Genomic DNA, 93,887 nt, shown 5'->3' with positions numbered 1-93,887 from the left:
CCGTCGAGCACGGGAACATCACCGTCGCGTCAGGTGACCGGCAAGCACGCCGCCGCTGTCCCCGCCGACGTTCCGACGACGGTCGCGGACGTCCGGGTCGTGGGCGGTGACCCCACCCCCGAGGAACTCGCGGCCGTCATCGCCGTGCTGCAACGCCAGGCGGACGAGGTGGCAGCGGCAGGTCGCTCCGAGGTGACCGTGTCGCCGCGTGCCGGCTGGGACGCGTCGGCTCGCGGACTCCGTCGGCCGCTCGACCACGGTCCCGGCGCCTGGGGTCGATCCCTCCGCTGACCGATCCGCGCGGCGTGCCTTGTGCCCACGGGGGGAACCGCGCGACGATGTACCCCTGCCCCGCGGACGGTCGGAACGGTTGCAGGCTGCACTTCCCGACCGGTCTCCCCTCGTCCGGGGGACACGACTGCTCGAACTCGCCCGATTCGGTCGGATTTGTCCCCCATAATGACGACTGACACGACCGTGCGAGGTCGGCATCATTGTTCGTGTTCGGTGTCCTTCACAGAAGAACATCGCAGGACGGTGGCCGACTAGGGTACGAAGCCACCGCCCGCTGCGAGTCAGGGCGATATTCGGGTTGTCGCCCAGACTCGGGTCGTGAACGGGCCGGTCGGATTCCGACCGGCCCGTTCCCCGTCTCCGAGCCGTCCGGTAGTGCTGCATCCTCCGTTACGCTCCGCGACGGCCCCGCACCCGACGGGCCGCACGCTGCCAGCCCGCCCCGCGCCGGGCGGGAGGCACGCTGTCAGCCCGCCCCGCGCCTCCAGGCCGTCGTGGGCCCACCTGGCGCACCTGGCCCACCTCGCGGCGTCGGACCGTCGTGTGGGCGCTCCGCCAGCGCGCCGCCGTCAGGCGACGAGGTGCCGCGGGATCTCCATCCACAGGGCGACCGAGTCGTCCTCGTCGCCGTCCTCGTCGTCGAGCCCGGCGCCGAGCGCCGCCGACTGGCTCGCGGCGACGTCGAGCCGGAGTCCGACGACCGTCACCGCGGTGTCGGCGCCCTCGCCCACCGTCCGGACGATGACGTTGTCCGCGCCACGGGCCTGCCGGAGCGCGTCCGCGACCTGGGCGTGGATCCGACGGATGTCGTCGGCCTCCAGGTCGTCCAGCCCACCGTCGTCGTGCAGCTGCACGGTCGCTCCGGCACGGCGCAGCCGCATCACCTCGGCGCGGACGTCGTCGGAGAGCAGGGAGCGGCCGCGGATCTCGTCGCGGATCGCCTGCTCGAGGTGGAGGCACTCCTCCCGCTCGTCGTCCGTCAGCTCGCCGTGCGCGTCGATGATCCGCTGCAGCATCGGCAGCGCCATGCGCGTCGTCTGGCTCAGCCGGAACTGCCGTTCGAACACGTGCGCGTCCTGAGCGGCCTGCCAGTCCTCGGTCTCCTGCTCGGCCCGGATGAAGTCGCGCCGGACCCGCGTCGCCCGGTTCATGGCGACCGAGAAGACCGTGGCGATGGCGACCCAGGCGACGCTCCCGAGGACGCCCAGCGAGCCGAGCGCCTCGAGGCCGGCCCAAGCCACGGTGTGCACCGCGAGGAACCCGACCCCGGCCCACGCGAAGGCGCCGCGACCGCGCACGACGAGCACGACCATGAGGGTGCCCACAGCAGCGATCCACCACGTGGCGTACCCCGGACCGGAGCGCAGCTCGACGACGGGGGCGGCGACGACCGGCATGACGACGGCCGTGGCGAGCGAGAAGCACGCCGCCCAGACCGGGAGCGCCCGACCCGGGGCGAACAGCGCTGCACCCGTCGCAGCGGCGTAGAGCACCATGCACGCGACGATCGGGGCGACCTCGTGCACGCGCGGCAACGTCGTGGCGGCGAGGACCAGGTGGTAGACGGAGAACAGCGCGGCGAGCCCGATCGCGACGCCCGCGGGGATGGAGACCTTCACGCTGCCTCCTCGGTCGAGGGGGTCCAGGAGAGCCGCACGGTGGTCCCCCGGCCGGGAGCGGAGTCGACCTCCGCCGTGCCGTCCACCGCGACCACCCGCTCGATGATCGACCGTCGGACGCCGAGCCGTTCGGCGGGGATGCCGGCGAAGTCGAAGCCGGCCCCGTCGTCACCGACCTCGATGCGGACCCCGGGACCCTGCTGCTCGACGAGGACCCAGCGGTCCACCTCGGCACCGCCGGCGTGCTGGACGGAGTTCACGGCGGCCTGGAGCGCTGCCGAGGCCAGGGCGTCGGCCACGACCGCGGGCAGGCGGACGTCGCCGACCCGACGCTCGACGAGCCGGACGGGCGCGGCGAGGGCCGAGACGGCGCTGCAGATGCGGCTGCGGAGTTCCACGAGCGACACCGGGCCCGCAGCTCCCGGGGTGTCCGACGCTGCGGCGGCGAGGTGGTCGATGGCGTTGCGGGCCATGCGGGCGGCGAGGGCCTTCGCGTCGACGGTCTCCGCACGGGCAGCCGACAGGAGTGTGGTGAGCACGCTGTCGTGCACGATCGCGTCGACCTGGACCCGCTCGACCTCGGTGGCGTGCTCGCGGATGGCGGCCGAGTACCGACGGACCGCGGTGGCCTGCGCGGCGTCCACCGCCGTGGCGGCACGGCGCAGCACCACGGCGATGACGAGCACCGCGCCGCTGAGGATGGCGGTGTAGACGCCGTCGAGCAGCGCCCGGGTCAGCCCGACGTGCCCACCGACGGGCAGCAGCCGGATCACGACGTAGACCGCGGGTGCGAGCGCGGTGTACACAGTCGCGCGCCACGCGGCGAAGCCCATCGCCGCCGCCGCCGAACCGACGGTGATGAACCACCACGGCCACGGGACCTGGTCCGCCGGGATCGGCTCCTGCACGGTGGAGGGCCACGAGACGAGCGCGACCAGGAAGAGGAGCGCGCACGCGATCTGGGCCGGTTGCGCCAGCCGGGGCAGGAACGCTGCGACGGCGACGAACACGAACGACGCGGCGAGCGCCACGGCCACGAGCGGTCCCCACACCGGGTGGAGGTACGGGAGCTGCCCGAGCACCGCCGGGGTGTCCGCGGCGCCGAGACCGACGGCGGCCATCGCGAGGAGGATCGTGAACGCCCGCTCGACCGACGCCTGGGTGATCGTCGCCCGGACGTTCCGCGACGGGTCGGCACCGAACGGTGCTCCCCCGACGACCGTCGGCGACGGTCCGACCCCCACCGCCATCGTGCTCAGCGGCCGTCGGCGTCGGGGTCGATCCCCGAATCGAGACCGGGGAGGATGCCGTCCTCGACGGCACGGCGGAGGAGGTCGACCTTGGTCGGCGCGGGTCGTCCGACCTCGACGTACTTCACGCGGATGCGGTCGAGGTACTCGCGGGCGGTGGAGTACCCGATGCCGAGCTGCTGGGCGGCGAGCTTGAGCGGCAGCCTGGACGCGTAGAGGTGCAGGATCTCGCGCTCACGACGACCGAGCTGGGCCTTCGCGAAGTCGCGGTCCGCGTCGATGGCGCTCGCCCACTCGAGGTTGTTGAGCACGTCGCCACGTGCGACGGTGGCGACGGCGGCCATCACGGTCTTCGTCGCGGAGGACTTCGGGATGACCCCGGCTGCCCCTGCCGCCAGCGCCTCACGCACGTTCGCCACCCGGTCGGCGATGGAGTGCACGAGCACGGCCGACCCGGCGCCCTGCACACCCTTGACGTTCTCGGTCACGGTCGAGCCGTCGCCGAGCGACAGGTCGAGCACGACGACGTCGACCTCGCGGTCGCCGAGTTCACGGATGTACTCCGGGACGCTCGCGGCGGTGAGGACGACCTCGAAGCCCTCGTTCTGGCACGCGGCCTGGATGCCGAGCCGGACCGACTCGTGGTCGTCGACGATCGCGACGCGGACCGGCGTGGTCTGGACGTCCGTCGCGTGGGAAGTGGGTGTCGTTGCTGCTGCCACGGTGGCCTCTCGTTCCGATGCGCACTCCGGTCCCTGATACCGGAACGCATCATCGGCCAAGGATACCCAGGTCGGACCCAGGTCCGGCGGCGGTGTCGACGTGACGCGCCGACGTGACGTCCGGTGTCAGGCGGCGGGGACCAGTCGCGCGACCGCCTCCATGTGGTGCGTGTGCGGGAAGAGGTCGAACGCGCGGAGCGCCTCGAGCCGGTAGCCGAGGTCCGCGAACGTCGCGACGTCACGGGCGAGCGCGACAGGGTCGCACGCCACGTAGACGACCTGTGCGGGCTGCAGCGCGGCGATCTGCACGACGACCTCGCGGCCGGCGCCGGAACGGGGCGGGTCGAGGACGACGGTGCCGGCACGGAAGCGGGCGCGTTCGTGCGGCGAGGCGCCGGTGGCCGTCCGGGCGAGCCAGCGGTCCACGCGGCCCGTCTCCGCGCGGGCACCGATCCACTCGGCGAGGTTCTCCTGCGCGTGCTCGGTCGCCCGCTCGGACCCCTCGACGCTCGTCACCTTCGCGCGGGGGCCGACCAGGTCGCCGAGGGCCGCGGCGAGCAGGCCCACACCGCCGTAGAGGTCGAGGTGCTGCCCCTCCGGGTCGAGCCGGTCGGGGTCGACGAGGTCCTGCACGGCGGCGGTGAGCACGGCCGGGGCCTGTCGGTGCACCTGCCAGAAGCCGTTGTCGTCGACGGCGAAGGTCCGCTCCCCCACGGTCTCGGTGACGACGGTCGGCTTCTGCTCGTCGATGACGAGTCGCGCGCCCTCGGACCCGCTCGGGGCCAGCACGTCCACGACGGAGGCGCCGGGCATGGCGCCACGGCCGAGTGGGGCGTTCTCCTGCACGACGGCGCTCGCGAGGGGCAGGGAGGTCACCGGGACGACGGTGTGCGAGCGGGCGGCGAACGGTCCGGGGGTGCCGTCGGCGTCGACGTGCAGCCGGACGCGCGTGCGCCAGCCGAGGCCGTTCGCCACGTCGTCGCCCGGCACCGCCTCGACCACGACGTCACGGCCGAGGACGTCGGCGAGGTCCGTCCGGGCGAACCGGGCGAACGCGTCGACCAGCACGTCGTGCTTCAGCGTGCGCTGGTGCGACAGCGCGATGTGGCCGAACTCGGCCCCACCGGCGCGGACCGCCGGGTCGCGGTCGAGGCCGGCCTCGGGCCAGACGTGGTCGACGCGGTGCTCGTTCGGCTGCTGCACCGAGACGGTGTCCGCGCGCCAGAACGACTTCTTGCGGTCCTCGGTCACCCGCGCGGTGACGCGTTCGCCCGGGATCGCGTCCGAGACGAACACCACGCGTCCCTCGTGCCGTGCCACCGAGATGCCGCCGTGGGCGATCCCGGTGACGTCGAGTTCGAGCAGCGTTCCGACGGATTCACCCATGGTTCGATGTTCCCATGCGTCTGTACCTCGCGAGTACCTCCCCCGCCCGTCGTGCCCTGCTCGCCCAGACCGGCATCGAGCCCGTGCTCGTCGACCCCGGGGTCGACGAGGACGCCGCGGTCGCCGCACACGAGGCGACGCTCGGCCGGCGGCTGACCGGACCGGAGCTCGTGTCGCTGCTCGCCGTCGCGAAGGCGTCGGCCGTCGCCGACGCGGCGGTCGCCGGACGCGGGGTGGACGGGTTCGTGTTCGGCGGCGACTCCGCCTTCGAGGTCGACGGCACCCTCTACGGCAAGCCCCACGACCCCGAGGTCGCACGGGAACGGTGGCGGCAGATGCTCGCCGTCGGGGGCGGCACCCTGTGGAGCGGCCGCTGCGTGCTGGACCGGCGTGCGGACCGTCCCGGGACCGGTGACGGTACCGCCCACCGGCCGGGAGGCGCGGGGCGGGCCGGCACCGTGCCTCCCGGCCGTCAGGTGCCCACCTCCACCGCCGGGGACGGCCTGATCGCGGAGGTCACGCCCGGCGGGTCCGCGATGGTCGCCGACGGCGACCGCGTCGCCGCCGTGGACAGCGCGGTGCTCACCTTCGCCGACGACGTGTCCGACGACGAGATCGACGCCTACGTCGCCAGCGGCGAACCGCTCGAGGTCGCCGGGGCCTTCACGATCGACGGCCGTGCGGCGGCGTACATCACGCGGATCGACGGCGCGCCCTCGGCCGTCGTCGGTCTGTCGCTGCCGGTGCTGCGCTCGATGCTCCTCCGCGGGTTCGGCGCCACCTGGCACGACCTGTGGTCGATGTAGACATCCACACTTCTTCCCGTCGGTTCTTTGTGGGTGCCAGTCAATTCGGGCCGCCGCCGCACGAATACGCTGGCTTACCATGCCCCGTATCAGCAAGGTCCTCATCGCGAACCGCGGCGAGATCGCCGTCCGCATCATCCGCGCGGCCCGCGACGCAGGCAAGGCATCGGTCGCCGTCTACGCCGACCAGGACCGTGACGCCCTCCACGCCCGCCTCGCCGACGAGGCGTACGCGCTGAACGGCACCACGAGCGCCGAGACCTACCTCGTCATCGACAAGATCATCTCGGTCGCCCGCCGCTCCGGCGCGGACGCCGTGCACCCGGGGTACGGGTTCCTCGCCGAGAACGCCGACTTCGCCCGTGCCGTCATCAACGCCGGGCTGACCTGGATCGGCCCCTCGCCGGAGTCCATCGAGCAGCTCGGTGACAAGGTGTCCGCACGCCACGTGGCCGAGAAGGTCGGCGCGCCGCTCGCCCCCGGCACGATCGAGCCGGTCGAGGACGCCGCCGAGGTCATCGCGTTCGCCGACGAGGTCGGTCTGCCGGTCGCCATCAAGGCGGCATTCGGCGGCGGTGGCCGCGGCCTGAAGGTCGCCCGCACGCGCGACGAGGTCGCCGCGCAGTTCGAGTCGGCGACCCGCGAAGCCATCGCGGCCTTCGGTCGTGGGGAGTGCTTCGTCGAGAAGTACCTCGACAAGCCCCGGCACGTCGAGACCCAGTGCCTCGCGGACGAGCACGGCAACGTCGGCATCGTCTCCACGCGCGACTGCTCGCTGCAGCGTCGACACCAGAAGCTGGTGGAAGAGGCTCCGGCGCCGTACCTGACGGACTCCCAGAAGGAGCGCCTGTACGAGTCGTCGAAGGCGATCCTCCGCGAGGTCGGCTACGTCGGCGCCGGCACGTGCGAGTTCCTCATCGGGGCCGACGGCACCGTGTCCTTCCTCGAGGTGAACACGCGCCTGCAGGTCGAACACTGCGTCTCCGAGGAGGTCACCGGCATCGACCTCGTCCGCGAGCAGTTCCGCATCGCGGAGGGCGGCGTGCTCGACTACGACGACCCTGAGCCGCGCGGACACTCCTTCGAGTTCCGCATCAACGGCGAGGACGCCGGGCGCAACTTCTTCCCGGCGCCGGGCCCCGTGCACGCGTTCAACGCCCCGTCCGGCCCCGGCGTCCGCGTCGACTCGGGCGTCGTGTCCGGCGACGTGGTCTCGGGTTCGTTCGACTCGATGCTCGCGAAGCTCATCGTCACCGGTGCCACGCGCGCCGAGGCTCTGGAGCGGTCGCGCCGTGCCCTCGCCGAGTTCGAGGTCACCGGCCTGCCGACCGTGCTGCCGTTCCACCGCGCGGTCGTGTCGGACCCGGCGTTCGCCACGTCCGACGACGAGCCGTTCAGCGTCTACACGCAGTGGATCGAGACGGACTTCGTCAACGACATCCCGGCGTGGAGCGGCGCGACCGAGGAGCTGCCCGCTCCGGCGTCCCGCGACACCGTCGTCGTCGAGGTGCAGGGCAAGCGCATCGAGGTCACCATGCCGTCGATCGTCGGCGGTGGCGCTGCTGCCGGTCGGCGTCCGGCCGGGCCCTCCGCTCCCCCGAAGCGTCGGTCGTCCGGCGTGCGTGGCGGGCTCGCCTCGTCGGGATCGGTCACGTCGCCGATGCAGGCCACCGTGGTCAAGGTCGCGGTCGCCGAGGGTGACACCGTGGTGAAGGGCGATCTGCTCGTCGTCCTCGAGGCCATGAAGATGGAGCAGCCCGTGCAGGCCGCCCGCGACGGCGTGGTCAAGGCGCTGAACGCCCCCGTCGGCCAGACGATCTCGTCCGGGCACGTGCTGCTCGAGCTGGCGTAGGCGCGGCTCGCGGCTCGGCGCCGCGCGGCTCGCCGGGCTCCCGCACAACCAAAGTCACCTCGAACCACGCCTCGCCGTGGTTCGAGGTGACTTTGGTTGTGCGGCGCCGAAGTGCGCCGGGTCCGACTCAGCGAACATGACGGAACGACCGGGGTGCGGTGGGGACCCCGACACCGCGGAGTACGGCCCGGAGTGCGTCGAGGTCGTTCGCCTCGTCCCATCCGAACCGTCCGAAGCCGCGTACCTCCCGGTGCCGCCGGAGTCGGTCCTCTCGGCGTTTCTCCGTCACGACGACGTCGGCGGCGGACATGCCGGGTCGCCGGAGTGCCGGATCGACGTACTTCGTCCTGCCGTCGAACTCCAGGACGACCCCCTGCTCGGGGAACCAGAAGTCGACCCTGCCGATGAACCCGGCGTCGTCGTGGGACGCACGCTGGAGTACGGGCCGGGGAGCGCCGACCTCGTCGAGGGCGACCCGAGCGACCGACTCCCCCGGTGACCCGCTCGCGCCGTCAGCGAGTTCCAGCGCGACCGCCGCACGGTGTCGACCGTGCACGGCTCCACGCGCCTCGATCTCGGTTCGGACATCGGCCAGCACGCAACCCGCGGCGAGCGCGACGTCGAGCGCCGGCACGGACAGCCGGAGCTCGAAGGAGATCGCGAGGTCGGCGACGGTGCTGGTCAGGTCCGTCACCCGGCGCCCGTTCGCGATCATGTACTGCGTCCGGAGCCGCCTGCCTCGTCCGGGTCGCTTGCGCACGTGCGTCAGCGACTGCGTCGTCGATCGCTCGGGGTCGATCACCTCGACCACGTCGGGGAACTCGCCGCGCCAGGGCAGCCCGTGGAGCGCAGCAGCCGACGCATGTGCAACGACGAGCCGGGGCGCGATCCGGTCGTGGACAGCCTTGATGCGCGCGATGTGCCGTTCACCGGGCGTAGCGCGACGCCACTCCGTCGCGTCCACGAAGCGCCCCGGGGTCAGGCGGACGAGCGCTCCCTGATCGGCAGCGTCCCGGAAGGAGCGGCCGCGCGTACCGGTCGGGTCTGCACTGCCGCCGCGGATGATGGTGAGTCGAGTCATGCGCCCACGGTCGACGATGACGGGCGGGATCGGTTCGTGTCGTGGTCCTCTGTAGAGAACAGCCCCGCGCGAACGCGGCGTGGAGGACGGCGCGGCTCACCGCCGCACAACCAAAGTCCCCTCGAACCGTGGCGATCCGCGGTTCGAGGGGACTTTGGTTGTGCGAGCGGGCGCCGGAGCGTGCGAGCGGGCGCCGGGAGCGCGCCCGTGGCCTACGACACGAGGGGGCGCACGGCGTCGGCGAGGGCGTCGACGAGCGCCTGGGCCTCGCTCGGCGTCGCGGCGACGGTGTCGATGTAGACCTTCACCTTCGGCTCGGTGCCGCTCGGCCGCACGATCACGCGGGCGTCGCCCTCGAGGTCGTACCGGAGGATGTCCGACGGCGGGAACCCGTCCACGCCCTCCGCGTAGTCGGTCACGGACCGCACGGCGACGGGGCCGAGCGACGCCGGCGGGTCCGAACGGAGCGCCGCCATGATGGTGCCGATCCGCGACAGGTCGTCGACGCGTGTCGCCACCTGCCCGGACGCGAACGCCCCGAACTCCGCGGCGAAGGCGTCCAGCCGGTCGGCGACGGTCTGCCCCGACGCGGCGAGCGTCGTCGCGAGGTCGAGCAACGCCACCGCGGCGGAGATGCCGTCCTTGTCGCGGACGACGTCCGGGTCGACCAGGTAGCCCAGGGCTTCCTCGTACCCGAAGACCAGCTCGGGGACCCGCGAGACCCACTTGAAGCCGGTCAGCGTGTCCCGGTAGGCCAGACCGTGGCGCTCGGCGACGCGGGCAAGCGCCGGCGACGAGACGATCGACGCAGCGAGGGTGCCACCCCGCCCGTCCGACGAAGCCCGGGCGGCCGCCTGCCAGCCGAGGAGCCACCCGACCTCGTTCCCCGACAGTCGGCGGAAGGATCCGGAACCGTCCGGGATCGCCAGCGCGAGCCGGTCGGCGTCCGGGTCGTTCGCGATGACGAGGTCGGCGTCGATCGCGGTCCCCCGCGCGATCGCGAGGTCCATCGCGCCCGGCTCCTCGGGGTTCGGGAAGGAGACGGTCGGGAAGGCGCCGTCGGGGTCGATCTGCTCCGGGACCGTGGTCGGTTCCGCGAACCCGGCGCGCAGGAAGACGGCGCGAGCGGTCTCCCACCCGACACCGTGCATGGCCGTGTAGACCACCTTCGGCTGCTGGTCGACCGGGAGCCCGGCCGCGGGCACCGTCGCCGCCGTGGCGGCGACGTACGCCTCGAGGAGCGCGTCGTCAGCGACCGTGTAGTCGGTCCCGCGGGCCAGGTCGGTGATGGACCCCGCCGCGACCGCGTCGATGGCCGCAGCGATCGTGCCGTCGACCGGCGGCACGATCTGGGAGCCCTCGTCGTCCTCGCCGAGGTACACCTTGTACCCGTTGTCCCGCGGCGGGTTGTGGCTGGCCGTCACCATGACGCCGGCGCCGACCCCGAGGTGCCGCACCGCGAACGCCAGCACGGGTGTCGGCAGCGCGGACGGCAGCAGCGTCACCTCGAGCCCGAGGCCACGCATGACCTCGGCGGAGTCGCGGGCGAAGACGTCGGAGTTCACGCGGCCGTCGTAGCCGATGACGACGCTCCGCGATCGGCCGGTGTCGACGAGGAACCGTGCGAGCCCGGCGGCGGCCTGCGACACGACCACGCGGTTCATCCGCAGCGGCCCGTAGCCGAGTTCGGCCCGGAGACCGGCGGTCCCGAAGGCGAGGCGCCCCGCGAAGCGGTCCGCGAGTTCCTGCACGGCAGGACCGTCACCGCTCGCCGCGGCCTCGATGGCGGCGTCGAGCTCGGCGCGGGTCTGCTCGTCGGGGTCCTGGGCGGACCAGGCACGTGCGGTGGCGACGACTCCGTCGACGTCGAGCTTCACAGCGCCGGACCGTCCGTGGCGTCGGACGACGAGCCGATCGCCGCCACGACACGGGCGAGCAGGTCCGCGATGCGGGGCTCGGCCTCACGACCGGCCTCGAGCACCTCGGCGTGCGAGAGCGGGGTCTTCTGGATGCCCGCGGCGAGGTTCGTGATGAGGGAGAACCCGAGGACCTCCATCCCGGCCTGCCGTGCCGCGATCGCCTCGAGCGCCGTCGACATGCCGACGATGTGACCGCCGATCGCCTTGGCCATCTGCACCTCGGCCGGGGTCTCGTAGTGCGGCCCGCGGAACTGCGTGTACACGCCCTCGTCCAGCGACGGGTCGACACCGCGGGCGACGGCACGCAGCCGCGACGAATAGAGGTCGGTCAGGTCGACGAACGTCGCGCCCTCGAGCGGGCTGTCGGCGGTCAGGTTGATGTGGTCGCTGATGAGCACGGGAGTGCCGGGCGTCCAGTGCTCCTTGATGCCGCCGGCGCCGTTCGTGAGGATCATCACCGAGGCCCCGGCTGCCGCGGCGGTGCGGACGCTGTGCACGACGCGACGGACGCCGTGGCCCTCGTAGTAGTGCGTCCGGGCGCCGATGACGAGCGCGTGCCGTCCGTCGGGCAGCGCGATCGAGCGCACCGTGCCGGAGTGCCCGGGCACGGCCGAGGCGCTGAAGCCCGGGACCTCGGCTGCGGGGATCTCGGAGACCGTCTCACCGATGATGTCGGCGGCCTTGCCCCATCCGGATCCGAGGGTGAGGGCGATGTCGTGCCGCTCGATCCCCGACTTCGACGCGATGACGTCGGCGGCGGCGCGTGCGACCTCGAACGGGTCGGCGGCGGGGTCGTTCAGCGGGTTGTCCGTGCTCATGCCCCGATCCTAGGGCGCGCCGACAGGACGCCGGGCGCGCACACGCGCGCGCCCGCACACGGCGAGCGTGCACACACGCGCGCGCCCGCACACGGCGAGCCCAGCGCCGCTCAGTGCTCCCCGAGTGCCCGGTCCACCGCCGCCGTGATCTCGCCCTGGTCGAAGTGGTTCCGGATCACGATGACCTCGGCGTAGGTGTCGCCGATCGCCTCGACGAACTCCTGGCTCGTCAGGATCACGTTGGCGTCCTCGGCCACCGACCGGACGGACGCCACGTCGGCGGCGACGACGGACGCGCTGAGTCCGAGCGTCGCCAGGGCCTTCTCGGCGTTCACCTTGAGGATCCCGCTCGACCCGATGCCCGCACCGCAGATCGTCACGATCTTCACGAGTCGGCCTCCGCGGCCCCCGCGGCCCCGGACGACTCCGCCCCCGCGGCCCCCGCGGCCCCGGACGGCTCCGCCCCCGCGGCCCCGGACGCAGCGACCCCGAGGATCGCGCGGACCTCCGCGGCGGACGCCGCCGACGCCAGCCGGGTCGTGACCGTCGGGTCGTTGAACGTGTTCGCGATCTCGCCGATCGACTCCAGGTGCGTCCCGACCTCGGCGACCGCCAACCCGAGCACCACCCGGACCGGGTCGTTGTGCGGGTGGCCGAACGCGACCGGCTCCGCGAGTGTCACGACCGCGAGGCCGTCCCGCAGCACGGCTGCCCCCGGTCGGGCGTGCGCGAACGCGAGCCCCGGTGAGATGACGATGTACGGGCCGTGCTCCTCGACCATGTCGACCATGGCGGCGGTGTACGGTTCCGTGGTCGCGCCGGAGGCGACGAGCGCACCACCGGCGATCCGGAGCGCCTCGCGCCACGACGACGCGGACGCGCCGAGCACGACGGCGTCGTCGGGGAGCGGTGGGAGCGGCACGACCTAGGCCTCCTGGTGTCCGGCGGTGATGGTGGCGATGATCTCCTCGCGGTCCTCGAGGGGCAGGAAGGAGCCGAGCGCGGCGTTGATCTGGAACGCCGCGAGGTCGTCGAGGTCGTAGCCGAACGTGCCGGCGAGCAGCGCGAGCTCCTTCGACAACGAGGTGTTGCTCATCAGCCGGTTGTCGGTGTTCACGGTGACCCGGAAGCCGAGCTGGTAGAGCACGTCGAACGGGTGGTCGGCGAGCTCGTCGCCCCACGCGGCGATCGCACCGGTCTGCAGGTTCGACGAGGGCGCGACCTCGAGCGGGACCTCGCGGTCGCGAACCCACGACGCGACCTCGCCCAGCGTCGCCAGGGTGGAGCCGTCGCCCGCGTCGGAGAGCGCGATGTCCTCGAAGATGCGGACACCGTGCCCGAGCCGGAGCGCCCGACCGTCGACGAGCGCCGACCGGATCGAGTCGAGCCCGTCGGCTTCGCCCGCGTGCACGGTGACGGGGAAGAGCTGCGTCGCGAGCCAGTCGAACGCCGCACGGTGGTTCGCCGGCGGGAACCCTGCCTCGGCCCCGGCGATGTCGAACCCGACGACACCGCGGTCACGGTGCCGGACCGCGAGCTCGGCGATCTCCTGCGCCCGGTCGGCGTGCCGCATCGCGGTGACGAGCTGCCCGACCCGGATCGTGCCGCCGGCCGCGTCGACCGCTTCCTCGATGCCGGCCTGCACCGCCTCGACCGTCTGGTCGAGCGTCAGCCCACCCTGCAGGTGCTGTTCGGGCGCCCAGCGGATCTCGCCGTAGACGACGCCGTCCGCGACGAGGTCCTCGACGAACTCCTTCGCGACGCGGTGCAGCTGCGGGGCGGTCTGCATCACCGAAGTGGTGACGTCGAACGTCTTCAGGTACTCGACGAGCGAGCCCGAGTTCGACTGGTCGGCGAACCACTGACCGAGCGCGTCGGCATCGGTGGTCGGCAGCGCCACCCCGGACGAGTCCGCCAGCTCGACGATCGTCGCCGGCCGCAGCCCCCCGTCGAGGTGGTCGTGCAGCGAGACCTTCGGCAGGTCGTTGATGACCGCTCCGGCGTCGGGCAGGCGGTAGGTCGTGGCGTCGGCGCTCATGCGCTCCAGGCTATCGGTGGTCACCGACCCTGCGCCGTGCCCTGTGCACAACAGCCGGGTGGACCGACTGGAGGCTCCCCACAGGCACGTGGGGAGCCTCCGGTCGGCCGGACGGTCACCTCAGCCGGTGATGCGCTCCCGCACGATCGGACCGCGGACGGCCGCGGCGGAGTCGGCCGGTCCGATCGCCCACGCACCGTCGAGCGACTCGAGCGCCCGGTCGAACCGGTCCGGCTCGTCGGTGTGCAGCGTCCAGAGCGGCTGGCCCTCGGTGACGGTGTCGCCCGGCTTGACGTGCAGCTCGATGCCGGCCCCCGCCTGGACCGGGTCCTGCGCACGGGCTCGGCCGGCGCCCAGACGCCAGGCCGCGACGCCGAACGGCAGGGCCTCCTGCGAGACGAGCACGCCCGACTCGGGCGCGGTGACGACGTGCTGCTCACGGGCGACCGGCAGCGCGGCCCCGGGGTCGCCGCCCTGTGCGGCGATCATCCGGCGCCAGGTGTCCATCGCCCGCCCGTCCGCGAGCGCCGCGGCCGGGTCCGCATCCGGCAGGCCGGCGAGCGTGAGCATCTCGGTCGCCAGCGCGACGGTGAGCTCCACGACGTCGGCCGGGCCCCCGCCCTCCAGCACCTCGACGGACTCACGGACCTCGAGCGCGTTGCCGATCGTCAGTCCGAGCGGGACCTCCATGTCGGTCAGGAGCGCCGAGGTCGCCACGCCGGCGTCGTTCCCGAGGTCGACCATCGTCTGCGCGAGCTCCTTCGACGCCTCGTACGTCGGCATGAAGGCACCCGACCCGAACTTGACGTCGAGCACGAGCGCCCCGGTGCCCTCGGCGATCTTCTTCGACATGATGCTCGACGCGATGAGCGGGATGCACTCGACCGTGCCGGTGATGTCCCGGAGCGCGTAGAGCTTCTTGTCCGCGGGCGCCAGACCCGATCCGGCGGCGCAGATGACCGCGCCGACGTCGTCCAGGATCTCGAGGAGACGCGAGTTCGACAGCGCGGCCTGCCACCCCGGGATGGACTCGAGCTTGTCGAGCGTCCCGCCCGTGTGACCGAGGCCGCGCCCGGAGAGCTGCGGGACGGCAACGCCGAACGAGGCGACGAGGGGCGCCAGCGGCAGCGTGATCTTGTCGCCGACACCGCCCGTGGAGTGCTTGTCCACGGTCGTCTTGCCGAGCGCGTCGAACGACATCCGCTCCCCCGACGCGATCATCGCGAGCGTGAGGTCCTTGATCTCCCGCCGCTCCATGCCGTTGAGGAAGATCGCCATCGCGAGGGCCGCCATCTGCGGGTCCTCGACGTAGCCGCGCGTGTAGGCGTCGACGAGCCAGTCGATCTCAGCGGTCCCGAGGGCGTCCCCGGAACGCTTGGTGCGGATGAGGTCGACGGTGTCGAAGGGCTCGATGGCCATGCGTGATCAGTGCTCCTGCTGGTACGTGACGAGGGTCCGCGGCCCGAAGGCGTCGGGGAGGACCTCGTCGATGGTGCGGATGCCGGAGACGGTCTCGAGGAGCATCCCCTCGGCCGAGTGCTCGAACAGCAGCTGCCGGCACCGGCCGCACGGCATGAGGGTCGCCCCGTCGCCGTCGACGCACGTGAACGCGACGAGCTTGCCGCCGCCGGTCATGTGCAGCTGCGAGACGAGCGAGCACTCCGCGCAGAGTGTCACGCCGTAGGACGCGTTCTCGACGTTGCAGCCGGAGACGACGCGGCCGTCGTCGGTGAGCGCCGCGGCGCCCACCGGGAACGACGAGTACGGCGCGTACGCGTGCCGCATGGCGGCCGTGGCCGCGTCCCGCAGGGCGCTCCAGTCGACGTCGACGGACGCGGTTTCGGACTGGAGGCCCGGGGCGGCGTCCGCCCCGTCGGCCGCGGTGACCCCCTGGCCACCGGATGCGTTCGTGTGGGTCATGTGCCGTGCCTCCAGGCCGTCAGCTCTTGATGTAGGGCTTGCCGGCCGCGGCGGGACCGCGCACCTGCCCGACCAGGCCGGCGACCGCGAGGATCGTGACGACGTAGGGCAGCATGAGCAGGAACTCGCTCGGCACCGGCGACCCCTGGACGACGCTCAGCGCGTTCTGCAGGTTCGAGGCGAAGCCGAACAACAGTGCTGCGAGCGTCGCGCGGATCGGGTCCCAGCGGCCGAAGATGACGGCAGCCAGGGCGATGTAGCCCGCGCCGGCGGTCATGTCCTTCGTGAAGCCGCCGACCGCGTCGAGCGTGAAGTACGCGCCGCCGAGGCCGGCGATCGCGCCGGCGAGGGAGACGTTCCAGAACCGGGTCCGGTTGACGTTGATGCCGACCGTGTCCGCGGCCTGCGGGTGCTCGCCGACCGAGCGGAGGCGGAGGCCCCAGCGCGTCTTGAACAGGCAGAACGTGACGACCGCGACGGCGACGTACGCCAGGTACACGACGACGGTCTGCTCGAAGAAGATCGGGCCGATGACCGGGATCTGGTGCAGCAGCGGGATCTCGAACTTCGGGAAGCGGAGGCCCGAGTTCAGCGTCGCCTCGTTCGGGGAGAGCACCTGCGAGTACAGGAACCCGGTGAGGCCGGAGATGAACGCGTTGATGACGACACCCACGATGACCTGGTCGACCAGGTACTTGATGCTGAACGCCGCGAGGATGAACGACACGAGCACACCGGCCACGACCGCACCGACGAGGCCGGCCCACGGCGTGCCCGTCACCGACGCCACGAGCGCCGAGGTGAACGCACCGGCGAGGAACTGGCCCTCGATGGCGATGTTGACGACACCGACCCGCTCCGAGATGACCCCGCCGAGCGCACCGAACACGAGAGGGACGCTCAGCCCGAGTGCACCGACGAGCATGCCGGGGATCGTGATCGAGTCACCGGCGACCGCCCAGGCGAGGAAGCCCACGACGAACACGATCGCGAAGAGCGCGGTCACCCAGAGCCGGACCCGTCGGCCCGCACGGGTCTCGACGACCGCGTAGACCGTCGCGAGCGCGAGCAGCACGATGACGACGACCCCCGTGGCGGTCGACGGCAGCGGCAGGTTCGGCAGCGCGAAGAAGTCGCCCTTGGACGACAGACGGAACGTCGCCGTCCCGGGACGGTGGGCGAGCCCGAAGAGCAGCAGCGCGATGACGGTGAAGACGCCGTACCCGATCGCGGTCTTCCAGCTCCGGGTGGTCTCGAGGTCGCGGCCCTGGGCGGGCAGTGCGGGGACCGCGGTGGGGGTCATGGTGCTCACGCGGCGACCGCCTTCTTGCTCTGCTTGGTGCGGGTTCGGCGGCGGGCGCCCGGCTGCGGGATCCGGAAGATCGCGCGGACGAGCGGCGGTGCCGCGATGAAGAGGACGATGAGCGCCTGGATGACGCCGACGATGTCGATCGGGATGCCGTTCGCGGCCTGCATGGCGTAGCCGCCGTTCTTCAGGACGCCGAACAGGATCGCGGCCCAGAACACGCCCCACGGCTTCGAGCGCCCGAGGAGCGCGACCGTGATGGCGTCGAAGCCGATGCCGGCGTCGATGTTGGAGGTGAAGCCGCTCGTGACCGCACCCTGCACCTGGTAGGCCCCGGCGATGCCGACGAGCGCACCCGAGATGAGCATGACCCAGATGGTCAGCGACGGGACGCTCATGCCGGCGACGCGGGCGGCACGGGGGTTCTCACCGATCGTGCGGAAGCGGAAGCCGAGCGAGGACTTGTTGAGCAGCCACCACACGACGACCACCGCGATGACGGCGACCACGAACCCGAGGTCCACGCCGTACCGCGGGCCGAACAGCTGCGGGAGCACCGAGCTGTCCTTCATCGCGGGCGAGATCGGGTTCGGGCTGCCCTTGGCCTGCAGCAGCCCCGGGGTGCGGAGCATGTAGCTGACGAGGTAGAGCCCGACGTAGTTGAGCATGATCGTGAGGACGACCTCGTTGGCGCCGGTGCGGGCCTTCAGGAGACCGACGATCCCGCCCCAGACCGCACCGCCGACGATGCCGGCGATGATCGTCAGCGGGATGTGCACGACCGCGGGCAGGTCGAACGAGAAGCCGACCCAACCGGCCGCGGCGGCGCCCATCAGGATCTGTCCCTGGCCGCCGATGTTGAACAGCCCGGCGCGGAACGACACCGCGATGCCGAGACCGGCGGCGACGAGCGGCACGGCGTAGTCGAGCGAGCGGGTGATCGGGACGATCGCCTGCGCGAACGAGCTCGCACCGAAGTTGACGACCGAGCCCTGGAAGAGCGACGCGTACGCACCGCCGACGGACGAGCCGATGGCCTGGAACGTGTCGGTCGGGCGGGCGAAGAAGTACCCGGCCGCCGTGCGGACGTTCTCGTCGGTGACGGCGATGAGGATGCCGCACGCGACGAGCGCGAGCACGACGGCGAGGACGGTGACGAGCACGGAGCCGTTGACGATGCTCTGCAGCGCGGTGCTCCATCGGTCGCCGCCGCCGGCTCGACGCTCGGAGTCGGTCGCCGAGTCCGTCATGAGGTGCGGGGTCGCCGCCTCCTCCTGCAGTCGGTCGTCAGTGACCGGCGCGGTGTCGTGGGGGTCCTGCGCGGTGTTGTGGGGGTCCGGCGCGGTGTTGTGGGGGTCCTGCGCGGTGTCGTGGGGGTCCTGCGCGGTGTTGTGGGGGTCCTGCGCGGTCACGCCGCCAGCTCCGTTCCTTCGGGCAGTTCGCCTGCCATCATGAGGCCGAGGACGTCTCGGGGGGTGTCTGCGGGGACGATGCCGACGATCGCGCCGCGGTACATCACCGCGATCCGGTCGGCCAGGGCCACGACCTCGTCGAGCTCCGTGGAGACGACGATGACCGGGACGCCGGTGTCGCGGGTGGCGACGATGCGCTTGTGCACGAACTCGATCGAGCCGACGTCGATGCCGCGGGTGGGCTGGGCGGCGACGAACAGGCGGAGGTCGCGGCTCAGCTCGCGGGCGAGCACGATCTTCTGCTGGTTGCCGCCGGAGAGCCGGCCCGCCGCGGTGGTGCGGGACGGCGTGCGGATGTCGAACTCGGCGATCTTCTCGTCGGCGAACGCGTCACGCTCGGCACTGCGGATGGTGCCGGCGCGGACGAACTCGGCGTGGTCGGCACGGTCGAGCATGAGGTTCTCGGCGATGGTGAACTCGCCGACGAGTCCGTCCTCCTTGCGGTCCTCGGGCACGAAGCCCACGCCCGCGTCGAGGATCTGCTTGACGCTCCGGCCGGTGACCTCGGCGCCGTCGAGCGTGATGCGCCCGGCGTGGACCGGCTCGAGGCCGAGGAGCGCCTCGGTCAGCTCGGTCTGGCCGTTGCCCTGCACGCCGGCGATCGCGAGGATCTCGCCGCGGCGGACGCTGAACGAGACGTCGTCGACGAGGACGACCCCGGAGGCGTCGGTGACGGTGAGGTGGTCGACCACGAGGGCGTCCTCGCCGCCGGACGCCGGCGTCTTGTCGACGACGAGCGACACCGCGCGACCGACCATGAGCGCCGCGAGCTCGTTGTTCGTCGCGGTGGGCGATGCCTCGCCGACGACCTTCCCGAGCCGGATGACCGTGATGCGGTCCGCGACCTCGCGGACCTCGCGCAGCTTGTGCGTGATGAACACGATCGCCGTGCCGGCCTCGCGGAGCTGGCGCATGATCGCCATGAGCTCGTCGGTCTCCTGCGGCGTGAGCACGGCCGTCGGCTCGTCGAACACGAGGACCTTCGCGTCGCGGGAGAGCGCCTTGATGATCTCGACCCGCTGCTGCACGCCGACGGGGAGGTCCTCGACCTTCGCGTCGGGGTCGACGTCGAACCCGAAGCGGTCGGAGATCTCCCTGACCCGTGCCCGGGCGCCGGCGAGGTCGAGCCGACCGCCGAGGGTGGTCTGCTCCTGCCCGAGCATGACGTTCTCGGCGACGGTGAAGACGGGGACGAGCATGAAGTGCTGGTGCACCATGCCGATGCCGGCGCGCATGGCGTCACCGGGTCCGTCGAAGTCCTGGACGACGTCGTCCAGGAGGATCTCGCCCTCGTCGGCCTGGTAGAGGCCGTACAGGACGTTCATGAGGGTGGACTTGCCGGCACCGTTCTCACCGAGGAGGCAGTGGACCTCTCCCGGCTCGACGGTGAGCGAGATGTGGTCGTTGGCGACCAGTGATCCGAACCGCTTGGTGATGCCGCGGAGTTCGAGCTTCATGTCGGGTGCGCAGTTTCTCTCTGTCGAGCGCCCGCGACCGAGGGTCAGCCGTCGGTCGGGCCTCGGTCGTGGGCACGAGAATGCGGGCGGAGGAAGGATCCCCCGCCCGCATCCGCGGTGTTACTTGACGGTCGCGTCGGTCTTGACCGTGATCGAGCCGTCGATGATGCCGGACTTGATCGTGTCGAGCTCGCCCTCGAGGCCGCTGTCGACCTTGGAGGCGTAGTCGTGGAACGGGGCGATGCCGACGCCCTCGTTCTTCAGCGTGCCGACGTACGGCGTGTTCGAGAAGTCGCCCTTGGCGGCTTCCTCGACGACCGTCTTCGTGGCCGGGCGCATGCCCTTCTCGACGGACGTGAACGCGATGTCCTTGTAGCGGGGGTCGGCCTCGTAGAGGTCGCTGTCCGCACCGATCAGGACGGAGCCGTTGTCGGCGTCCTTGATCGCCTCGGCGGCCGACTGGTAGATCGGGCCACCGACGGGGAGGATGACGTCGGCGTCCTGGTCGAGGAGCGTCTGCGCGACGGCCTTGGCCTGCGTGCCGGCCTCGAAGCCACCGGTGAAGGAGCCCTTCTGGCTGTCGACGTCCCAGCCGACGACCTTGACGTCCTTCTTCTTCTGCTCGTTGTAGTACTTCACGCCGTCCGCGAAGCCGTCCATGAAGATGGTGACGGTCGGGATCTGCATGCCGCCGAAGGTGCCGACGACGCCGGACTTCGAGTAGGACGCGGCCGCGTAGCCGGCGAGGAACGCCGCCTGCGAGGTGTCGAACGTGATCGGCTTGACGTTCTTCGCCGAGATCGAGTTGTCGTCGATGATCGCGAAGTCGGTGTCGGGGTTCGCGGCGGCCTGCTTCTTCGTGGCGTCGGCGAGGTTGAAGCCGACGGTGACGATGAGCTTGCAGTTCTGGTTGATCAGCTGCTCGATGTTCGAGTCGTAGACCGTCGAGTCCTTGGACTCCGCCGACTTGTAGGTCGCGCCGAGTTCCTTGGCGGCGTCCTGCAGGCCCTCGTAGCCGAGCTGGTTGAACGACTTGTCGTCGAAGCCGCCGGAGTCGGAGACCATGCAGGGACGGAAGTCGGTCTTCTTGGCCGAGGCGTTGTCGGACGGGGCGGCGGAGCAGCCGGCGAGCACGGCGACCGTGCCGACCAGGGCGAGGCCGCTGAGCGCGATCTTGCGGGTGCGGGATGACACTTGGGTGATTCCTCCGGGGGGCGTTGGCCCGGAGCTGCGGTTCCGGGCGATCGTGGTGACAGTACACGACAGTCCGACCGGTACAGAACCCCTTCCGACCCCGCCCGGGATCGGTTACGGGATCGCGACCGCACGGAAACGCGCCCGTAACGCAGGAGCCGCCCGGAACCCATGTTCCGAGCGGCATCAAGCGCTTTTCGTGATGGAGCGCTACAGGACGTCCCCGCGCCCGCTGATCTTCAGTGCGTCCACCACACCCTTGACCCGCTGGGCGTTCGCGCTCGTGGTCACGAGGAGGGCGTCGGGGGTGTCCACGACGACGATGTCCTCGACCCCGATGAGCGAGATGAGGCGCTGGCTGTGCGACACCACGATGCCGCTCGAGGAGTCGGCGAGGATGCGGGCGCCGTCGCCGAGCACGGCGAGGTTGTTCGCGCGGCCGCCGGACTGCAGCTTCGCGAGCGACGCGAAGTCGCCGACGTCGTCCCAGTCGAAGTCGCCCGGCACGACCGCCATCCGCCCGGCGGCGGCAGCGGGCTCGGCCACGGTGTAGTCGATCGCGATCTTCTCGAGCCGCGGCCACACCTCGTCCACGACCGCGCCGCGGGCCGAGGTGTCCCAGGCGTCCGCGAGCTCCTCGAGCCCGGCGAGCAGCTCGGGCTTCGTCCGGCCGATCTCCTCGAGCAGGACGTCGGCCCGCGCGATGAACATGCCGGCGTTCCAGAGGTACGTGCCCTGCTCGAGGTAGGAGCGGGCGGTGTCGAGGTCGGGCTTCTCGACGAAGGACCGGACCGCGTGGGCGGTCGGCGCCCCCTCGATGCCCATGGTGTCGCCGTGGGCGTGGATGTACCCGAAGCCGATCGCCGGCTCGGTGGGGGTGATCCCGATGGTCGTCACGTACCCGGCCCGCGCTGCCGCGACGGCCTCGCGGACGGAACGGCGGAATCCCCGGGCGTCGCCGATCACGTGGTCGGCCGCGAAGGAACCGACCACGACGTCCGGCTCGCGGCGGCGGAGGATCGCGGCGGCGAGGCCGATGGCGGCGGTGGAGTCCTTCGGCTCGCTCTCGAGCACGACGTTGTGGTCGGCCACCCCGGGCAGCTGCGACTCGACTGCCGCCCGGTGCGCACGACCGGTGACGACCATGATCCGCTGGTCGCCCGCGAGGGGCGCGAGACGGTCCCACGTCTGGCGGAGCAGCGAGGTCCCCGAGCCGGTGAGGTCGTGGAGGAACTTCGGGGCGTCGGCCCGTGACAACGGCCAGAGCCGCGATCCGATGCCGCCGGCGGGGATGATCGCGTAGAAGTCCTGGAGCTCGTCTGCCACCCGCTCACCGTACCGGTCCCGGTCCGCGATCCCTGGACGGCGACCGCACGTTTCCCGCATGCGGTCTCCCGCACCGGCACGACCTGTTCACCCCCTCCGTGTCCGCCGTTCACACGCAGCGCCCCGACCCGTCACGGCCGCCGCGGAGCATGGGACGCACCATGAGCGCACGCAGCGTGGAGCGCGGCACGTCCCAGCGGACCGTCGCCGTCGTGACCGAGAGCTTCCTGCCCACCCTCAACGGCGTGACCACGAGCGTCATCGCGGTGCTCGACCACCTGCGGCTCCGCGGCCACCGCGCGGTCGTGATCGCCCCGGACACCCCGGGGATCGCCCAGCTCCGGCCGAAGGACCACGTCGAGCGCTTCAACGGCTACGACGTGCACCGCGTGCCCGCGGTCGCGTACCGGCAGTTCCCGGTCGCGCTCCCCCACCCGGTGCTCGACACGATCCTCGCCGCCTCCGGCGCCGACGTGCTCCACGCCGCGAGTCCGTTCCTGTTGGGTGGACGCGCCATCACCGCGGCCGGGAGGCTCGGCATCCCCTCCGTCGCCGTCTTCCAGACCGACGTGGCCGGGTTCGCCCGCCGCAACGGCCTGACCGCGACGGTCCCGCTGGTGCGGAAGATCCTCGGTCGGATCCACGAGGGCGCGTCCCTGACGCTCGCCCCGTCGAGCGCCACCGCGGCGATGCTCGCCGAGGACGGCGTGCCGCGCGTCGCGCGGTGGGGGCGCGGCGTCGACACGACGCTGTTCCACCCCGGTCGCCGCGACGCGACGCACGTCCGTGCGCTCCGCCGCCGGCTCGCGCCGAACGGCGAGACCATCGTGGGCTACGTGGGCCGCCTCGCACCGGAGAAGGAGGTCGAGCGGCTCGCCGAGCTCGGCGGCCTCCCGGGCATCCGGGTCGTGGTCGCGGGAGGCGGTCCCTCCAGGCCGCTGCTCGAACGACGGCTCCGGCACCTCGACGTGCACTTCACCGGACCGCTGCGCGGCGACGCGCTCGCGGACGCGTACGCGGCCCTCGACGTGTTCGTGCACACGGGTCCGGCCGAGACCTTCGGGCAGACGCTGCAGGAGGCGCACGCGAGCGGCCTGCCGGTGGTCGCGCCAGCCTCGGGCGGCCCGGTCGACCTGGTGGCCCCGGGGCTCGACGGCGACCTGTACGACCCGGACGCGCCGCAGGCGCTGCGACAGGCCGTCCTGCGGCTGCACCACGACCGGGCGCTCGCGGCCCGGATGGGGTCCGCCGGCCGGCTCCGGGTCGAGGGCACCACGTGGGAGGCCGTCGGGGACCAGCTGCTCGAGCACCACGACACGGCCCGCACGATCGGCGCGCCGCCCGCCGCGGCGCGGGCGGTCCGGGCACGTTGGCACGAGAGTGTCAGCGCACGCGCATAGGATGGACGTGTTCCACAGAACACGAACGGCAAGGGCTCGCCGATCGGCGAGCCCGTCCTATGGGAGGACTCGCTCATGGCCGAGCAGACCGCAGGGGGGACGGCGACCGCCGAACCCCGCGTGACGATCGAGGCGCCGCGCGCCTCTCGGACGCCGCAGGGCACCCTGTACCGGGGCTCGACCGGCATGTGGTCCTGGGTCCTGCACCGCATCACCGGTGTCGCGATCTACTTCTTCCTGCTGGTGCACATCCTCGACACGGCGCTCGTGCGGCTCTCGCCCGAGGCCTACAACGCGGTGATCGGCACCTACAAGACCCCGATCATGAACCTCGGTGAGATCGCGCTCGTCATGGCGATCGTGTTCCACGCGTTCAACGGGCTGCGGATCATCCTCGTGGACTTCTGGTCGAAGGGCCCGAAGTACCAGCGCGCGATGTTCTGGGTCGTCATCGTCCTCTGGGCGGTCGCGATCGCGGGCTTCCTGCCGCGCCAGCTGATGAACCTCGTCGCCGACTTCCACTGACCAGGAGCGCACAGATGACCACGCAGACCATCGAACCGCCCCGCAGTGCCGGCGCGGCCCGCCGCACGACCAACTGGGAGAAGTGGGGCTGGATCTACATGCGCGCGTCGGGCGTCCTGCTCGTCGTGCTGATCTTCGGCCACCTATTCGTGAACATGGTGGCCGGCGAGGGCGTGAAGCAGATCGACTTCGCCTTCGTCGCCGGCAAGTGGGCGAACCCGTTCTGGCAGGTGTGGGACTCGCTGATGCTCGTCCTCGCCCTGGTCCACGGCTCGAACGGCATGCGGACGATCGTGAACGACTACGTGTCCAAGCCGGGCATCCGGAAGACGCTCCTCGTCGCGATCCTCGTCGCGTGCGTCGCGCTCGTCGTCCTCGGCCTGCTCGTCTGCTGGACGTTCGACCCGTGCCCCGCCGGCGCCGCCGCCGCGGACCTGCCGTCGTTCTGCCCGGCCCGCTGACGACGCGCCCTGCCCGCCTACCCCCTGACCGAAAGACCTCCGTGCCCCTGAACACCCAGACCGACATCACGGTCCACCACCACCAGTTCGACATCGTCATCATCGGCGCGGGCGGCGCCGGCATGCGGGCCGCCATCGAGGCCGGACCGAAGGCGAAGACGGCCGTCATCTCGAAGCTCTACCCGACCCGTTCCCACACGGGTGCGGCGCAGGGCGGCATGGCGGCGGCCCTCGCGAACGTCGAAGAGGACTCGTGGGAGTGGCACACGTTCGACACGATCAAGGGCGGCGACTACCTCGTCGACCAGGACGCCGCGGAGATCCTCGCGAAGGAAGCGATCGACGCCGTCATCGACCTCGAGAACATGGGCCTGCCGTTCAACCGCACGCCCGAGGGCAAGATCGACCAGCGACGCTTCGGCGGCCACACCCGCGACCACGGCAAGTCCCCGGTGCGCCGGGCCTGCTACGCCGCGGACCGCACCGGCCACATGATCCTGCAGACGCTGTTCCAGAACTGCGTGAAGCTCGGGGTGAACTTCTTCAACGAGTTCTACGCGCTCGACCTCATCATGGTCGACGTCACCGGCGACGACGGCGTCACCCGGAAGCAGCCGGCCGGCGTCGTCGCGTTCGAGCTCGCGACCGGCGAACTCCACGTCTTCCACGCGAAGGCGATGATCTTCGCGACCGGCGGGTTCGGCAAGATGTTCAAGACCACCTCGAACGCGCACACCCTCACCGGTGACGGCGTCGGCATCGTCTGGCGCACGGGCCTGCCGCTCGAGGACATGGAGTTCTTCCAGTTCCACCCGACCGGGCTCGCGGGCCTCGGCATCCTCCTGACCGAGGGTGCCCGCGGCGAAGGTGCGATCCTCCGCAACGCGTCCGGCGAGCGCTTCATGGAGCGGTACGCGCCGACCATCAAGGACCTCGCACCCCGCGACATCGTCGCCCGGTGCATGGTGCAAGAGGTCGCCGAGGGCCGCGGCGCCGGCCCGAACAAGGACTACGTGCTGCTCGACTGCACGCACCTCGGCGCCGAGGTCCTCGAGACCAAGCTGCCCGACATCACCGAGTTCGCGCGGACCTACCTCGGGGTCGACCCGGTCGTCGAGCCGGTGCCGGTGATGCCGACCGCCCACTACGCGATGGGTGGCATCCCGACCAACGTCAAGGCCGAGGTCCTCTACGACAACACCACGGTCGTCCCCGGGCTCTACGCCGCCGGCGAGTGCGCCTGCGTGTCCGTGCACGGCTCGAACCGCCTCGGCACGAACTCGCTGCTCGACATCAACGTCTTCGGCAAGCGCTCCGGCAACAACGCCGCGGAGTACGTGCAGACCGCCGAGTTCCTCCCGCTACCCGAGCACCCCGAGCAGGGCGTGAAGGACATGCTCGACCAGCTCCGGGCATCCACCGGAACCGAGCGCGTCGCCGCCCTCCGCAAGGAGCTCCAGGAGGAGATGGACCGCAACGCGCAGGTGTTCCGGACCGACGAGTCGCTCGCCAAGGTGACCGAGACCATCCACGAGCTGCGGAACCGGTTCCTGCAGGTCTCCGTCCAGGACAAGGGCAAGCGTTTCAACACCGACCTGCTCGAGGCCGTCGAGCTCGGCTTCCTGCTCGACCTGGCGGAGGTCGTCGTCTACTCCGCCCGCAATCGCAAGGAGAGCCGCGGCGGCCACATGCGCGACGACTACCCGAAGCGCGACGACGAGAACTACATGCAGCACACCATGGCGTACCTGACGGGCGACCCGCACTCGTCACTCGCCGACGACCACATCACGCTCGACTGGAAGCCCGTCGTGGTGACGCGCTACGAGCCGATGGAGAGGAAGTACTGATGACCGACACCCTGGTCTCCGACGCCCCCCGCACCCAGACCGTGCAGAACGCCCCTCCCGGATCCTTCCCCGTCACGCTCATCGTCCGCCGGTTCGACCCGGACGTCGACGACGAGCCGCGCTGGCAGGACTTCGACGTGATGATGCTGCCGACCGACCGCATCCTCGACGCGCTGCACCAGATCAAGTGGGAGCAGGACGGTTCCCTGACGTTCCGGCGCTCCTGCGCCCACGGCGTCTGCGGGTCGGACGCGATGCGCATCAACGGCCGCAACCGCCTCGCGTGCAAGACCCTCATCAAGGACCTCGACGTGTCGAAGCCGATCTACGTCGAGGCGATCAAGGGCCTGCCGCTCGAGAAGGACCTCGTCGTCGACATGGAGCCCTTCTTCGCGTCCTTCCGCGAGGTGCAGCCGTTCCTGCAGGCGTCCTCCGCGCCCGAGAAGGGCAAGGAGCGCGTCCAGTCCGTCGCCGACCGTGCCCGCTTCGACGACACCACGAAGTGCATCCTCTGCGCCGCGTGCACCTCGTCGTGCCCGGTCTTCTGGACGGACGGGCAGTACTTCGGCCCCGCCGCGATCGTGAACGCGCACCGTTTCATCTTCGACTCGCGCGACGACGCAGCCGACGTCCGCCTCGACATCCTCAACGACAAGGAAGGCGTCTGGCGCTGCCGCACGACCTTCAACTGCACCGACGCCTGCCCGCGCGGCATCCAGGTCACGAAGGCGATCTCGGAGGTCAAGCAGGCGATCATGCGGGGGAAGGCATAGGTCGCACCCGGTAGGCTCGCGCCCATGACGTTCGCGGAGACCCGCCCCATCCTCGACCAGCTCGGCTACACCGTCCGGTACGTGCAACTCCCCGGGGAGACCCTGCAGGAGCCGCCGGTCGAGGGGGCGCTCCGCCTCGCACAGGTCGGGGCCTCCGAGTACGCGCTCGAGGTCGTCGACTACGGCACGGCCCGCCGGCTCGCCACCGCGAACGGTGAGGACGACGCGGTCGAGATGCTCCGCCGGTTCCTCAACCGGCCGTTCCCGGCGCCGCGGGACATCCCCCGGCACGAGTTCGACGGGCTCCGTGACCGTGCGGCCTCGACGTACCCGCAGCTCGCGCAGCAGGTGGCACAGGCCGGAGAACGGGGTCTGACGATCCAGGTCCCCGCCGGGGTCCCGGTCGACCGCGTCGGTGGCCCGGACGGCTACCTCGTGCACCCGCTCGACACCCCGCTCCCCCAGCGGTCGCTCCCGCCGCACGTCACGGCAGCGCCGGAGACGCACCGCTACGTGGTGGAGCGGCCGTTCCTGGTGACGGTCCGGTTCGTCCAGCCGTGGTTCGAGCAGCCGGGCGGCGCCCTCCGCTTCGAGATCGCCGACCCGTCGGTCACGATCCGCGACCTCGTCGTCGACGGCTCGCTCGCTCGGGTGCGGGTGGTCTGAGCGAGCAGCGCCAGCACGCAGAACGGCCCTCCCCGATCGGGGAGAGCCGTTCTGCGTCCAGAGGGTCGGTCAGCCGCGCTGGGGCTGGTCGAAGCGCGCACCCTCGGGCTTCGAGGGGAGCAGGTAGAGGACGAGCAGGATGAGTCCGCCGACCACGGGGATGAGCCCGAGGAAGATGAACGGACCCGCGAAGTTCGCGTCGTGCAGCCGTCGCCACGCCAGCGCGAGGTTCGGGATGATCGTTGCGAGCCCCCAGAGGAGGAGCAGGATCCCGCCGATGACGAACAGCGCGGACGGCGAGGTCATCGTGGAGGTCGACCCGTACGTCGTCGACACCGTCTGGTACTGCGAGGTGCCCGCCCCGATCCCGTAGATCGCGTAGAGCACTCCCGTGACGATGACGTTCGCCAGGTACCACCACCAGAACTCACTGCGGCTCGCGCGCCCGTCGAACCGCACGTACTTCTTGAAGAAGCGCTTGATCGCGTTTGGGAACGAGATGCCGTACCACGGTGCCCAGAGCGGCGGCTCGCCGTTCGGGCCGGTCGGCGCCGGCTGACCGTACTGCGGCTGCTGGCCGTACGGGTTCTGCCCGGACTGCTGGCCGTACGGGTTCTGCGCGGGCTCCTGGCCGTACGGGTTCTGCGGCGGGTACTGGTCACTCATCGGGGGTCCCCCTGCTGGCTCTGATCGATTCGGTCCGTGATGCTGACGACGTCAACGAACCCGATCCAACCAGGAAACCCACAGCTTCGCCCGCCCTCAAGGTCCCCCGATCAGGGGACGAGCGCGAGTTTGCCCCCCGGGTGCTGCGATTCGAGCAGCTCGGCGGCGGCCTTCGCCTCGGACAGCGGGAAGGTCCGAGCGACCGGGACGACGAGGTCCCCGTCGCCCGCGAGGTCGATCAACCGCTGCCGGACGGAGTCCCGGAACGCCTTGCTCTCCGGCTGGGCTCCGCCGATCGCTCCGATGCCGTCGGCCTCGGCGCGACCGAACGCGGCGATCGTCACGATGCGGGACCGGTCCGACACGAGGGCGAGGGACACGTCGACCGCCTCGTCGGTACCGACGCAGTCGAGCGCCACGTCGACGCCGTCGCCCGTTCCGTCCTCGACGAGCGCCCGGACACGGTCCTCGAGCCCGTCGCCGTACGCGATCCACTCACCGCCGAAGTCGGCGACGACGTCGGCGTTGCGCTCGGACGCAGTCCCGATGACCCGTGCTCCGAGGAGCCGGAGTTGCTGGAGCAGGCTGACGCCGACGGCCCCGGCGGCCCCGTGCACGAGAACGGTGTCGTTCCCCGAGGCGCGCGTGACGCGGAGCATGTCGGCCGCGGTGGTGCCTGCGAGCAGGAGGTTCGCGGCCTCGGGGAACCCGAGCGACGCGGGCTTCGCGAACACGTCCCGGGCGGGCACCGTCAGCGCTTCGGACCAGCCGCCCTCGACACGGAAGGCGAGGACCTCGTCCCCGACCGCTCCCCCGCCCGAGGCGATCTCGGTGTCGGACCCGATCGCGCTGATGACGCCGGCGACCTCGTACCCGATCGCGATCGGCAGGTCGGCCGCGTCGCCCTGCCGGGTGTGCTTCGTGTCGGCGGGGTTCATGCCCGCGGCGCGGACGGCGATGGTGACCTCGCCGGGGCCCGGTGCGGGCACGTCGGTGTCGGTGTACTCGAGGACCTCGCTGCCGCCGAACCGCGGTGCCACCCAGTGCTTCGTCATGGGTGCGACGCTACGCGTCGCGTCCCGGGGCTTCACGGGGTGCGCCAGGTTCGACGACACCGCGGCGCATTGCGACCCCGGGACGGGCTGGAGGCCCGTCACCAGCTGGTGACGGGCCTCCAGTCGGACAGACGCGAGCGTCGTCAGGCGCGCGCTGCGCGCACCCGGTCGGCGAACGCGGCGTGCAGCGGGTGCTGCTCGTCGAGCCCGGTGATCTCGGTCGCGACAGCGCCGTCGGCCTTGTCGGACCGGAGGAGCTGCTGCAGCTGCACACTCTGCTCGTCGTCCGCGACGTCGAAGCGGAGCGCGGCGCCCATCGCGTCGAGCAGCGCGGTCGGCTCGGTGCCGTCCTCGGCCAGCGCGGCCGCCGGGGACACGAACCGCTCGTCGCGGGAGAGCTTGCGGAGCGGCTGTCGGCCGACCCGGGTGACGGTGTCCGGCAGGTGCGGGTTCTCGAACCGGGCGATGATCGCCTCGACGTAGGCGCGGTGCACCTCGGGGTCGAGCTCGTGCCGGCGGACGAGCAGGTCGCTGGTCTCGGCGAGCACGGCCTCGAGCTCGGAACGGACCGCAGGGATCGCGATGGCGTCGGCGATCTTGTCCGCGCCGGCGATGTACCCGTGGTACGCGACCGTGGCGTGGCCGGTGTTGACCGTGAAGAGCTTCCGCTCGATCGAGGCGGCGAGGCCGTCGACGTAGTGGGCGCCGGGGATCTCCGGCTCGGACCCGTTGAACGGCGTGCGGTCGATGGCCCACTCGTAGTACGTCTCGACGGTGACGTCGAGGCCGGCGCCGTCCGGCTGGGCCGGCACGATGCGGTCGACGGCCGTGTTGGCGAACACGGCCTTCGCGAGTGCCTGGTCGCGGGACTCGGCGGGCAGCGCCTCGACGATGAACTCGCGGAGCCGGTCGGTCGCGTTGATCGCGTTCTCGCAGGCCATGACGGCGAGCGGGGCCGCGCCGGCGTCACGCTGCTGCAGACCCGCGGCGATCACCGGGGCGATGAACTTGAGGACGTTCGGTCCGACGGCGCAGGTGACCACGTCGGCGGCGGCGATCTCGGCGATGACGCCCTGTTCGTCCTGCGCGCTGTTGAGGGCACGGAAGCCGGTGACCTCGTGGTCCTTCGCATCGGCACCGACCTCGTGGACGGTGTACGAGTCGGCGGCGGCGAGGGCGTCGATGAGCGGCGCGGCGACGTCGGCGAAGACCACCTCGTAGCCGGCCTCGTGGAGCAGCAGCCCGACGAAGCCGCGGCCGATGTTGCCGGCACCGAAGTGGACGGCGGTGCGGTCGCTCACTCGTTGACCTCACCGAGGATCGCGAGGATCGCCGCGGTGTCGGGCGCGTCCGTCAGCTTCTGGACCTCGTCCTCGTCGGAGAACACGATCGCGATCTTCGAGAGGATGTCGAGGTGCTCGTTGTTGACGCCGGCGATGCCGACGACGAAGCGCACGGGGTTGCCGTCCCAGTCGATCGGGGTGGCGTAGCGGATGAACGACAGCGCGGAGGACTTGATGGCGTCCTTCGCGTCGTTGGTGCCGTGCGGGATGGCGAGGAAGTTGCCCATGTACGTCGAGACGCTCTTCTCACGCTCGAGCATCGCCGGGTAGTAGTCCGCGGTGACCGCGCCCGCAGCCTCGAGGATCTCGGCAGCCTCCTTCATCGCCTCGGACTTCGTCGGGGCGGTGTCCTCGGTGTGGATCCGAATCTGGCTCTCCTGCAGGACGGGCATCGGGGTTCTCCTTGCTTCGTGACGTGGCGTCGTGGACGTGTGGAGGGGACGAGCCGCGGCCCGTCCCCTCCGATACTGCACTCGGTTACTGGTCGGTGCGTCGCTACTGCTGCTTGAGCTGCTCGACGACCTGGTCGTACTGCGGCGCGTTCATGAAGTTGCCGACCGACACGTGCTGTGCGTTCGGGTTCTTCTGACGGGCGCGGTCGGTGAGCTCCTCCTGCGTGATGATGAGGTCCTCGGTGCCGTCGAGGTTCGCGATCGCCTTGTTGACGACCGTGACGCCCTCGATGCCCGCCTTCTTTACCTTGTTGCGGAGGACGCTGGCGCCCATCGCGCTCGAGCCCATGCCGGCGTCGCAGGCGAAGACCACGTTCTCGACGCGGGTCGCCGTCGCGGTCGACGCGGAGCCGACGCCGCCGAGCGAGGCCTCGGCCTCCTCGTCGTTCGCCGGGGCGTTGTTGCCGAACAGGCCCGCGGTCGCGGCGTTGACGTCGCGGCCCTTGTTGGCCTGGAGCTTCGCCATGGCGGCGCTCATGTCGCCACCGCCCGCGAGGTCACGCTTGCGGGTCGCGAGCAGGAAGAACGACGCGACCGCGAAGGAGACGGCGGCGGAGAGCACCACGGAGAGGATGACGCCGACGAAGCTGTCCTTCGCCGTCGAACCGATCACCGCGAAGATCGAACCCGGGGAGGCCGGGGCGACGAGGCCCGAGTGGAACGCCACGTTCGTCGCGACACCGGTGGCACCACCGAGGATGACGGCGATGAAGAGGACCGGCTTCTGCAGCACGTACGGGAAGTAGATCTCGTGGATGCCACCGAGGAACTGGATGATGATCGCGCCGGGCGCGGTCGAGCGGGCGATGCCGACACCGAAGAAGGTGAAGGCGAGCAGGATGCCGAGGCCGGGGCCGGGGTTCGCCTCGAGCAGGAACAGGATGCTCTTGCCGGACTCCTTCACCTGGGCGGCGCCGAGCTGGTCGAGCACGCCGTGGTTGATGGCGTTGTTGAGGAAGAACACCTTCGCGGGCTCGATGATCACGCTGGCGAGCGGGAGCAGCGAGTGGTTGATGAGGAACTCCACCGCGGCGCCGAGGCCGTTCGCGATCGCCTTGAAGATCGGCGCGAGCCAGAAGAACCCGACCATCGCCAGGACGAACCCGAGGATGCCCGCGGCGTAGTTGTTCACGAGCATCTCGAAGCCCGGGCGGATCTTGCCGTCCCAGATCTTGTCGACCTGCTTGATGATGTACGCGCCGAGCGGGCCGCAGATCATCGCGCCGAGGATCATCACGGTGCCGTTCGCGCCGAGGATGACACCCATCGCGAAGATCGAGCCGACCACGGCGCCGCGGGTCTCGTAGACCATGCGGCCGCCCTGGATCGCGATCGCGAGCGGGATGAGGTACGTGAGGATCGGGCCGACGACGCCGGGGTTGGCGACGCCGTTCGTCTCACCGAACCCGCCGAGGATCCCCACGGGGGTCCAGCCGGTCTCGATGAAGAACGCCGTGATGATGCCCCACGCGATGAAGATCGCGATGTTGGGCATGACCATGCCGGAGAGGAAGGTGCCGAACTTCTGCACGGCGACGCGTGCGCCGCCCCGCGACTTCGCGGGAGCGTCGGGCGCTGCAACGGACGACGTTGTCATGTGCCTGGCTTTCTGTGATGGGTGCTGCAGTGGTGGAGGGGTGAGGGTGCTGCTGTGCTGCGGTGGTGCTGCGGCTAGACGGCGTGCGCTGCGGCCGCGGCGGACTTCGCGGCCGCCGCCGTGCTCGCGGCGAGTGCCGCCTTCGCCATCTCGCGGGCCTGCTCGAGCGTGTGCTTGCCGAGTTCGGCACGCACGTCGGCGAGGGCCGCGGGGGTCATGGACAGGGTGGTGGCGCCCAGGCCGACGAGCACGACGGCGAGGAGCGGGTCCGCTGCGGCCTCGCCGCAGATGCCGACGGCCTTGCCCGCGTCCGCGCCGGCGGAGCCGAGCTGGGCGACGAGGCGGAGGACGGCGGGGTGCCACGGGTCCTGGTAGGACGCGACGGTGCCGAGCATGCGGTCGGCGGCCATCGTGTACTGGGTCAGGTCGTTCGTGCCGATCGACACGAAGTCGGCGGAGGTGAAGACCTGCTCGGCCATGAGCGCGAGCGACGGGACCTCGGCCATAACGCCCGCGGTGCGGATGCCGAGCTCGCGGGCGAGGGCCACGAAGTACTCGGTCTCCTCGGCGTCGGCGACCATCGGAGCCATCACCCAGAGGTCGGCCTCGGTCTCTGCGTCGGCCTGCGCGAGCGCGGTGAGCTGGTCGCGCAGGACCTCCTCGTGGTTCCGCAGCGCGCGGAGCCCGCGGCGGCCGAGCGCCGGGTTCTCCTCGTCCTTGTCGGTGAGGAACGGCAGGGGCTTGTCGGCACCGGCGTCGAGCGCGCGGACGACGACCTTCTTCCCCGGGAACGCCTCGAGCAGGCGCTTGTAGGACTCCTGCTGCTCGGCCACGGTCGGGGCCTTCGGCGAGTCGAGGAAGAGGAACTCGGTGCGGAAGAGCCCCACGCCCTCCGCACCGAGAGCGACGGCGCCCGCGGCGTCGGCGGGGCTGCCGAGGTTCGCGAGCAGGGGCACGGTGTGCCCGTCGGCGAGGGCCCCGGCGGTGAGCGGGGCCTCGGCGGCGGCGAGGCGGTCGGCGATGCGCTGCTCGACCTCGGCGACGAGCTCCGCGGACGGGTCGGTGACGACGGTGCCGGCGGCCGCGTCGACGACGACCTCGGTGCCGTCGGCGAGGTCGTCCGCCCCGGTCACGCCGACGATGGCGGTGATGCCCTTCGCCCGGGCGAGGATCGCGGTGTGCGAGGTCGGTCCGCCGTCTCGGGTGACGAGCGCGAGCACCTTGTCGAGGTCGAGGAGCGCCGTGTCGGCCGGCGCGAGGTCACGCGCGACGAGCACGAACGGGGTGTCGGACTCCGGGACGCCCGGGGCGGAGACGCCACGGAGCTTGGCGATGATGCGCTGGGCGACGTCGTCGAGGTCGGCCGCGCGCTCCCCCATGTACCCGCCCATCTGGACGAGGAGGTCGCGGAACTGGCCGAACGCCTCGAACACCGCGCGCTCGGCGTTGGTGCCGCCGTCGATGCGCGCGTGCACGTCGTCGAGGAGCGTCGGGCCCTGCGCCATGAGCGCCTGGGCCTCGAGCACGGCCTGGGCGTCGCCGCCGGCGAGCTGCCCACGCTTGTTGAGGTCCTCCGCGACCGCGGCGAGCGCCGCGGCCACGGACTGCTTCGCGTCGTCCGCCGAACCGGTCAGCGCGTCCTGCGACGGTGCGCCGAGCGGGTCCGCCATGCGGAGGACCGGGCCGTGGGCGACGCCACGGCCGACGCCGGTGCCGAGCAGTTCGGACATTCGAGACTCCTTCATCTCACGCGCGGTGGGGCGGTGCGGTGCGGTGGTGCAGTGGTGGTCGTGCAGTCGTGCAGTCGTGCAGTCGTCGCGACTGGGAGCACACTACATCGATCCTCGTTGACAAACAAACACATCCGGGGATAAAAATGCAGAAACAGATGCCCGTTTGCGTCTGGTGTCCAGAACGAGTCGGGCATCGACGGCCGAGATGCGCCCGACCGTGTCCGTTCCGGCCCGATCCCCCGCGCAAGGGCACGAGCACCACCCCAGCCCCACCAGCACGACCACGAGACGACGAGGCCCCCGATGTACGCACCCGAGCGCCACCAGCGCATCGTGGAACAGGCCCGAGCCCAGGGCCGGGTCGACGTGAAGGACCTCGCCGAACTCCTCGAGGTCACCCCCGAGACCATCCGCCGCGACCTCACCTCCTTGGAGCGGCGTGGGCTGGTGCGACGCGCCCACGGCGGCGCGATCCCGGTCGAGCGCATCACGCTCCACCCGGGGGTCGGCGACCGCGGCGGGATCAACCAGGCCGAGAAGATGGTGATCGCCCAGGCCGCGCTCGAGGAGCTGCCCGAGAACGGCTCGATCATGATCGACGCCGGCACCTCGACGATCTGCCTCGCAGAGATGCTCCCCGCCGACCGTGGCCTGACCGTCGTCACGCACTCGCTGCCCGTCGCCATGGCGGTCGCGAACCGGCAGGGGCTCGACCTGCACCTGCTCGGCGGGAACATCCGCAGCGACTCCCTCGCGGGCGTCGGCACGTGGACGCACCAGCTCATCGGCATGGTGAGCGTCGACGTCGCCTTCATCAGCATCAACGGGATCACGCCCGAGCGCGGCCTCACGACGCACAACATGGCGGAGGCCGCCGTCAAGTCCGCCATGATCAAGTCGGCCCGGCGGAGCATCCTGCTCGCCGACCACACGAAGTTCGGTCGTGAGGAGTTCGGCCGGGTCGCCCCGCTCGCCGCGATCGACACGATCATCACCGCCCCCGGTGTCAACGCCGACCTCGTCCGCGAGGTCGAAGCAGCCGGCACCGAGGTGTTCTGGCCCGGTCGTTCCTGACCGGGGCCCGGACCAGCCCCACCCGACGCTCGCTACCATGAGCGCCACCACCCATCGACAGGAGTCCATTCGATGTCCGAAGCCACCCGCACCGTCACCGTCGCCAGCGCGTCCGGGCTGCACGCCCGCCCCGCGTCCCTGTTCGTCCAGACCGTGACGGCGTCCGGCCACCAGGTCACGATCGCGAAGGGCGACAAGTCCGGCAACGCCGGCAGCATCCTCGCGCTCCTCGGCCTCGGCATCGAGAACGGCGACGAGGTCACCCTCACGGTGTCCGGCGACGACGCCGAGAAGACCGCCGACGACCTCGTCGAGTTCCTGCAGACGGACCACGACGCGGCCTGATCGCGCCGGTCACGTCCTCGACGTGACCCACGAACGGACGGGAGGCACGGTGCCGGCTGGCACCGTGCCTCCCGTCCGTCCGTGGGTCGCCGTCGCGACCAGCGCCCGGATCGGTCGCACGACACGCCGCGGGCCCGCCACGCCGATCGCAGAACGGGTCGGGCCGGGAGAAGGTGAGCGGCACGTCCTGCGACCGAGTCCGGGCCGCCGGGACGAGCGCCGTCAGCAGCCCGGCGCGGGGCGGCGCGGGGGTGTCGGCACCCGCCGATAGGCTGGACGGCATGACACGCCTGCGCCTCGCATCCGTCAACGTGAACGGCGTCCGTGCCGCGTTCCGGAAGGGCATGGGCGACTGGCTCGCCACGCGTGACGTCGACGTCCTCGCCCTGCAGGAGGTCCGCGCCTCGAGCGACGACCTCGCCGGGCTGCTCGGCGACGAGTGGGACGTCGTCCACGACCCGGCGAGCGCGAAGGGTCGCGCGGGCGTCGCCATCGCGAGCCGGCACCGTGCGCAGATCCACCGGGTGGAGCTCGGGCCTGCGGAGTTCGACTCCGCCGGTCGCTGGCTCGAGGCCGACTACGAGATCGGCGGCACCACGGTCACGGTCGTGTCGACGTACGTCCACTCGGGCGAGGTCGACACCCCGAAGCAGGACGAGAAGTGGAAGTTCCTCGACGCGATGACCGCGCGCCTGCCCGAGCTGCGGCAGCACAACCCGCTCGCGGTCGTCGTGGGCGACCTCAACGTCGGCCACGACGAGCGCGACATCAAGAACTGGAAGGGCAACGTGAAGCGGGCAGGGTTCCTCCCCCGCGAGCGCGCCTACTTCTCGCGGTTCTTCGGCGCCGAGGGCGAGCCGGTCGAAGGAGCCGACGGCTCCACCGGCCCCGGCCTCGGCTGGGTCGACGTCGGCCGTGCCCAGGCCGGTGACGTCGACGGTCCCTACACCTGGTGGTCGTGGCGCGGCCAGGCGTTCGACAACGACTCCGGCTGGCGCATCGACTACCACGTCGCCACCCCCGAACTCGCCGAGAAGGTCTCGCACTACACGGTCGACCGCGCTGCCGCCTACGACCAGCGATGGTCCGACCACGCCCCCGTGGTCGTCGACTACGAGATCTGATCCCCCCACCGCTCCAGCGCAACAGGACACCAGCATGGCCACGACCCGCATCTTCTCCGGCATCCAGCCCTCGGCCGGATCGCTCCACCTCGGCAACTACATCGGTGCGCTCATGCAGTGGCGGACGCTCCTCGACGACTTCGACGCGATCTACTGCGTCGTCGACATGCACGCGATCACCACCGCGCAGGACCCCGCCGAGCTCCGCGCGAACACGCGCGCGACCGCCGCCCAGTACATCGCCTCCGGCATCGACCCGTCGAAGGCGACGCTCTTCGTGCAGTCGCAGGTGCCGGCGCACGCGGAACTCGCCTGGGTGCTCAACACCCTCACCGGGTTCGGCGAGGCGAGCCGGATGACCCAGTTCAAGGACAAGTCGGCGCGGCAGGGCACGGACGCCGCGTCCGTCGGGCTCTTCACCTACCCGATCCTGATGGCCGCCGACATCCTGCTGTACGACACGAAGGTCGTCCCGGTCGGTGACGACCAGCGGCAGCACGTCGAACTGACGCGCGACCTCGCCGGTCGGTTCAACTCCCGCTTCGGTGACACGTTCGTCGTGCCGGAAGCACGGATCCTGACCGACACCGCGCGCATCTACGACCTGCAGGACCCGACGAGCAAGATGAGCAAGTCGGCGGCGTCCGACAACGGCCTCATCCGCCTCCTCGACGACCCGAAGCGGACCGCGAAGAAGATCCGCTCGGCGGTCACCGACACGGAGCGCGAGATCCGAGCGGACCGTCAGGCGAAGCCCGGCGTGACGAACCTGCTGACGATCCTGTCGGCGTTCTCGGGCACCCCGGTCGCCGAGCTCGAGGCGTCCTTCCAGGGAAAGGGGTACGGCGACCTCAAGGCTGACGTCGCCGACGCGGTCGTCGCCGAGCTCGAGCCCGTGCGTGCCCGCACCCTCGAGCTGCTCGACGACCCGGCCGAGCTGGACCGGCTGCTCGCCGTCGGAGCCGACCGCGCCGAGTCGATCGCCCGCGAGACCCTCGCCCGTGTGTACGACCGCATCGGCTTCGTCCCGCGCTCCCGCGGCTAGGCACGCCGTGCTCCCCGTCGTCCTCGAGTCCGTGCGGGTGCGTCTCGACGTGCCCACACGCCGAGACACGGCGGCGATCGTCGCGGGGTGCCAGGACCCGGACGTCGCACGGTGGACGACGGTCCCGATGCCGTACGGCCCGGAGCACGCCCGGTCGTTCGTGGACGCCCTGGTGGGGCCCGGATGGGCGTCGGACCGGGAGTACACGTGGGCGATCCGCCGTGCCGGGTCGTCGCTGCTCGAGGGCGTGATCGGGTACCGGACCGAGCGCCGCGACGTCGGGTTCTGGCTCGCACCGTCCGCGCGCGGTCTCGGGCTCATGCACGACGCGCTCGAGCTCGTCGTGACGTGGGCGTTCGAGCAGGGCGCTCCCGACGTCGCGTGGGAGTGCTACGAGGGCAACCTCGCTTCGGCAGCGGTGGCCCGAGCGGCTGGCTTCGCGTTCACGGGGAGCGGCCCCGCGGCGAACCCCGGTCGTGACGGCGGCCCGACCCCGGCCTGGCACGCGCGGCGCCGCGCCGACGGTGCGCCGGCATCCGACCTGTCGTGGCCCACAGCGTCGTTCGCCCACAGCGTGTAGTTCGATGACGTGTCACCGACTTCTCGTCGGTAGTGTCGAAGCGTGACCAGCACCCCCTCCGGAACCGCGACCCCGGCCGAGGTCCGGGCGATGCGCCGCGGCCTCGAGATCGCCGCCCTCGGCCCGGCCGTCGGCGACCACGCCCGGGTCGGTGCGGTGGTCCTCGCACCGGACGGCACGGTCCTCGCCGAGGGCTGGCACAAGGGCGCTGGCACCCCGCACGCCGAGGTCGACGCGATGGCGAAGGTGGACCCGGCACTGCTCCGCGGCGCCACCGCCGTCGTGACCCTCGAACCGTGCAACCACACCGGGCGCACCGGTCCGTGCGCGCTCGCCCTCATCGAAGCGGGCATCGGCCGAGTCGTGTACGCGATCGACGACCCGGGAGCGCACGTGCACGGCGGCGCCGATCGACTCCGGGCCGCCGGGGTCGAGGTCGTGTCGGGCGTGCTCGCGTCCGAGGCCGAGGCCTTCCTCGAGCGCTGGCTCCTCAGCATCCGGCTCGGGCGCCCCTGGGTGACCGCGAAGTGGGCCTCGAGCCTGGACGGCCGTGCAGCGGCGGCGGACGGCACCAGCCAGTGGATCACCGGCGCAGCGGCACGCCAGCACGTGCACGAGCAACGCGCTGCCCACGACGCGATCCTCGTCGGCACCGGGACCGTCCTCGCCGACGACCCCTCGCTCACGGCGCGCGGCGACGCCGGTGAGCTGCTCGCCGACCAGCCCCTGCCGGTCGTGTTCGGCGACCGCCCGGTGCCGGACGGCGCCGCGCTGCGCCGGCACCCGCGCGGCCTGGTGACCCTGCCGGGTCACGACCTCGCGGCGTCCCTCGCCGCCCTGCGCGGCCACGGGGTGCACTCCGTGTTCGTCGAGGGCGGCCCCACCCTGACCTCCGCGCTCATCGCGGCCGGCCTCGTCGACGAGTACCTCGTCTACGTCGCCCCCGTGCTGCTCGGCGGACCCCGTGTCGCGGTCGACGACCTCGGCGTGGGCAGCATGACCGACCGCCTGCGGTTGGACGTAACATCGACCACCAGTCTGGGTCCGGACCTCCTGGTCCGGGCACGGCCTCACGGCGCCGCGCACCCTGGAGCGGCAGCCCAGAACGACCGGAGCACACGATGACCGACGCACTCACCTCCCCCGTCCCCGGGAGCCCGGTCCAGTTCGAAGTGTCCACGAACGTCCCGACCACGCACGGAACGTTCGAGATGCGCGCCTACCGCGACCTCGTCACCAGCGCCGAGCACGTGGCGATCATCGCTCCCCTGCCCGACGGCTCCGCCCCGGCCGACGGCGCGCTCGTCCGCGTGCACTCGGAGTGCCTCACGGGCGAGGCGTTCGGCTCGCTGAAGTGCGAGTGCGGCCCGCAGCTCGACGCCGCGCTCGACACGATCGCAGCCGAGGGCGGGGTCGTGGTGTACCTCCGCGGGCAGGAGGGACGGGGCATCGGCCTCGCCAACAAGCTCAAGGCCTACCGTCTGCAGGAGGACGGCCTCGACACGCTCGACGCCAACCTCGCCCTCGGGCTGCCGGCCGACTCGCGCGAGTACGGCGGCGCCGCGGGCATCCTCGCCGACCTCGGCATCACGAGCGTCCGGCTACTGTCGAACAACCCGGAGAAGCGCCGCCAGCTCGAGGAGCACGGCATCGCCGTCGAGTCCCTCGTACCGCTCGTGGTCGGCATCTCCGCGCAGAACGCCGGCTACCTCGACACCAAGCGCGACCGGATGGGCCACCAGCTCCCCGCCCACCTGGAGGCCGGCGCCGCGAGCTGACCCGGCGCCGCCAGCGCAGCTGGCGGCATCCCGACGCGACCTCCCGCCGGGAGGCGCGGGGCACGACCGACGTGCACCGTGCCTCCCGGCGGTGTCGTTCTCTGCGGATTCGCAGGAAAGCGACATGTGTCGTAGGCTGTGAGCCCCGTCACGAGCGGTCCACCACCCACCGAACGCACCCGATCGGCGCCGCGCCACCTGCGCGAACCGACCGGTGTCCGCCGTCCGGAACACCGCCGCACCCGACCGGGTGCTCCCCTCGGAGTCCTCACACACGCATGTCAGCCGCACCGGCACCCAGCACGACCACCCCGACCCCGGCAGGCAACCCGCGCTCCCGCGTGGTCATCGCCAGCCTCGTCGGGACCTCGATCGAGTTCTACGACTTCTACGTCTACGCGACCGCCGCCGTCCTCGTCTTCCCGACGCTGTTCTTCCCGGACGCGGACCCGACGGCCTCGCAGCTGTCGTCGTTCGTGACCTTCGCGCTCGCGTTCTTCGCCCGTCCGGTCGGGTCGATCATCTTCGGCCACTTCGGCGACCGCATCGGCCGGAAGGCCACGCTCGTCGCCTCCCTGCTCGTCATGGGCACGGCGACGTTCCTCATCGGGTGCCTGCCGACGTTCGACTCGATCGGCGTCTGGGCCCCAGTGCTGCTCGCCGTGATGCGGTTCGCACAGGGCATCGGCCTCGGTGGCGAGTGGTCCGGCGCGGCGCTGCTCGCGACCGAGAACGCACCGAAGGGCAAGCGCGGCGTCTTCGGCTCCCTCCCCCAGCTCGGCGCACCGATCGGCTTCCTGCTCGCGAACGGACTCTTCATCGCGATCAACGCCGCGATGCCCGCCGGCGCCGACGGCTCGGTGAACCCGGACTTCCAGGCGTGGGGCTGGCGCATCCCGTTCCTGCTGTCCGCGGTCCTGGTGGTCGTCGGGCTCTACGTCCGCTTCAGGCTCGTCGAGTCGACGGTGTTCCGCGGCGTCCAGGAGTCCGGCTCGGTCGCGAAGGTCCCGCTCGCCCGGGTCTTCCGGACCTCGTGGCGGCCGCTCATCGTCGGCACGTTCGGCATGGTCGCGACCTACGTGCTCTTCTACTTCATGACCACCTTCACGTTGAGCTACGGCACGACCGCGAGCTCGGGCGTCCCGAAGATCGGTCTCGGCTACCCGCGGGGCGAGTTCCTCACGCTGCTCATGATCGGCGTCGTGTTCTTCGGCATCCTCACCCCGGTCGCGGGCTTCCTCGCCGACCGGTTCGGCCGCCGGTCCACGCTCCTGTGGACCACGCTCGGCATCGCGCTCTTCGGGCTGACGTTCCAGTTCTGGTTCGCCGCGTCCACCGGGCCGGTCACGGTGGTCACGTTCCTGGTCGTCGGGCTGTCGCTCATGGGCCTCACCTTCGGCCCGATGGGCGCGCTGCTGCCGGAACTCTTCCCGACGAACGTCCGGTACACGGGCTCCGCCGTGGCGTACAACGTGGCTTCGATTCTCGGGGCGTCGCTCGCGCCGACCGTGGCGCTCGCCCTGTGGAAGGCCGACGGGAACATCTTCCTCGTCGGGCTGTACCTCACGATCGCCGCCGTGGTGACGCTCGTCGCCCTGCTCTTCGTCAAGGAGACCAAGCACGCCGACTTCGGTGACGCCGAGGCCGAGCGCGTGCTCGGCCTCGCCGCCGACGCGTCGGTGGGCGACGGCCACGTGCGTTCCTCGGGGAGCCTCGCCCCGTAACGCACCCGGGTGCGCACGTCACGGACGGGAGGCGCGGTGCCAGCGGGCACCGCGCCTCCCGTCCGTCGTGTGGTGCGGGGTCGGCCGGCGTGGCGGGGTCGGCCGGGATCCGCGGGGTCGGGACAACGCGCGCGTTCCGACGACGCACCCGTCGATCGACGCGTGGTTCGTCGCTGCCGCTGTCGCACGACCGGGCCGTCGTCGTACGACAGCGGCAGCGTCGTCCCGCGCGGGCCTCGGAAGTCCTCGTCCGCAACGGACGACAACGCCGTTGTCGCACGACGACGACGGAGTCGTCCGGCAACGACGCCATGCGAGGCGCGCCCCGACACCCGACCGCCGACTCCGCACCCACGTCAACCCACGTTGACACCACTCCGCCCGTCAATGTAGGTTGACACCATGGACCGGCCGACCATCACCACCCTGGCCTCCGGCGCCGACGGCGACGACCCGTTCGCCGCACTCGCCTCGGTCCGGGAGCTCCGCAAGGCCCTCGACCGCACCGAGGAACTCGCCGCCCGCCGCGCCCGGAACGCCGGCGCCTCGTGGCAGGAGATCGCGACGCTCCTCGGCGTCAGCCGACAGGCAGTGCACAAGAAGTACGGCAGAGACTAGGACCACGATGAGCTTCCCCTTCGCCCGCCCCAAGAAGACCGACGGTCCCCGAGCCAGCTTCGGTCGGCTGCTGCACTACCTGTTCGAGAACAAGCCCGCGATGGTCGTCATCATCGTGCTGAGCGTCCTCGGCGCCGGTGCCTCGCTCGCCCAGCCGCTCCTGGTCAACCAGGTCATCACCGCCGTGCAGGGCGGCCGTACCCTGAGCACGCTCGTGTGGCTGCTCGTCGGGCTCGTCATCGTGGCCGGGCTCCTGAACGGTGTGCAGCACTTCCTGCTGCAGCGCGCCGGCGAGGGCGTCGTGCTCTCCACCCGCCGCAAGCTCATCGCCCGCATCCTCAACCTGCCGATCTCCGAGTTCGACACCCGTCGCACCGGCGACCTCGTCTCCCGTGTGGGCAGCGACACGACGCTGCTGCGGGCCGTGCTCACGCAGGGCCTCATCGAGTCGATCGGCGGCTCCCTCACGTTCATCGGCGCCATCGTTGCCATGGCGGTCATCGACCCGGTGCTGCTCGTGATCGTCGTGGTCATCGTGCTCGTCGCGATCGTCGTCGTCGGCGGGCTCAGCCGTCGCATCCGCATCGCGTCGAAGCGGGCGCAGGAGAAGGTCGGCGACCTCACTGCAGCCGTCGAGCGCGGCATCGGCGCCGTGCGCACCATCCGCGCCGCCGGCGCCACCGAGCGCGAGGTCCGCGAGGTCGACGGCCACGCGACCGAGGCCTACCGCCGCGGCCTCGACATCGCCAAGATGTCCGCGTTCGCGGTCCCGGTCGCGAGCATCGTCATGCAGGTCGCGTTCATCGCCGTGCTCGGTGTCGGTGGGGCACAGGTCGCCGCCGGGACGATCACGATCGCCACGCTCATCACCTTCATCCTGTTGCTGTTCATGATGATCATGCCGCTCGGGCAGGCCATGGGCGCCGCGGTCGCCGTCGCGCAGGCGCTCGGCGCGCTCGGCCGCATCGAGGAGATCCTGCACCTGCCGACGGAGGACCAGGACGACCTTGCCGTCCGCGTCGCCGCCGCGGTCCCGAGCGACGACGCGATCACCTTCGAGCACGTGTCGTTCCGGTACACGGCCCCGGCGCAGGCGTCCGGACCCGACGGGGCGACGGACCGGCCTGGAGGCACGGATCGCCCCGTCGACGCCACCGCCGTCGACGACGTGGTGCTGCACGACGTCTCCTTCCGGGTCCCCCGCGGCTCGCGGGTCGCCCTCGTGGGCCCCTCGGGCGCCGGCAAGTCGACGACCCTGGCCCTCATCGAGCGGTTCTACGACCCGACCGACGGCGTGATCCGCCTCGGTGGCGTCGACGTCCGCGGGCTCGACCGCGCCGACCTCCGGGCCCAGATCGGCTACGTCGAGCAGGACGCCCCCGTGCTCGCCGGCACCATCCGGGCGAACCTGCTCCTCGGGTCGCCGGACGCCACGGAGCAGGACTGCGTGCGCGTGCTCGAGGCGGTGAACCTCGGCGAGGTCCTCCACCGCGACCCGCGCGGCCTCGACGCCCAGGTCGGCGAGGACGGCGTGATGCTCTCCGGCGGGGAGCGCCAGCGGCTCGCGATCGCGCGCGCCCTGCTCGCCGCACCGCCGATCCTGCTCCTGGACGAGTCGACATCGTCGCTCGACGGGGTGAACGAGCAGAAGATGCGGCTCGCGATCGACGCGGTCGCAGAGGACCGCACGCTCCTCGTGATCGCGCACCGGCTGTCCACCGTGGTCGACTCGGACGTGATCGTCGTGCTCGAGCACGGGCGGGTCGTCGGGGTCGGGACGCACTCCGAGCTCGTCGAGTCCACCCCGCTGTACCGCGACCTGGCGAAGCACCAGTTGCTCGTCTGAGACGCCCCCGGGACGGGCTCGGGCTAGAGGCGCGCGCCACCCGGACGGTGCAGGCCCTCGTCGGTGTCGCTGTGGTCGACGAGCCCGCCGGCTGCCCGCACTTCGTCGAGCGCGGCGGCGCTGCGAGCGGGGTCGACCCCGACGACGAGGTCCTCGTACACGGTGACGGCGGCCCCGCCGGCGAGCGCGTCGAGGGCACTGGCGCGGACGCAGTGGTCGGTGGCGATGCCGACGATGTCGACCTCGCGGACGTCGCGCTGCTCGAAGACCTCGCCGAGCGGGACGCCGTCGGCGGTCCGCCCCTCGAAGGCCGAGTAGGCGGGTGCGCCCTGGCCCTTGTAGACGTGGACGTCGACGGAGCCGGTGTCGAACGCCGGGTGGTAGTCCGCGCCGGGGGTGTCCTGGACGCAGTGGACCGGCCAGGTGTCCACGAAGTCGGGCCCCTGCGCGCCGGCGAAGTGGCCGCCGTTGTCGTCGTCGCCGTGGTGCCAGTCGCGGGAGCCGACGATGAGGTCGTACTCCCCCGCGTGCTGCCCGAGGAACACGGAGATCCGCTGCGCGACGGCGTCACCGCCGCTCACGCCGAGTGCACCGCCCTCGGTGAAGTCGTTCTGGACGTCGACGACGAGCAATGCCCTGGCCATGCGTCCATCCAACACCAGGGTGCGTCAGGAACCGGAGAGCTTGCCCCCGCACGAGTAGGTCGCGGCGGTCACCGCGTCGAGCGCCGGCAGCGCGGCCGCCCGCGACGACCCGATGGCGTAGAACGCGAACGTCAACCGGGTGCCGTCGGCCGCGTCCATCCAGCCGCCGAGGGTGTTGGCGCTGTCGATCCAGCCGGTCTTCGCGTGGACCTTGCCGCGTGCGACGGCGTTCGCGCCCGTGAAACGGCTGGCCAGCGTGCCGGAGACGCCGGCGACCGGCAGGGCGTTCGACAGCGTGCCGAGGCCCTTCGCACCGGCCTGCACCTGGACCATGAGCTGGGCGACGAACTCGGGCGACACCGCGTTGGCCGCACTCTCGCCCGACCCGTCCTTGATGACGATGCCGGACGGGTCGACGCCGTACGAGCGCAGCGCTGCCTGGTACACGCCGGTCAACGACGCGGCGGAGCCGTTCGCCCCGGACTCCTTCGACGAGATCCGCGCGAGCATCTCCGCGAGCGTGTTGTCGGAGTTCGGGATCATCTGGCCGATGAGCGTCGACACCGGCTGCGACGACACCGTGGCGATCGTGTCGGTCGAGGTCGTGGCGCGCTTGACGATCTGGGCGTTCGCGGCACCGGCGACGCCTGCGCTCGCGAGGGCCGTCCGGAACGCCGCTCCCGCGCGACCGACGGGGTCGGTCGACCGGGGTGAGGTCGCCGCACCCGGGTTCGCCCGATCGCCGTCGACCATGAGTGCGGTCACCATCGGCTGGTAGCCGATCGTCCGCTCGGACACGGGCCATGTCGGGTCCCAGGCGTCCGCGTCGTTCCAGTAGGTGTCGTCCGTGACGATCGTCGACACCGGGCTGTCGCCGAGCTTCGCCTTCACCTGCTGGGCGAGCTGCGCGAGGGTGGGTGCGCCCGGGTAGACCGTCGCGCCACCGGCGGAGAGCGTCGCGTCGCCGTGCCCGACCAGCGCGATCGTCCCGGCCGACTCCTGCGTCACCGTCGTCGGGATCCGCTGGTCGCCCCCGAGGACGGCCAGGGCGGTCGCGCTCGTGAGGGTCTTCATGACGCTGCCGGTCTGCTTGGGCTGGTCGCCGGCGTGCGAGTAGAGCACCTTGCCGGTCCCCGCGTCGATGACCGCGCCCTCGAACGACCCGAGCCCGGCGGCACCGGCCGCCTGGTCGATCGTGCACGCGCGGAGGGCCGAGGGCCCGTCCGGGTCCTCCGGCACCGCTCGGCCCGTCGCGGTCGCGGTCGGGCTCGGCGTCCGCGTCGCCGGCGCGGAGCGAGTGGACGTGGCGGACGGCGCCGCCGCGGAGGCGGTGCGCGTCGGGGTCGGCTGGTCGGGCATCGTCGCGGCGGCGACGGCGACGGCGCCGCCGGAACCGAGCACGAGCACCCCGACCAAGCCCTCTGCGATCCACGGGACGGGACGGCGGGCGACGGCGGCCCGGACCGCGTCGACGGAGCGGCGGACGCGGTCCGCGATGGTCGTGTGCTGCGGCTGCTGATCGGACATCGCGACCGATCCTACGGAACTGCGGGAGGAGCCTCCAGGCCGTCGTCGCCGTCCGCGGCGTAGCGGACACCCACCTGGCGCCGCACCTCGTCGAGGAGCGCCATGATCCCGACCGACTCCTCCAGGTCCATCGGACCGCCCTCGTGCGTCCCCGTCTCGATCATCGTCTCGAAGGCGCGGGCCTCGTGGCCGTAGCCGGCGCGCTCCTCGCGACCGTCGAACTCCTCGACCACCGCGCCGTCGCGGTCCCGGATGCGCCACGTCGTCGGCGTGTACCAGGTGTCGTCGAGGTCGATGCGGCCGTCCTCACCGATGATCGAGGCCGTGTTCGGGCTGCGGAGGTCGAGCGCGAAGTGCACCGTCGACTGCGTGCCGCCGGCGTGGTTCATCACGATGCCCACCTGCGTGTCGACGCCCTGCTCGCTCAGGGTCCCCGACGCCACGACCGACTCGGGAAGCCCGAGGACGTCGACCGCGAACGACACCGGGTAGATCCCGGGGTCGAGCAGGGCCCCGCCACCCAGCGCCGGGTCGTTCAGCCGGTGCCGCGGGTCCGACGGCAGCGCCTGGTGGTGCGTCGCCTCGACGAGCCGCGGTCGGCCGATCCGTCCCTCGGCGAGGACCTCGCGGATCATCGCCATCTGCGGCAGGAACCGCGTCCACATCGCCTCCATCGCCGCCACGTCCGCCCTGCGTGCCGCATCGGCGACCGCGCGTGCCTCGGCGGCGGTGATGGTGAAGGCCTTCTCGACGAGGACGTGCTTGCCGTGCTCGATCGCCAGCAGCGCGTCGGCGGCGTGCCGGGAGTGCGGTGTCGCGACGTAGACCGCGTCGACGTCCGGGTCCGCGACCAGGTCCTCGTACGAGCCGTGGGCCCGCGCGATGCCGAACTCCGCGGCGAAGGCCTGCGCGGAGTCGGGCGTCCGACTGCCGACCGCCACGAACTCCACGCCGACCGCCGTGCAGTCTCCGACGAAGGACCGCGCGATGCCACCCGTACCCAGGACTCCCCAGCGAACCGTCATGGTGCCTGTCTACCAGGACACTCGTGCACGAACGGCAGAACCCCCTCCGATCCGGGGATCGGAGGGGGTTCCGTGGAGCCGCCTGTCGGAATCGAACCGACGACCTATTCATTACGAGTGAATCGCTCTACCGACTGAGCTAAGGCGGCGGACGCCCCGTTGCCGGAGCGTCGCACGCTCCGTTGCCGGAGCGGCACGAGCAATGACTATACAGGTTCAGACGAGCGAACGCGAAACCAGCACGCCGAGGTCCGCGAAGGAGCGCTCGAGCTCGTCGACCAGGTGCACGTCGCCGCCCTGCTCGGACCACTCCCACCACGCGTGCCGCAGCGCCCCGAGCGCGACGATCGAGGCCAGCCGCGCCTGTCGCCGGCGCGCGTCGGGGTCCGGCTCGCCGTCCTCGAGCCGCCGGGACACGGCCGACTCGATCTCGTGCTGGAACTCCTTCATCGACGCCATGCGCCGCGAGAAGAGCTCCGGGTTCTCCCGCAGGACCTCCTGCCGCTCGGCGATGAGGCCGCGCTCGTCGATCAGGGCCTGCGTCGAGTGCACCAGGAGGCTCCCGAGGTCGCGCAGGAGGTCGCCGGACGGGCCGCCCGCCACGAACTCGGCGAGCGTCGCGTCGTCCGGCAGGGTCGGGTCGTCGCCGAGGAGCGCCTGCTCCTTGCTCGGGAAGTAGTTGAAGAACGTGCGCGGTGAGACGTCGGCGCGGCGGGAGATCTCGTCCACGGTCACGGCGGCGAGGCCGTCCTCGACGGCGATGCGCAGGGCGGCCTGCTGGATCGCGAGTCGGGTGGCGAGGCGCTTCCGCTCGCGCAGGCCGGGGGCTGCGTCGGACATGCCGCGATTCTCCCACGCGCGGTCGGACGGGAGGCTGTGGGTTGCGTCAGGCGCGTCTCCTGGCGTCTTCGGGACGGGCGGACGGGAGGCGCGGGTCGGGGTCGTGGGGCGGATCGCGCTCGGCGGTCGGGCCGGGTCGCGCTCGGCGGTCGTTCCTTGTGCCACGAGGCGGTCGGGCCGGGTCGCGCTGGGCGTTCCTTGTGCCACGAGGCGGTCGGGCCGGGTCCCGCGCGGCGGTCGGGCCGGGTCCCGCGCGGCGGTCGGGCCGGGTCCCGCGCGACGGTCGGGCCGGGTCCCGCGCGGCTGGGTCAGCGGACCGCGCGCGCGATCGTCACGAGCAGGGCCTCGAGCGCGAGGAGCGCGGCGACGTTCGCGGCGATCCGGGTCCGTGCCGTCGTGACCGCGTCGAGGACCTCGAGCGCAGCGGCCGGCGGCACGCTCGGCAGCTCCCGTTCGAGCTCGTCGCGCATCGACAGGTTGACGGGCTCGGCCGGTGCCCCGAGGCCGAGCAGGAGGAGGTCGCGGTACAACGACGACACGTCCACCAGGATGCGGTCGAGGCCGTCACGGAGGCTCCGCGTCGCTCGGCGCTTCTGGTCGTCCTCGAGCGCGCGCAACTGCGACCGCAAGGCCGGCGGGATCGTGCCCCCGGGCTCGACCCCGAGCGACCGCAGGGCTGCGTCGCGCTCTTCGCCGTCGCGTTCCTGCGTGATGGCCTTGGCGTCCTCGTCCGCGACGGCGAGGAGGTCGGCGGCCGCAGTCACCGCGTCGGCGACGCTCCGCACGCCGAGCACGGTCATCAGGGTGCGCCGTCGACGATCGCGGGCGTCCGCGCTCGTCGCCAGCCGCTGGGCCATCCCGATGTGGCTCTGGGCTTGCCGGGCCGCGTCCATCGCGAGCGGACGGTCGACCCCGGTGCGGGCGACCAGGAGGTCCGCGACGGACTCGACGCCGGGCACCCGGAGCCGGACGGACCGGACGCGCGAGCGGATCGTCGGCAGCAGGTCGGCCTCGCTCGGGGCGCAGAGGATCCACACGGTGCGCTCCGGCGGTTCCTCGAGCGCCTTGAGGAGCAGGTTCGAGGTGCGCTCCGTCATGCGGTCGGCGTCCTCGATGATCACGACGCGGTAGCGGCCGACCGACGGCGAGTAGTACGACGACGTCACGAGCTGCCGGATCTCGTCGATGGTGATGATGACGCGCTGGGTGGTCAGGACCGAGACGTCCGGGTGGGTCTTCGCCGTGATCTGGCGCAGGGTGTGGTCGTCGTCCGGACCGTCGCCGACGAGCGCCGCGGCGAAGGCCGAGGCGACGTTGGACCGGCCGGACCCGGGCGGCCCGGTGATGAGCCACGAGTGGGTCATGCCCCCGGTGCCCTCGGGCGACTCGGCCGCGCGACGCAGCGCCGCGACGGCTTCCTCCTGCCCCGTCAGGCCGTCCCACACGCTCATGCGGACATCCTCGCAGCGACCACCGTCATGCCTGGTCGATCCCGACGAGGGGGCCGACCGCTGCACGGACGGCCTGCTGGACGACGTCCGCGGGCATCGAAGCATCGACGACGAGGAAACGCTCGGGCTCCGCGGCGGCCATGTCGAGGAACGCCCGCCGCACCGACTCGTGGAACGCGGCTGCCTCGGACTCCAGCCGGTCGAACGTGTCCCCGCGGGCCGCAGCGACCCGTGCCCGTCCGACCAGGACGTCGAGGTCGAGCAGGACGGTCAGGTCGGGGACGAGCCCGCCCGTCGCCCAGTCCGACACCGCACGGACGTCGTCGGCACCGAGGCCACGCGCCACACCCTGGTACGCCACCGACGAGTCGATGTAGCGGTCCTGCAGGACGACGTCACCGCGAGCGACGGCCGGACGGACGACGGTCTCGACGTGGTGCGCCCGGTCGGCCGCGTACAGGAGCGCCTCGGCCCGCGGCGCGACGTGTCCGCGTTCGTGCAGGACGATCTCGCGGATGCGGACGCCGAGGTCGGTGCCGCCCGGCTCGCGGGTCCGCACGACGGTCCGCCCGTGCTCCCCCAGCCACGCCGAGAGGCGCTCGGCCTGGGTGGTCTTGCCCGCGCCGTCGCCGCCCTCGAGGGTGATGAACCGTCCGGTCACTTCTTCTTGGCCGCGGTCCGACGGGCCGGCGCCTTCTTCTTCACCGGTCCCTTGGCGCGCTTGTCCGCGAGCAGCTGCTTCGCCCGCTCGAAGTCGACGTCCTCGACGTCCTCGCCGCGCGGGATCGTGGCGTTCGTCTCACCGTCGGTGACGTACGGACCGAAGCGGCCGTCCTTCACCTTGATCGGCTTGCCGGACACGGGGTCGGCATCGAACTCCTTGAGCGCGGCGGTCGCGGAGCGCTTGGCGCCGTACTTGGGCTGCGCGAACAACTCCAGCGCCCCGGCGAGGTCGACGTCGAAGATGGCGTCCTCGCTCGGCAGCGTCCGGGTGTCGGTGCCCTTCTTGAGGTACGGGCCGTAGCGACCGTTCTGCGCGGTGATGTCCTCGCCCGACTCCGGGTCCTTGCCGACGGTGCGGGGCAGGTCGAGCAGCTTGAGGGCCGTCTCGAGGTCGACCGTCTGCGGGTCCATCGACTTGAAGAGGGACGCGGTGCGCTCCTTGGGCGCCGCGGCCTTCTTCGTCGTGGCCTTCTTGGTCGTGGTCTTCTTCGCGGTGGTCGTCGTGCCGGTCTCGGCAGCGGCGGGGGCGGCCTCGGTGACCTCGCCCGTGGCCGGGTCGACCGTGGGTTCCGGCTCGGGCGTGCGCTCGGTGACGTACGGACCGAAGCGACCGTCCTTCGCGAGGACCTCCTTGCCGGTCTCCGGGTTGATCCCGACCACGCGGTCGCCGACGACAGGCGCCTCGACGAGTTCGCGGGCCTTGTCCGTCGTCAGCTCGTCGGGGGCGAGGTCCTCGGGGACGTTGACCCGGCGGGGCTTCTCCGGGTCGTCGCTCGGCACCTCGATGTACGGGCCGTAGCGGCCGATGCGCAGCGTGAGGCCGGGAGCGAGTTCCACCGAGTTGATGTCGCGCGCGTCGATCTCGCCGAGGTTGTCGATGACGGTCCGGAGGCCGCGCTTGTCACCGCCGCCGAAGTAGAACCCCTTGAGCCAGTCGACGCGGTCCTCGTCGCCGCTCGCGATGCGGTCGAGGTCGTCCTCCATGGAGGCCGTGAAGTCGTACTGCACGAGGTCGCCGAAGTAGTCCTCGAGGAGCCGGACCACGCTGAACGCGATCCAGTTCGGCACGAGGGCGCTCCCCCGCTGCGTGACGTACCCGCGGTCGATGATCGTCGAGATGATCGCGGCGTAGGTCGAGGGGCGGCCGATCCCGAGCTCCTCCAGCGTCTTCACGAGGCTCGCCTCGGTGTAGCGCGGGGGCGCCGACGTGTCGTGGCCCTTCGCCTCGACGTCCGACACGGCGAGTTCGTCGCCCTCGGCCATCTGCGGGAGCTTGGCGTCGTCGCCGTCCGACTTCGCCTCGTGGCGTTCCTCGTCGCGACCTTCCTCGTACGCGTTGAGGAAGCCGCGGAAGGTGATGACGGTGCCGGACGCGGTGAACTCCGCGTCGGTGCCGTTCGCCGTCGAGGCCAGCCCCTCGACGGCCTCGGACGAGGAGATGCCGAGCACCACGGAGGCCGTCGATCCCTTGGCGTCCGCCATCTGCGAGGCGACGGTGCGCTTCCAGATGAGGCCGTAGAGCCGCAGGTCGTTGCCGCGGAGGACCTTCTCCATCTGCGACGGCGTGCGGAAGGTGTCACCAGCGGGACGGATCGCCTCGTGCGCCTCCTGGGCGTTCTTGCTCTTGCCGGCGTAGCTGCGCGGCTTGTCCGGCACGCTGTCGGCTCCGTACAGTTCGGCGGCCTGCTTGCGGGCAGCGGTCACGGCCTGCTGCGAGAGCGACGACGAGTCGGTCCGCATGTAGGTGATGTGGCCGTTCTCGTACAGCGACTGCGCGACGCTCATCGTCTGGCGCGCGGAGAAGCGGAGCTTGCGCGCGGCCTCCTGCTGCAGGGTCGACGTCGTGAACGGCGCGGCCGGGCGGCGCGTGTACGGCTTCGAGTCGACCGAGCGGACGACCGCGTCACCGGCGCGCTCGAGCACGGTCGTCAGCGCGGCGGCCGACGCCTCGTCGAGGCGGACGACGTCGCCGGAGATCGCACCGCGGTCGTCGAAGTCACGCCCCGAAGCGACGCGGGTGCCCTGGACACGGGCGAGCTTGGCGGTGAACGCCGTGTCCCCGGCCTTCTCGAACCGTGCGGTGAGGTCCCAGTAGTTGGCGGAGACGAACGCCAGGCGCTCGCGCTCGCGGTCGACCACGAGCCGGGTCGCGGCGGACTGCACGCGACCGGCGGACAGCCCCGGGCCGACCTTGCGCCACAGCACCGGCGAGACCTCGTAGCCGTAGAGGCGGTCGAGGATGCGGCGGGTCTCCTGGGCGTCGACCAGCGCGGTGTCGAGTTCGCGGGTGGCCTCCTGCGCGCGCTGGATCGCCTCCTTGGTGATCTCGTGGAACACCATGCGCTTGACCGGCACCTTCGGCTTCAGCACCTGGAGCAGGTGCCACGCGATGGCCTCGCCCTCACGGTCCTCATCAGTGGCGAGGTAGAGCTCGTCGGCGTCCTTCAGCGCCCGCTTGAGCTCGGAGACGGTCTTCTTCTTCGCGTCGGAGACCACGTAGTACGGCTCGAAGCCGTTGTCGACGTCCACGGAGAACTTGCCCATCGGGCCCTTCTTGAGCTCCGCGGGGAGGTTCTTGGGCTCGATGAGGTCACGGATGTGGCCGACTGACGCCTGGACCTCGTATCCGTCACCGAGGTATTGCGCGATCGTCTTGGCCTTCGCGGGGCTCTCGACGATCACGAGCTTCTTCGTGTCTGGCACGTGTCTCCTTGATCGATGGTGCTCGTCGGCCCTGGACCTGCGACGTCGCCGGAGTGACTCGCCGTCCGGGTCGACCGGGACACCGGTGACCGGGGGCCGACGTGCACACCATACACACAGCGGCCGCGTACACCGCTCGGTGGTCCCGCGACGGCGACTGCGCTCACGGCGAACGCACCGGCACCGACGGTGACCGTCACCCGGGCCGTGGCGAGCGAGGTCGAACACGTCGTCGGCGTGGCCCCACCGGCGCGCACGACGGCGTCGGCGCGGGTGCAGGGTGCGCCGTCGAGCGCACCGACCAGCGCGGCTGCCGCTGCGAGCGCGCCGGCGTCGGCGGCCGCCTGCGCGCGGACCGTGACCACGCGCTGGGCAGCGGCAGCGATCCCGGCCGCGGCGACGGCGACCCCGACGCCGAGGACGACGGCGAGCAGCACCGTGACCGACCCACGGTCCGTGGTCCGCCCCATGCTCACCGCCCGCCCGCAGCCGCGCACCCGGAGGCGCGGAGCACGATCCCCGAGAAGAGCCCCGGGCAGGGACGCGTCAGGTCGACGCAGACGAGGCCCGGTGGCGTGCGCTGTGCGACCGTCGCGCCCGGGACCGCTGCGACCGCCGCAGCCGCCGTCACCGTGTCCCCGCGACCGGCCGCGCGCGCGGCCGTCGCAGCGGCGAGTTGCAGTGCCCCCTGCCGGTCGACCAGGACCACCGCACCCACGAGCAGCGTCAGGACGAGTGCCACCGCCGGCAGCACGACCGCGAACTCCACCGTCACCGCGCCGCGCTCAGAGCGACAGGGCACCGCGGACGAGGTCGGTCAGGATCGTCTGCACCTCGCCCGACCGCATCACCGCGACGAGCACGCCGGCGAACGCCACGGCCGCGAGGATCACCACCGCGTACTCCGCCGTCGCCGATCCTGTCTCGTCCCCGATGCGCGGCGCGAGCCAACGACGAGCACCGCGCTCCCTCGCACGCTCGTCGCCCCGCGCGACAGCCCCGCCGCCGCGCGTCGCACCGTGGTCCCGTGTCGCGCCACACCGTGCAGCGCACCCGGTCGTCGCTCCCCATCGTCCCGTCGTCATCTCGGTCCTCTTCCTCGTCACCCTTGCCGGTCGTTCCGGCCCTGCACCCAGCCTCGCCGTCAGAGCCACCGCGCTGGGCCGTCAGCACCGGACTGTGGATCGATCACGGCGTGCCCACCACGGTGGAGGAGAGGACACCCACGACGACCGGCACCACCCCGACGAGGACGAACGCTGGCAGCACGCAGACCCCGAGCGGCAGCACGAGCCGGACTGCGAGGCGCTCGGCCGCGGCGAGGGCCGCACCGGCAGCGTCGTCACGGACGTCCTCGGCTGCGGCGCGGAGGAGCGCGGCGGCCGGCACCCCGGCGCGTCGCGCGAGCACGAGCACCTCGGCCAGACGTGCGCGCTCGACCTCTGCCCGGTCCGTGGACACCGCTGGCACCGGGAACCCGCCGACTCCCCGGCAGGCCGCGCCACCGCCGACACCCACGCCAGCCGCGCCACTTCCGACCACGCCCCTGCCGACCGCGCCCCTGCCGGCAGCGCCCGCGCCGACCGCGCTCCGGGCGACCGCGTCGAACGCCTCCTCGACGGCGGCTCCGGCGTCCGTCCACGAACCACCGCCCGACACCGCGACGGCCCACGCGTCCAGCAGCACGCCGGCGACGTGCCCGTCGGGTGTCGCAGCCCGCACGAGCCGTGCGGTCCAACGCCGGCCGACCGCGACGAGGCCGGCCGCCACCGCCGAGCACGCCCAGCCGAGCGGGGAACCTACGAGCACCGTCACCGCCCCGGCACCCCAGGTCGATGCGAGCGCGAGCCCGAGGACGGGCAGCGCCAGGACGACCCGTGCGCTCGTCCGCGGGCCGGCGAGGGCGACACGGACGGCTCGGTCGGAGGCGGCGGACCGTCGGAGAGCCCGCGCGAGGGCTCGCAGCGCCTCGGCCGACGGCGCTCCCGTCCGTTCCGCGACGCGGAGCACGACGGCGACGTCCTGCCACGCTGGATCGTCCGTCACCGGCAGGCCGCCGACGAGGGACCACGCCCGCGGTGGCGGCAACCCGGCTGCCACCAGCGTCGCGACACGGTCGAGCCGCCGCGCACCCGACGCAGCACCGTCCGTGGCCGTCCGCCGCGCAGCGTGAGCCGCCGCGCGCGCACCGTCGGCCGCCGACCGCGCACCGCCTGCCGCCGACCGCGCAGCGCCGCCCGCCCACCCCTGCGGTCGAGCGGGAGGGCGCCTCACCGCGGGGTGTCCACCGGACGCAGGTCGAGCCTCCCGTCCGGTCGCAGGACCGGCCGTCCGACGCCGACCAGCCGGCGCACACCGCGCCGACGCTCGACGTGCAGCACGAGGTCGAACGCGCTCACCGCCTGACGTGCCAGCGCGGCCGGGTCCATCCCGGCGAGCGCGCCGAGCGCCTCGAGCCGCGCGGACACGTCCTGCAGGCCGTTGGCGTGGACCGTCCCGGCGCCGCCGTCGTGCCCGGTGTTGAGCGCGGACACGAGCTCGCGGACCTCCGACCCACGGCACTCCCCCACGACCACCCGGTCCGGCCGCATCCGGAGCGCCTCCCGGAGCAGCCGAGCGAGGTCGATCGCCCCCGTGCCCCTCCGCGTTCGCCTGCCGCGCCTCGAGTGCGACCACGTGCGGGTGGTCGACACGGAGTTCGGCGACGTCCTCGACGGTGACGATCCGCTCGTCGTGCGGCACGGCCGCCAGCATGGCCGAGAGCAGCGTCGTTTTGCCGCTCCCGGTCGCCCCGCTGACCAAGACGTTGCGGCGCTCGGCCACGGCCTGCTCGACGACCCGCCGCGGGACGCGCTCGAAGGTGCCGCTCCGGTCGAGCCCGGCGAGCGTGGGCCGGTCGGGTCGGGGCAGTCGGACGGAGATCGCGGTGCCGGTGACGGCGACCGGCGCGAGCACGACGTGCACCCGGACTCCGTCGTCGTGCCGGACGTCGGCCAGCGGGGTGGTCTCGTCGACGTGTCGGCCGCCGCGGGCGACGAGCGCTGCTCCGAGTTCGCGTGCCCGCCGCTCGTCGAGGACGGGATCGGCCCGTTCGAGGCCGGCCCCGCGATCGATCCAGGTCCCGCGACCGCCCACCGCCAGCACGTCGGTGACCGAGGCGTCCCGCACGAGCCCGGCGAGTTCCTCGAACTCCTCCGCGCGGATCGGGCGCTCGGCCCGCGGTGGAGCGACACCCGGGAGGAACGGCGACGTGGAGAGGGCACGGTGTCGATGCATGGCCGGGACGCTACGGCCCGGACGACACGCGGAAGCGCGCCCGCGGTCTGCGGTGCAGAACGCCGGTTCCTCCCCACCAACGGACACTGTTGTCCCCCGTTGCAGAAAGCCGTACCCCAGTCGGTGGCGGGCGTGCACGGCTCAGGAGGGACGCGACGAGCCCGTCCAGTCCAGGTCGGGGTCCGCCAGGCGACCGCGCGGGCGACGAGAACACATCGATGCGTGAGCATGGACCGGTCTGTCCACCAATCCGCATACCCGCGCGGATCGAGCCGGGACGCCACTGTCCGACCGCCGCGACCGTCGGGGTGTCTGCCGGGAGAAAAGAAGAGGCGGCACCTGTTGGGGGGAACGGGTGCCGCCTGGACACCGGCGGATTGGGGGGAATCACGGCCGACGCCACCGGAAACGAGTCCGGCGATGAACACTGTACCCCACGAACACCCCTGCTCGGCAACCCCGACACGACGACCGGCCGCAACCGGTCGGGGGTAGTCTCCGGTTGCTGCCCACGGCGCCTCGCCCCGGCGAGCACCAGCACGACGCGAAAGGACACCGATGTCCCCGACCACGACCGACACCGCACCGCACCACGAGGACGGCCCCACGTTCCCGCCGTCGCCGGAGTTCGTCGCCGACGCCGTCGCACACGAGGACCTGCACGAGGCCGCTGCCGCGGACCGTGAGGCGTTCTGGGCCGACCAGGCGCGCACCCTCCTCGACTGGCGGACGCCGTTCACACAGACCCTCGACTGGTCCGGAGCACCCTTCGCGAAGTGGTTCGCGGACGGTGAGCTCAACGTCGCCGAGAACTGCCTCGACCGACACGTGCGCGCGGGCAACGGCGACCGGGTCGCGATCCACTTCGAGGGCGCGCCCGGCGACACGCGCCGGATCACCTACGCGGAGCTGACGGCTGACGTGCAACGCGCCGCCAACATGCTCACCGACCTCGGCGTCGGGCAGGGCGACCGGGTCGTCGTGTACCTCCCGCTCATCCCCGAGGCCGTCGTGACGATGCTCGCCGTCGCCCGGATCGGAGCGATCCACTCCGTCGTCTTCGGCGGGTTCAGCGCCGAGAGCCTCCGCGCCCGCATCGAGGACGCCGAGGCGAAGCTCGTCGTCACGGCCGACGGCGGGTGGCGGCGCGGCGCCGTGTCGCCCCTGAAGCCCGCCGTCGACGAGGCGCTCGAGGGCGAGGGCACCGACAGCGTCGAGCACGTCCTGGTCGTCAATCGCGGCGGCAACGACATCGCCTGGAACGAGCGCGACCTCTGGTGGCACGACGAGCTGGCGAAGGCGGACGCCACCCACGAGGCGCAGGCGTTCCCCGCCGAGACGCCGCTCTTCATCCTCTACACGTCCGGCACGACCGGGAAGCCCAAGGGCATCGTGCACACCTCCGGCGGGTACCTCACGCAGGCCACGTACACGCACAGGAACGTGTTCGACATGCACCCGGAGAAGGACGTCTACTGGTGCACGGCGGACATCGGCTGGATCACCGGGCACTCGTACGTCGTCTACGGCCCGCTGTCGAACGGCGTCACCCAGGTCCTCTACGAGGGCACGCCGGACGAGCCGGAGCCCGGCCGCTGGTGGGACCTCGTCGACTCGTACGGCGTGACCGTCCTCTACACGGCACCCACGGCCGTGCGCGCGGCGATGAAGGCCGGCCGGCAGGTCCCCGAGGCCAGGAGCCTGGAGACCCTGCGCCTCCTCGGGAGCGTCGGTGAGCCGATCAACCCCGAGGCCTGGCAGTGGTACCGGCAGGTGATCGGCCACGACCGCACACCGATCGTCGACACGTGGTGGCAGACCGAGACCGGCGCGATCATGATCTCCGCACTCCCCGGCGTCACGAAGCTCAAGCCCGGCGCCGCGCAGACCCCGTTGCCCGGCATCACGGCCGAGATCGTCGACGAGGACGGCCGACGGGTCGACCCCGGCGAGGGCGGCTACCTCACGATCGCCGACCCGTGGCCGTCGATGGCGCGCGGCATCTGGAACGACCCCGACCGTTTCGTCGAGACCTACTGGTCACGGTTCCCCGGCCGCTACTTCGCCGGCGACGGAGCGCGGCTCGACGGCCAGGGCGACATCTGGGTGCAGGGGCGCGTCGACGACGTCATGAACGTGTCCGGCCACCGTCTGTCGACCGCCGAGATCGAGTCGGCCCTCGTGGGACACGAGGGCGTCGCCGAGGCCGCGGTCGTCGGCGCCGCCGACGAGACCACCGGGCAGGCGGTCGTCGCGTTCGTGATCCTGACCGCGGAGGCCGCGGAGGGCGTCGACCGCGACGCCACCGCGAAGGAGCTCCGCGACTGGGTCGGCAAGCGCATCGGCGCGATCGCGAAGCCGCGGCAGGTGGTGATCGTCCCGGAGCTGCCGAAGACGCGCTCGGGCAAGATCATGCGGCGTCTGCTCCGCGACGCGGCCGAGGGCCGCCGCATCGGCGACACGACCACGCTCGCCGACCCGACGATCATGGCGACCATCGCGGAACTCATGTAGCAGGAACGACGCAAGCCGCGCCTCCCGGCGGACCTGCCTGGAGGCGCGGCTCGCGTGACGTGCGCCGCTGACGGTCCGTCAGTCGGTCAGCTCCACCACCAGCTCGACCTCGACCGGCGCGTCCAGCGGCAGGACCGCGACGCCCACCGCGCTGCGCGCGTGGACGCCGGCGTCGCCGAAGACCTCGCCGACGAGCGTGGAGGCGCCGTTCGCGACGGCCGGCTGCCCCGTGAAGGACGGGTCCGACGCGACGAAGACCGTCACCTTGACGACCCGTGCGACGCGGTCGAGCGAGCCGGCGACCGACTCGACGGCCGCGAGCGCGTTGAGCGCCGCCGTCCGGGCCTGGCCGGCGGCGGTCTCCGGGTCGACAACGGCACCGACCTTGCCCGTGACCGACAGCGCGCCGTCGACGAAGGGCAGCTGACCGGCGGTGTACACGTACCGGCCGGTCACGACCGCCGGTACGTAGGCAGCGACCGGGGCCGCGACGGACGGGATCGCGAGTCCGAGCTCGGCGAGACGGTCCGAGACGGTCATGCGTCGGCCTTGGGACGCTTGAGGTAGGCGACGAGTCCGCCCTCGGGACCGGTGACGACCTGGACGAGTTCCCAGCCCTCGTCGCCGAAGTTGTTGAGGATCGCCGTGGTGTTGTGGATGATCAACGGCGTCGTGAGGTATTCCCAGCGGCTCATGCGGTTCCTTGCCAGCCTTTCAGTCGGCGGTGTCGTTTAGGCTGCATCCTATGTCTGCCCAGAAGACGTCTGCTTCGCGGACCAAACCAGTCTCCGCAGTCGGTGCCTTCATCGGATTCGTCGGCTTCAGCGTGCTCGCTGGCCTCCTCGTGACGATCGGAGTGACGCCTGCGATCGCGGTGGCCGGTGTGACCACGACCTCGACGATCGGCGTCTTCGAGTCGCTCCCGGAGTACATCGAGATCGGTGACCTCCCGCAGCGCAACGAGCTCTACGCCTACCAGGGCAGCAAGAGCGTGCACTTCGCGACGGTGTACGACCAGAACCGTCAGGAACTCAAGTTCGACCAGATCAGCGACAACCTGAAGAACGCTGCCATCGACGGCGAGGACAAGCGGTTCTTCGAGCACGGCGGCGTCGACATGACGTCGCTCGTGCGCGCGGGCGTCGGCAGCCTCGCCGGCGGTCTGGGCGAGTCCGGCGGCGGGTCGACGCTGACCATGCAGCTGGTCCGCAACATCAAGATGCAGCAGGCGCTCGAGCTCCCCACCGAGAAGGCGCGCCTCAAGGCCTACAACGCGGCCACCGAGACGAGCATCCCCCGCAAGCTCGAGGAGATGAAGCTCGCCATCGGGCTTGCGAAGAAGTACTCCAAGAAGGACATCCTCACCGCCTACCTGAACATCGCCTACTTCGGCGACCAGACCTACGGCGTGCAGGCGGCGGCGCAGCACTACTTCAACAAGTCGGCGACCGAGCTGACCCCGGCCGAGGCGGCCTCGATCCTCGCGATCGTGCAGTCGCCGAACACGCGCAACCTGTCGACGCCGAAGAACTACGACGCCAACGTCGCTCGTCGCAACGTCATCCTCCGCTCGATGTACGCGCAGAAGCACATCACCGAGGACGAGTACCGCAAGGCGCGGCTGAGCAAGCCGGCCGACTACGTGCACCTGACCCAGCCGACGCAGGGGTGCCGGGCCTCCGTCGGTGACGGCTCGCAGTTCTTCTGCGACTACGCGGTCAAGGTCGTCAAGGAGATGTCGCAGCTCGGTGCGACGGCGAAGGAGCGTGCGGCGGCCTGGCGCAACGGCGGGTACAAGATCCAGACGACGCTCGACATCGGCCTGAACGCGCAGCAGAAGCAGATCCTCAACACGTACGACAACAAGGCGGAGACGCAGATCGCCCTCGGCGCGACGCTCGATTCGGTCGAGGTCGGTACGGGTCGCATCCTGACGATGGCGCAGAACAAGGACTTCGACGAGGCCCTGAAGTCCGCACCCACGTCGACCTCGCTGAACTACTCGGTCGACTACAAGTACGGCGGGGCGAGAGGGTTCCAGACCGGTTCGACGTTCAAGGCGTTCACGCTCCTCGACTGGATCAAGGCGGGCCACGGCCTGAACGAGACCGTCAACGGCACCGCGCGCGTCGTGTCGCCGTGGACCAAGTGTGGTCAGCCCGACTACACGCAGTTCGACGTCTCGAACGACTCCCCCGGCGAGAACGGCAACTACAGCGTCATCGGCGCCACCGCGGGCTCGATCAACGGTGCGTTCGCCTCGATGGCGCAGAAGCTCGACCTCTGCGACATCGAGACCATGGCGAAGAACTTCGGCGTGCACCGCGCCGACGCGAACCCGCTCAACACGTACCCCTCCTTCATCCTCGGGACGAACGAGATCGCGCCGCTCACGATGGCTGCCGCGTACGCCGGCATCGCGAACAACGGCACGTTCTGCGCTCCGATCGCGATCGACCAGGTGACGGACGCCTCGGGCAAGAAGCTGGGCGGCCAGGCCAAGGACTGCTCCCAGGCGGTCGACCCTGCCGTCGCGCAGACCGCGGTCTACGCGATGAAGCAGACGATCACGAGCGGTACCGCCCGCGGTGCACAGACCGCCGACGGCACCCAGATGTTCGCCAAGACGGGTACGACCGACGAAGCCGAGCAGATCTGGCTCGTCGGCGCTTCGACCAAGGTGGCCACCGCCTACTGGCAGGGCAACACCGACGGCAAGAAGCTCAACCTCCGTCACTACAGCAACGGCGTGAACGGCACCTACGCCGGCGTGCGTGCTGACGTGTGGCGCCAGGCGCAGACCCCGGTCAACGCGGCCTACCCCGGCGGCGCCTTCACGGACCCGTCGTCGACGGCGATCCGGGGCAACAGCGTCCAGCTGCCGAACCTCGCGGGCAAGAGCCCGGACGAGGCACGGTCGACCCTCGCCTCGGCAGGCTTCACGTACGTGGACGGCGGCACCCAGCCCGGCCCCGGGACCGCGGGCAGCGTGCTCAAGACCTCGCCCGCCGCAGGGTCCTACCTCTCCCAGGGCGCGAGCGTCACGGTGTACACGACCGACGGCTCGCAGGCCTCGATGCCGAACGTGACCGGCAAGAACGTCGGCAGCGCACGGTCCGAGCTTGAGTCGGCGGGTCTGACGAACATCACCATCTCCGACCAGTACGAGCGCGGCAGCGGTTCCCAGCAGTGCAAGGTCGCCTCGACCGACCCGGCCGCCGACGCCACGGTGGGCAAGGACACCGCGGTGACGGTCAAGCTGTACGGCACGAAGGACGGCAAGGCTCCGAAGGACTGCAAGTGACGCGCGGCCGCGCCTCGCTCGGGGTCCTCGCAGCGGGCGCGGCCGTCGGAGCCGGCGCTGCGGCGTGGGGCTCCCTCGTCGAGCGCCGTCGCTTCGGCATCCGGTGGGAGACGGTCCCGGTGCTCGCGCCGGGCTCTCGCGACATCGTCGTGCTGCACCTCTCCGACATCCACATGGCGCCGTGGCAGTCGGACAAGCAGCAGTGGCTGCGCAACCTCAGCCTGGTGGAGCCCGACTTCGTGGTGAACACCGGCGACAACCTCGGCCACGTCACCGCGAACTCCGCCGTCGAGTATGCGCTCGAGCCCTTCCGGGGCGTCCCGGGCGCCTTCGCGTACGGCTCGAACGACTTCTACGGCCCGACGCCCCGGAACCCGTTCAAGTACTTCACGGGTCCGAGCGCGCACGGCAGCGGGGGCGCCCGCCCCGTGGAGCTCGACATCGACCGCCAGACGGCGTTCTTCGAGTCGCTCGGGTGGCTCGACGTGAACGACAAGGCACATGCGATCGAACTCCGTGGCTCGCGCCTGGAGCTCTTCGGGACGTCGGACGCGCACCGCGACTGGGACCGCCTCGACCTCCTGCCGACGAACGTCGACGAGATGCGCAGCGACGTGCCGTGGTCCGCGGACGAGGACGGCCCCGCGCCGGTCTCCCTCGGGATCACCCACGCGCCGTACCGCCGTGTCCTCGACGCCTTCGTGACCCAGGGTGCCGACGTCATCTTCGCCGGCCACACGCACGGTGGCCAGGTCCAGGTGCCGGGCGTCGGCGCGCTCGTCACGAACTGCGACCTCCCCCGCCGCTACGTCAGCGGGCTGCACAAGTGGGAGCACCGCAACCACTGGTCCTGGCTCGAGATCTCGGCCGGGCTCGGGACGTCGATCTACGCCCCTGTGCGGTTCTCCTGCCGCCCCGAGGCCGTCGTCGTGACCCTCACCGCCCGCGTCGACTGAGCCGCCGTGGCGACGCGCCCGGGAGTTGTCGAGATGGTCGTGAGCACCCTCGATCATCCGGTAGACTTCTGGGGTTGCTCCGGTTCGGAGTGATCACACCGCGGGGTGTGGCGCAGCTTGGTAGCGCGCCTCGTTCGGGACGAGGAGGTCGCAGGTTCAAATCCTGTCACCCCGACAGCAAGGCCCTGGTCAGACGACCAGGGCCTTCCTCGTTCCCCGGAGCCCCGCGTTCCTCCGGAGCCCCGCGTTCCCTCGAGCGAGCTCGTCCGCCGGTCGGACTCAACGAAGGGGCACGACACCCCGCGTGCCCGTCGGCGAATGGTCGTGAATCGTCGCTGTGCGCCGTCTGGAGCGACACCTCGTGACCGCTCGACGCCCGGAAGACGGGGTGTCGCGACCGGCCACCACCGCCCACAGTGCTCCGGCCCGAGGTCTCCCTCCCCGACGACGAAGCCCGCCGAGACTCCAGCGTCCTGGAACCTCGACGGGCTGAGCGGCTCGCGCCTCGGCCGAGCGTGCGTCGGCGTCACGCCACCGCGGCACCCGCCGGCACGAGCCGCCCCTCGGCGTGCAACTGCGCCACGACGTCGAGCGCCTGGTGCCGGTAGCGCGCCTGCGCCGCCCCCGGAGCGACGATCACACCATCGGCACCGGTCGACTCGACGAGCGCGTTGATCTTCGCCGCCACCTCGTCCGCGGTGCCGTAGGCCTGGCGAGCGGTCCGCGCCTCGATGAAGCGTCGCTCGAGGTCGGAGAACTCGTACGCACGAGCCTCCTCCATCGACACCGGCTCGGGCTTGGCACCCTGCCGCATCCGGATGAACGAGATCATGCCCGGCGCGCTCTGCTCCGCGATCACGGCCGGGTCCTCGTCGGTGACGACCTGCACGCCGATCAGCGCGTTCGGGGTCTGGCGGAAACGCGACGGCCGGAACGAGTCGCGGTACAGCGCGAGTGCTGCCTCGGTGTTGTCGGACGCGAAGTGGTGCGCGAACGCGAACGAGACACCGAGCGCACCGGCGACCTGCGCGCTGTAGCCCGAGGAACCGAGCAGCCAGAACTCCGGCACGTCACCGTAGCCGGGCACTGCGCGGATGCGCGAGAGCGGGTTCGACGCCTCCATGCCGGTGAAGAAACCGATGAGGTCCGCGAGCTGCTGCGGGAAGCCGTCGACGTCGAGGCGGTCGGTGCGGCGGAGCGCCATCGCCGTCGCACCGTCGGTCCCGGGTGCACGGCCGATGCCGAGGTCGACCCGGTCGCCGTACAGCGCACGGAGCGTCCCGAACTGCTCGGCGACGACGAGCGGTGCGTGGTTCGGCAGCATGACCCCGCCGGAACCGATGCGGATGGTCGAGGTGGCTGCCCCGACGGCGCTCAGCAGCACGGCGGGCGCGGACGAGGTGATGCCCGGCATCCCGTGGTGCTCGGCGACCCAGATGCGCTCGTAGCCAAGCTGCTCGGCGTGCACCGCCATGTCGATCGAGCCCTGCAGGGCCTCGGTGTTGGACTGGCCGTACTCACGCGTGGCCAGGTCGAGGACGGACAGGTGCACGGAAGCGTCGCTCATGTGGTCACCAACAGTGGCCGGCCGACGTGCATTCCGCACCCCCTGACGGCCTGGAGGCGCGGGGCGGGCCCGTCACGGGCCTCCAGGCCGTCGGGGGTTGCCGTGTGCCGGTGGCGACCGTCAGTCGCCGTCGAGGTGCCCGCCGGACTCCGTGAGGTAGCAGTTCGCGCAGAGCGACTCGTACGTGACGTCCTCGCCGTCGATCGCCACCTGGGAGCCGTCGAAGACGAAGCGATCGTCGATGCGGCGCGCGTTGAAGACCGCCTTGCGACCGCAGCGGCAGATCGTCTTGAGCTCCTCGAGGGAGTGCGCGATCTCGAGCAGCCGGGCGCTGCCCGGGAAGGCCTCGGTCCGGAAGTCGGTGCGGATGCCGTACGCGAGCACCGGGATGCCGTCGAGGACCGCGACGCGCAGGAGGTCGTCGACCTGCTTCGGCGTGAGGAACTGTGCCTCGTCGACGAGCACGCAGCTCACCGGGCGCACCATGCCGTCGAGACCGGCCGACGCCGGATCGGTCGACCCGGCTGCGGTGACGGCCGCCCGGACGTCGTCGGACGGCGCGAAGACCACGTCGACCGACCGGGTGACGCCGAGTCGGGACACGATCTCGTGGTCGCCCTTGGTGTCGACCTCCGGCTTGGCGAGCAGGACCCGCTGCCCGCGCTCCTCGTAGTTGTACGCCGCCTGCAGCAGCCCGGTGCTCTTGCCGCTGTTCATCGCGCCGTAGCGGAAGTAGAGCTTCGCCACTACGCGAGGAACCCGTCCTCCGCCGCACGACGGATGAGGTCGGACTTCTTCGACGCGGGACGACCGACCTTGCTGTACTTCTCACGGACGCGCCGCAGGTAGGTCTTCGCGGTCTCGTACTGCACGTTCATCTGCGCAGCGACCTCGTTCGTCGAGTAGCCGGACACGTAGAGCCGGAGTGCCTCTTCCTCACCGTGGCTGAGCTTCGGCCGCTGGTGCGCACTCGCGCCGGTCGGGAGCGGCCGCCAGTCGCGCTGCGGCGGCGTCTCGCGGGCGACGCCCATGATCTCGCGGGCGACGTCCATGACCTCGCGCATCGGCAGCGACTTCGACAGGAAAGCAGCGGCGCCGGCGGCGAGGGCACGGTCGCGGGACTCGCGGCTGTCGACGCTCGACAGGACGATGACCTTCGCCCCGGCGGCACGGCAGGTCCGGACACGCGCCTCGATCGACACGGGCTCCTTGAGCTGGAAGTCGAGGAACACGAGGTCGGTCGGGAAGCTGTCGCTGTGGACCATCTCGAGCCAGGTGTGTGCGGTGAGGGCCAGGTCGAAGTCGAACGCGTTCACGGCGATCCAGCTCGAGAGGGAGTCGAGCAGGACCTCGTGGTCGTCGAGGATGGCCAACCGCACCCGGCGGGTCCCCGGGGTCGGGAGGACGGGACCGCCCTCCGAGAGCCGGTTCGGGTCAGTGCTGGTCATACGAGAACCTTAGTGCGAGGGCGGACGGCCGGACGGTGACGTCCAGGTCGGGGAACGTGACACGGAGGACCGCGAGGTACGGGTCGAAGGTGCGGTGGATGCCGATGTCGGAGTCAGCGACCACGACGTCGACGGTGACCTCGATCCGCTCCCCCGCCGTCCCGCGTGCCCGGACGACCAGGCCGGCCGGATCGACGGCCGGAGCGCGCATCACGGCGCGGAGGAAGGTGCGCACGACGGTCCGCTGGTCGACGTCGAGGGTCGCGAGCAGTCCGTCGGGGTCGTCGATCTCGGCTCGTTCGCCGCCCTCGGCGCGGACGGCGTACTCGAACCACGTCCGGTCCGCATCGGCCACCATGCCGCGCCGGAGGGTGTCCGCGATGGCCCTCGCCCGCGCCCGGTCCGCGTCGGTGATCGCGTCGCGGGTGCGGAGCTCGGCGAAGAACGGCGCGACCTCGGTGGCGAGCAGGGTCGAACGGTCCCGCTGCACGTTCGCGGCGATGCCGTCCTGTTCCGCCCGCTCGACCGAGTACGAGCCGGCGCGGATCTGCACCCGCTCGGCGAGCCCGGAGAACGTCCACGCGAAGACCGCCGACGCCCCGGTGAGCACGAGCGTCGGCGCTGCCGCCAGGAAAGCGGCGACGGCCACGGGGACCTGGTGCGGGAAGGTCGCGGCAGCGACGCCCCAGGCGGCCGCGTCGACCGCGGCGAGCACCAGCCCGCCGAGGGCGAGGTCGGTCCACGGCCGGTACGGAGCGACCATCACGATGCCGGTCGCGGTGAGCAGGCTCATGAAGTCGTTGAGGGCGTTGCGGTCCGGGCCCCATTGGGCGGCGACGCTCGTCACCGAGGCCGTCGCCAGCAACGCCACGTGCGCCACGAAGGCCCCGCGGGTGAACGGCGCACGGAACGGACTCGACGCGGCGATCACGACGGTCGCCGAGGCCGCGACGAGCAGCACGGTGAGGGCGCTCAGGCCGGGGCTCCCGACCACGTCGCGGTCGAACAGCGACACCAGCAGTGCCCAGACCGTGCCGGCGGCACCGATCACGACGGCGAGCGGCCGCGACCCCATCGCACCGAGCGGGTCGTACTGCTGCGCGGTGCGGCGTGCAGCCGTCACCGGGCACGCTCCGGCTCGTCGTCCTCGATGCCGCGGGGCCGGAACGACGCGTCGCCCCCGGTTGCGGAGCCCCCGGATGCGACGCCGCCCGACGCCAGACCACCCGACACGAGGCCGCCGGACGCGCGTCCGGACGCCACGACGTCGCCGGAGGGTGTCCCGCTCCCGCCGACCCGGCCGACCGGGGTCGGCATCGGCACGGTCATCATCACGCTCGTGCCCGAGCCGGGCGACGACCACACCTGGACGGACCCGCCGACGCGCTCGATGCGCTGCCGCACCGAGCCGCGGAGGCCCATCCGGTCCGCGCCCGTCGCCGACTCGTCGAAGCCCCGCCCGTCGTCCACGACCATCACCGTGCACGAGGCGCCGTCGTCGAACACGCTGACCTCGGCCGCGTCGACGCCCGCGTGCTTCCGGACGTTCGCCAGGCACTGACCGGCGGCCCGCACGACGGCGTCGAGCGTCCGGTCGTCGAGCCGTTCGAGGGACCGGGCCTCGCCGGTCGTCGTGATGTGGAGGCCCTGGGTCCGCTCGGCGTCGAGCATCGCGCCGAAGGCCGAGGAACCCGTGGCGGCCGGGCTGGGCGGCTCCGATCCCGACGCTCCGAGCCACTTGCGCTCCGTGAGCAGCGCGAGGTCCTCGTCGACCGTGCGCGCGAGGTGCTCGTCCATCGGGCCGTCCGGCGCGATGGCGATGGCACCGAGGTGGTTGAGGACGGTGTCGTGCAGGATCGCCGCCGCCTCGGCCTCGACACCGGCGCGGTACGCGGAGACGTGTTCCTCGCGCGCCGACCGGAGGAGTTCCGGCTGGACCCGCGCGGACCGGGTGGTGGCGCGGCTGGTCACGAGCACGAGGGACACCACGAACGCCAGCGTCACCCACGCCAGGACGAGGGGGTGCGGGGTCCCGTCCGTCTGGACGAGTGCGAGCAAGGCGGCACCACGGCCGACCACGAAGCCGCCGATCGACCAGACCACCACGCGACCCGGCACCGCACCGGCACCGCCGACGAGGACGAGCGGGATCACCGCGAGGGACAGCACGAAGGACGCCACCCAGGGGACCTCGACCTCGCGCTGCACGACGGTCGCGAACCACCAGACGCACGTCCCGCCCACGACGAGGAACGCCACCGCGGACCGCGATGTGCCGAACTGCACGTGGAGCCCGATCATCGCCAGCATCGGCACCAGCGCCAGCACCGCCCCGACCACCTGCGCGCCGGGCTCGGTCGCGCGGAGCAGCAGCAGCGCGACCGCCGCCGCCACGATCGACCCCACGGCGGCGGCGTGGAACGCGCGCACCGTCGACCAGGCATTCACGCGTGGCGCGAGGTGCGTGGGGATGCCGAGCACGGGTGGGACGTCCTTCCGGGTAGGTGTCGCCACCGCCGGTGTACCCCGAATCGGGATGCCGACAGCGACCCGCCCGATGATACCGGCCCGATCCGACATCGGGTGTCCCCCGAACGCGGACCGGACGTCAGAACAGCGTCGGCGATGTCCCGGTCACGGTACGCCGCTCGGAGAAGTCCGGTGCAGCACGCTTCAACGGCATCACGCGCGTGCGGTCGACGCTGTGCCCCATCGAGCCGGTCGTGGGGTCGACCTCCCCGAGACCGACCCCGTGCGCCCGCAGGATCGGCCTGATCCGCTCCCCCAGCCACCGCCGGTAGTCGCGCGGTGCGTAGGTGTTGTCGAGGTACATCGCGCGGTACCGCTCGACGAGGTCCGGCCGGCTCCGCTGCAACCACGCGAACCACCACGGCTTCACGCCGGGCCGGAGGTGCAGTGCCGAGTACATGATGCTCGTCGCGCCGGCAGCCACGGCCCGACCGACGGCGTCGTCGAGGTGCGCCTTCGTGTCGGTGATGTACGGCAGGACGGGCATGAGGAACACCGCACAGTCGAGCCCCGCGTCGCGGATCGCCCGGACGGTGGCGAGTCGGGCGGCGGTCGCGGGCGTGCCCGACTCGACGGACTGCTGGAGGTCGTCGTCGTACACGGCGATCGACATGGCGAGGTCGACCGGCACGCGTTCCGCAGCGGCCACCAGCAGCGGGAGGTCGCGCCGCAGCAGCGTGCCCTTCGTCAGGATGCTGAACGGCGTGCCCGAGTCCGCCAATGCCTCGATCACCCCGGGCATGAGCCGGTACCGGCCCTCAGCCCGCTGGTACGGGTCGGTGTTCGTCCCGAGTGCCACCGGGTGCCCCTGCCAGGTCCGCTTCGCGAGCTCGCGCCGGAGCACGTCCGCGACGTTCGTCTTCACCACGATCTGCTGGTCGAAGTCGGCGCCGCCGTCGAACTCGAGGTAGGTGTGGGTCGGCCGGGCGAAGCAGTAGACGCACGCGTGACTGCAGCCGCGGTACGGGTTGATGGTCCAGCCGTACGTGCCGTCCCCGTCCGCACTCGGCACCCGGTTCAGGGCGCTCTTCGCCAGGACCTCGTGGAACGTCACGCCCGCGAACTCGGGCGTCGTGACGCTCCGGACGAAGCCGCTGTTCGACTCCATGCCCGGGAGCGCGTCGTCCGCCGACGCGTCGATCGCCTGTCCACTCCACCGCATGCGGCCATTCGAACACATGTTCGAACGCGCCGCAAGCGAGCAGCGGTCTCAGTGGTGCAGGCCGAGGACCTTCGCGGTGCGCTCGAGGGTCTGGTCAGCCAGCGCCGGGTCGTCGCCGAGGTCCTGTCCGTACGTCGGGACCATCTGCCGGACGGTGCCCTGCCAGCCGGCCCAGCGGTCGGGGAAGCAGCGTTCGAGCAGCTTGAGCATGATCGGCACCGCCGTCGACGCTCCCGGGCTCGCGCCGAGGAGTCCCGCGATCGACCCGTCCGCGGCCGTGATGACCTCGGTGCCGAACTGCAGGATGCCGCCCTTGTCGGCGTCGGGCTTGATGACCTGCACGCGCTGACCCGCCGTGATCCGGTGCCAGTCCCCCGGCTCCGCGGCGGGCATGAAGTCGCGCAGCGCGTCGAACTTCGTCTGCTTCGACGCGAGCAGCTGCCCGACGAGGTAGCGGACGAGGTCGAAGTTCGAGAACGCGACGCTCAGCATCGGTCGGAGGTTGTGCGGCCGGATGCTCTTGAACAGGTCGAGCACGGAGCCCTGCTTCAGGAACTTCGGGCTGAACCCGGCGTACGGCCCGAACATTAGGGAGGCCTTGCCGTCCACGATCCGGGTGTCGAGGTGCGGGACCGACATCGGCGGCGCACCGACGCTCGCCTTCCCGTAGACCTTCGCCGCGTGCTTCTGCACGACCTCGGGATCGTCGGTGCGGAGGAACTCACCCGACACGGGGAAGCCGCCGTACCCGCGGATCTCCGGGATCCCCGACTTCTGCAGCAGGTGCAGTGCTCCGCCGCCGGCGCCCACGAACACGAACTTCGCCGCGAGCCGCTGCTTCGACCGCCCGATCTCGTTCCGGACGTCGAGCACCCACCCCTCGCTGATCTTCGACCGGGTGACGTTCGTGACCTGGTGCGAGGACTCGAACTCGACGCCGTCGATCTCGAGCTGATCGAAGAGCTGGCGCGTCAACGAGCCGAAGTCCACGTCGGAGCCCGCGGCGGAGTAGGTCGCGGCGATCGGCTGGTCCTTCTTGCGGCCGGGGATCAGCGCGGGCGCCCACCGCCGGATCCGAGCCGGGTCGTCGGAGTACTCGATGCCGGCGAACAGGGGGTGGTCCTTGAGGGCCTCGTACCGCTTGCGCATGTACTCGACGTTCTCGGCTCCCCACACGAAGGAGATGTGCGGGGTCGGGTTGATGAAGTTCGACGGCTCCGGGAGCGCACCGGACTCGACCAGGAACGACCAGAACTGCCGCGACACCTGGAACTGCTCGTTGACCCCGACGGCCTTCGCGATGTCGACGCGCCCGTCGGCGAGCTCCGGCGTGTAGTTCAGCTCGCAGAGCGCGGAATGCCCGGTCCCCGCGTTGTTCCACGGGTTCGAGGACTCCTGCGCGACACTGCCCAGGCGCTCGTACACGCGGATCCGCCAGTCCGGCTCCAGCCGGTGGATGATGGCGCCGAGCGTGGCGCTCATGATGCCACCCCCGACCAGGACGACGTCGATCGGGTCCACCTGCTTCACTGCCACCCGTCGATCCTACTGCGGTGTGGTGTGAACCAGGTGCCCGCCGGCCGGACGGGAGGCCCGTGGCGGCGCCGCCACGGGCCTCCCGTCCGTCCGGTGGTCGGGACCGGGCCGGGTTCCGCTACGCGGCGACGGCGCGACGTGCGACGATCGCCTCCGCGATCTGCACCGCGTTCAGGGCGGCGCCCTTGCGGAGGTTGTCGTTGCTCACGAACAGCGCCAGGCCGTGCCCCTCGGGCGCGGACTGGTCGGCGCGGATCCGACCGACGAACGACGGATCCTGACCGGCGGCCTGCAGCGGCGTGGGGACGTCCGAGAGCTCGACACCGGGAGCACTCGCGAGGATCTCGGTCGCGCGCTCGGGCGTCAGCGGACGTTCGAACTCGGCGTTCACCGAGATGGAGTGGCCGGTGAAGACGGGGACCCGGACACACGTGCCGGCGACGAGGAGGTCGGGCAGCTCGAGGATCTTGCGGCTCTCGTTGCGGAGCTTCTTCTCCTCGTCGGTCTCGCCGAAGCCGTCCTCGACGATGCTGCCGGCGAGCGGGACGACGTCGAACGCGATCGGGCGCACGTACTTGACGGGCTCCGGGAACGTGACCGCGGAGCCGTCGTGCGTGAGCGCAGCGGTGTCCTGCTCGAGCGCGGCACGTGCCTGGCCGAGGAGTTCCTCGACCCCGGCGAGTCCGGAACCGCTCACGGCCTGGTACGTCGTGGCCACCAGGCGACGCAGCCCGGCCTCGGCGTCGAGCACCTTGAGGACCGGCATGATCGCCATCGTCGTGCAGTTCGGGTTGGCGATGATGCCCTTCGGGGCGTCGTCGATCGCGTGCGGGTTGACCTCGCTCACGACCAGCGGGACCTCCGGGTCCATCCGCCAGGCGCTCGAGTTGTCGACGACGACCGCTCCGGCTGCCGCGAACTTCGGTGCCAGAGCACGCGAGGCGGCCGCGCCCGCCGAGAACAGGGCGATGTCGATACCGGCCGGGTCGGCGGTCTCGGAGTCCTCGACGAGGATCTCCTCGCCGCGGAACTCCAGGGTCGTCCCGGCGGACCGGGCGCTCGCGAAGAACCGGACGCGGTCGGCCGGGAACGCGCGCTCCTCGAGCAGCCGGCGCATGACCGCTCCGACCTGCCCGGTGGCGCCGACGACGGCGACGGTGGGGTTGCTCATGTGGTGCTCCTGGTCGATCTGGTGCGGACTCAGCGGCCGGTGCCGGCGTAGACGACGGCGTCGGTCTCGCCGTCGAGGCCGAACGCCTCGTGCACGACGCGGACGGCGTCGTTGAGGGTGTCGGCGCGGGTGACGACCGAGATCCGGATCTCCGACGTCGAGATCATCTCGATGTTGATCGACGCTTCGTGCAGGGCGCGGAACAGCTGCGCCGAGACGCCGGCGTTCGTGCGCATGCCGGCGCCGACCAGCGCGAGCTTGCCGATCTGGTCGTCGTACTGGATGCTCTCGTACCCGATGTCGGCCTTGGCGACCTCGAGCGCGGTGAGGACGCCCTGCCCCTGGTCCTTCGGCAGGGTGAACGAGATGTCGGTGCGGCCGGTGACGGCCTCGGACACGTTCTGCACGATCATGTCGATGTTCGCGCCGGCCCGGGCCACGATCGTGAAGATCTCGGCGGCCTTGCCCGGGGTGTCGGGCACGCCGACGACGGTGATCTTGCCCTCGGAGAGGTCTCCGGCGATGCCGGTGATGATCGGTTCTTCCACGGTTTCCCCCTCTGCAGGGTTGTAGACGATGGTGCCCTCGGCGTTGGAGAACGACGAGCGGACGTGGAGCGTGACGCCGTGCCGACGGGCGTACTCGACGGCACGGATGTAGAGGACCTTCGCGCCGGACGCCGCCAGCTCGAGCATCTCCTCGCTGGTGATGCGGTCGACCTTGCGGGCACGGGGCACGACGCGGGGGTCGGCGGTGAAGATGCCGTCCACGTCGGTGTAGATCTCGCAGACGTCGGCGTCGAGCGCGGCTGCGAGCGCGACGGCCGTCGTGTCCGATCCACCGCGGCCGAGCGTCGTGATCTCGCCGGTGGTGCGGTTGAAGCCCTGGAACCCGGCGACGATCGCCACGTGTCCGGCGTCGAGCGCCTCACGCACGCGCTTCGGGGTGACGTCGACGATCCGGGCCTTGCCGTGCTGCGCGTCCGTGAGCATGCCGGCCTGGCTGCCGGTGTACGACGAGGCTTCGACGCCGAGGCTCTTGATCGCCATCGCGAGCAGCGCCATCGAGATGCGCTCCCCCGCGGTGAGGAGCATGTCGAGCTCACGCCCGGCGGGGATCGGGGTCACCGAGTGCGCGAGGTCGACGAGCTCGTCGGTGGTGTCGCCCATCGCCGAGACGGCCACGACGACGTCGTTGCCGGCCTTCTTCGTCTGGACGATCCGCTTCGCCACGCGCTTGATGCTCTCGGCGTCCGCGACGGACGATCCACCGAACTTCTGGACGATCAAGGCCACGGGTTGGTACTCCTGGGGACGGGGCGGTCGCGCTGACCGCGCGGTTCCGACAATCGTAGAGGGTGTTTCCGGGATGTTGCGTCCGAGCGGGGGCCGACGCAATGATCCTGCGTGGCCGCCGGGGCGCGACCGGGCTGTGGGGCCAGCGCGGCCGGCTCGGTGCGACAGCGGGCAGGTTCCGGCAGGCCGGCTCGGTGCGTCAGCGGGCAGGTTCCGGCAGGCCGGCTCGGTGCGTCAGCGTGCCCGGTCCGGCGCAGCCGCCGGACTCGGTCAGCCGCCGACCAGCCGACGCCCTTCGAAGGCACGCCCCAGGGTGACCTCGTCCGCGTACTCCAGGTCACCACCGACCGGCAGGCCCGACGCGAGCCGTGTCGTCCGGATGCCCATCGGGACGAGCAGCCGACTGAGGTACGTCGCGGTCGCTTCGCCCTCGAGGTTCGGGTCGGTGGCGATGATGACCTCGTCCACGGTGCCGTCGGCGAGCCGGGTCATGAGCTGCTGGATGCGGAGGTCGTCCGGCCCGACGCCGTCGATCGGACTGATCGCGCCGCCCAGGACGTGGTACAGACCACGGAACTCCCGGGTCCGCTCGATCGCGGCGACGTCCTTGGCCTCTTCCACCACGCAGATCACGGTCGGCGAGCGACGCGGGTCGCGGCAGATGCTGCAGCGCTCCGATTCGGTGACGTTGCCGCACACCTCGCAGAACCGGACCTTCTCCTTGACGTCCGCGAGGAGCTCGGAGAGTCGCGTCGGGTCGAAGGACTCGGTCTGGAGGATGTGGAAGGCGATCCGCTGCGCCGACTTGGGGCCGATGCCCGGGAGTCGCCCGAACTCGTCGATGAGGTCCTGCACGATGCCGTCGTACATCAGGCACCGTCCTCGTGGAGCGCGGTCTCCTCGATGAACTGGGCGCCGAGGATCTCACGGACGACGGCCTCACCGTAGCGTCCCGCGACGGCGGTGCGACGGACCTGCGGCGCGGGCGCCATCCGGGGCGCGGCTGCGGTCCGGGGCGCGACTCCGGTCCGTGGCGCAGGAGGTGCGGCGCTGCCGGTCGCCGGGGCGTTGCCGTTCGGGTCGGTGTCGGCGCTCGGAGCCGCACCGGACTTCCCGTACCCGGGGTCGGGGAACGGCGCGCCGTCGTCGTACGGCTCGTCGTCGAGCGGGTAGTCGTCGACCGGGACGTCGGCCGACGGTCCCGGAGCCGGCGCGACGGCCGGTGCCGTTGCCGGTGCCGTTGCCGGTGCGGCGGCGGGAGTCGGTGCGGCGGCGGGAGTCGGTGCGGCGGCCGGAGTCGGTGCGGCGGCCGGAGTCGGCGTCGTCGTGCCGGCCGAGGGCGCCTCGAGAGCGGAGGTCGTCGCCGGTGCCGCGGTCGGCGACGGGGCCGAGAACGACGACGCGGGACGGAGCTGCGCGGCGAGGGCGGCGTCGATCGCGGGGTCGGCCGGACGCTGGGGCTCGGCGGGGGCCACGGTGGCGCCGGGTTCGGTCTGGCCGAAGGGCGCGGCCCACGTGGGCTCGATGGACTCGGGGACCGCCCCGGCCGTCGGGTCGCCGGTCGGGATGGTGGCCACGGCCCATTCCGTGACGGGGGCTCCGGAATCCGGCGCCGGCGTGCTCGCTGCTTGCTGGCCGGACGACCGGGCGGGCGCTGCCGAGCGGTCCGGCTGTCCGGACGTCTGGGGTGCCGGAGCCTGCTGCTGGGTGCGCGGCTGCTGCTGCGAGGGCGACTGCCGCGCGTCCGGCTGCTGGGTGCCCTGCGGCTGCGTGCCCTGCGGCGACGTGCTCTGCGGCGGCGTGCCCTGCGGCTGGGTCGCCTGCCGCTGCGCCGGTGCCTGCCGCGTGCTCGCCACCGGCGCCCCGGCCGCGGCCGGCCCACGCGCCACGAACTTCACGCGGATCCCGAGGACGTCGAGGATCGCCGCGCGGAGCAGTTCGCTCACGCTCGCCGACGGGTCGGACATCTCCTTGAACGACGCGACGTCCTGCTGGCTCGGGAACGTGAGCGTGAGCACGTCGTCGCGCAACGCGGTCACCTGCGCCGTCACCACGACCGACCACGCCGAACGCTTCGCACGCTGGACGTGCTCGACCACCTGCGGCCACGCATCACGCATCTGCTGGAAGCCGACGACACCGACGGGCTGCACGGCCGGCTCGTCGCCGACGGCGGTGCCCTGCCCGGTGGACGAGGAACTCACCGGAGCCGTCGGACGCTCGCCCGACTGCGGAGCCGACGGCGTCTGCTCGGGCTCGGGAGCCGGTGCACTCGGCACGGCGGCGGCCCAGGACGCGGTGGCGTCACGGACCGTGGAGGCGGGGTCGACTGCGGGCTCGGACGCGGGCGTGGGGGCCGCAACGTCCCGGTTCGGTGTGGCCGCGGTGGCACCCGTCGTGGCCGGGGCAGCAGCCGTTGCCGCCGATGCGGTCCGCTCGGTCGCTGCGGCCGGGGTCGCCTGGGTCGCCGGACCCGTCGCGGGAGCGGCCGCCCGGGGCGTCCCGGTGGAGGCCGGAGCGGCTCGGACGGGCTCCGCCTGGTGCCCACCGGCGTCGCCGACCCCGACGCGACGCTCGAGTCGCTCGACGCGGGCGAGTGCTCCGCGCTGGCTGTCGTCGGCTTCGGGCACGAGGATGCGCGCGGTCATGAGCTCGAGGTGCAGCCGAGGCGAGGTCGCGCCGGTCATCTCGGTCAGCGCCCGGTTCGCGATGTCGGCCGCACGCGAGAGGCCCGTGGCACCGAACACGCCGGCCTGCCGACTCATGGTGTCGAGCTCTTCCGGCGACACTCCGCGGAGCACGGCCGCGGCGCTCTCGTTCGTGGCCGCGACGACGATGAGGTCGCGGAGGCGCTCGAGCAGGTCCTCCACGAAGCGCCGCGGATCCTGCCCGGTCTGCACCACGCGGTCGACCGCGGCGAACGCCGATGCCGGGTCGGCCACGGCGAGCGCGTCGACGACGTCGTCGAGCAGCGCGGCGTCGGTGTAGCCGAGCAGCGCGACGGCCCGCTCGTAGGCGATCGCGCCGTCCTCGCTCCCGGCGATGAGCTGGTCGAGCAGGGAGAGGGTGTCGCGGACGGAACCGCCGCCGGCCCGGACGACGAGCGGCAGCACGCCCGGCGCGACCGCGACGGACTCCTGCTGGCACAGCTGCTCGACGTACTCGAGCATCGCCGCCGGCGGCACGAGCCGGAACGGGTAGTGGTGGGTGCGCGACCGGATGGTGCCGATGACCTTCTCGGGCTCGGTCGTCGCGAAGATGAACTTGACGTGCTCGGGCGGCTCCTCGACGAGCTTGAGCAGGGCGTTGAACCCCTGCGGCGTGACCATGTGGGCCTCGTCGAGGATGAAGATCTTGTAGCGGTCACGAGCGGGCGCGAAGACGGCGCGGTCGCGGAGGTCACGGGCGTCGTCGACGCCGTTGTGGCTCGCCGCGTCGATCTCGATCACGTCGAGCGAGCCGCTGCCGCCGCGCGCGAGCTCGACGCAGCTCGGGCACACGCCGCAGGGCGTGTCCGTGGGTCCCTCGGCGCAGTTCAGGCAGCGCGCGAGGATGCGCGCCGACGTCGTCTTGCCACAGCCGCGCGGGCCGCTGAACAGGTAGGCGTGGTTGACCCGGTTCGTCCGCAGCGCGGTGCGCAGCGGATCGGTGACCTGGGACTGCCCGATCAGCTCGGCGAAGTTCTCGGGCCGGTAACGGCGATACAGGGCGGTGACCACGCCCCCAAGGGTAGTCGGCACCGCCGACACCACCAGCCGTGTCCACAGGTCCGGTCGCAGGTCGCCCCGGACACGAGAAGACTCCTCACGCACCCGCCAGAGCCCGGTTACCCTTGCTGCGTTTCCGCCCTGGGGGAGTTGGCCTGGATGGCGTCACGTGAGGAGCCTCCGGAAGTATACCGGAAGCGACGGGCAGTATCGGACACATGAAGATCGCCATCGCCGGAGGCCACGGGCAGATCGCCCTCCTCCTCGCCCGTCAGCTCACCGATGCCGGACACGACGCCGTCTCGATCGTCCGGAACCCCGCACACGTGCCGGACGTCGAGCAGCAGGGCGCGACCGCACTCGTGGCCGACCTCGAGCAGCTCGACGACGACGAGCTCGCCCTGCGCCTCCGCGGCATCGACGCGGTCGTCTTCGCCGCCGGCGCCGGTCCGAACAGCGGCGCGGAGCGGAAGCTCACGGTCGACCGCGATGCCGCACTGCTGCTCGCCGACGCAGCGGAGCGCCTGGGCGTCCAGCGGTACGTGATGATCTCCGCGATGGCGGCGGACTCCTACGACGCGGAGCGTGCCGTCGTGCCCGCGCACAGCGACGCCGACGTGTTCCAGGTCTACCTGCGCGCGAAGGCGGAGGCGGACGCGAACATCCGCGCCCGCAACCTCCGGTGGACGATCATCCGGCCGGGCGGCCTCCTCGACACCCCGCCACAGGGCACCGTCGACGTCGGTCGCACCGTCCCGCGCGGCACGATCCCCCGCGCGGACGTCGCGGCCCTGGTGCTGCACGCGCTCGTCGACGACCTCGCGGTCGGCGTGCAGTTCGAGGTCACGAGCGGCAACACGCCGATCCCGGCCGCGCTGGCCGCGCTCGGCTGACCCGGCGCGAGGCACCCGGCACGAGGCGCCCGGCACGAGGCGCCCGGCACGAGGCGCCCGGCACGAGGCGCAGACGCAACCGAGCGCGCCGCGCCGCGCCGCGACGCGCCCGCCGCGCCCCGTCGCTACAACGCGACCGCAGCCGACTGCCGGGCGATCTCGAGCTCCTCGTTCGTCGGGATGACGAGCACCGCGACACGTGAGCCGTCCGTGGAGATGCGCCGGGCCTCCCGGGATGCCAGCTCGTTGCGGTCCGGGTCGACCTCGATCCCGAGGTGCTCGAGTCCGGCGAGCACGCGCCGCCGCAGCAGCGCGTTGTTCTCCCCCACGCCCGCGGTGAAGACGATCGCGTCGAGGCCGCCGAGCTGTGCCGTGTAGGCGCCGACGTAGCGGCGGATCCGGTGCCGGTACACGGCGAGCGCCGCCTCGGCGACCTCGTCGCCCTTCGACGCGGCGTCCTGCACGTCGCGCATGTCGCCGTTGCCGGTGAGCCCGAGCAGCCCGGAGCGCTTGTTGAGGATGTCGTCGATTTCGTCGAAGTCGAGCCCGGCCTCGCGGTGGAGGTGCACCAGGACGGCCGGGTCGAGGTCCCCGGAGCGGGTCCCCATGACGAGTCCTTCGAGCGGCGTGAGGCCCATCGACGTCTCGATCGACTTCCCACCGTCGATGGCCGCGGCCGAGGCGCCGTTGCCGAGGTGCAGCACGATCGTCTTCAGCTCGGACAGCGGGCGTCCGAGGAAGGCCGCGGCCTGCTCGGACACGTACTTGTGGCTCGTGCCGTGCATGCCGTAGCGGCGGATCCCGTAGCGCTCGGCGAGGTCGGACGGGATCGCGTAGGTGTAGGCGTGCGGGGGCATCGTCTGGTGGAACGCGGTGTCGAACACGGCCACGTGGGGCACGTCCGAGAAGACCTGCTTCGCGGCGCGGATGCCCTCGAGGTTCGCCGGGTTGTGCAGCGGCGCGAGCGAGGACAGGTCCTCGATCTGCTGCTCGACGTCGGCGGTGACGACGGTCGCGGCGTCGAAGGTGGTGCCGCCGTGCACGACGCGGTGGCCGACGACCGCCGGCGGGTGCTCGTCGAACGAGGGGCCGACCTTGCCGAACGCGTCGAGCATCGCCTGGAACCCGGCGGCGTGGTCGGGCACGGACGCCGCGTCGTTCGACGAGGACTCCCCCGTGATCGCGTTCGTGTGCTTCCACGCTCCCGCGGACTCGCCGATGCGTTCGACGAGTCCCGAGGCGAGCGTGCGCTCGTCGTCGAGCTCGATGAGCTGGTACTTGAACGAACTCGATCCGGAGTTCACGACGAGGGCTGCGGTCACGGGATGGGTCCCTTTCGGTCGGACTGGAGGCACGGGGCGCGGTGGTCGTGTCGGCGCACGCCGACGGTGTGGTCGCCTGCTCAGGCGGACTCCGCCGCGGTGCCGGCCTGGATGGCCGTGATCGCGACGGTGTTGACGATGTCGCTGACGAGCGCGCCGCGGGACAGGTCGTTGATCGGCTTTCGGAGGCCCTGGAGCACCGGCCCGATCGCCACGGCACCGGCCGAGCGCTGCACGGCCTTGTACGTGTTGTTGCCGGTGTTGAGGTCGGGGAAGATGAACACGGTCGCCTTGCCCGCCACCGGGGAGTCGGGCATCTTCGTGCTCGCGACGGTCGGGTCGGCGGCGGCGTCGTACTGGATCGGCCCCTCGACGAGCAGGTCCGGTCGGCGCTCCCGCACGAACGCGGTGCCGGCGCGGACCTTGTCGACGTCGGCCCCGGAGCCGCTGTCGCCCGTCGAGTAGCTGAGCATCGCGACGCGCGGCTCGATGCCGAACTGGGTCGCGGTCTCCGCGGAGGAGATCGCGATGTCGGCCAGCTGCTCGCTCGTCGGGTCGGGGATGACCGCGCAGTCGCCGTAGACGAGGACGCGGTCGGCGAGTGCCATGAGGAAGACGCTCGAGACGATCGAGGTCTCCGGCCGCGTCTTGATGATCTCGAAGGACGGACGGATCGTGTGCGCCGTCGTGTGCTTGGCACCGGAGACCATGCCGTCGGCGAGTCCGAGCTGCACCATGAGCGTGCCGAAGTACGAGACGTCGGTCACGGTGTCGCGGGCGAGCTCGACGGACATGCCCTTGTGCGCCCGGAGCCGGGCGTACTCCTCGGCGAAGCGCTCGCGGAGCTCCGAGTCGAACGGGCTGAGCAGCTGCGCCTGTTCGAGGTCGAGGCCGAGCTCCGTCGCCCGGGCGCGGATGGTGGCCGGCTCGCCGAGGATCGTGATCCGGCAGACCTGCCGCGCCAGCAGCGTCGAGGCCGCACGGAGGATACGGTCGTCGTCGCCCTCGGGCAGGACGATGTGCGTGCCGTACCCGCGCGCCCGGTCGAGCAGCCCGTGCTCGAACATGAGCGGGGTGACGACCCCGGACGGCGTGACCTGGAGCCGGTCGCGGAGCTCGTCGGCGTCGACGTGCTGCTCGAACAGGGCCAGCGCGAGGTCGGCCTTGCGCGGCGAGTCGGCAGCGAGCCGCCCGCGCGTCTGGGTGATGCGGAGCGCGGTGTCGTAGGTGCCGAGGGTGTTCTGCGCGATCGGCAGCGAGCTCGAGAGCCCCTCGAGCAGCCGGGTGATCTGCGGTGCCGTCTCGAACCCACCGTTGAGGATGACGCCCGCGAGGCTCGGGAAGGTCTCCGACTGGTTCGCGAGCAGCATCGCGATGAGGACGTCGCTGCGGTCGCCCGGGACCACGACGATGCCGCCCTCGATGAGTCGGGGCAGGACGTTCTCCATGCTCATGCCCGCGACGACGGTGCCGAGCGCCTCGCGGTCCAGCAGGGCCTCGTCGCCGCGGATCAGCGTCGCGTCGGTGGCCTCGAGCAGCGCCCGGACCGTCGGGGCGACGAGCACCGGGTCCTCCGGGATCGCCCACACCGGGACCCCCGCGTGGTCGTCGTGCACGGCGGCCCCGACGCTCGCCACGATGTCGTCCAACCGGTCGGGGTCGGCACGGTTGACCACGACGGCGAGGAGCTGCGCGTGTGCCGCGCGGAGCTCGCTCGTCGTGACGTCGGCGACCTGCGCCATCATCTCCGGCGTCCGTGCCCCGCGGTCGGCGGCGTCGCGGCCGCCGAGCACGAGCAGGACCGGGGCACCGAGGTTGGTGGCGACCTTCGCGTTGAACGAGAGCTCCGTGGGGCTGCCGACGTCGGTGTAGTCGGACCCGAGCACCACGACCGCATCGCACTGCTGCTCGACCTGGGCGAAGCGCCGGAGGATCGTCGCGAGTGCCGCGTCCGGGTCGGCGTGCACGTCGTCGTAGGTCACGCCGACGGCGTCGTCGTACGAGATCCCCACGGCGGTGTGCTGCAGGAGGAGTTCGAGCACCCAGTCGGGTTCGTCGACCGATCGCGCCACCGGTCGGAACACGCCGACCCGGCCGACCGTGCGGGCGAGCGTCTCGAGGACTCCGAGGGCGACGGTGCTCTTGCCCGTGTGGCCCTCCGCGGACGTGATGTAGATGCGGGTCGACACGGCACCAGGGTATCCGCCGGTCATGTCGGTCCAGCCGAGAGCGTCACCACCTGTGGACGCCGGTGGTCATCCACACCCTCGCGGACCTGTACCATGGGGTGTCGTCACCGCGAGGTGGCACCTGGAGGATTCGCCTAGTGGCCTATGGCGCACGCTTGGAAAGCGTGTTGGGTGCAAGCCCTCAGGGGTTCGAATCCCCTATCCTCCGCCAGCAGCACCCGCACGACGAAGGCGCGAGACCGATCCGGTCCCGCGCCTTCGTCGTCCCCGGCCCTCGTCCGCCGGAACCGGAACTCGAGCCGTCGCCAGAACCGGAGCCCGAGCCGTCGCCGGAGCCGGAGCCACCCGGGTCCCCCACCTGGCCGACCCGGACGCCCCCCGTCAGCGATGGAGTGGCCGCGAAACGACGGAACGGGGTGGAACGGGCTGTCCCCGGTACCCGTCGGTCGCCTATGCTGACCTGACGGCGACCCCGGGACGGGTCGCCCCGGGACACGGGCGGCAGGGGCGTCGCTCGGCAGCGGTACTCGCTGTGCCCGCATCTCAGGAGGATCCGACGTGGGGGACATGACTGCGCAGGCGACCGTACGACCGCGCGCCCGGACCTACGACCTGGTCGTCCGCCCCCGGAGCGCCCTCGTCCGCTCGACCGCACTCAGCATCGTCTTCTCCGCCGTCCCGCTCGCCGTCGCCCTGGTCTGGGTGTCCTTCCCGTTCCGGCTCTGGGCGCTCATGGCGAGCATCGTCGTCCTGCTCGCCGTGGTCGTCGGCACCGCCGTGGTCCGACTCGGCACCGCGTACGTCGGCGTGGACGCCAGGGCGGTGGACGTGCACGGTGTGGTCACCGGCAACCGACGGATCCCGCGCGACGACATCGACCGCGTCCTGCTCGTCGAGACGTTCGGCGCATCGGTCGAGCGGACCGTCCGCGAGCTCGTCGCCTTCGCGTCCGACGGGTCGCACCTGTTCCGGATGCGCGCGGACGTGTGGGGTGATGCGGGCCTCGACCGCGTCGTCGACGAACTCGGGGTCACCGTGTCCGAGGCACCCCGCCCGATCTCGGCGCGCGAGTTCGCACGCCGCTTCCCGTCGAGCCGCGCCTGGTACGAGCGGTCCCGTGCTGTCCTCGTGGTCGGTGCACTCGCCGTGCTCGTGGTCGGCGGCCTGTTGGTCGTCGAGGCAGCCGGCCTCCTCGCCGCGTAGCCGACCCGGACGACCCGCCGCGCAGCGGGCCGGACCAGCCAGCTCCGCGGACGCTCGGCGAACCCACCCCGCGCCGACCGCGCCCGGTCGTGCGGCCCCGGCGTCGACCGCACCCTGCCCTCAGCGGCGACGTCGGAGCGTCGAGAAGATGCCCTGCACGACCTCCTTGGCGATGGTCCGACCGAGTCCCGACCCGAGCAGGTCCGACAGCGGATCCCCCGCCGAGCGCGTGGACGTCGTCCTCCGCGGGCTCGACCGCTTCGTCCGCCGTGCCTCCGCCGCCCGCTCGGCCCGCTCGAACTTCCGCTGCGCTCGCTCGTACTCCTGCTGCGCCGCCGACCGGTCCCGCTCCTCCTGCCGCTCCTTCGCGGCGGCCGCCTTCGCGGCGGCGGCCGCTTCCTTCGCGGCGTCGGCCGCAGCCCGGGCCGCCTCCTTCTCCGCCTCGGCAGCCGCGGCGGCAGCGGCCTTCTCGGCATCGGCGGCGGCCGCCTCGGCCGCCGCGGCCTCCATCCGGCGCGCGAGCATCTCGTACGCCGAGTCGGGGTCCAGCCGCGTCCCGTAGGTCGCGAGGAGCGGCGATGCCTGCACCCGCGCCTCCAGGTCCGCCGCGGGCATCGGCTCCATCGATCCCTCCGGCGCTCGCAGTCGCGTCCACGCCACGGGGGTCGGCGCCCCCTTCTCGTTCATCACCGTGACGACCGCCTCCCCCGTGGCCAGTGACGTGAGGACCTCGCCGAGGTCGTAGTCGCTCGTCGGGTAGGTCGACACGGTGGCCCTGAGCGCCTTCGCATCGTCCGGGGTGTGCGCCCGGAGCTGGTGCTGGATGCGCGACCCGAGCTGCGCGAGGACGTCGTTCGGCACGTCCTTCGGCGTCTGCGTCACGAAGAAGATGCCGACGCCCTTCGAGCGGATGAGCCGCACGGTGCGCACGATCTGCTCCGTGAAGTCCTTCGACGCACCGGAGAAGAGCAGGTGCGCCTCGTCGAAGAAGAAGACGAGCTCCGGCTTGTCCTGGTCGCCGACCTCGGGGAGCTCGTTGAACAGGTCCGCGAGGAGCCACATGAGGAAGGTCGAGAACACCTGCGGCTGGTCCTGCACGCCCGGCACCTCGAGCAGGCTCACGACGCCGCGCCCGTCGGACGCCGTCCGGAGGAACTCGCGGGTGTCGATCTCCGGCTCACCGAAGAACTGGTCGGCGCCCTGGTCCGCGAAGGTGATGAGCTCGCGGAGGATGACCCCGGCGGTCTGCTTCGACAGTCCCCCGAGCTCGGCGAGCTCCGCCTTGCCGGCGTCACTGGTGAGGAACGTGAGCACGCTGCGGAGGTCCGAGAGGTCGACGAGCGGCAGCCCGGCCTGTTCCGCGTAGTGGAACACGAGACCGAGCGAGGACTCCTGCGTCTCGTTGAGGCCGAGCACCTTCGCCAACAGGAGCGGACCGAACCCCGACACGGTGGCCCGGATCGGGACACCCGTGCCCTGCCCGCCGAGGCTGTAGAACTCCGCTTCGCTCGCGACGGCCTTCCAGTCCTGCCCGATGCCGGCCGTCCGAGCGAGCAGTTTCTCGCTCCCCGTCCCCGGGACCGCCAGGCCGGACAGGTCGCCCTTGACGTCGGCGGCGAAGACGGGGACGCCGTTCGCGGCGATCTGCTCGGCCAGCACCTGGAGCGTGCGGGTCTTGCCGGTCCCGGTCGCTCCGGCGACGAGCCCGTGGCGGTTCAGCATGCCGAGCGGGATCCGGACCTGAACGTCGGGCAGCGCGTCACCGTTGACGAGTGCGCCGAGCTCGAGGGCGCTCCCGTCCACCCGGTAGCCGTCCCGGACGGCGGCGACCGCGTCCGCGCCGAGCGGTCCGGTCACGTCCGCAGGGACGCCCTGCGTGCCACTGCCGGGAGGCGCGGCATCCGTCGCGGACGTCGTCCCACCCGGACCGGTGGTCGCCGACGCGGCGTCCCCGCCGCTGACCGCGGTCGACGGCGCAGGCGCAGGCGCAGGCACGGGCACGGTCGCCGACGGTGCCTCGGCCTGGTCGCTCGACGCGGCCGCGAGCGCGGCTGCGAGTTCCTCGGCGCGTGCCGCGGCCTCGTCGGCCAGCCTCCGCGCCTCGTCCGCTGCGGCCTTCGCCGCCGCTGCCGCCGCCCGTGCCTGCTCCACCGCGTCGCTCATGCCGCTCAGCATACGAACGCGCGCGCTCGTCGGTTCGGCCCAGCTGACGTCGGACAACGCCGCCGTCGTCAGACGACGCCGCCGTCGTCGGACGACAGCGACGGCGTCGCTCCACAGCGACGACACGCACCGCACCGGCTCGACCGCCGGAACCGCCGACCCGACGCCCGACGCCCGACGTCAGTGCGAGAGCGCCGGGACCGTCCGCGGTCGGACGACGGTCCAGAGCAGCACGACCGCGACGGCCGAGGTGCACGCCATGACGGCTGCCATCGGGGTCGCCGTCGTGATGCCGATCAGGCCCACGACGGGCGAGATGATCCCGGCGACGCCGAAGTTCAGGGCACCGAGGAGGGACGCGGCGGTGCCGGCCTCCTTGCCGTGCGACGCGAGTCCGATCACCTGGACGAGCGGGAACGAGAAGCCGCAGGCCGCGATGAAGAACCACAGCGGCACGAGCACCCCGACGAGCCCTGCGCCGAGCTGGTCGAGCACGATGATCGCGACCGCGGCGAGGAACAGGGTCGCCGTCGAGCACGCGAGGATCCACTGCGGGCCGACGCGCTGCGCGATCCGGGAGGAGATCTGCACCCCGAGCACGACGCCGATCGAGTTCACCGCGAAGAGCAGGCCGTACTGCTGCGCGTTCAGCCCGTAGAGCCCCTGGAAGAGGAACGGCGACGCGCTGAGGTACGAGAACAGACCGCTGAACACCATCGCGCCGATGAGCGCGACGCCGACGAAGATGCGGTCGGAGAACAGCGCCTTGTACCGCTGGCGCACGCTGGAGTGCCCCGCCTCGTGACGCCGTGCCGGCGGCAGGGTCTCGACGATGAGCAGGACGGACGCGATCACCACGGCGAGGCCGTAGCAGGCCAGGAACACGAAGATGCCGTGCCAGCTCACGAACCGGAGCATCTGCGACCCGATGAGCGGGGCGAGGATCGGGGCGAGCCCGTTCACCATGGCCAGGCGCGAGAGCATCCGCACGAGCGGCTTGCCGCCGAACAGGTCGCGCACGGTCGCCATCGCCACGACACCACCGGCCGCGGCGCCCATGCCCTGCAGCACGCGGAACAGCGCGAGCACCTCCACGTTCGGCGCGAGCGCGGCACCGATCGAGGCCGCGACGTGCAGGCTCGTGGCGACGATCAGCGGCAGCCGCCGGCCGACCTTGTCGCTCCACGGCCCGACGAGCAGCTGCCCGACCGCGAAGCCGAGCGTCGTTGCCGTCAGGGTGAGCTGGACCGCCCCGTCGGTGATGCCGAACTGGTCCTTGATCGACGGGAACGCCGGCAGGTACAGGTCGATCGTAAACGGGCCGAGCGCGGTCAGGGCGCCCAGGACGAAGACGTAGACGAGTCGCTGCCCGCGGGAGAGCGAGTCCCCGGGGTGCAGGACGACACGGAGCGAACCGGTGGTGGCGGGCGCGGTCACGGAGGGGGTCCTTCGACGGTGAGGGGGGTGGGAGGGAGCCGGCTGGACGGCTGGTGCAGCGGCGATCGAATCGATTCGTCCGTGGAACCATCCTAACCGCACCTGAGCGTCCCCTGACATGCGGTACGTTCTGATTGCCCGGTGGACCGGGCGATCCGGACAAGAAGGGGGTGGGTGTCATGGTCGACGCCCGGATCCTGCACACGACGGCGGCCCTCCGCGAAGCGATCCTGCACCTCGCGGCCGACCGCCCCGTCTCCCGCATCACCGTCGCCGACGTCACGCGCGCGGCCGGGATCAACCGCGCGACGTTCTACTCGCACGCGGTCTCCCCCGGCTCCCTGCTCGCCGACGTGCTCACGCCGGAGCTCGACCGCATCCGCGACGACGACGCCGCGGCCCGACGAGCGGCCTTCGAGCGCGGCGCCGACGCCGACGAACTCGCGGCGATCACCCGCCGAGGCATCGACGCGGTCGTCGAGCACGTGGTCGCGCACAAGGACATCTACGGCAAGGCCCTCCCGGATCCGGAGGACGGCTCGCTGCACCGCCTGCTGGTCGACCACTTCACGGTGTCGAGCGCCCGGCACATCGCGGAGCTCCCGAAGGACCGCCCGGCGCTGCTCGACGACGTCGCCGCCGGGTTCGTCGCCCAGGGCTTCGTCGGCGCGATCGAGGCGTGGCTCGCGGGCCCGCGCCGCTCGCGGCGGGCCCTCGTCGAGACGATCACGCTGTCGTTCCCGGCCTGGTGGCGCTGACGGGTCGCGCCCCGCGCGCATCGCGCGCAGCAGACCGACGGGAGGCCCGGTGCCAGCTGGCACCGGGCCTCCCGTCCGTCTCGGCGTCCGTCGCGGACGCGACAGGCGCTACCGGCGCGCCACCTGCGCCAGACCGGTAAACGACACCGACCCGAGGCCCGTCACGTCGTCGTAGCCCTTCGCGGTGGTGAGCGACGTGTCGTGGTCGAGCGTCACGAGGTAGTCCTTGCCGGACGTGGCGCTCGTGTAGGCGAGCGCGATCGGCGAGGCGGGCGACGTCACGTCGTTGAACGCCTTCGGCGTCGCACGGTAGGTGGCGTACAGCGTCGGGTTCGCGAACCCGAGCCGCGTGTGCGTCGACTGCTGCACGATCGCCATGAGCGCGGCCGTCAGCGGCGACGCGAGCGAGGTGCCGCCGTACGTCTCGTTCACGAAGTCACCCGTGGCGAGCGAGCTGTCGTCCGTGATCGGGCTGATGCCGATCGCGAAGCCGGTGTACGGGTCCGCGAGGGCCGCGAGGTCCGGGGACACACGCTTGCCGTTCGCGAGCGACGAGGGCACGACACCCTTCTGGTAGGCGGGCTGGTCGAAGAGCGTGCTCTGCCCACCGCCGGCACCGCCGCCGACGAGGTTGCCGGGGAGCGGTGCGGCGTAGACGTCGCCGCGGTCGCTGGACACGATCTGGTCGAGCACGTCGCCCCACCCGGTCTCGAACGTCTTGCGGCCGTTCGCGCCGATGCCGAGGCTCGTGCCGCCGACCGCGGTCACCCACGGGCTCGACGCCGGGAAGTCCGGCTGGGCGCTGCCCAGCGCGGCCGACTCGTCGCCGTTGTCACCGCTCGAGAAGTACAGGCCGATGCCCTCGCCGGCGGCCTGGATGTGCAGGTTCTCCTGGCCGCGGATGCTCGACAGCGGCACGTTCTCGCCGACGTCGCCGTAGCTGTTGCTCACCAGGTGCGCGAGGCCCTTGTCGAGGACCTTCGACATCGCGACGTCGAGTCCGCCACCGCAGTTCGTGCCACCGACGTACAGGATCTTCGCCGCGGGCGCGACCGCGTGCACGGACTGGACGTCGAGCGTCTCCTCGCCCTGCCACCCGCTCGGCTGCTGGCACAGCGCCTGGTCGGTGTACTGCGACGGCGACGGGACGCGCTGGGCGAACGTCGCACTGGTCAGGCCGGGCTCGCCGTTCTGCGCGGAGTAGGTGTTCGTGTCGCTGACGATCGTCGGGGAGGCGTACGCGTCGATGATCGCGACCGTCTGTCCCTCACCGCGGATCCCGTGCGCGTGCAGGGTGTCGACGCCGTAGGCGGAGCGGATCTGCTTCGGGACGTAGCCGCAGGCGAAGGTGTCGACGGTCGTCTTCCCGTACGCGGCCGGGACGGTGGCGGTGTGCTGCCCGTCGTACGCCGAGCACTGCGCCTGGATGCCGGTCGGGCCGGTTGCCTGCTGCCGCAGGGTGTGCGCCGGCGTCGAGGTCGCCGGAGTCTCGCCCTGCTGGACGAGCTCCGGGTGCGTGAGCAGCCGGCCCTGGTCGACGCTGACACCGCTGACGAGCCCGGCGATCGACGACGGCAGCGACGGCGCGCTCGCGGGTGCGACGAGGGTGTGGCCGGCGTGCCGGTAGCTGTGCAGCGTGGTGCCGAGCACCGAGCCGACCACGGACGCCGGACCGCGGAACACCACGAACTCGTGGCTGGCCGGGACGGCCGTGATCGTGAGGCCCTGGGCGCGGAGGTACCCCGTGACCGCGTCGGCGTCGGCCTTGGTCGGTGCGTACTCCGCGATCCAGGCCTTCGGACTCAGGGGCTTGCGGTACCGGGCGTTGCCGGGGGTCGACACCGCCGTCGCGAGCGCCTCGGCACCGTGCTGGTCCTGCAGCGGGAGGTACACCTCGCCCTCGACGTCGGTGCTCGCGTCGACGGTGCCGGTGTCGTTCGTGCTCGTCGCCCACGTGGGGACGGAGTCGGGCAGGGTCCGACGGGTGGCCGCGTCGGCCGGGCCGGCGGCGAGCGCCACGGCGCCGATCGTGCACGCGACGGTCGTCAGGGCGACCAGGGCGGTGCGGGTCGTGCGGGTGCCGGTCCTGCGGGGTTCGGTCCGACCAGAGGTCGGTGGGCGTCGTTGCACTTCGGGTCCTCTCACCGGGGAGCTGGGGTGAGCCGACTGTAGTGAGCTTGTGGAACGACCGGACAGTCGGTGGTTCCACCGACGAACCATGTCACCCGTGCGGGGGTGCGGACTGTCGTTCTGCTCAGCGAACAAAGGCCGTCGTTCCGGGGCGGACGGGGCGCTCGCTGGGGACTCGCCGCGAGACGCGCGACACCACTTGCGCCGCCGGGGTCATCCGTTCCCAGGCTGTCCACCACGTTCGAGCGCCCCGGCCGGCTTCTCCCCACGCTGCAGGGACTCCACGACGGCCGTCGCGCGCGCGACCGTGGCCGCGTCCGAGTCCGAGCCCTGGACGCGGTAGTCCGCGGAGACGCCGTCGCCGCCTGTGCCCGAGGCCGGGAGGGGGTCCCCGAGGGCGACGACCACCACACCGGCATCGTGCGCCACCTGGACCGCGCCGGACAGCGACGCCGGGTCGGCCGCCTCGACCAGGATCGCCTTCGCGCCGCGCTGCACGAGCACCCGCAGCGCACGGCGTTGGTCGGCGGCCGCGTCCGAGGCACCGGCGACGCGGACGTCCGAACGGAAGCCCGCTGCCGTCAGGTCGTCGTGGAACCTCGTCGCGAGCGGGACGCCGCCCGAGGTGCGGCCCGGTGTGTCCGCGCTGTGCAGCAGGACGACCCCGACGATCGCGTGCTGGTCGAACCCGCCGTCGGAGCTCGTGAGGTCGCTGCTCTGCACCGGGGTCGGGGCAGCTGAGGTCGTGCCCTGGCACCCGGTCAGGGCGAGGGCGGCCGCGAGCGCGACGGCCGCGGCGGCGACGATGCGGGAGGACACGGCCGTCACGCTACCCGCCCGCGACGGGGGACGGCTGCGGCGCGGACGGCGGTGGGACCGGACCGAGTCGTCGGACCGCGGCCCACGCGAGGAGCGCGACGGCGATCATGCCGCCGAACACCAGCGGGAAGGCCACGTCCGTGTCCGCCCCGCCCGTGCCGACGAAGAGCAGCCCGGTCAGCGCGAGCCCGATCACGCTCCCGGCGGCGTCGGCGATCGTCAGGGCACTGCTCGCGAAGCCGTCGTCGCCCTCGCCGGAGAAGCGCAGCGTGAGCATCGAGGTCCGCGGGTAGATCGCGCCCATGCCCGCTCCGCCGACGAACCAGCCGACGACGAGCAGCCACCACGGCAACCCGAACGCGGCGACGGCGAAGGCGGCGACGAGGCTGACGAGCACCAGGCCGAGACCGACCGTGAAGGTCCGGGCCGCCGTGAGCCGCTGCTCCCCCAGCCGGCCGTGCAGCCAGCTCGAGCCGGCCCAGCTGAGTGCTGCGACGGTCAGCGCGAGCCCCGCGGCCGAAGCGGACAGGCCGTGCTTCGCCTGGAGCAGGAACGGGACGTAGGCCTCGCTGCCGAAGAACGACGCGGCGACGAGACCGCGCAGGAGGACGACCGACGGCAACCCCGGCGCCGCGCGGAAGGTCCCGGCGGGCACGAGCGGACGGAGCGCCGCCCACGTGCCGACCACGCCGACCGCCACGGCCGCCACCTGCGCCCACGCCCCGAGGTCGGGCGCGACGTTGAGGAGCAGGATCGCGAGCGCGGCACCGATGGACCAGCCGATCCGGGCACCCTGCCACGGCGAACGGAGCTCCGCGGCGGGTGGGTGCAGGTGCCGGAGCGTCGGGACGAGCACCGCGAAACCGAGCACCGCGATGGCGAGTGCGCCCGCGAAGACCCAGTGCCAACCCCAGACCTCGGTGACGATGCCCGCGAGCGCCGGACCCACGAGCGCCGGCACCACCCACGCCGCGGCGAACGCGCCGAACACGGGCCCGTGCAGCTCGTCGGGGAAGATCCGGGCGACGAGCACGTAGAGGACGACGTCGATGGCACCGGCGCCGAAGCCCTCGACGAGGCGACCGGCGAGGAAGACCTCCATCGTCGGCGCGGTCATCACGACCGCGGTGCCGAGGGCGAAGAGCGCCGCCGACACCCACGCGACGACACGGCCGCCCGACCGGTCGGTCCAGGTGCCCGCGAGCACCATGCCCGGCACGCCGGCGGCGAGCGGCGCGGCGAAGGCCAGCGCGTACAGCGTCTCGCCGTCGAGGTCACGGCTGATCTCCGGCATGACCGTCGTCATCGCGAGGTTCTGGAACGCGGCGACCGCGACGATCGCGACCATGCCGGCGGTGGCGAGCGCGTACCGGCCGCTGAAGATGCTGGTCCTCGGCAGGGCGGCGGTGCTCACCGCACCATCCTAGGAGCGGCCGCCGACAGCCGTGGGGCCGCGGCTGACGGACTGGAGGCTCGTGGCGGCGCCGCCACGAGCCTCCAGGCCGTCTCGTCAGCGCGTCAGCGCGTCAGCGCCTGCCGCAGGTCTGCGACCAGGTCGCCCGCGTCCTCGATGCCGACGGACAGGCGCACGATGTCGTCGGGCACCTCGAGCTCGGTGCCGCGGACCGACGCGTGGGTCATCTCGCTCGGGTACCCGATGAGCGACTCCACGCCGCCGAGCGACTCGGCGAGCGTGAACACCTCGGTCGACTCCGCGAACCGCTTCGCCGCTGCGGCGCCACCGGACAGGGAGAGCGAGAGCATGCCGCCGAAGGAGCGCATCTGCTTCGCCGCGACCTCGTGACCCGGGTGGTCGGCGAGACCCGGGTAGAAGACCCGCTCGACGCCCGGCGCGCCGACGAGCGACTCGGCGACGGCCTGCGCGTTGGCGGAGTGCCGCTCCATCCGGACCGCGAGCGTCTTGATGCCGCGGGTGGTGAGGAACGCGTCGAAGGGGGACGAGATCGCCCCGGCGCCGAACTGGAGGAACGCGACGGCCTCGGCGAGCGCCTCGTCCGCGAGCACCACCGCACCGCCGACGACGTCCGAGTGACCGCCGAGGTACTTCGTGGTCGAGTACACGACCGCGTCGGCGCCGAGGGACAGCGGCTGCTGGAGGTAGGGCGACGCGAAGGTGTTGTCGACCACGACGAGGGCACCGGCCGCGTGTCCGAGCTCCGCGAGCCCGGCGATGTCGGCGATCTTCATGAGCGGGTTCGTCGGGGTCTCCACCCACAGCACCGTCTTCGCGGGAGCACCCTCGAGCGCGCCCCGCACGGCGTCGACGTCGCTCATGTCGACGACGACGAGCTGGACACCCCACGGCACGTGCACGCGGTTCACCAGCCGGTGCGTGCCCCCGTAGACGTCGTTGCCCATCACCACGCGCGCACCCGGCTCGAGGTACGCGCGCAGGAGCGCGTCCTCCGCCGCGAGCCCGGACGCGAACGAGTACGCCGCGACACCGCCGTCGAGGTCCG

The 93,887-nt window shown here is 71.9% G+C and carries 79 protein-coding genes, 3 tRNA genes, 1 other RNA gene and 3 pseudogenes (1 of these 86 cut by a window edge); 27 read left to right on the top strand and 59 right to left on the bottom strand.

Features of this window, described 5'->3' with window-relative positions; all coding sequences use genetic code 11:
• On the top strand, window positions 1–291 hold a 291-nt coding region (locus tag IEY20_RS11565), incomplete at its 5' end, for an acyl-CoA carboxylase subunit epsilon (RefSeq protein WP_229728014.1).
• A gap of 572 nt (window positions 292–863) precedes the next feature.
• Here the strand turns inward: IEY20_RS11565 and IEY20_RS11560 are convergent.
• The 4 genes from IEY20_RS11560 to IEY20_RS11545 all read right to left on the bottom strand — a co-directional run bounded on the left by IEY20_RS11560 (window position 864) and on the right by IEY20_RS11545 (window position 5,271).
• A complete protein-coding gene (locus IEY20_RS11560; RefSeq protein WP_022902660.1) occupies window positions 864–1,913 on the bottom strand; it encodes a DUF8320 family protein in 1,050 nt (349 codons plus the stop codon).
• Window positions 1,910–3,157 (bottom strand): sensor histidine kinase, encoded by a 1,248-nt coding sequence (locus tag IEY20_RS11555; RefSeq protein ID WP_188889151.1) that lies wholly within the window; start codon window positions 3,155–3,157, stop codon window positions 1,910–1,912. Before IEY20_RS11555 ends, IEY20_RS11560 begins: the two co-directional genes overlap by 4 nt.
• Before the next feature lie 11 nt (window positions 3,158–3,168).
• On the bottom strand, window positions 3,169–3,885 hold the full coding sequence (locus tag IEY20_RS11550; RefSeq protein WP_175329393.1) for a response regulator transcription factor: 717 nt from the start codon (window positions 3,883–3,885) through the stop codon (window positions 3,169–3,171).
• A 126-nt stretch (window positions 3,886–4,011) separates the two neighbouring features.
• Window positions 4,012–5,271 carry a class I SAM-dependent RNA methyltransferase gene (locus tag IEY20_RS11545; protein ID WP_175329394.1) on the bottom strand — a complete coding sequence of 420 codons (1,260 nt, stop codon included), beginning with the start codon at window positions 5,269–5,271 and terminating at the stop codon, window positions 4,012–4,014.
• Between the two features lie 14 nt (window positions 5,272–5,285).
• Here IEY20_RS11545 and IEY20_RS11540 point away from each other — a divergent pair, with 14 nt between their 5' ends.
• Window positions 5,286–6,077 carry a Maf family protein gene (locus IEY20_RS11540; RefSeq protein WP_175329395.1) on the top strand — a complete coding sequence of 264 codons (792 nt, stop codon included), beginning with the start codon at window positions 5,286–5,288 and terminating at the stop codon, window positions 6,075–6,077.
• 79 nt (window positions 6,078–6,156) lie between these two features.
• Window positions 6,157–7,929 carry an acetyl/propionyl/methylcrotonyl-CoA carboxylase subunit alpha gene (locus tag IEY20_RS11535; protein ID WP_188889149.1) on the top strand — a complete coding sequence of 591 codons (1,773 nt, stop codon included), beginning with the start codon at window positions 6,157–6,159 and terminating at the stop codon, window positions 7,927–7,929.
• A 127-nt stretch (window positions 7,930–8,056) separates the two neighbouring features.
• On the opposite strand, the gene IEY20_RS11530 is transcribed toward IEY20_RS11535, so the two are convergent.
• The 13 genes from IEY20_RS11530 to IEY20_RS11470 form a co-directional block, all read right to left on the bottom strand.
• Window positions 8,057–9,010, bottom strand: coding sequence for a hypothetical protein (locus IEY20_RS11530; RefSeq protein WP_175329397.1), 954 nt, complete (start codon window positions 9,008–9,010; stop codon window positions 8,057–8,059).
• A 212-nt stretch (window positions 9,011–9,222) separates the two neighbouring features.
• A complete protein-coding gene (locus IEY20_RS11525) occupies window positions 9,223–10,887 on the bottom strand; it encodes a phospho-sugar mutase (protein WP_188889147.1) in 1,665 nt (554 codons plus the stop codon).
• Window positions 10,884–11,747, bottom strand: coding sequence for a purine-nucleoside phosphorylase (locus IEY20_RS11520; RefSeq protein WP_022902667.1), 864 nt, complete (start codon window positions 11,745–11,747; stop codon window positions 10,884–10,886). The genes IEY20_RS11525 and IEY20_RS11520 overlap by 4 nt, the downstream gene beginning before the upstream one ends.
• Before the next feature lie 110 nt (window positions 11,748–11,857).
• Window positions 11,858–12,136 (bottom strand): PTS sugar transporter subunit IIB, encoded by a 279-nt coding sequence (locus IEY20_RS11515; protein ID WP_022902668.1) that lies wholly within the window; start codon window positions 12,134–12,136, stop codon window positions 11,858–11,860.
• Complete coding sequence (locus tag IEY20_RS11510; protein WP_175329399.1) at window positions 12,133–12,669, bottom strand: PTS sugar transporter subunit IIA; 537 nt, start codon at window positions 12,667–12,669, stop codon at window positions 12,133–12,135. The genes IEY20_RS11515 and IEY20_RS11510 overlap by 4 nt, the downstream gene beginning before the upstream one ends.
• Before the next feature lie 3 nt (window positions 12,670–12,672).
• A complete protein-coding gene (locus tag IEY20_RS11505) occupies window positions 12,673–13,785 on the bottom strand; it encodes an adenosine deaminase (RefSeq protein WP_175329400.1) in 1,113 nt (370 codons plus the stop codon).
• Between the two features lie 120 nt (window positions 13,786–13,905).
• Entirely contained in the window at window positions 13,906–15,204 is a 1,299-nt protein-coding gene (locus IEY20_RS11500) for a thymidine phosphorylase (protein ID WP_175329401.1), read from the bottom strand.
• 6 nt (window positions 15,205–15,210) lie between these two features.
• Complete coding sequence (locus tag IEY20_RS11495; protein WP_175329402.1) at window positions 15,211–15,705, bottom strand: cytidine deaminase; 495 nt, start codon at window positions 15,703–15,705, stop codon at window positions 15,211–15,213.
• Window positions 15,706–15,724: 19 nt separating this feature from the next.
• On the bottom strand, window positions 15,725–17,017 hold the full coding sequence (locus IEY20_RS11490) for an ABC transporter permease (protein WP_372378918.1): 1,293 nt from the start codon (window positions 17,015–17,017) through the stop codon (window positions 15,725–15,727).
• Window positions 17,014–18,423 (bottom strand): ABC transporter permease, encoded by a 1,410-nt coding sequence (locus tag IEY20_RS11485; protein WP_372378919.1) that lies wholly within the window; start codon window positions 18,421–18,423, stop codon window positions 17,014–17,016. The genes IEY20_RS11490 and IEY20_RS11485 overlap by 4 nt, the downstream gene beginning before the upstream one ends.
• Window positions 18,420–19,940, bottom strand: a complete 1,521-nt coding sequence (locus IEY20_RS11480; protein ID WP_022904682.1) for an ABC transporter ATP-binding protein — start codon at window positions 19,938–19,940, stop codon at window positions 18,420–18,422. The genes IEY20_RS11485 and IEY20_RS11480 overlap by 4 nt, the downstream gene beginning before the upstream one ends.
• A gap of 120 nt (window positions 19,941–20,060) precedes the next feature.
• Window positions 20,061–21,134: a BMP family lipoprotein gene (locus IEY20_RS11475; RefSeq protein WP_175329403.1), complete on the bottom strand. Its 1,074-nt coding sequence runs from the start codon at window positions 21,132–21,134 to the stop codon at window positions 20,061–20,063.
• Window positions 21,135–21,344: 210 nt separating this feature from the next.
• Complete coding sequence (locus IEY20_RS11470; protein ID WP_175329404.1) at window positions 21,345–22,460, bottom strand: mannose-1-phosphate guanylyltransferase; 1,116 nt, start codon at window positions 22,458–22,460, stop codon at window positions 21,345–21,347.
• A gap of 161 nt (window positions 22,461–22,621) precedes the next feature.
• On the opposite strand from IEY20_RS11470, the gene IEY20_RS11465 reads away from it, so the two are divergent.
• The 6 genes from IEY20_RS11465 (at window position 22,622) to IEY20_RS11440 (ending at window position 28,135) form a co-directional block, all read left to right on the top strand.
• Window positions 22,622–23,860, top strand: coding sequence for a glycosyltransferase family 4 protein (locus IEY20_RS11465; protein WP_042726888.1), 1,239 nt, complete (start codon window positions 22,622–22,624; stop codon window positions 23,858–23,860).
• Between the two features lie 75 nt (window positions 23,861–23,935).
• Complete coding sequence (sdhC, locus tag IEY20_RS11460; protein ID WP_022904973.1) at window positions 23,936–24,385, top strand: succinate dehydrogenase, cytochrome b556 subunit; 450 nt, start codon at window positions 23,936–23,938, stop codon at window positions 24,383–24,385.
• 14 nt (window positions 24,386–24,399) lie between these two features.
• Entirely contained in the window at window positions 24,400–24,846 is a 447-nt protein-coding gene (gene sdhD, locus IEY20_RS11455) for a succinate dehydrogenase, hydrophobic membrane anchor protein (protein ID WP_022904972.1), read from the top strand.
• Window positions 24,847–24,887: 41 nt separating this feature from the next.
• The gene (sdhA, locus tag IEY20_RS11450; RefSeq protein WP_022904971.1) at window positions 24,888–26,696 is read left to right on the top strand and encodes a succinate dehydrogenase flavoprotein subunit; all 1,809 of its coding nucleotides are present in this window, start codon (window positions 24,888–24,890) and stop codon (window positions 26,694–26,696) included.
• Complete coding sequence (locus IEY20_RS11445) at window positions 26,696–27,469, top strand: succinate dehydrogenase iron-sulfur subunit (protein WP_175329406.1); 774 nt, start codon at window positions 26,696–26,698, stop codon at window positions 27,467–27,469. Before sdhA ends, IEY20_RS11445 begins: the two co-directional genes overlap by 1 nt.
• A gap of 24 nt (window positions 27,470–27,493) precedes the next feature.
• Entirely contained in the window at window positions 27,494–28,135 is a 642-nt protein-coding gene (locus IEY20_RS11440) for a TNT domain-containing protein (protein ID WP_175329407.1), read from the top strand.
• Between the two features lie 69 nt (window positions 28,136–28,204).
• On the opposite strand, the gene IEY20_RS11435 is transcribed toward IEY20_RS11440, so the two are convergent.
• The 6 genes from IEY20_RS11435 to ptsP form a co-directional block, all read right to left on the bottom strand.
• Window positions 28,205–28,801: a DUF805 domain-containing protein gene (locus tag IEY20_RS11435; protein WP_022904968.1), complete on the bottom strand. Its 597-nt coding sequence runs from the start codon at window positions 28,799–28,801 to the stop codon at window positions 28,205–28,207.
• 110 nt (window positions 28,802–28,911) lie between these two features.
• Window positions 28,912–29,856: a quinone oxidoreductase family protein gene (locus IEY20_RS11430; protein ID WP_175329408.1), complete on the bottom strand. Its 945-nt coding sequence runs from the start codon at window positions 29,854–29,856 to the stop codon at window positions 28,912–28,914.
• A 143-nt stretch (window positions 29,857–29,999) separates the two neighbouring features.
• A complete protein-coding gene (locus IEY20_RS11425; RefSeq protein ID WP_175329409.1) occupies window positions 30,000–31,157 on the bottom strand; it encodes a mannitol-1-phosphate 5-dehydrogenase in 1,158 nt (385 codons plus the stop codon).
• On the bottom strand, window positions 31,154–31,591 hold the full coding sequence (locus tag IEY20_RS11420) for a PTS mannitol transporter subunit IIA (protein ID WP_031274425.1): 438 nt from the start codon (window positions 31,589–31,591) through the stop codon (window positions 31,154–31,156). Before IEY20_RS11420 ends, IEY20_RS11425 begins: the two co-directional genes overlap by 4 nt.
• 103 nt (window positions 31,592–31,694) lie before the next feature.
• A complete protein-coding gene (locus tag IEY20_RS11415; RefSeq protein ID WP_031274423.1) occupies window positions 31,695–33,248 on the bottom strand; it encodes a PTS mannitol transporter subunit IIBC in 1,554 nt (517 codons plus the stop codon).
• A gap of 74 nt (window positions 33,249–33,322) precedes the next feature.
• Window positions 33,323–34,978, bottom strand: coding sequence for a phosphoenolpyruvate--protein phosphotransferase (gene ptsP, locus IEY20_RS11410; protein ID WP_175329410.1), 1,656 nt, complete (start codon window positions 34,976–34,978; stop codon window positions 33,323–33,325).
• A 306-nt stretch (window positions 34,979–35,284) separates the two neighbouring features.
• Between ptsP and IEY20_RS11405 the strand changes: the two genes are divergently transcribed.
• The 10 genes and pseudogenes from IEY20_RS11405 to IEY20_RS11360 all read left to right on the top strand — a co-directional run bounded on the left by IEY20_RS11405 (window position 35,285) and on the right by IEY20_RS11360 (window position 45,115).
• On the top strand, window positions 35,285–36,055 hold the full coding sequence (locus tag IEY20_RS11405) for a DeoR/GlpR family DNA-binding transcription regulator (protein WP_175329411.1): 771 nt from the start codon (window positions 35,285–35,287) through the stop codon (window positions 36,053–36,055).
• A gap of 72 nt (window positions 36,056–36,127) precedes the next feature.
• Window positions 36,128–36,400, top strand: a complete 273-nt coding sequence (locus IEY20_RS11400) for an HPr family phosphocarrier protein (RefSeq protein WP_022904964.1) — start codon at window positions 36,128–36,130, stop codon at window positions 36,398–36,400.
• 281 nt (window positions 36,401–36,681) lie between these two features.
• Complete coding sequence (locus tag IEY20_RS11395; protein ID WP_031274417.1) at window positions 36,682–37,524, top strand: exodeoxyribonuclease III; 843 nt, start codon at window positions 36,682–36,684, stop codon at window positions 37,522–37,524.
• Window positions 37,525–37,558: 34 nt separating this feature from the next.
• Window positions 37,559–38,569: a tryptophan--tRNA ligase gene (gene trpS / locus IEY20_RS11390; protein ID WP_022904962.1), complete on the top strand. Its 1,011-nt coding sequence runs from the start codon at window positions 37,559–37,561 to the stop codon at window positions 38,567–38,569.
• Window positions 38,526–39,149 (top strand): GNAT family N-acetyltransferase, encoded by a 624-nt coding sequence (locus tag IEY20_RS11385; RefSeq protein WP_308424196.1) that lies wholly within the window; start codon window positions 38,526–38,528, stop codon window positions 39,147–39,149. The genes trpS and IEY20_RS11385 overlap by 44 nt, the downstream gene beginning before the upstream one ends.
• Window positions 39,150–39,239: 90 nt before the next feature.
• Window positions 39,240–40,274 carry a bifunctional diaminohydroxyphosphoribosylaminopyrimidine deaminase/5-amino-6-(5-phosphoribosylamino)uracil reductase RibD gene (ribD, locus tag IEY20_RS11380; RefSeq protein ID WP_175329546.1) on the top strand — a complete coding sequence of 345 codons (1,035 nt, stop codon included), beginning with the start codon at window positions 39,240–39,242 and terminating at the stop codon, window positions 40,272–40,274.
• A gap of 29 nt (window positions 40,275–40,303) precedes the next feature.
• A pseudogene (ribA, locus tag IEY20_RS11375) lies at window positions 40,304–40,927 on the top strand (GTP cyclohydrolase II); the annotation flags it as partial.
• Between the two features lie 278 nt (window positions 40,928–41,205).
• Window positions 41,206–42,651, top strand: coding sequence for an MFS transporter (locus tag IEY20_RS11370; protein ID WP_022904958.1), 1,446 nt, complete (start codon window positions 41,206–41,208; stop codon window positions 42,649–42,651).
• A gap of 402 nt (window positions 42,652–43,053) precedes the next feature.
• Entirely contained in the window at window positions 43,054–43,269 is a 216-nt protein-coding gene (locus IEY20_RS11365; protein ID WP_022904957.1) for a hypothetical protein, read from the top strand.
• A 7-nt stretch (window positions 43,270–43,276) separates the two neighbouring features.
• On the top strand, window positions 43,277–45,115 hold the full coding sequence (locus IEY20_RS11360; protein ID WP_175329414.1) for an ABC transporter ATP-binding protein: 1,839 nt from the start codon (window positions 43,277–43,279) through the stop codon (window positions 45,113–45,115).
• Window positions 45,116–45,138: 23 nt separating this feature from the next.
• Here the strand turns inward: IEY20_RS11360 and IEY20_RS11355 are convergent, their stop codons facing one another.
• From IEY20_RS11355 to IEY20_RS17380, 14 genes and pseudogenes are all read right to left on the bottom strand, one after another.
• Complete coding sequence (locus IEY20_RS11355) at window positions 45,139–45,759, bottom strand: isochorismatase family protein (RefSeq protein WP_022904955.1); 621 nt, start codon at window positions 45,757–45,759, stop codon at window positions 45,139–45,141.
• Between the two features lie 24 nt (window positions 45,760–45,783).
• A complete protein-coding gene (dacB, locus tag IEY20_RS11350) occupies window positions 45,784–47,286 on the bottom strand; it encodes a D-alanyl-D-alanine carboxypeptidase/D-alanyl-D-alanine endopeptidase (RefSeq protein WP_188889145.1) in 1,503 nt (500 codons plus the stop codon).
• An 11-nt stretch (window positions 47,287–47,297) separates the two neighbouring features.
• Window positions 47,298–48,311, bottom strand: coding sequence for a Gfo/Idh/MocA family protein (locus IEY20_RS11345; RefSeq protein WP_175329416.1), 1,014 nt, complete (start codon window positions 48,309–48,311; stop codon window positions 47,298–47,300).
• A gap of 73 nt (window positions 48,312–48,384) precedes the next feature.
• Window positions 48,385–48,460: transfer RNA gene (locus tag IEY20_RS11340), tRNA-Thr, on the bottom strand.
• Between the two features lie 67 nt (window positions 48,461–48,527).
• Window positions 48,528–49,151 carry a TetR/AcrR family transcriptional regulator gene (locus IEY20_RS11335; RefSeq protein ID WP_175329417.1) on the bottom strand — a complete coding sequence of 208 codons (624 nt, stop codon included), beginning with the start codon at window positions 49,149–49,151 and terminating at the stop codon, window positions 48,528–48,530.
• Between the two features lie 308 nt (window positions 49,152–49,459).
• Window positions 49,460–50,602, bottom strand: a complete 1,143-nt coding sequence (locus tag IEY20_RS11330; RefSeq protein WP_175329418.1) for a DNA polymerase III subunit delta' — start codon at window positions 50,600–50,602, stop codon at window positions 49,460–49,462.
• Window positions 50,603–50,627: 25 nt separating this feature from the next.
• On the bottom strand, window positions 50,628–51,263 hold the full coding sequence (gene tmk, locus IEY20_RS11325) for a dTMP kinase (protein ID WP_175329419.1): 636 nt from the start codon (window positions 51,261–51,263) through the stop codon (window positions 50,628–50,630).
• On the bottom strand, window positions 51,260–54,028 hold the full coding sequence (topA, locus tag IEY20_RS11320; RefSeq protein WP_188889143.1) for a type I DNA topoisomerase: 2,769 nt from the start codon (window positions 54,026–54,028) through the stop codon (window positions 51,260–51,262). The genes tmk and topA overlap by 4 nt, the downstream gene beginning before the upstream one ends.
• Window positions 54,004–54,498 carry a hypothetical protein gene (locus IEY20_RS11315; protein WP_175329421.1) on the bottom strand — a complete coding sequence of 165 codons (495 nt, stop codon included), beginning with the start codon at window positions 54,496–54,498 and terminating at the stop codon, window positions 54,004–54,006. Before IEY20_RS11315 ends, topA begins: the two co-directional genes overlap by 25 nt.
• Before the next feature lie 2 nt (window positions 54,499–54,500).
• Window positions 54,501–54,803: a TadE/TadG family type IV pilus assembly protein gene (locus IEY20_RS11310; protein ID WP_229728012.1), complete on the bottom strand. Its 303-nt coding sequence runs from the start codon at window positions 54,801–54,803 to the stop codon at window positions 54,501–54,503.
• Window positions 54,804–54,813: 10 nt separating this feature from the next.
• Window positions 54,814–55,113 carry a DUF4244 domain-containing protein gene (locus IEY20_RS17440; RefSeq protein ID WP_372378930.1) on the bottom strand — a complete coding sequence of 100 codons (300 nt, stop codon included), beginning with the start codon at window positions 55,111–55,113 and terminating at the stop codon, window positions 54,814–54,816.
• Between the two features lie 103 nt (window positions 55,114–55,216).
• A complete protein-coding gene (locus IEY20_RS11300) occupies window positions 55,217–56,302 on the bottom strand; it encodes a type II secretion system F family protein (protein WP_268239159.1) in 1,086 nt (361 codons plus the stop codon).
• Complete coding sequence (locus IEY20_RS17385) at window positions 56,299–56,619, bottom strand: ATPase, T2SS/T4P/T4SS family (protein ID WP_307839865.1); 321 nt, start codon at window positions 56,617–56,619, stop codon at window positions 56,299–56,301. Before IEY20_RS17385 ends, IEY20_RS11300 begins: the two co-directional genes overlap by 4 nt.
• A 124-nt stretch (window positions 56,620–56,743) precedes the next feature.
• Window positions 56,744–57,304: pseudogene (locus IEY20_RS17380) on the bottom strand (ATPase, T2SS/T4P/T4SS family); the annotation flags it as partial.
• A 558-nt stretch (window positions 57,305–57,862) separates the two neighbouring features.
• Here IEY20_RS17380 and acs point away from each other — a divergent pair.
• Window positions 57,863–59,818: an acetate--CoA ligase gene (acs, locus tag IEY20_RS11290; protein WP_175329423.1), complete on the top strand. Its 1,956-nt coding sequence runs from the start codon at window positions 57,863–57,865 to the stop codon at window positions 59,816–59,818.
• A 78-nt stretch (window positions 59,819–59,896) separates the two neighbouring features.
• Here the strand turns inward: acs and IEY20_RS11285 are convergent, their stop codons facing one another.
• Both IEY20_RS11285 and sp36 read right to left on the bottom strand, forming a co-directional pair.
• Window positions 59,897–60,358, bottom strand: coding sequence for a RidA family protein (locus IEY20_RS11285; protein WP_175329424.1), 462 nt, complete (start codon window positions 60,356–60,358; stop codon window positions 59,897–59,899).
• Window positions 60,355–60,513 carry a Sp36 family protein gene (gene sp36, locus IEY20_RS11280; protein WP_022903105.1) on the bottom strand — a complete coding sequence of 53 codons (159 nt, stop codon included), beginning with the start codon at window positions 60,511–60,513 and terminating at the stop codon, window positions 60,355–60,357. The genes IEY20_RS11285 and sp36 overlap by 4 nt, the downstream gene beginning before the upstream one ends.
• A gap of 50 nt (window positions 60,514–60,563) precedes the next feature.
• Between sp36 and IEY20_RS11275 the strand changes: the two genes are divergently transcribed.
• The 3 genes from IEY20_RS11275 to IEY20_RS11265 all read left to right on the top strand — a co-directional run bounded on the left by IEY20_RS11275 (window position 60,564) and on the right by IEY20_RS11265 (window position 64,253).
• Window positions 60,564–63,122 carry a transglycosylase domain-containing protein gene (locus tag IEY20_RS11275; protein WP_175329425.1) on the top strand — a complete coding sequence of 853 codons (2,559 nt, stop codon included), beginning with the start codon at window positions 60,564–60,566 and terminating at the stop codon, window positions 63,120–63,122.
• Window positions 63,119–64,078 (top strand): metallophosphoesterase, encoded by a 960-nt coding sequence (locus IEY20_RS11270; RefSeq protein WP_175329426.1) that lies wholly within the window; start codon window positions 63,119–63,121, stop codon window positions 64,076–64,078. Before IEY20_RS11275 ends, IEY20_RS11270 begins: the two co-directional genes overlap by 4 nt.
• 101 nt (window positions 64,079–64,179) lie before the next feature.
• Window positions 64,180–64,253 (top strand) — tRNA-Pro (locus tag IEY20_RS11265).
• 351 nt (window positions 64,254–64,604) lie between these two features.
• Here IEY20_RS11265 and IEY20_RS11260 read toward each other — a convergent pair.
• From IEY20_RS11260 to ffs, 12 genes and pseudogenes are all read right to left on the bottom strand, one after another.
• The gene (locus IEY20_RS11260) at window positions 64,605–65,645 is read right to left on the bottom strand and encodes an LLM class flavin-dependent oxidoreductase (RefSeq protein WP_175329427.1); all 1,041 of its coding nucleotides are present in this window, start codon (window positions 65,643–65,645) and stop codon (window positions 64,605–64,607) included.
• Between the two features lie 120 nt (window positions 65,646–65,765).
• Window positions 65,766–66,392: a thymidine kinase gene (locus tag IEY20_RS11255; RefSeq protein WP_022903110.1), complete on the bottom strand. Its 627-nt coding sequence runs from the start codon at window positions 66,390–66,392 to the stop codon at window positions 65,766–65,768.
• The gene (locus tag IEY20_RS11250; RefSeq protein WP_022903111.1) at window positions 66,392–67,093 is read right to left on the bottom strand and encodes a response regulator transcription factor; all 702 of its coding nucleotides are present in this window, start codon (window positions 67,091–67,093) and stop codon (window positions 66,392–66,394) included. Before IEY20_RS11250 ends, IEY20_RS11255 begins: the two co-directional genes overlap by 1 nt.
• On the bottom strand, window positions 67,080–68,216 hold the full coding sequence (locus IEY20_RS11245) for a hypothetical protein (protein ID WP_022903112.1): 1,137 nt from the start codon (window positions 68,214–68,216) through the stop codon (window positions 67,080–67,082). Before IEY20_RS11245 ends, IEY20_RS11250 begins: the two co-directional genes overlap by 14 nt.
• Complete coding sequence (locus tag IEY20_RS11240) at window positions 68,213–69,574, bottom strand: sensor histidine kinase (protein ID WP_175329428.1); 1,362 nt, start codon at window positions 69,572–69,574, stop codon at window positions 68,213–68,215. Before IEY20_RS11240 ends, IEY20_RS11245 begins: the two co-directional genes overlap by 4 nt.
• 127 nt (window positions 69,575–69,701) lie before the next feature.
• The gene (locus IEY20_RS11235; RefSeq protein ID WP_229728010.1) at window positions 69,702–70,784 is read right to left on the bottom strand and encodes an Rv2578c family radical SAM protein; all 1,083 of its coding nucleotides are present in this window, start codon (window positions 70,782–70,784) and stop codon (window positions 69,702–69,704) included.
• 48 nt (window positions 70,785–70,832) lie between these two features.
• Window positions 70,833–72,320 carry a malate:quinone oxidoreductase gene (locus tag IEY20_RS11230; RefSeq protein ID WP_188889141.1) on the bottom strand — a complete coding sequence of 496 codons (1,488 nt, stop codon included), beginning with the start codon at window positions 72,318–72,320 and terminating at the stop codon, window positions 70,833–70,835.
• Between the two features lie 118 nt (window positions 72,321–72,438).
• Window positions 72,439–73,491, bottom strand: a complete 1,053-nt coding sequence (locus tag IEY20_RS11225) for an aspartate-semialdehyde dehydrogenase (RefSeq protein ID WP_175329430.1) — start codon at window positions 73,489–73,491, stop codon at window positions 72,439–72,441.
• A 92-nt stretch (window positions 73,492–73,583) separates the two neighbouring features.
• Window positions 73,584–74,786: pseudogene (locus IEY20_RS11220) on the bottom strand (aspartate kinase); the annotation flags it as partial.
• A gap of 270 nt (window positions 74,787–75,056) precedes the next feature.
• Complete coding sequence (recR, locus tag IEY20_RS11215; RefSeq protein WP_022904082.1) at window positions 75,057–75,656, bottom strand: recombination mediator RecR; 600 nt, start codon at window positions 75,654–75,656, stop codon at window positions 75,057–75,059.
• A complete protein-coding gene (locus tag IEY20_RS11210; RefSeq protein ID WP_175329431.1) occupies window positions 75,656–78,505 on the bottom strand; it encodes a DNA polymerase III subunit gamma and tau in 2,850 nt (949 codons plus the stop codon). The genes recR and IEY20_RS11210 overlap by 1 nt, the downstream gene beginning before the upstream one ends.
• Before the next feature lie 73 nt (window positions 78,506–78,578).
• An RNA gene (ffs, locus tag IEY20_RS11205) (signal recognition particle sRNA small type) lies at window positions 78,579–78,675 on the bottom strand.
• A gap of 36 nt (window positions 78,676–78,711) precedes the next feature.
• Here ffs and IEY20_RS11200 point away from each other — a divergent pair.
• The gene (locus IEY20_RS11200) at window positions 78,712–79,386 is read left to right on the top strand and encodes an NAD(P)H-binding protein (protein ID WP_022904084.1); all 675 of its coding nucleotides are present in this window, start codon (window positions 78,712–78,714) and stop codon (window positions 79,384–79,386) included.
• Between the two features lie 125 nt (window positions 79,387–79,511).
• Here the strand turns inward: IEY20_RS11200 and IEY20_RS11195 are convergent, their stop codons facing one another.
• A complete protein-coding gene (locus tag IEY20_RS11195; RefSeq protein ID WP_175329432.1) occupies window positions 79,512–80,708 on the bottom strand; it encodes an acetate/propionate family kinase in 1,197 nt (398 codons plus the stop codon).
• Window positions 80,709–80,788: 80 nt separating this feature from the next.
• Window positions 80,789–82,897 (bottom strand): phosphate acetyltransferase, encoded by a 2,109-nt coding sequence (pta, locus tag IEY20_RS11190; RefSeq protein ID WP_175329433.1) that lies wholly within the window; start codon window positions 82,895–82,897, stop codon window positions 80,789–80,791.
• Between the two features lie 123 nt (window positions 82,898–83,020).
• Between pta and IEY20_RS11185 the strand changes: the two genes are divergently transcribed.
• Window positions 83,021–83,108 (top strand) — tRNA-Ser (locus IEY20_RS11185).
• A 347-nt stretch (window positions 83,109–83,455) separates the two neighbouring features.
• Complete coding sequence (locus tag IEY20_RS11180; RefSeq protein WP_175329434.1) at window positions 83,456–84,100, top strand: hypothetical protein; 645 nt, start codon at window positions 83,456–83,458, stop codon at window positions 84,098–84,100.
• Between the two features lie 120 nt (window positions 84,101–84,220).
• Here the strand turns inward: IEY20_RS11180 and IEY20_RS11175 are convergent, their stop codons facing one another.
• Both IEY20_RS11175 and IEY20_RS11170 read right to left on the bottom strand, forming a co-directional pair.
• Entirely contained in the window at window positions 84,221–86,263 is a 2,043-nt protein-coding gene (locus IEY20_RS11175; RefSeq protein WP_175329435.1) for a helicase HerA-like domain-containing protein, read from the bottom strand.
• Window positions 86,264–86,443: 180 nt separating this feature from the next.
• Window positions 86,444–87,700, bottom strand: a complete 1,257-nt coding sequence (locus IEY20_RS11170; RefSeq protein ID WP_175329436.1) for a multidrug effflux MFS transporter — start codon at window positions 87,698–87,700, stop codon at window positions 86,444–86,446.
• Window positions 87,701–87,879: 179 nt separating this feature from the next.
• On the opposite strand from IEY20_RS11170, the gene IEY20_RS11165 reads away from it, so the two are divergent.
• On the top strand, window positions 87,880–88,458 hold the full coding sequence (locus IEY20_RS11165) for a TetR/AcrR family transcriptional regulator (protein ID WP_022902553.1): 579 nt from the start codon (window positions 87,880–87,882) through the stop codon (window positions 88,456–88,458).
• A gap of 108 nt (window positions 88,459–88,566) precedes the next feature.
• On the opposite strand, the gene IEY20_RS11160 is transcribed toward IEY20_RS11165, so the two are convergent.
• The 4 genes from IEY20_RS11160 to IEY20_RS11145 all read right to left on the bottom strand — a co-directional run.
• Complete coding sequence (locus IEY20_RS11160) at window positions 88,567–90,588, bottom strand: S53 family peptidase (RefSeq protein WP_229728008.1); 2,022 nt, start codon at window positions 90,586–90,588, stop codon at window positions 88,567–88,569.
• A 213-nt stretch (window positions 90,589–90,801) separates the two neighbouring features.
• Window positions 90,802–91,407 carry a substrate-binding domain-containing protein gene (locus IEY20_RS11155; protein ID WP_204620543.1) on the bottom strand — a complete coding sequence of 202 codons (606 nt, stop codon included), beginning with the start codon at window positions 91,405–91,407 and terminating at the stop codon, window positions 90,802–90,804.
• Between the two features lie 10 nt (window positions 91,408–91,417).
• A complete protein-coding gene (locus IEY20_RS11150; RefSeq protein ID WP_175329438.1) occupies window positions 91,418–92,821 on the bottom strand; it encodes an MFS transporter in 1,404 nt (467 codons plus the stop codon).
• A 104-nt stretch (window positions 92,822–92,925) separates the two neighbouring features.
• Window positions 92,926–93,887, bottom strand: partial view of a cystathionine gamma-synthase gene (locus IEY20_RS11145; RefSeq protein WP_175329439.1) — the 3' portion only. The gene runs 184 nt beyond the window's last position; 962 of the gene's 1,146 nt are visible here — the last part of the coding sequence; its start codon lies beyond the right edge, outside the window; the stop codon is at window positions 92,926–92,928.

The organism is Curtobacterium luteum, from assembly GCF_014646995.1.
GTDB classification, from domain to species: domain Bacteria; phylum Actinomycetota; class Actinomycetes; order Actinomycetales; family Microbacteriaceae; genus Curtobacterium; species Curtobacterium luteum.
Note: the sequence above shows the minus strand (reverse complement) of the source record. Positions and strands in the feature narration are given on the sequence as shown.

Bases quoted from the DNA above. Each gene is read 5' to 3' on its own strand.
- IEY20_RS11545 (WP_175329394.1), bottom strand. From the start codon at position 5,271: ATGGGTGAATCCGTCGGAACGCTGCTCGAACTCGACGTCACCGGGATC.
- IEY20_RS11540 (WP_175329395.1), top strand. From the start codon at position 5,286: ATGCGTCTGTACCTCGCGAGTACCTCCCCCGCCCGTCGTGCCCTGCTC.
- IEY20_RS11535 (WP_188889149.1), top strand. From the start codon at position 6,157: ATGCCCCGTATCAGCAAGGTCCTCATCGCGAACCGCGGCGAGATCGCC.
- IEY20_RS11530 (WP_175329397.1), bottom strand. From the start codon at position 9,010: ATGACTCGACTCACCATCATCCGCGGCGGCAGTGCAGACCCGACCGGT.
- IEY20_RS11520 (WP_022902667.1), bottom strand. From the start codon at position 11,747: ATGAGCACGGACAACCCGCTGAACGACCCCGCCGCCGACCCGTTCGAG.
- IEY20_RS11505 (WP_175329400.1), bottom strand. From the start codon at position 13,785: ATGAGCGCCGACGCCACGACCTACCGCCTGCCCGACGCCGGAGCGGTC.
- IEY20_RS11500 (WP_175329401.1), bottom strand. From the start codon at position 15,204: ATGGCCATCGAGCCCTTCGACACCGTCGACCTCATCCGCACCAAGCGT.
- IEY20_RS11495 (WP_175329402.1), bottom strand. From the start codon at position 15,705: ATGACCCACACGAACGCATCCGGTGGCCAGGGGGTCACCGCGGCCGAC.
- IEY20_RS11480 (WP_022904682.1), bottom strand. From the start codon at position 19,940: ATGAAGCTCGAACTCCGCGGCATCACCAAGCGGTTCGGATCACTGGTC.
- IEY20_RS11465 (WP_042726888.1), top strand. From the start codon at position 22,622: ATGAGCGCACGCAGCGTGGAGCGCGGCACGTCCCAGCGGACCGTCGCC.
- sdhC (WP_022904973.1), top strand. From the start codon at position 23,936: ATGGCCGAGCAGACCGCAGGGGGGACGGCGACCGCCGAACCCCGCGTG.
- sdhD (WP_022904972.1), top strand. From the start codon at position 24,400: ATGACCACGCAGACCATCGAACCGCCCCGCAGTGCCGGCGCGGCCCGC.
- IEY20_RS11445 (WP_175329406.1), top strand. From the start codon at position 26,696: ATGACCGACACCCTGGTCTCCGACGCCCCCCGCACCCAGACCGTGCAG.
- IEY20_RS11440 (WP_175329407.1), top strand. From the start codon at position 27,494: ATGACGTTCGCGGAGACCCGCCCCATCCTCGACCAGCTCGGCTACACC.
- IEY20_RS11435 (WP_022904968.1), bottom strand. From the start codon at position 28,801: ATGAGTGACCAGTACCCGCCGCAGAACCCGTACGGCCAGGAGCCCGCG.
- IEY20_RS11430 (WP_175329408.1), bottom strand. From the start codon at position 29,856: ATGACGAAGCACTGGGTGGCACCGCGGTTCGGCGGCAGCGAGGTCCTC.
- IEY20_RS11420 (WP_031274425.1), bottom strand. From the start codon at position 31,591: ATGCCCGTCCTGCAGGAGAGCCAGATTCGGATCCACACCGAGGACACC.
- IEY20_RS11415 (WP_031274423.1), bottom strand. From the start codon at position 33,248: ATGACAACGTCGTCCGTTGCAGCGCCCGACGCTCCCGCGAAGTCGCGG.
- ptsP (WP_175329410.1), bottom strand. From the start codon at position 34,978: ATGTCCGAACTGCTCGGCACCGGCGTCGGCCGTGGCGTCGCCCACGGC.
- IEY20_RS11405 (WP_175329411.1), top strand. From the start codon at position 35,285: ATGTACGCACCCGAGCGCCACCAGCGCATCGTGGAACAGGCCCGAGCC.
- IEY20_RS11400 (WP_022904964.1), top strand. From the start codon at position 36,128: ATGTCCGAAGCCACCCGCACCGTCACCGTCGCCAGCGCGTCCGGGCTG.
- IEY20_RS11395 (WP_031274417.1), top strand. From the start codon at position 36,682: ATGACACGCCTGCGCCTCGCATCCGTCAACGTGAACGGCGTCCGTGCC.
- trpS (WP_022904962.1), top strand. From the start codon at position 37,559: ATGGCCACGACCCGCATCTTCTCCGGCATCCAGCCCTCGGCCGGATCG.
- ribD (WP_175329546.1), top strand. From the start codon at position 39,240: ATGCGCCGCGGCCTCGAGATCGCCGCCCTCGGCCCGGCCGTCGGCGAC.
- IEY20_RS11370 (WP_022904958.1), top strand. From the start codon at position 41,206: ATGTCAGCCGCACCGGCACCCAGCACGACCACCCCGACCCCGGCAGGC.
- IEY20_RS11365 (WP_022904957.1), top strand. From the start codon at position 43,054: ATGGACCGGCCGACCATCACCACCCTGGCCTCCGGCGCCGACGGCGAC.
- IEY20_RS11360 (WP_175329414.1), top strand. From the start codon at position 43,277: ATGAGCTTCCCCTTCGCCCGCCCCAAGAAGACCGACGGTCCCCGAGCC.
- IEY20_RS11355 (WP_022904955.1), bottom strand. From the start codon at position 45,759: ATGGCCAGGGCATTGCTCGTCGTCGACGTCCAGAACGACTTCACCGAG.
- dacB (WP_188889145.1), bottom strand. From the start codon at position 47,286: ATGTCCGATCAGCAGCCGCAGCACACGACCATCGCGGACCGCGTCCGC.
- IEY20_RS11345 (WP_175329416.1), bottom strand. From the start codon at position 48,311: ATGACGGTTCGCTGGGGAGTCCTGGGTACGGGTGGCATCGCGCGGTCC.
- IEY20_RS11335 (WP_175329417.1), bottom strand. From the start codon at position 49,151: ATGTCCGACGCAGCCCCCGGCCTGCGCGAGCGGAAGCGCCTCGCCACC.
- IEY20_RS11330 (WP_175329418.1), bottom strand. From the start codon at position 50,602: ATGAGCGTGTGGGACGGCCTGACGGGGCAGGAGGAAGCCGTCGCGGCG.
- IEY20_RS11315 (WP_175329421.1), bottom strand. From the start codon at position 54,498: ATGGGGCGGACCACGGACCGTGGGTCGGTCACGGTGCTGCTCGCCGTC.
- IEY20_RS17440 (WP_372378930.1), bottom strand. From the start codon at position 55,113: ATGACGACGGGACGATGGGGAGCGACGACCGGGTGCGCTGCACGGTGT.
- IEY20_RS17385 (WP_307839865.1), bottom strand. From the start codon at position 56,619: ATGCGGCCGGACCGGGTGGTCGTGGGGGAGTGCCGTGGGTCGGAGGTC.
- acs (WP_175329423.1), top strand. From the start codon at position 57,863: ATGTCCCCGACCACGACCGACACCGCACCGCACCACGAGGACGGCCCC.
- IEY20_RS11285 (WP_175329424.1), bottom strand. From the start codon at position 60,358: ATGACCGTCTCGGACCGTCTCGCCGAGCTCGGACTCGCGATCCCGTCC.
- sp36 (WP_022903105.1), bottom strand. From the start codon at position 60,513: ATGAGCCGCTGGGAATACCTCACGACGCCGTTGATCATCCACAACACC.
- IEY20_RS11275 (WP_175329425.1), top strand. From the start codon at position 60,564: ATGTCTGCCCAGAAGACGTCTGCTTCGCGGACCAAACCAGTCTCCGCA.
- IEY20_RS11260 (WP_175329427.1), bottom strand. From the start codon at position 65,645: ATGAGCGACGCTTCCGTGCACCTGTCCGTCCTCGACCTGGCCACGCGT.
- IEY20_RS11250 (WP_022903111.1), bottom strand. From the start codon at position 67,093: ATGACCAGCACTGACCCGAACCGGCTCTCGGAGGGCGGTCCCGTCCTC.
- IEY20_RS11235 (WP_229728010.1), bottom strand. From the start codon at position 70,784: ATGCGGTGGAGTGGACAGGCGATCGACGCGTCGGCGGACGACGCGCTC.
- IEY20_RS11225 (WP_175329430.1), bottom strand. From the start codon at position 73,491: ATGAGCAACCCCACCGTCGCCGTCGTCGGCGCCACCGGGCAGGTCGGA.
- recR (WP_022904082.1), bottom strand. From the start codon at position 75,656: ATGTACGACGGCATCGTGCAGGACCTCATCGACGAGTTCGGGCGACTC.
- IEY20_RS11200 (WP_022904084.1), top strand. From the start codon at position 78,712: ATGAAGATCGCCATCGCCGGAGGCCACGGGCAGATCGCCCTCCTCCTC.
- IEY20_RS11175 (WP_175329435.1), bottom strand. From the start codon at position 86,263: ATGAGCGACGCGGTGGAGCAGGCACGGGCGGCGGCAGCGGCGGCGAAG.
- IEY20_RS11165 (WP_022902553.1), top strand. From the start codon at position 87,880: ATGGTCGACGCCCGGATCCTGCACACGACGGCGGCCCTCCGCGAAGCG.